General features: G+C 42.6%; 69 protein-coding genes, 1 tRNA gene and 1 riboswitch. Of the genes, 26 read left to right on the top strand and 44 right to left on the bottom strand.

The features are described from left to right. The 15 genes from NQT65_RS16255 to deoC all read right to left on the bottom strand — a co-directional run. Positions 1-127: GTP-binding protein (locus tag NQT65_RS16255; protein WP_033023824.1), on the bottom strand; the 127-nt coding region annotated here is incomplete at its 3' end. A 62-nt stretch (positions 128-189) separates the two neighbouring features. After that, on the bottom strand, positions 190-2,304 hold the full coding sequence (gene fusA / locus NQT65_RS16250) for an elongation factor G (protein WP_024032049.1): 2,115 nt from the start codon (positions 2,302-2,304) through the stop codon (positions 190-192). Positions 2,305-2,331: 27 nt separating this feature from the next. Continuing rightward, positions 2,332-2,802 (bottom strand): 30S ribosomal protein S7, encoded by a 471-nt coding sequence (gene rpsG / locus NQT65_RS16245; protein ID WP_004588211.1) that lies wholly within the window; start codon positions 2,800-2,802, stop codon positions 2,332-2,334. A gap of 97 nt (positions 2,803-2,899) precedes the next feature. Beyond that, positions 2,900-3,274 (bottom strand): 30S ribosomal protein S12, encoded by a 375-nt coding sequence (rpsL, locus tag NQT65_RS16240; protein WP_002958885.1) that lies wholly within the window; start codon positions 3,272-3,274, stop codon positions 2,900-2,902. Positions 3,275-3,467: 193 nt separating this feature from the next. Beyond that, a complete protein-coding gene (gene rpoC, locus NQT65_RS16235) occupies positions 3,468-7,640 on the bottom strand; it encodes a DNA-directed RNA polymerase subunit beta' (protein WP_004588210.1) in 4,173 nt (1,390 codons plus the stop codon). A 104-nt stretch (positions 7,641-7,744) separates the two neighbouring features. Continuing rightward, positions 7,745-11,770 (bottom strand): DNA-directed RNA polymerase subunit beta, encoded by a 4,026-nt coding sequence (gene rpoB / locus NQT65_RS16230; protein WP_004588209.1) that lies wholly within the window; start codon positions 11,768-11,770, stop codon positions 7,745-7,747. 272 nt (positions 11,771-12,042) lie between these two features. Beyond that, positions 12,043-12,405 carry a 50S ribosomal protein L7/L12 gene (rplL, locus tag NQT65_RS16225; protein ID WP_004588208.1) on the bottom strand — a complete coding sequence of 121 codons (363 nt, stop codon included), beginning with the start codon at positions 12,403-12,405 and terminating at the stop codon, positions 12,043-12,045. 75 nt (positions 12,406-12,480) lie between these two features. Beyond that, entirely contained in the window at positions 12,481-12,975 is a 495-nt protein-coding gene (rplJ, locus tag NQT65_RS16220; protein ID WP_004588207.1) for a 50S ribosomal protein L10, read from the bottom strand. A gap of 323 nt (positions 12,976-13,298) precedes the next feature. Next, positions 13,299-14,003 (bottom strand): 50S ribosomal protein L1, encoded by a 705-nt coding sequence (gene rplA, locus NQT65_RS16215; RefSeq protein ID WP_004588206.1) that lies wholly within the window; start codon positions 14,001-14,003, stop codon positions 13,299-13,301. 3 nt (positions 14,004-14,006) lie between these two features. Further along, positions 14,007-14,435: a 50S ribosomal protein L11 gene (gene rplK / locus NQT65_RS16210; protein ID WP_004588205.1), complete on the bottom strand. Its 429-nt coding sequence runs from the start codon at positions 14,433-14,435 to the stop codon at positions 14,007-14,009. Between the two features lie 213 nt (positions 14,436-14,648). Next, positions 14,649-15,206, bottom strand: coding sequence for a transcription termination/antitermination protein NusG (nusG, locus tag NQT65_RS16205; protein ID WP_024032045.1), 558 nt, complete (start codon positions 15,204-15,206; stop codon positions 14,649-14,651). 4 nt (positions 15,207-15,210) lie between these two features. After that, a complete protein-coding gene (gene secE / locus NQT65_RS16200; RefSeq protein WP_004588203.1) occupies positions 15,211-15,588 on the bottom strand; it encodes a preprotein translocase subunit SecE in 378 nt (125 codons plus the stop codon). Positions 15,589-15,720: 132 nt separating this feature from the next. After that, positions 15,721-15,797: transfer RNA gene (locus tag NQT65_RS16195), tRNA-Trp, on the bottom strand. Between the two features lie 106 nt (positions 15,798-15,903). Further along, positions 15,904-16,752 (bottom strand): SPFH domain-containing protein, encoded by an 849-nt coding sequence (locus tag NQT65_RS16190; RefSeq protein WP_029774147.1) that lies wholly within the window; start codon positions 16,750-16,752, stop codon positions 15,904-15,906. 13 nt (positions 16,753-16,765) lie between these two features. Then, positions 16,766-17,509, bottom strand: coding sequence for a deoxyribose-phosphate aldolase (gene deoC / locus NQT65_RS16185; protein WP_256851553.1), 744 nt, complete (start codon positions 17,507-17,509; stop codon positions 16,766-16,768). A 281-nt stretch (positions 17,510-17,790) separates the two neighbouring features. On the opposite strand from deoC, the gene cysG reads away from it, so the two are divergent. From cysG to NQT65_RS16150, 7 genes are all read left to right on the top strand, one after another. Next, positions 17,791-19,218, top strand: a complete 1,428-nt coding sequence (gene cysG / locus NQT65_RS16180) for a siroheme synthase CysG (RefSeq protein ID WP_024032043.1) — start codon at positions 17,791-17,793, stop codon at positions 19,216-19,218. A 48-nt stretch (positions 19,219-19,266) separates the two neighbouring features. Then, positions 19,267-20,166 (top strand): sulfate adenylyltransferase subunit CysD, encoded by a 900-nt coding sequence (gene cysD / locus NQT65_RS16175; protein ID WP_004588199.1) that lies wholly within the window; start codon positions 19,267-19,269, stop codon positions 20,164-20,166. Then, the gene (gene cysN, locus NQT65_RS16170) at positions 20,166-21,590 is read left to right on the top strand and encodes a sulfate adenylyltransferase subunit CysN (protein ID WP_024032042.1); all 1,425 of its coding nucleotides are present in this window, start codon (positions 20,166-20,168) and stop codon (positions 21,588-21,590) included. Before cysD ends, cysN begins: the two co-directional genes overlap by 1 nt. Positions 21,591-21,621: 31 nt before the next feature. Beyond that, positions 21,622-23,346, top strand: coding sequence for an SLC13 family permease (locus tag NQT65_RS16165; RefSeq protein WP_256851552.1), 1,725 nt, complete (start codon positions 21,622-21,624; stop codon positions 23,344-23,346). A gap of 33 nt (positions 23,347-23,379) precedes the next feature. After that, a complete protein-coding gene (gene cysC / locus NQT65_RS16160; protein ID WP_256851551.1) occupies positions 23,380-23,976 on the top strand; it encodes an adenylyl-sulfate kinase in 597 nt (198 codons plus the stop codon). Between the two features lie 5 nt (positions 23,977-23,981). Continuing rightward, entirely contained in the window at positions 23,982-24,752 is a 771-nt protein-coding gene (cysQ, locus tag NQT65_RS16155; RefSeq protein WP_256851550.1) for a 3'(2'),5'-bisphosphate nucleotidase CysQ, read from the top strand. Positions 24,753-25,138: 386 nt separating this feature from the next. Next, a complete protein-coding gene (locus tag NQT65_RS16150; protein ID WP_256851549.1) occupies positions 25,139-26,410 on the top strand; it encodes an aromatic amino acid transport family protein in 1,272 nt (423 codons plus the stop codon). A gap of 83 nt (positions 26,411-26,493) precedes the next feature. Here NQT65_RS16150 and speD read toward each other — a convergent pair whose 3' ends face one another. From speD to NQT65_RS16100, 10 genes are all read right to left on the bottom strand, one after another. Next, on the bottom strand, positions 26,494-27,306 hold the full coding sequence (gene speD, locus NQT65_RS16145; RefSeq protein WP_004588193.1) for an adenosylmethionine decarboxylase: 813 nt from the start codon (positions 27,304-27,306) through the stop codon (positions 26,494-26,496). 88 nt (positions 27,307-27,394) lie between these two features. Further along, the gene (locus NQT65_RS16140) at positions 27,395-27,808 is read right to left on the bottom strand and encodes an OsmC family protein (protein WP_004588192.1); all 414 of its coding nucleotides are present in this window, start codon (positions 27,806-27,808) and stop codon (positions 27,395-27,397) included. Between the two features lie 151 nt (positions 27,809-27,959). Then, complete coding sequence (locus NQT65_RS16135) at positions 27,960-28,307, bottom strand: DUF3802 family protein (RefSeq protein WP_004588191.1); 348 nt, start codon at positions 28,305-28,307, stop codon at positions 27,960-27,962. Between the two features lie 140 nt (positions 28,308-28,447). After that, positions 28,448-29,917 (bottom strand): succinylglutamate-semialdehyde dehydrogenase, encoded by a 1,470-nt coding sequence (gene astD / locus NQT65_RS16130; RefSeq protein ID WP_256851548.1) that lies wholly within the window; start codon positions 29,915-29,917, stop codon positions 28,448-28,450. A 16-nt stretch (positions 29,918-29,933) separates the two neighbouring features. Then, positions 29,934-30,950: an arginine N-succinyltransferase gene (gene astA, locus NQT65_RS16125; protein WP_004588189.1), complete on the bottom strand. Its 1,017-nt coding sequence runs from the start codon at positions 30,948-30,950 to the stop codon at positions 29,934-29,936. A gap of 84 nt (positions 30,951-31,034) precedes the next feature. Further along, a complete protein-coding gene (locus NQT65_RS16120; protein WP_004588188.1) occupies positions 31,035-32,240 on the bottom strand; it encodes an aspartate aminotransferase family protein in 1,206 nt (401 codons plus the stop codon). 444 nt (positions 32,241-32,684) lie between these two features. Further along, positions 32,685-33,845, bottom strand: coding sequence for an HDOD domain-containing protein (locus NQT65_RS16115; protein WP_024032033.1), 1,161 nt, complete (start codon positions 33,843-33,845; stop codon positions 32,685-32,687). Positions 33,846-33,891: 46 nt separating this feature from the next. Further along, complete coding sequence (locus tag NQT65_RS16110) at positions 33,892-34,473, bottom strand: anthranilate synthase component II (RefSeq protein WP_004588186.1); 582 nt, start codon at positions 34,471-34,473, stop codon at positions 33,892-33,894. Positions 34,474-34,601: 128 nt separating this feature from the next. Continuing rightward, positions 34,602-36,875: a putative bifunctional diguanylate cyclase/phosphodiesterase gene (locus NQT65_RS16105; RefSeq protein ID WP_256851547.1), complete on the bottom strand. Its 2,274-nt coding sequence runs from the start codon at positions 36,873-36,875 to the stop codon at positions 34,602-34,604. Positions 36,876-37,207: 332 nt separating this feature from the next. Beyond that, positions 37,208-38,197, bottom strand: a complete 990-nt coding sequence (locus tag NQT65_RS16100) for a zinc-dependent alcohol dehydrogenase family protein (RefSeq protein WP_054983394.1) — start codon at positions 38,195-38,197, stop codon at positions 37,208-37,210. A 314-nt stretch (positions 38,198-38,511) separates the two neighbouring features. Between NQT65_RS16100 and NQT65_RS16095 the strand changes: the two genes are divergently transcribed. Beyond that, entirely contained in the window at positions 38,512-38,751 is a 240-nt protein-coding gene (locus NQT65_RS16095) for an HP1242/YdcH family protein (RefSeq protein WP_004588182.1), read from the top strand. A 145-nt stretch (positions 38,752-38,896) separates the two neighbouring features. On the opposite strand, the gene NQT65_RS16090 is transcribed toward NQT65_RS16095, so the two are convergent. Then, complete coding sequence (locus NQT65_RS16090; protein ID WP_256851546.1) at positions 38,897-39,724, bottom strand: SDR family NAD(P)-dependent oxidoreductase; 828 nt, start codon at positions 39,722-39,724, stop codon at positions 38,897-38,899. Positions 39,725-40,030: 306 nt separating this feature from the next. On the opposite strand from NQT65_RS16090, the gene galE reads away from it, so the two are divergent. The 7 genes from galE to glpD all read left to right on the top strand — a co-directional run bounded on the left by galE (position 40,031) and on the right by glpD (position 49,044). After that, positions 40,031-41,044 (top strand): UDP-glucose 4-epimerase GalE, encoded by a 1,014-nt coding sequence (galE, locus tag NQT65_RS16085; protein ID WP_256851545.1) that lies wholly within the window; start codon positions 40,031-40,033, stop codon positions 41,042-41,044. Position 41,045: 1 nt separating this feature from the next. Then, positions 41,046-42,110, top strand: coding sequence for a UDP-glucose--hexose-1-phosphate uridylyltransferase (locus NQT65_RS16080; protein WP_256851544.1), 1,065 nt, complete (start codon positions 41,046-41,048; stop codon positions 42,108-42,110). After that, positions 42,100-43,248 (top strand): galactokinase, encoded by a 1,149-nt coding sequence (gene galK, locus NQT65_RS16075; RefSeq protein WP_256851543.1) that lies wholly within the window; start codon positions 42,100-42,102, stop codon positions 43,246-43,248. The genes NQT65_RS16080 and galK overlap by 11 nt, the downstream gene beginning before the upstream one ends. Positions 43,249-43,267: 19 nt before the next feature. After that, positions 43,268-44,269 (top strand): Gfo/Idh/MocA family protein, encoded by a 1,002-nt coding sequence (locus NQT65_RS16070; RefSeq protein WP_256851542.1) that lies wholly within the window; start codon positions 43,268-43,270, stop codon positions 44,267-44,269. 31 nt (positions 44,270-44,300) lie between these two features. Continuing rightward, positions 44,301-45,629 carry an alpha/beta hydrolase family protein gene (locus NQT65_RS16065; protein ID WP_256851541.1) on the top strand — a complete coding sequence of 443 codons (1,329 nt, stop codon included), beginning with the start codon at positions 44,301-44,303 and terminating at the stop codon, positions 45,627-45,629. A 205-nt stretch (positions 45,630-45,834) separates the two neighbouring features. Then, on the top strand, positions 45,835-47,337 hold the full coding sequence (gene glpK, locus NQT65_RS16060; protein ID WP_039972273.1) for a glycerol kinase GlpK: 1,503 nt from the start codon (positions 45,835-45,837) through the stop codon (positions 47,335-47,337). A 201-nt stretch (positions 47,338-47,538) separates the two neighbouring features. Beyond that, the gene (gene glpD, locus NQT65_RS16055; protein ID WP_256851540.1) at positions 47,539-49,044 is read left to right on the top strand and encodes a glycerol-3-phosphate dehydrogenase; all 1,506 of its coding nucleotides are present in this window, start codon (positions 47,539-47,541) and stop codon (positions 49,042-49,044) included. A gap of 76 nt (positions 49,045-49,120) precedes the next feature. On the opposite strand, the gene NQT65_RS16050 is transcribed toward glpD, so the two are convergent. Both NQT65_RS16050 and NQT65_RS16045 read right to left on the bottom strand, forming a co-directional pair. Then, on the bottom strand, positions 49,121-50,071 hold the full coding sequence (locus NQT65_RS16050; RefSeq protein WP_126005559.1) for a 2-dehydro-3-deoxygalactonokinase: 951 nt from the start codon (positions 50,069-50,071) through the stop codon (positions 49,121-49,123). Position 50,072: 1 nt separating this feature from the next. Continuing rightward, positions 50,073-50,831: an SDR family NAD(P)-dependent oxidoreductase gene (locus NQT65_RS16045; RefSeq protein WP_054983386.1), complete on the bottom strand. Its 759-nt coding sequence runs from the start codon at positions 50,829-50,831 to the stop codon at positions 50,073-50,075. A gap of 178 nt (positions 50,832-51,009) precedes the next feature. Between NQT65_RS16045 and NQT65_RS16040 the strand changes: the two genes are divergently transcribed. Further along, positions 51,010-51,711: a FadR/GntR family transcriptional regulator gene (locus NQT65_RS16040; RefSeq protein WP_004588172.1), complete on the top strand. Its 702-nt coding sequence runs from the start codon at positions 51,010-51,012 to the stop codon at positions 51,709-51,711. A gap of 63 nt (positions 51,712-51,774) precedes the next feature. Here the strand turns inward: NQT65_RS16040 and NQT65_RS16035 are convergent, their stop codons facing one another. The 7 genes from NQT65_RS16035 to NQT65_RS16005 all read right to left on the bottom strand — a co-directional run bounded on the left by NQT65_RS16035 (position 51,775) and on the right by NQT65_RS16005 (position 62,871). After that, positions 51,775-53,907, bottom strand: coding sequence for an alpha-galactosidase (locus tag NQT65_RS16035; protein WP_256846320.1), 2,133 nt, complete (start codon positions 53,905-53,907; stop codon positions 51,775-51,777). Positions 53,908-54,352: 445 nt separating this feature from the next. After that, positions 54,353-55,831: an SLC5 family protein gene (locus NQT65_RS16030; RefSeq protein WP_024032020.1), complete on the bottom strand. Its 1,479-nt coding sequence runs from the start codon at positions 55,829-55,831 to the stop codon at positions 54,353-54,355. Between the two features lie 81 nt (positions 55,832-55,912). Next, positions 55,913-56,674: a SapC family protein gene (locus tag NQT65_RS16025; protein WP_256851539.1), complete on the bottom strand. Its 762-nt coding sequence runs from the start codon at positions 56,672-56,674 to the stop codon at positions 55,913-55,915. A gap of 12 nt (positions 56,675-56,686) precedes the next feature. Continuing rightward, positions 56,687-58,213, bottom strand: coding sequence for a tryptophan halogenase family protein (locus tag NQT65_RS16020; protein WP_256851538.1), 1,527 nt, complete (start codon positions 58,211-58,213; stop codon positions 56,687-56,689). 173 nt (positions 58,214-58,386) lie between these two features. Next, positions 58,387-61,134 carry a TonB-dependent receptor gene (locus NQT65_RS16015; protein ID WP_096738939.1) on the bottom strand — a complete coding sequence of 916 codons (2,748 nt, stop codon included), beginning with the start codon at positions 61,132-61,134 and terminating at the stop codon, positions 58,387-58,389. Between the two features lie 186 nt (positions 61,135-61,320). Beyond that, positions 61,321-62,301 (bottom strand): aldose epimerase family protein, encoded by a 981-nt coding sequence (locus tag NQT65_RS16010; protein WP_256851537.1) that lies wholly within the window; start codon positions 62,299-62,301, stop codon positions 61,321-61,323. A 180-nt stretch (positions 62,302-62,481) separates the two neighbouring features. After that, positions 62,482-62,871, bottom strand: coding sequence for an acyl-CoA thioesterase (locus NQT65_RS16005; RefSeq protein ID WP_024032015.1), 390 nt, complete (start codon positions 62,869-62,871; stop codon positions 62,482-62,484). A gap of 36 nt (positions 62,872-62,907) precedes the next feature. Between NQT65_RS16005 and NQT65_RS16000 the strand changes: the two genes are divergently transcribed. Then, entirely contained in the window at positions 62,908-63,612 is a 705-nt protein-coding gene (locus NQT65_RS16000) for a 2OG-Fe(II) oxygenase (protein WP_029774123.1), read from the top strand. Between the two features lie 20 nt (positions 63,613-63,632). Here the strand turns inward: NQT65_RS16000 and NQT65_RS15995 are convergent, their stop codons facing one another. From NQT65_RS15995 to NQT65_RS15970, 6 genes are all read right to left on the bottom strand, one after another. Then, entirely contained in the window at positions 63,633-64,868 is a 1,236-nt protein-coding gene (locus NQT65_RS15995; protein WP_256851536.1) for a cysteine desulfurase-like protein, read from the bottom strand. Between the two features lie 9 nt (positions 64,869-64,877). After that, positions 64,878-65,510, bottom strand: coding sequence for a 2OG-Fe dioxygenase family protein (locus tag NQT65_RS15990; protein ID WP_256851535.1), 633 nt, complete (start codon positions 65,508-65,510; stop codon positions 64,878-64,880). Positions 65,511-65,708: 198 nt separating this feature from the next. Continuing rightward, positions 65,709-68,306, bottom strand: a complete 2,598-nt coding sequence (gene acnB / locus NQT65_RS15985; RefSeq protein WP_126005547.1) for a bifunctional aconitate hydratase 2/2-methylisocitrate dehydratase — start codon at positions 68,304-68,306, stop codon at positions 65,709-65,711. 308 nt (positions 68,307-68,614) lie between these two features. After that, positions 68,615-69,673 (bottom strand): OmpA family protein, encoded by a 1,059-nt coding sequence (locus tag NQT65_RS15980; RefSeq protein ID WP_004588161.1) that lies wholly within the window; start codon positions 69,671-69,673, stop codon positions 68,615-68,617. Positions 69,674-70,007: 334 nt separating this feature from the next. Further along, positions 70,008-71,414: a protein adenylyltransferase SelO gene (locus NQT65_RS15975; RefSeq protein WP_256851534.1), complete on the bottom strand. Its 1,407-nt coding sequence runs from the start codon at positions 71,412-71,414 to the stop codon at positions 70,008-70,010. A gap of 2 nt (positions 71,415-71,416) precedes the next feature. Beyond that, a complete protein-coding gene (locus NQT65_RS15970) occupies positions 71,417-72,121 on the bottom strand; it encodes a DNA-3-methyladenine glycosylase I (protein ID WP_256851533.1) in 705 nt (234 codons plus the stop codon). 194 nt (positions 72,122-72,315) lie between these two features. Then, positions 72,316-72,512: riboswitch (Lysine riboswitch) on the top strand. A 128-nt stretch (positions 72,513-72,640) separates the two neighbouring features. Between NQT65_RS15970 and dapA the strand changes: the two genes are divergently transcribed. From dapA to NQT65_RS15945, 5 genes are all read left to right on the top strand, one after another. Beyond that, positions 72,641-73,525 (top strand): 4-hydroxy-tetrahydrodipicolinate synthase, encoded by an 885-nt coding sequence (gene dapA / locus NQT65_RS15965; RefSeq protein ID WP_256851532.1) that lies wholly within the window; start codon positions 72,641-72,643, stop codon positions 73,523-73,525. A 15-nt stretch (positions 73,526-73,540) separates the two neighbouring features. Continuing rightward, entirely contained in the window at positions 73,541-74,281 is a 741-nt protein-coding gene (locus NQT65_RS15960; protein ID WP_054983375.1) for a 2,3,4,5-tetrahydropyridine-2,6-dicarboxylate N-succinyltransferase, read from the top strand. Beyond that, the gene (locus NQT65_RS15955) at positions 74,281-75,486 is read left to right on the top strand and encodes a PLP-dependent decarboxylase (protein ID WP_256851531.1); all 1,206 of its coding nucleotides are present in this window, start codon (positions 74,281-74,283) and stop codon (positions 75,484-75,486) included. Before NQT65_RS15960 ends, NQT65_RS15955 begins: the two co-directional genes overlap by 1 nt. Positions 75,487-75,491: 5 nt before the next feature. Further along, positions 75,492-76,613 (top strand): succinylglutamate desuccinylase/aspartoacylase family protein, encoded by a 1,122-nt coding sequence (locus NQT65_RS15950; protein ID WP_256851530.1) that lies wholly within the window; start codon positions 75,492-75,494, stop codon positions 76,611-76,613. 209 nt (positions 76,614-76,822) lie between these two features. Beyond that, complete coding sequence (locus NQT65_RS15945) at positions 76,823-77,857, top strand: phospholipase A (protein ID WP_004588421.1); 1,035 nt, start codon at positions 76,823-76,825, stop codon at positions 77,855-77,857. A gap of 72 nt (positions 77,858-77,929) precedes the next feature. On the opposite strand, the gene NQT65_RS15940 is transcribed toward NQT65_RS15945, so the two are convergent. Next, positions 77,930-78,823: a bifunctional GNAT family N-acetyltransferase/hotdog fold thioesterase gene (locus tag NQT65_RS15940; RefSeq protein WP_024032005.1), complete on the bottom strand. Its 894-nt coding sequence runs from the start codon at positions 78,821-78,823 to the stop codon at positions 77,930-77,932. Between the two features lie 430 nt (positions 78,824-79,253). On the opposite strand from NQT65_RS15940, the gene NQT65_RS15935 reads away from it, so the two are divergent. Beyond that, entirely contained in the window at positions 79,254-79,955 is a 702-nt protein-coding gene (locus NQT65_RS15935) for a spermidine synthase (RefSeq protein ID WP_256851529.1), read from the top strand. Here NQT65_RS15935 and dtd read toward each other — a convergent pair. Both dtd and NQT65_RS15925 read right to left on the bottom strand, forming a co-directional pair. Then, positions 79,952-80,389 carry a D-aminoacyl-tRNA deacylase gene (gene dtd, locus NQT65_RS15930; protein WP_256851528.1) on the bottom strand — a complete coding sequence of 146 codons (438 nt, stop codon included), beginning with the start codon at positions 80,387-80,389 and terminating at the stop codon, positions 79,952-79,954. The two genes, NQT65_RS15935 and dtd, sit on opposite strands and share 4 nt — an antisense overlap. Beyond that, positions 80,390-81,292 (bottom strand): virulence factor BrkB family protein, encoded by a 903-nt coding sequence (locus NQT65_RS15925; RefSeq protein WP_029773504.1) that lies wholly within the window; start codon positions 81,290-81,292, stop codon positions 80,390-80,392. An 85-nt stretch (positions 81,293-81,377) separates the two neighbouring features. On the opposite strand from NQT65_RS15925, the gene NQT65_RS15920 reads away from it, so the two are divergent. From NQT65_RS15920 to NQT65_RS15910, 3 genes are all read left to right on the top strand, one after another. After that, positions 81,378-82,034: a DUF2959 domain-containing protein gene (locus NQT65_RS15920; protein ID WP_256851527.1), complete on the top strand. Its 657-nt coding sequence runs from the start codon at positions 81,378-81,380 to the stop codon at positions 82,032-82,034. 130 nt (positions 82,035-82,164) lie between these two features. Further along, positions 82,165-83,256, top strand: coding sequence for an MBL fold metallo-hydrolase (locus NQT65_RS15915; protein WP_256851526.1), 1,092 nt, complete (start codon positions 82,165-82,167; stop codon positions 83,254-83,256). Positions 83,257-83,319: 63 nt separating this feature from the next. Next, positions 83,320-84,054: a CBM9 family sugar-binding protein gene (locus NQT65_RS15910; RefSeq protein WP_024032000.1), complete on the top strand. Its 735-nt coding sequence runs from the start codon at positions 83,320-83,322 to the stop codon at positions 84,052-84,054. The last annotated feature ends 270 nt before the right edge of the window (positions 84,055-84,324 follow it).

Genomic DNA, 84,324 nt, shown 5'->3' with positions numbered 1-84,324 from the left:
CACCGCCGTATACTTTTGCAAGTACGTTAGTGATTGCTGCAGTTAGTGTAGTTTTACCGTGGTCAACGTGGCCGATTGTACCAACGTTTACGTGCGGTTTTACGCGTTCAAACTTTTCTTTTGCCATCTTAAAAAATTCCTAATTAAGAAATTAAAGCCTGACTCACTATTGAGCCAGACAAGCTAAAATCATATAACAGCGCGAGCTGAAATTATTGTATCTGCAACATTTTTAGAGGCTTCAGCGTACTTCAAAAACTCCATAGAGTAAGAAGCACGGCCCTGTGTTGCAGATCGTAAAGCAGTTGCATAACCAAACATTTCAGAAAGAGGAACCTGAGCATTAACTTGCTTAAGTCCACCTATTGCATCTTCCATGCCTTCGATTATGCCGCGACGACGGTTTAAGTCGCCAACTACATCACCCATGTTTGAGTCAGGAGTGATTACTTCAACCTTCATCATTGGCTCTAAAAGTACAGGGTCAGCTTTAAGCGCCCCAGCTTTCATTGCCATTGAACCTGCAATTTTAAATGCCATTTCATTCGAGTCTACATCATGGAATGAACCATCATATAAAGTCGCTTTAACGCCAAGTAATGGGTAGCCTGCCAGTACACCTTGAGACATTTGCTCTTGGATACCTTTGTCTACCGCAGGGATAAATTCTTTTGGAACCGAACCACCTACAGTTTCGTTAACGAACTCATAAATTGGTGCTTCATCATCCGAAATATCCATCGGTTCAAGTTTAACCCAGACGTGACCATATTGACCACGACCACCTGATTGACGTACAAACTTCCCTTCAACTTCAACAGTTGAACGAATAGCTTCTCGGTATGCAACCTGCGGCTTACCAACGTTACATTCAACACTGAATTCACGTTTCATACGGTCGACAATGATATCAAGGTGAAGTTCACCCATACCAGAGATTATAGTCTGGCCTGATTCTTCGTCAGTTTGTACACGAAAAGACGGATCTTCTGCGGCTAGTTTACCTAGTGCAATACCCATCTTATCTTGGTCAGCGATTGTGCGAGGCTCAACCGCAACAGAGATAACTGGCTCTGGGAACTCCATACGCTCTAGCGTAATGATAGAGTTCGGATCACACAGTGTCTCACCTGTTGTTACGTCTTTAAGACCAATAGCTGCCGCAATATCGCCTGCGTAAACTTCTTTGATCTCTTCACGTGAGTTTGAATGCATCTGTACGATACGACCAAATCGCTCACGCTTACTTTTAACTGGGTTATAAACCGCGTCACCCTGTTTAACAGTACCAGAGTAAACACGGAAAAAGGTTAAAGTGCCAACAAACGGGTCTGTTGCAATTTTAAATGCAAGTGCAGCAAACGGCGCTTTATCATCAGCTGGACGTTCTTCCTCAGTTCCATTTTCTAGGATACCTTGGATTTGTTTCACTTGTGTTGGTGCAGGCATGTATTCAACAACGCCATCAAGCACAGCTTGAACGCCTTTGTTTTTAAATGCACTACCACACGTAATGGGAACAATTTCGTTCGCTAATGTGCGTTGACGTAAGGCAGATTTAATCTCTGCTTCACTTAACTCTTCACCTTCTAAGTACTTATCCATTAGTTCTTCAGAGGCTTCAGCTGCACTTTCAACTAAATGAGAGTGCCATTCTTGAGCGAGCTCTTGAAGTTCTGCCGGTATTGCCTCATAAGAGAAAGTCATACCCTGGTCCGCTTCGTTCCAGTTAATGGCTTTCATTTTTATAAGGTCAATAACACCTTTAAAGTCGTCTTCAGCGCCAATTGGCAACTGGATTGGAACAGGCGTTGCTCCAAGACGAGATTTCACCTGGTCTACAACCGTTAAGAAGTCAGCGCCGGTGCGATCCATTTTATTTACGAAGATCATTCTTGGAACTTCGTATTTGTTCGCTTGGCGCCAAACTGTCTCAGTTTGCGGCTGTACACCTGATGAAGCACAAAGAACAACTACCGCACCATCAAGTACACGTAAAGAACGCTCTACTTCGATAGTGAAATCTACGTGTCCTGGAGTATCAATAATATTGATACGATGGTCGTCAAATTGCGCGTCCATCCCTTTCCAGAAACACGTTGTTGCAGCAGAAGTGATTGTGATACCACGCTCTTGTTCCTGCTCCATCCAATCCATAGTTGCGGCGCCATCATGTACTTCACCGATCTTATGAGAAAGACCTGTGTAGAACAGAACACGTTCTGTTGTGGTGGTTTTGCCTGCATCTACGTGAGCTACTATGCCGATATTACGGTAGCGCTCAAGTGGAGTTGTACGTGCCATATGATCCTCTTAAAGGTTAAGGACAGATTACCAACGGTAATGTGCGAATGCTTTATTCGCTTCAGCCATACGGTGAACGTCTTCACGTTTCTTAACCGCAGTGCCTTTGTTGTCAGCAGCGTCAACGATTTCTTGAGCTAAACGTAAGCCCATAGATTTTTCGCCACGCTTACGTGCAGCGTCTACTAACCAACGCATACCTAATGCGTTGCGACGTACTGGACGTACTTCAACTGGAACTTGATAAGTTGAACCACCAACACGGCGAGATTTAACCTCTACCTGTGGACGGATGTTATCAAGTGCAGATTCAAAGATTTCTAGGTGCGACTTGCCTGATTTCTCAGCAGCCACGTCTAGCGCACCATAAACAATTTTTTCAGCAGTAGATTTCTTGCCGTCTAACATTACGATGTTAACGAATTTAGCAAGAAGTTCCGATCCGAACTTAGGATCTGGAAGAATTTTACGTTGACCTATTACGCGTCTTCTAGGCATTTTGTATCTCCGGTTTATTCAGGTTTGTCCTTTTGGAACAATCACCCAAAACAATAATTAATAATATTTAGTGCTTGGCCTTACTAACGGAAAACAATTAGCCTTTAGGGCGTTTTGCACCGTATTTAGAACGAGCTTGACGACGGTCGCTAACGCCTGCACAGTCAAGTGCACCACGTACAGTGTGAAAACGCACACCTGGTAAATCTTTAACACGACCACCACGGATTAGGATTACACTGTGCTCTTGAAGGTTATGACCTTCACCACCGATGTATGATGTTACTTCGAAACCGTTAGTTAAACGTACACGAGCTACTTTACGTAACGCTGAGTTTGGTTTCTTAGGTGTAGTTGTATATACGCGAGTACATACACCACGCTTTTGCGGACACGCTTTAAGCGCAGCTGAGTTACTTTTAGTAACCTTGCTACGACGTGGCTTACGCACTAGCTGGTTAATAGTTGCCATTTAAATAGCTCCTGAAATTAAAATTACTACTGAAAAAAATAAAAAAATCCGCCCTTTTTACAAGCTTGTAACATACATGCAAGTAAATGGGTGGCGGAATTTTAATGAGCAAAGTTTAACCTGTCAACCTAAACTCATCGTAAGACAGTAGATAACTGTCTTACGATTTATTAATCTGTTGATTAATAAGAGTTTATTGATTTCCAGATAAATCTGCGTTCAGAGCATCTGTTAGTGCTTGAGTTGCCTCTTCTGCACTTACTGTTTGCTCTTCAACAACTTCACCCTGCTTGCGGCGAGCCATACGGTCTTGGTGATACGCAAAGCCAGTACCGGCTGGGATCAGACGACCCACAATTACGTTTTCTTTCAGACCACGAAGCTCATCGCTCTTACCATTCACTGCGGCATCTGTAAGAACACGTGTTGTTTCTTGGAAAGACGCTGCCGAGATGAAAGATTCGGTTGCTAGTGATGCTTTCGTGATACCCATAAGTTGTATTTCAAACTTCGCTGGGATTTTACCTTGTTTTTCAAGGTCACGATTAGCGATATTAACGCGAGCTACTTCAATTTGCTCACCCGCTAAGAACTCAGTATCACCGCCGTCAAGGATGGTACATTTACGTAGCATCTGACGAATAATTGTTTCAATGTGCTTATCATTGATCTTAACGCCCTGCAAACGGTAAACCTCTTGCACTTCGTTAACAATGTAGTTAGCAACATGAGTCACACCGCGTAGGCGTAAGATGTCATGTGGTGATTCAGGACCATCGGCGATAACTTCACCTTTAGACACTTGCTCACCTTCAAACACGTTAAGTTGACGCCACTTAGGAATCATCTCTTCGTAATGATCGCCTTCAGCTGGTGTAATAACTAAACGTTTCTTACCTTTAGTCTCTTTACCGAAGCTAATAGTACCTGTGATTTCAGCTAAGATAGCTGGATCTTTTGGCTTACGTGCTTCAAATAAGTCGGCTACGCGTGGTAGACCACCCGTGATATCACGAGTTTTCGAACCTTCTTGCGGAATACGTGCAAGTACGTCACCTGGGTTTGCTGTAACGCCATCAGTCACTTCAATCGTAGTGAATGAAGGTAGACGTGTTTCTTGCAAGCCGCGCTCTTCACTTTCGATGATAAGCTTAGGCTCTTTCGCATTTACTTTAGCAAGGTCTTTAACAACTACACGGGTTAAGCCGGTTAGTTCATCAGTTTGTGCTTCAGTATTTGAGTCATCAATATCGCTGAACGAGATTTTTGACTTATGCTCAAGAACGATTGGGTGACTATGCGGGTCCCAAGTAGCAACGATGTCGTTACCTTGAACTTCTGCATTGTCTTGTACTGTTAGTACCGCACCGTAAGGTACTTTATAACGCTCTTTTTCACGACCGAAGCTATCAATGATAGTGATTTCAGTTGAACGTGAAGTAATTACAATCTTACCGTCGGTATTAAGTACATACTTAGCGTTATGTAGTTTTAACGTACCGTCAGTTTTAACTTGTACATTATTTTCAGCTGATGCTCTTGATGCCGCACCACCGATGTGGAATGTACGCATCGTAAGCTGTGTACCTGGCTCACCGATTGATTGTGCCGCGATAACACCTACTGATTCACCCGCGTTGATGATATGACCACGTGCAAGGTCACGACCATAACACTTAGCACATACACCAAAGTCGTTATCACAGGTGATAACAGAACGTACGCGAACTTCATCTACTGAGTGCTCTTCTAAAAGGTCACACAGTTTTTCATCAAGCATGATATTACGTTCTACTAATACAGTATCTGTATTAGGGATAACCACAGGCTCAGCTACAACACGACCTAGTACACGTTCACGAAGTGCTTCTACAACGTCACCACCTTCAATAAGCGGTTTCATTGTTAAGCCATCTTCTGTGCCACAGTCGTCTTCATTGATTACCAAATCTTGTGCAACGTCTACTAGACGACGCGTTAGGTAACCTGAGTTAGCTGTTTTAAGTGCTGTATCGGCAAGACCTTTACGCGCACCGTGCGTTGAGATGAAGTACTGTAGTACGTTTAGACCTTCACGGAAGTTAGCCGTGATTGGCGTCTCGATGATTGAACCATCTGGACGTGCCATTAGACCACGCATACCTGCTAGCTGACGGATCTGAGCGGCACTACCACGAGCACCTGAGTCGGCCATCATAAACACTGAGTTAAATGACGGTTGCTCTTCTTCTTCACCTTTGGCATTGATAACCGTGTCTTTAGACAAGTTGGCCATCATTTCACGTGATAAGTTTTCATTTACACGTGACCAGATATCGATAACTTTATTGTACTTTTCACCAGCCGTTACAAGACCTGATTGGAATTGTTGGTTGATTTCAGTTACTTCAGCTTCAGCTGATTCAATGATTGATGCTTTAACTGGTGGGATAACTAAGTCATCGATACCAATTGAAACACCTGACTTCATTGCGTAGTGGAAACCGGTGTACATAACTTGGTCAGCAAACACAACAGTGTCTTTAAGACCTAGACGACGGTAACACTCGTTTAATAAGCCAGAAATCTGCTTTTTACCTAATGCTTGGTTGATTGACTCAAACGGCATACCTTTAGGTAAAATTAGAGACAGAATTGCACGACCAACAGTAGTGTCGATAAGCGTTACAGTGTCTTCAACAACACCTGCTTCGTTAGTGATTGACTGACTAATACGCACTTTAACGCGCGCGTGAAGTTCTGCGTTACCACTACGGTATGCTTTTTCTGCTTCTTTAGGATCTTTAAATACAATGCCTTCACCTTTCGCATTAATGCGATCGCGCGTCATGTAGTAAAGACCTAATACAACATCCTGTGAAGGAACGATGATTGGCTCACCATTCGCTGGAGATAGAATGTTGTTAGTAGACATCATTAGTGCACGAGCTTCTAACTGAGCTTCAAGCGTTAACGGTACGTGTACCGCCATTTGGTCACCATCGAAGTCGGCGTTGTAAGCCGCACATACTAATGGGTGTAAATGGATTGCTTTACCTTCAATTAGTACAGGTTCGAACGCTTGGATACCTAAACGGTGAAGTGTAGGTGCACGGTTAAGTAATACTGGATGTTCACGAATTACTTCGTCTAGTACATCCCATACTTCCGCTACTTCGCGCTCTACCATTTTCTTAGCAGCTTTGATTGTCGTAGCCATGCCGCGACGCTCTAATTTGCCATAGATGAATGGTTTGAATAGCTCAAGTGCCATCTTCTTAGGAAGACCACATTGGTGAAGCTTAAGTGTAGGACCAACCGTGATTACAGAACGGCCAGAGTAATCTACACGCTTACCAAGTAAGTTCTGACGGAAACGACCTTGCTTACCCTTGATCATATCAGCAAGAGATTTAAGCGGACGCTTGTTAGAACCTGTAATTGCACGACCACGACGACCGTTATCAAGTAGCGCATCTACCGCTTCTTGTAACATACGTTTTTCGTTGCGTACGATAATATCTGGTGCAGCTAAATCTAATAGACGCTTAAGACGGTTATTACGGTTAATAACACGACGGTAAAGGTCGTTTAGATCAGATGTCGCAAAACGACCACCGTCTAGTGGTACTAATGGACGTAAGTCAGGTGGCAATACTGGAAGTACTGTCATGATCATCCACTCAGGGTTATTACCTGATTGGTGGAACGATTCCATTAACTTAAGACGCTTAGTGATCTTTTTACGCTTCGTTTCAGAGTTAATTGTTGGTAACTCTTCACGCATTTCTGCAATTAATTGGCCAAGATCAAGTTCACGAAGCAAGTCTAATACTGCTTCTGCACCCATCTTAGCTTCAAACTCATCACCGTGCTCTTCAAGTGCATCTAGGTATTCTTCTTCACCTAATAGTTGACCACGCTCAAGCGTTGTCATACCAGGCTCAGTTACTACGAATGATTCGAAGTAAAGAACACGTTCAATATCACGAAGTGTCATATCAAGCATTAAGCCAATACGAGACGGTAATGATTTTAAAAACCATATATGTGCTACTGGGCTCGCAAGGTCGATATGACCCATACGATCACGACGCACTTTTGTAAGTGTAACTTCAACGCCACACTTCTCACAGATCACACCACGGTGTTTAAGGCGTTTATATTTACCACATAAACACTCATAATCTTTCACTGGGCCGAAAATACGGGCACAGAATAAGCCATCGCGCTCAGGCTTGAAAGTACGGTAGTTAATAGTCTCAGGTTTCTTTACTTCACCGTATGACCATGAACGAACCATGTCTGGTGAAGCAAGACCAATGCGAATTGCATCGAATTCTTCGGTCTTATTTTGTTGCTTCAGAAACTTAAGTAAGTCTTTCACCTTAGCTCTCCTGTCGGAGTTAATCTTGAGGGCGGATAATCTCGCCCCTACATTCTATTCAGCCGTAACAGATGCTGCAGGATTAACTGCAGCATCTAATTGGCTTAATTTTCTTCCAACTCGATGTTGATACCCAGTGAGCGGATTTCTTTCAACAATACGTTGAACGATTCTGGCATACCTGGTTCCATTTTATGGTTACCATCAACGATGTTTTTATACATCTTAGTACGACCGTTCACGTCATCCGATTTCACTGTTAGCATTTCTTGTAGAGTGTAAGCAGCACCGTAAGCTTCAAGTGCCCATACTTCCATCTCACCAAAACGCTGGCCACCGAACTGTGCTTTACCACCCAGCGGCTGCTGAGTAACAAGGCTGTAAGAACCAGTAGAACGTGCGTGCATCTTATCGTCAACCAAGTGGTTAAGTTTAAGCATGTACATGTAACCAACAGTTACTTGACGTTCAAACTGATCGCCAGTACGGCCATCATAGAGTGTAACCTGACCACTTCTTGGGTATCCACCAAGCTCTAGCATGTCTTTGATTTCGTCTTCTTTAGCGCCATCAAATGCAGGAGTAGCGATTGGTAAACCACCTTTTAAGTTATCAGCTAAACGACGAATTTCATCATCAGAGAAGCTAGCAATATCTACTTCTTGACGAGATTCACCGATTTCGTAAGCTTGCTTGATGAATTCACGTAGCTCATGTAGCTCACGTTGTTCCTTCATCATTTCCTCTAAGCGCTCACCAATACCACGTGCAGCTAGACCCATATGTGTTTCAAGGATCTGACCGATGTTCATTCGTGATGGTACACCTAGTGGATTTAGTACGATATCTACCGTACGACCTTTATCATCGTATGGCATATCTTCTACTGGTACGATAGTCGAGATAACACCTTTGTTACCGTGACGACCCGCCATTTTATCACCCGGTTGGATACGACGTTTAACAGCTAGGTATACTTTAACAATCTTAAGTACGCCTGGTGCTAAGTCATCACCTTGAGTAATTTTACGACGTTTGTTTTCAAACTTCTTATCGTATTCAGCTTTAAGCTCATCGTACTGTGCAGCTAGTTGCTCAAGTTCAGCTTGCTTGTCTTCTTGTGCAAGGCTTTGAGTAAGTAGCTTTTCAGCATTTAGTGACGCTAAGTTGTCTTCATCGAAGCCTGCTGCAGCAAGTAGCTTGCGAGCACGGTCTAATACACCAGCTTCTAGAATACGGAACTCTTCGTTGAAGTCTTTCTTCGCTTCGCGAAGCTGCATGTCTTCAACTTCTAACGCACGCTTATCTTTTTCAACACCATCACGGGTGAAAACTTGTACGTCAATTACAGTACCAGTTACAGAGTTTGGTACACGTAAAGAGCTGTCTTTAACGTCAGACGCTTTTTCGCCGAAGATAGCACGCAGTAGCTTCTCTTCAGGTGTTAATTGCGTCTCGCCTTTCGGAGTCACTTTACCTACTAGGATATCGCCGCCTTTAACTTCAGCACCAATATAAACAACGCCTGATTCATCAAGCTTGCCTAGCGCAGACTCACCCACATTCGGGATATCTGCAGTGATCTCTTCAGGACCTAATTTAGTATCACGGGCAACACACTGTAGTTCTTGAATGTGGATAGTCGTTAGACGATCTTCTTCAACTACGCGCTCTGATAGTAAGATTGAATCCTCGAAGTTATAACCGTTCCATGGCATGAATGCCACGCGAAGGTTTTGACCAAGGGCTAAGTCACCTAAGTCAGTCGAAGGACCATCTGCTAACACGTCACCACGAGTAACCGGTTCACCAACCATGCACGTTGGTTTTTGGTTAATACATGTATTTTGGTTAGAACGTGTGTATTTAGTAAGGTTGTAAATGTCGATGCCCGCTTCACCAGGAATACGCTCATCGTCATGTACGTTTACAACGATGCGGCTAGCATCGGCGTACATTACTTCACCACCACGTTTAGCAACAATTGTTACACCAGAATCTTTCGCTAGTGTTAACTCAATACCTGTACCTACTAACGGCTTATCCGCTTTCAATGTTGGTACTGCTTGACGTTGCATGTTTGAACCCATCAATGCACGGTTAGCATCATCGTGTTCTAGGAACGGGATAAGTGCTGCCGCTACAGAGATCACCTGTTGTGGTGATACATCCATATATTGCTGGTCCATGCGACCCATAAAGGTAGATTCACCTTTGTGACGACACGGAATAAGTTCATCAACAAACTCATTGGTTTCGGTTAAGTTTGAGTTCGCCTGTGCGATAACAAACTGACCTTCTTCAATGGCTGATAAATAATCAACTTCATCAGTTACTACACCATCTACCACTTTACGGTAAGGTGTTTCTAAGAAACCGTAATCATTTGTACGTGCGTACGTAGATAACGAGTTAATTAGACCGATGTTTGGACCCTCAGGAGTCTCGATTGGACATACGCGACCATAGTGAGTTACGTGAACGTCACGTACTTCAAAGCCAGCGCGCTCACGCGTTAGACCGCCCGGACCTAATGCAGAAATACGACGCTTATGCGTTACTTCTGATAGCGGGTTATTTTGGTCCATAAACTGTGATAACTGAGACGAGCCGAAGAACTCTTTAACCGCTGCCGAAATAGGCTTAGCGTTAATAAGATCTTGTGGCATTATCGCGTCAAGGTCACCTAAGCTTAAACGCTCACGTACAGCACGTTCTACACGTACTAGACCAACACGGAATTGGTTCTCAGCCATTTCGCCAACACTACGTATACGACGGTTGCCTAAGTGGTCAATATCATCAACATCGCCTTGACCGTTACGAATAGCAATTAATACTTTCATAACAGACACGATGTCTTCTTTGCTTAATGTGCCAGGGCCTGTGTCTGTATCGTAACCAACACGGCTATTGAACTTCATACGACCTACAGTAGATAAGTCATAACGTTCTTCAGAGAAGAATAAGTTCTCGAATAAGGCTTCAGCCGCGTCTTTCGTCGGTGGCTCGCCTGGGCGCATCATGCGGTAAATTTCTACTAATGCTTCTAAACGGTTGCTAGACGAGTCAATATTTAATGTATTTGACATGTAAGCGCCGCTGTCCACTTCATTGATGTATAACGTCTCAATTTTAGTGTGACCTGCTTTAACCAATTCAGCCATCAACTCTAGTGATAGCTCGTCATTAGCGTTTGCAATAACTTCACCTGTTGACTCATCAACATAGTTTTTAGCTACAATACGGCCAATGATGTACTCATGTGGTACTTCTAATTGATTAATGCCTTTTTTCTCGATGCTCTTGATGTGGCGAGCCGTAATACGACGACCGCTTTCAACAAGTACTTCACCGTCTTCGCCTTTGATATCAAAAGCGGCAGTTTCACCACGTAAACGTGAAGGCACAAGTTCCATAAGAACTTTACCGTCAGTTACTTCAAACGCGGTAGTATCGAAGAACATATCTAAGATTTCTTCGCTAGAGTACTCAAGTGCACGTAAAATAATAGACGCCGGTAATTTACGACGACGGTCTATACGTACATATAAGTTATCTTTTGCATCAAATTCGAAGTCTAACCATGAACCACGGTAAGGTATAACGCGTGCGTTATATAATACTTTACCCGATGAATGGGTTTTACCGCGGTCGTTATCAAAGAATACACCAGGGCTACGGTGTAGCTGAGAAACGATAACACGCTCTGTACCATTGATTACAAAAGTACCGGTATCAGTCATGAGCGGAATTTCGCCCATGTAAACTTCTTGCTCTTTAATGTCTTTAACTGTGCCTGGAGCTTCTTTGTCCATAACTACAAGACGCAGTTTCACGCGAAGTGGAGCAGAATAAGTCACACCGCGAATTTGACATTCTTTTACATCGAATACTGGCTCACCAATACGATAACTTACGTATTGAAGCTCAGAATTTCCCGAGTAGCTTTTAATAGGGAACACAGAACGGAAGGCTGCTTCCAAACCATGATCGCCATCAGCGTCTGGGACTAAGAATTTTTTAAACGATTCTAACTGTGTCGACAGTAAGAAAGGTATATCCAAAACTTGTGGACGTTTACCAAAATCCTTACGGATACGTTTCTTTTCAGAATAAGAGTAAGCCATGGGGTTCCTCAGCTTGCTGATCTTTGACCCGACCTGTTCTTGTAAGAACAGACTTAACTGGCATCTATGCCAAGATTTACAACATTTAATTGTTGTTCTAATTAACTCCGCCTTAGCAACACTAGCAAACTATAAAGCGTTGAAAGTAAAGAGAAAATCAGATTTTATTTGAGCTACAGGAATACATAACTCTATAGCGCAAAAAGGCCGGTGATTAAATAATCACCAGCCCTTGCCTGATTACTCAGGCAGCGAACCTAGCGTGAGCTAGATTACTTAACCTCAACTTCAGCACCAGCTTCAGTAAGGTCTTTTTGAAGTGCTTCAGCTTCTTCTTTAGATACACCTTCTTTGATAGGTGCAGGAGCAGCTTCAACAAGAGCTTTCGCTTCTTTAAGGCCTAGGCCTGTTGCGCTACGTACAGCTTTGATTGCCGCAACCTTGTTAGCGCCAGCGCCAGTAAGGATTACGTCAAATTCAGTTTTCTCTTCAGCAGCTTCAGCAGCAGGACCTGCTACCATAGCAGCTGCAGCAGTTACGCCGAATTTTTCTTCCATTGCTTCAACAAGAGCAACAACGTCCATTACTGACATTTCAGCAATTGCGTCAAGGATTTGGTCTTTAGTTACAGACATTACAAATTTCCTAATAATTAACGGACTCTAGGTCCAAATAAATTTACACCGAAAGAGAGGTTAAACAGCTTAAAATTAAGCAGCTTGCTCTTCTTTCTGTACACGTACTGCTTCAATTGTTTTACACAATTTGCCAGCAGACGCTTCTTTCATAGCGCTCATTAAGCGTGCAACAGCTTCATCGTATGTAGGTAATGTAGCAAGCATTGCTGCGTCTACGATGTTACCTTCAAAAGCGGCCGTTTTAAGCTCAAATTTCTCATTCTTTTTCGCGAAATCTGAAAAGATACGCGCAGCAGCACCTGGGTGCTCTGATGAGAAAGCGATTAAGCTTGGACCAACTAACGAATCAGATAGACATTCAAATTCAGTACCTTCAACAGCACGTTTTGCTAGAGTGTTACGAACAACTTTCATCCATACACCAGCTTCACGAGCTTCTTTACGAAGGGCTGTAATTGCGCCTACTGCTACACCACGAGAATCTGCAACAACTGCAGAAAGAGCACCATTGGCTGCTTCGTTGACTTCAGCAACAATTGCTTTTTTGCCTTGAAGATTTAAAGCCATGGGTGTTACTCCTGGTTTAATGGGTCACCGACACTCGGCTTCCCTGTTTTACTCTTCCCTATCAACAAACTTGATAGAGATGCTTTTTACGGCGAGAGCCAGAAGAGATTAGGAAAAATCTATCTGGGGATTCACACCGTCTACGTAGGTAATATTAAGGCCGAAGCCGCCTACGGTCTTGGACGGAAGCCCAATTTATCGCATCACTCAAGAGCTTAGCGAAATTATGGACTTCAACCCGAATTCTTTACTTGTTAAATAATAAATTATTCAACAAAATGGCGCAAAATTATAGTACAAATTTCACGCCATGTAAACACCTATTAAGCTACAGAAGTGCTTAAAGTGTTTTGGTCAACAGCAACACCTGCGCCCATTGTTGTAGAGATGGTTACTTTCTTAACGTAAACACCTTTAGCTTGAGAAGGTTTAGCCTTCTTAAGCGCAACGATTAGAGCTTCAAGGTTTTGTTGAAGTTGCTCAGCAGTGAAATCAACCTTACCGATAGTAGTATGGATGATACCATTTTTGTCATTACGGTAACGTACTTGACCTGCTTTCGCATTTTTAACTGCTTCTGCAACGTTAGGCGTTACAGTACCAGTTTTAGGGTTAGGCATAAGACCACGTGGACCTAAGATTTGACCTAGTTGACCAACAACACGCATAGCGTCTGGTGATGCAACAACAACGTCAAAATCCATCTCGCCTTTCTTAACTAGTTCAGCAAGATCTTCCATGCCTACTAATTCAGCACCGGCTTCTTTTGCAGCTTCTGCATTAGCGCCTTGAGTGAATACAGCAACACGAACATCACGGCCAGTACCGTTAGGTAGTACAGTTGCACCACGAACGTTCTGGTCAGATTTACGAGCGTCAATACCAAGGTTAACAGCAACGTCAACACTTTCTACGAATTTAGCTGTCGCTAACTCTTTTAAAAGAGCAACTGCTTCATTGATTTCGTAATCTTTAGTTACTTCCACTTTTTCGCGGATAGTACGCATACGTTTAGTTAATTTAGCCATTTCTTAGTCCTCTACGTTCAAGCCCATCGCACGCGCAGAACCTGCGATAGTGCGAACCGCAGCGTCCATATCAGCCGCTGTAAGGTCAGCTCGTTTTGTCTCAACGATCTCTTCAAGTTGAGCACGAGTTACTGTGCCTACTTTTTCAGTGTTAGGACGGCCTGAGCCTGATTTGATACCAGCAGCTTTCTTAAGTAAGTAAGCAGCAGGTGGCGTTTTCATATCGAACGTAAATGAACGGTCACCGTAAACAGAGATCACTACAGGAACTGGAGCGCCTTTTTCGATAGACTCTGTACGCGCGTTAAACGCTTTACAGAATTCCATGATGTTTACACCGTGTTGACCTAGTGCAGGACCTACTGGAGGACTAGGATTAGCCATACCAGCGGCAACTTGTAGCTTGATTAAAGCTTCAACTTTTTTAGCCATTATAAATACCTCATTTGGTGGGTCTTAGCCTTGTGCGCGCGAGGACGCGTACTCTAACGGCTTCCCAGTTTAAAAATTGGTTTCGTACTTTTTGCGAGCAAAAATAAATTTTTGCCTTAATACAAAAAGGCCGCTGATTATAAGTTAATCAGCGGCCTTTTTCAAGCTTCGTGCCAAAATTTAAGTAAATAATGGCGAAGCTTTTTTAATCAATTACTTATCTTGTTCAACTTGACCAAATTCAAGTTCAACCGGTGTAGAACGACCAAAAATAAGTACCGACACTTTCACGCGGCTCTTTTCGTAGTCAACTTCTTCAACAACACCGCTAAAGTCAGCAAATGGACCATCAGTAACACGCACAACTTCACCTGGCTCAAATAATGTAGCTGGTTTAGGTGCTTCAGCGTTTTCTTGAAGACGGTTAAGAATGCGTTCTGCTTCTTTAGAACTAATAGGCGCTGGGCGGTCAGAAGTACCACCAATAAAGCCCATTACACGTTCAGTGCTGTTCACTAAGTGCCAGCTTGCATCGTTCATGTCCATTTGTACTAGTACGTAACCTGGGAAGAATTTACGCTCAGATTTACGCTTTTGACCGGCGCGCATCTCAACAACTTCTTCTGTTGGTACTAATATTTCACCAAAGCTCTCTTCAAGACCTTCAATTTTGATATGCTCTGATAACGTTTGCGCTACACGCTTTTCGTAACCAGAGAATGCTTGTACAACGTACCAGCGTAATTTAATTTCTTTGTTCTCATCCGACATGGGATCAGATCTCCAATCCAGTTAAAAAGCCTACAGCGCGGAATAAAATGCCATCTAATCCCCAAAGGATAAGCGCCATAATCACTGTTGCAACCATTACGATTAATGTCGTGTGGGTAGTTTCTTGACGCGTTGGCCAAACAACTTTACGTACTTCGATGCGTGCTTCTTTAGCAAATGCTAAAAAGTCACGACCTTTAGCGGTTTGCGAGGCAATACCTAAACCTGCTGCTATAGCAACCACAACGCCAATTGCACGTAGTAATACAGACTGATCTGCAAACATGTGATTACCAACAACTGCGCCTGCAAGTAGCGCGATTGCTACTAACCACTTTACCGACTCCATCGCACTTGATGGTGTTTCTACATTCGTGCTCATAATATTATTACCTTAACTACAGACACAACAACCCTACACAACGGCAGGGTTAATCCATTAAAATCTAAACTTAAAAACAGACTTATTTAAACCGATTTTTAACCCCAGACTTACTCAACTTATGAGTAAAAATGGCAGGGGCGGAGAGATTCGAACTCCCAACCGTCGGTTTTGGAGACCGCTGTTCTACCAATTGGAACTACGCCCCTGCAAAGTGGATGCCTATTATACTTACGCAAATCATTAACACAAGCCTAAAAGATACCCACATTGCAAAATCTCGATAAACTATTAAGTCCTTAATAATAAAAAGGCTTAATTAGCCCCTTTTACTAGCGGCACGCCATTATTACCAACTGGAATATAAACCGTTGTATGGTTTGGCGACTCAGCCATTTTTGCCTGCGCGTTTATAGCTTCATGTTGTAAATAATTTGCAGTAAGAGTTGCGTTAATTATTTTTTGGGCTTGGGCAATACCTTTTGCTTCTTCCACTCTTATTTCAGCATCTTTGCGTGCTATTTCTTTTTGTGTTTCTTTCTCTGCTAGTAACTGCTGCGCGGCAAGCTTTTTCTCTACAGCATTTGCGACAATGGCTGGGTAATTAATATCTCCCACTACTACATTTGCTAATTTAAAGGGCGTTGATGATAAATAAGTTTGTAAACGCAAACTAACTTCTTGCGCTATTTGTTCGCGGTTTGTTTTCAGCTCACCACTGTCGTACTTTTGCACAATGTCACGCACATAGGTTCTAAACGTTTCACGCACAAAGCGTTTATACCAGTTCTCAGCGCCATACTCTTCTACAACTGTTTTTACCGAGCCACTTTGAATCCCTATTACTGCATGAAAATCAAATTTTATATTTAAATCATCATTAGCAAGTATTCTGAATGTTTCGGTATACGTATTGGGGCGCATATCAATGTTTACCACTTCATTACGAAGTAAAGAAACACCATAGTTAGCAGGTCCTTTCATGGTGCCTTGATAGCCCCCTTCACCAAATATTCTTGGTTTTTCGTACACATACCCTTCTTCACCTGCAGGCGTGCTTGGGTTAGTACATGCGGTTAAGCCAAACCCTACAACACCGGCCAAAATGGCACCTTTAACAAGGTTATTGACCAGGTTTTGCATCCCTGAATTTCTTGGTTTCATTATATGTCCTTGGTTATTTTTCTAATACTTTATATACATCACTTAGTAAGCTTGATGCGCCAAACCTAAATGTAGCGGCCTGTAAGTAGTCATCGCCCATAATTGAGCGTGTCAGTGCTAAATACTCCTTTACATCAGTAACAGTTTTAACTCCGCCTGCGGCTTTAAAGCCAACAACCTTACCCGACTCTTTAATAGCGCTGAGCATCACGTTTGTTGCGTCAAGCGTTGCATTTACAGCCACTTTACCTGTGCTGGTTTTTACAAAATCAGCCCCGCCTTGAATAGCTAAGTTTGTAGCTTTAGTGATTAGCTCTGCAGTTTTAAGTTCGCCACTTTCTATAATTACTTTTAATTGCGCTTTTGTACCACAGGCTTTTTTGCTTTGAGTTACATACTCAAGCACTTTGCTGTGCTCGCCAGCAATAAGTGCTTTATACGGGATCACTAAATCTATTTCATCCGCGCCGCGCTCAATTGCTAGCAGTGTTTCGTTTATCACATCGCTCAGTAGCGCATCACCACTAGGAAAATTTGTAACCGTTGCTACTTTTACATGGTTTAGCTCACGCGCAGCCAGTGCTATTTTTGCATCATCTACAAAATCACTGTAAAGGCATACTGCAGCAGGCGTGCCCAATTTAGGGTTAATACTATTTACAAGCTGCTGAATATCACTGGCCGTGTCTGAGGTGTTTAGGCTTGTTAAATCCATAAGCGACACAGCTAAGTGTGCATCGTTTTGTTGTTCAGTCATACGTAATCCCTTTAAGTAGGCGATAAATTAGGTTTAGCCCCATAGTAACAAATTAACGTAATCTCGCTATAGCTCATAACCAAACACTATAAGCACATTATTTTGCGTGTAATGCGCGTTAATCCCCTATAGATTAAGGCTTAAACCTAAAACAACCACCCATTATAACTTTTGGTTATATAAACTTGGTTTTAATTATTTTTTACTTACTAGTGCGCGCTATATTCTGCCCCCTGCTCAATAGCGTTTTATTTTAGATTTTACTTAGAGGTGTTAACCACGTGCAGTATTTACCTATCTTTACCAAACTCGACAACAAACCTGTGCTGGTTGTTGGCGGTGGAGAGGTCGCATTACGCAAATGTCGCGCGTTTTTAAAAGCCCGCGCAAATGTAACCTTAGTGGCACCTTGGTTTTGTGATGAACTAAAAGAACATGCACAAAACAATGAAGTAACGCTTATTGATGCCTATTTTGATGAGTCGCACCTTGATGGCAAAATGCTGGTTATAGCAGCCACAGACTTAGACGAAGTAAACAACAATGTATTTGAGCTAGCTAACGCACGCAATGTATTTGTAAATGTGGTTGATGACCAACCTAAATGTACGTTTATATTCCCATCAATTGTAGACCGTGACCCAATAACCATTGCTATTTCAAGTGCAGGCACCGCGCCAGTACTTGCTCGGCGACTACGTGAAAAGCTCGAAACGTTAATCCCACAACACATTGGCCCACTGGCTACTTTAGTTGGCAGCTTTAGAGACAAAGTAAAACAGCGCTTTAAGCACTTTGCTGATCGCCGCCAGTTTTGGGAAGGCGTGTTTGATTCATCAGTCGTAAGCAAAGTGCAAACAGGTAATACCGATGCAGCACAAGCACAACTAGAGCAAATGCTTGATGCTAAAGCCGAGCCAGAAGGCGAAGTGTATGTAGTGGGTGCAGGCCCAGGCGACCCTGAGCTTTTAACACTTAAAGCATTGCAGTTAATGCAGCAAGCCGATGTCGTTGTATACGACTATTTAGTGTCTGATGAAATTATGGAATTAGTACGCCGTGATGCCGATTTAGTTTGCGTAGGCAAGCGTATGGGCGATCACAGTGTAGCGCAAGAAGATACCAACCAAATGCTGGTTGATTTTGCCAAGCAAGGCAAAAAAGTATGCCGCATTAAAGGCGGCGACCCCTTTATTTACGGCCGTGGTGGCGAAGAAGTACAAGTACTAGCTGCCAATAACGTTAATTATCAAATAGTACCGGGTATAACTGCCGCCGCTGGTTGTAGCGCGTATGCGGGTATTCCGCTTACTCACCGCGACCACGCACAAGCCATCCAGTTTGTAACAGGGCATTGTAAAAAAGATGGCCAAGAACTCGATTGGCAATCGCTTGCTAAAGCGCATCAAACTTTAGCTATTTATATGGGCGTTATTAAATCGCCACATATACAGGCTCAGCTTTTAAAACATGGGCGTAGCGCTAATACGCCAGTTGCCATAATCGAAAACGGCACGCGTAAAAACCAGCGTGTTGTTACGGGGCAATTAGGTGAGCTTGCAGATTTAATAGAGCGCAACAGTGTGGTATCGCCAGCATTACTTATTATTGGCGAAGTAGCCGCCCTGCACTCGCAGCTTGCATGGTTTGGCCAAAACGAGCAAACCAGTAGCTTTGCTCAGCCGCTAACCGGCGTATCAAATACATAATTATATTTTACTTAATCACTTTTAATCATTTTAGTAGGACGACTAACAATGGCTTTAACTCACCTTCAGCAACTTGAAGCTGAAAGTATCAAAATCATGCGCGAAGTCGCCGCTGAGTTTGAGAACCCAGTAATGCTTTACTCTATTGGTAAAGATTCATCGGTACTTTTGCACTTAGCGCGTAAAGCATTTTACCCTGCAAAAATTCCGTTTCCGTTATTACACGTAGACACCAACTGGAAGTTTCGTGAAATGATTGAGTTTCGCGATCGCCTTGCAAAAGAATACGGTTTTGACCTGCTGGTACACAAAAACCCAGAAGGCATGGCAATGGGTATTAGCCCGTTTGAGCATGGCTCGGGTAAACATACCGACATAATGAAAACCCAAGGCTTAAAGCAAGCGCTAGATAAATACGGCTTTGATGCTGCATTTGGTGGCGCACGCCGCGATGAAGAAAAGTCTCGCGCTAAAGAGCGTGTTTACTCGTTCCGCGATAAACACCACCGTTGGGACCCTAAAAACCAACGTCCAGAGCTTTGGAATACCTACAACAGCCAAGTTAACCCAGGTGAGAGCATTCGTGTATTCCCACTGTCTAACTGGACTGAGCTTGATATTTGGCAATACATTTACCAAGAAAACATTGAAATGGTTCCGCTTTATTTAGCGAAAGAGCGCCCAGTAGTAGAGCGCGACGGCACCTTAATTATGGTCGACGATGAGCGCATGCCACTTGCTGAGGGCGAAGTACCACAAATGAAGTCGGTACGTTTTCGTACTTTAGGCTGTTACCCACTTACCGGTGCAGTTGAATCTACAGCCAGTAACCTAACAGAAATTATTGAAGAAATGCTGCTATCTACGTCATCTGAACGTGAAGGCCGTGTAATAGATCACGACTCAGCAGGCTCAATGGAGAAGAAAAAACGTGAGGGGTATTTCTAATGTCTACCAATACTAACGACACCATTAACGAAGTAAAAGAGATTGGCATAGACGCCTACCTAGCACGCCAACAAGATAAAAGCTTATTGCGTATGCTTACCTGTGGCAGCGTAGATGACGGTAAATCAACACTGATTGGCCGCCTACTGCACGACAGCCACCAAATTTATGAAGATCAGCTAGCTGCTCTTCATAAAGATAACGAAAAAGTAGGTAACGCAGGCGAAGAGCTAGACTTAGCGCTACTAGTAGATGGCCTACAAGCTGAGCGCGAGCAAGGCATTACTATTGATGTAGCGTACCGTTATTTTTCAACGGCTAAGCGTAAATTTATTATTGCCGACACCCCAGGGCACGAGCAATACACACGCAACATGGTAACAGGCGCATCAACAAGCGATGTAGCCATTATTTTGGTTGATGCCCGCTACGGTGTGCAAGTACAAACTAAGCGTCATAGCTTTATTTGTGACTCACTAGGTATTAAACAATTTGTGGTCGCGATTAATAAAATGGATATCGTTGATTTTGACGAAACCGTTTATGAAAAAATCAAAGCCGATTACCTTAAATTTGCTGAGCAACTTAACGTATCAAACATTAAGTTTGTGCCTATGTCGGCGCTTAAAGGCGACAACGTAGTAACCCGCTCTGCTCATACGCCTTATTACACCGACAAGCCATTGCTTGAGCTTTTAGAAGACTCACCAGCGGCAGAAACCGATACCGGCTTTGAAGCACGCTTGCCTGTGCAATATGTAGTGCGCCCTAACTTAAACTTCCGTGGTTTTCAGGGCACATTGGCATCAGGTAAATTACAAGTTGGCGATGCAATAAAAGTATTACCGTCGGGTAAAACATCAAGCATTAAAGAAATTGTGACCTTTAATGGCAACCTAGATCACGCAGAAGCTGGCCAAGCAATTACCGTTACCCTCAATAGCGAAATTGATATTAGCCGCGGCGATGTTATTGTGCCGCAAAGCTCAAGTGCAACGGTTACTAACCTTATACAAGCTAAACTTGTGTGGATGCACGAAGAGCCGCTGGTACTAGGTAAAAGCTACAACATTAAACTAGGTAGTAAAAATACATCAGCCGTGGTTAAAAAGATTGACCACACTATTGATGTAAACACTTTAGAGCACGGCACAGCCGATTCACTTCAGCTAAACGAAATTGCCATTGTCACGCTTGAACTAAGCGAAACAATATTAGCTGACGAGTATCACAACAACCACGAAACTGGCTCATTTATCCTTATCGACCGTTTATCTAACTTAACGGTTGCCGCAGGTATGATTGAGCAAGTACTAAAAAGCGAAAAACAAAACAGCGATTTCAGCGACTTTGAAATTGAGTTTAATAGCTTAGTACGCAAGCACTTCCCACATTGGCAAGCGCTTGATATTTCAAAACTGTAAGTATAAAAATGTCTGTTAGGAATATAAAAGCATGGTAGAGCAGCTCGTTTTAACAGGCATTATGCTTACCTTAGTTGGGTGCCTTTTTGGCACCCGCATTAATCCAGCATGGTTATTTGTAAGTGCTATTGGTACAGGTTATTTAACAGGCCTGATTGACCTTGAAAGCATGCTAGTAAACTACGCAAACCCATCGCTCATTACCCTAGTACTATTAGTGCTGGTTTCAATCGCTATTGAAAAAACCACACTCATACAACAGCTTTCCCAATCGTTATCTAAAGGGAGCTTAGTAAAGTCGGTAACAAAGCTTGGTTTATCAACCGCGTTTTTATCGTCATTTACTAACAATACCGCGGTTGTGGCATCGCTTATCACCGCCATAAAAGACAACCCAAATCATTCACCCTCAAAGCTACTATTACCGCTGTCGTACACCGCTATATTAGGCGGCACCACTACACTTATTGGAACATCAACCAATTTAATAGTGAACGGCTTTGCCGTAGATGCAGGTATGGCGCCACTGGGCTTTTTTGATTTTACCTTAGTGGGCATTGGCGCATTAAGTGTGGGCCTCATTACTATTTTAGTGATGCTCAAATACCTGCCCGACAACGGCAAAAACACACAAGAGGTTATTCCCTTTTACTTAGAGGGAAAAGTGCAGGCAGGCTCTAAGCTTATTGGCCGCACCGTAGAAGAAAACGGCCTACGCGATTTAAAAGATTTATTCCTCGCCGAAATTATTCGTGGCGATGAGCGCATATACGCAGTAACACCTCAGCAAATTATTAGACAAAACGACGTACTACTGTTTGTTGGCGACATTAAATCGGTACCCTTATTAAGACGCTTTGACGGATTAAAAGTGGTGCACGACAACCACGAAAAAGACATAGAACACTTAGTTGAAGTGGTTGTGAGCCAATCATCAAAGTTTATTGGCAAAACCGTAAAAGAGGCGCGTTTTAGAGAGCAGTTTCATGCTGCTGTTATTGCCATTCGCCGAGGGCACGACCGCTTACAAGGCGGCCTTGGGCAAGTGCAATTGCAAGCCGGCGATTCTTTAATACTCGCCCCAGGTAAAAACTTTTACTCTTTACCTAATTTAAACCGCGAATTTGTGTATATATCGGGGTTTGACTTACAAACACACCTAAAACCTAAACAATCTAATATTGTATTGGCAGGCTTTGCCGCCGTGTTAGGGTTAAGCATTGTAGGTATAGTCCCTTTAGTAAAAGGCCTGCTGGTGTTACTCATTGGCTTATTGCTTAGCGGTACAGTCAAACTAAGCGAAGTAAAACGTCGCTTTCCCATTGAGCTACTCGCCGTTGTAGGCAGTGCCATAGGACTTGCTAAATTAATGATAGAAACCGGGCTTGCCGGGCAAATATCAGATGCCCTATTTATGGTACTAGGTGATTTTGGCCCTTATGGCGCGTTTATCGCCATATTTTTAATGACCGTATTATTCACCGAGCTTATTACTAATAATGCAGCAGCAGCGCTTTCATTTCCTGTGGCTTACTCGCTAGCAGTGGGTTTTAATGTAGACCCACTACCCTTTATTATGGCGGTAGCGTTTGGTGCATCTGCCAGTTTTATATCACCGTTTGGGTATCAAACAAACCTTATGGTTTACAGCGCGGGTAACTACCGCTTAAAAGATTACATAACAATGGGCTTGCCCCTTTCTATTATTTATTCAATCACGGTATTAACCTTGATCCCGCTCGTATTTCCTTTTTAATACGGGCGCTTACAGTACAAGAGACACACCACTATGGATGAAAATATTGTTTGGCATAACTACGCAACCACAAAAGCACAACGTAGTGAGCAAAAAAAGCATAAACCGGCCATTTTATGGTTTACCGGTTTTTCTGGCTCTGGCAAAAGCACCGTAGCCAACGCACTAGAAGCTGCGCTTAATCAGCAAGGTGCGCACACTTACCTGCTTGATGGCGACAACGTGCGTCACGGCTTATGTAAAGACCTTGGCTTTAGCGACGAAGACCGCATCGAAAACATACGCCGCGTTGGCGAAACCGCCAAACTAATGACCGATGCCGGCCTATTAGTGCTTACCGCGTTTATCTCGCCATTTAGAGCAGAGCGCGACATGGTGCGCAGCCTATTAGATGACGGCGAGTTTATTGAAGTATTTATAGATACCCCACTTGATGTATGCGAAAGCCGCGACCCTAAAGGCTTATACAAAAAAGCCCGCGCAGGTGAGATTAAACACTTTACCGGTATCGACTCAAGCTACGAAGTACCCAACAACCCAGAAATAATTTTAGATACCAGTAAAAACACCCTAGACCAATCGGTTACACAACTGATAACGTATCTAAAACAAAAGCATATTATAGGTTAACCCCAATGAACCAAACCGAGCTACTAGAAGAAACCCTCATCCTTGCCCGCAAAGCAGGCCAAGCCATAATGGGGATTTACGAAAAGGACTTTAACGTTGAATACAAAGCCGATGAAAGCCCAGTAACCGACGCCGACTTAGCAGCTCATAAAGTCATTGTGACAGGGCTAAAACAGCTCACGCCCGACACACCTATACTTAGCGAAGAAAGCTCTGATATAAGCTGGGACATTCGTCAAACATGGAAAAACTACTGGTTAGTAGACCCAATCGACGGCACTAAAGAGTTTATTAAAAAGAACGGCGAATTTACCGTAAATATAGCCCTAATCGAAAACGGCAAACCTGTGCTTGCTGTCGTTGATGCACCCGCACTTGGCGTATCGTACTTAGCCAGTAACGACATTGGCGCGTTTAAAGACAAAGGCGATGAGCGCATTGAGCTTAAAGTAACCACCAAACCTAATAAAGGGTTAATCCGCGTGGTTGGCAGCCGCTCACACCCATCACCCGATTTAGCCGAGTTTGTAAAACGCTTTGACGACGTTGAAATGGTCTCAAAAGGCAGCTCACTAAAATTATGTTTAGTGGCCGAAGGCAGTGCTGATATTTACCCGCGCTTAGGCCCAACCTGTGAGTGGGATACGGGAGCTGGCCATGCTATTGCTGAAATAGCCGGCGCTAAAGTCACTAAGCTCGATGGCAGCCCGCTTATTTATAACACCAAAGATGAGTATTTGAATCCGTATTTTGTAGTGAGTGCGGTGGAAGAATAAAAGCTAAGAGCTTCGAGCTGTTAGCCACGAGCAGCTCGATGCAAATCTAAACACCGTAGGTTGGGTTGAGTGGAACGAAACCCAACTTATTGCACTTCATATCAATTAAAGATTTTTGAATAAGCAAGTTTAAGAAATAAAGTCGCCTCTTGGCTTTACTGCTCGAATGACGCTATGGCGTGTTGGGTTTCGCTTCGCTCTACCCAACCTACAACTGTGCTGGTTCGGGTATTTGTTTATTTTTACAGCGCTGTTTCGTATTCATGACACTTTTGCTGCAACGGCGTCTAATTAATTAGTCTACAAAACCCCTCAAAACATGAAACTTTTAGCTAAAAACTATATTCTTGCGCGCGATTATTATTAAATAATGGATGAACACACACATGACACCATCACAAGATGCAACGCTTTCAAATGCATCAGCAACAGGTGAACACACACCTACTTCTAAATGGAACCTGCACGATACGCAGTGGACGTTAAGCCTTTTTGGTACCGCCGTTGGCGCGGGCATTTTATTTTTACCTATTAACATTGGTATAGGTGGTTTTTGGCCGCTTATTATTATGGCGTGTTTAGCCTTTCCAATGACCTTTTTAGCACACCGTGGCTTAGCCCGCTTTGTGTTGTCGTCTAAAAATAAAGATTCTGATTTTACTGATGTTGTTGAAGAGCACTTTGGTGTAACGGCGGGTAGGTTAATCTCTTTGTTATACTTTTTATCTATATTCCCCATTTTGCTTATTTACGGCGTAGGCTTAACTAATACCGTTGACAGCTTTATGGTTAACCAAATGGGACTTGAGTCACCTTCTCGCGTGTTACTTTCGGGTGTATTGGTTGCCGGTATGATTAGCCTAATGATGGGCGGCGAGCGCTTAATGCTGCGCGCCTTTGCTATTTTGGTGTATCCGCTTGTAGGTATTTTATTTTGCTTATCGCTCTATTTAATCCCTAGCTGGCAAATGCCTGATATGAGCTTTCCTGAGGCGGGCAGCTTTACTAAAACGCTGTGGTTATCTATTCCTATTATTGTGTTTTCGTTTAGTCATGCGGCGGCTATTTCAAGCTTTGTGAACGTGCAGCGTGGGCATTATGGTAATCAGGCTACTAATAAGGCTGAGGCTATTTTAAAGCGCACTAGCTTACTGCTTATTGTATTTGTACTGCTGTTTGTATTTTCGTGCGTGCTTTCGCTTACTAGCGAGCAAATGGCGGCTGCTAAAGCGGCTAACGTATCGATTTTATCTTACCTTGCTAATATCACCAGTAACTCGTATATCGCGACCCTTGGGCCGGTGGTTGCCTTTATTGCGATTACGTCATCGTTTTTAGGGCACTTTTTAGGTGCACGCGAAAGCTTTACCGGTTTGGTGACTAAGCAAACCAGCTTAAATGCTAAAGTAGCCGACAAAATTGGCGTACTCATTATGTTTTTTGCTATTTGGTTTTGCGCGGTTAAAAACCCAAGCATTTTAGACATGATGGATCAGCTATCAGGCCCTATCATTGCGATGATTTTATTTATTATGCCAATGATTGCCGTATACAAAGTGCCTGCGCTGAGTAAATACCGCAACCGTTTAAGTACCTTGTTTGTACTTGCTGTGGGCTCACTGGCCGTATGTGCACTTATTTACAGCATGCTTAATTAAGCGAGTTGCTATAAATGCCCCACATAAAAAATGGCGCTCACTGAGCGCCATTTTTAATACAACTAAATTACTTTTAAACTAATTTATTCTGCGTCTGGTAGGTTACGACCGTAGAATATTTCCTGCATTTCGCGGGTTAGTTTAGAGCGAATTTCTTCTTCTTCCTCATCCGACAGCTCATCAGTAGATAGGCCGAACAGGTAAGTGTTTAAGTCGGTTTCTTTTAACATCATTTTGGTGTGGAACAGGTTTTCTTGATACACGTTCACGTCCATCATTTGGTACGCTTCTTTGGTATCTTCTGTCATGAAGTTTTGAATCGAGTTAATTGCATGGTCAATGTAGTGTTTAACCCCGTTTACGTCGCGGGTAAAACCACGTACGCGGTAGTCAATGGTTACTACGTCTGACTCAAGGCTATGAATTAAGAAGTTTAACGCTTTAAGTGGCGAAATAATGCCACAGGTAGATACTTCAATATCAGCACGGAATGTACAAATACCATCATCAGGGTGCGCTTCTGGGTAGGTATGTACACAAATGTGGCTTTTATCTAGGTGCGCAACAACAGAATCTGGTAATGGGCCTGGCGCTTCGTCAGCATCGTAATTTTGCTGCTCTTCTACCGGCTCTTCCGAAACCAAAATAGTCACACTTGCGCCTTGTGGTTCATAATCTTGGCGCGCCACATTTAAAATGTTAGCACCAATAATATCAACAACATCACCTAGTATGTCAGTTAGTCTATCTGCACTGTACTGCTCGTCGATATATTCAATATATTCTTTACGTTGTTGCTCGGTCTTTGCGTAGCAAATGTCGTAAATACTAAAGCTTAAACTTTTGGTTAAATTATTAAAGCCATGAAGTTTAAGTTTATCGAAGGGTTTGTTCATGATAAACCAACCTATAAATTAGTGAAATCTGCACCTGCAGAATGAAAAGTTCGCGGATTTTATACGAATTTTCCTCACGGAAAAAGCGTTATTTTACCTGTTCTTGCACAACTTCGTGGCTGTGGGTAATTTCTACTGTTTTATCAAGCATTAAAGCAACAGAACAATACTTTTCAGCAGAGAGCGAAACCGCACGCGCTAGGTGTTTTTCCGAGACATTATTGCCTGTAACAACAAAGTGTAAATTAATTTTAGTAAATACACGAGGCGCTGTTTCGGCGCGCTCTGAGCTTAGTTGTACTTGCACATCAGAAAAATCTTGTTTGGCTTTTTTTAAAATACTTACAACATCTACCGACGAGCAACAACCTACCGACATAAGTACCATTTCCATCGGACTTGGTGCAGCGCTGTCGCTGCCAGCATCAAAAACCACATTGTGATTAGAATTAGAACGGCCAATAAAGGTGTCGCCTTCAACCCATTTTACATTTGCTTGCATGTGTTTATCTCTAAAAAAATTTTGTTGATTGTATAACAATCTGCAACGATACGTGAGCGCTGAGATTAAATTTAGTGGTGTTATTATAACAAGGCGAGAAGTAATAGGAGCGCAGTTATTAGGTCATACTGCGCTGTGTTAACGGGTAACGTTAAGAGGTTTGTGTTACCGCGTTATCAAATAAGTTTTTAATAAGCCCAGCAAACTCATCTATAAATGCGTGTTGTTCAACCGTAACGGGTTGTGAGGTTATGCTGCTTAGCACTTCTTGTAAGTCGTAAACAATACCGTCTACCTCGCGCACTATTTGGCTACGTTGTTCGGTATTAAGATTGGTATGTTGTTCACAAATTAGCATAACGTTATGCGCTATTACGTCTTCTATGAGTTCCATAACGGTAGGGGCACCGGGTTTGATTTCGCCTGGCTTCTCAAATAACGCTAAATTTTGAGTTAGATACATGATCAAGTCATCGTACCCTTGCCTGTCTAAAACCATTGTGATTTTCACCTTTGAATAACTAATTGCATAGATTTAAGCAGAAAGCGCCACTAATTACTAGCTTTGCGCGATACCAATACAAAAAAAGCAGCCTAAGCTGCTTTTCTCATTCTTTATAACTACAAATAGAACAGTAATTAATCTATTTTTAAGCCTGGGCTTAGTGTTGCTGGCATCGTTACTTTTTCAAGTTCTACCGATGCTACAGGGTATGCACAGTAGTCGGCTGCATAATATGCGCTTGCTCTGTGATTTCCTGATGCGCCAATACCACCAAATGGAGCTGCACTTGATGCACCTGTAATTGGGCGGTTCCAGTTAACAATACCGGCACGAATACGACGTAAAAAGTGATTGTAGTCGGCTTCGCTGTCGCTTAATAAACCTGCTGATAAACCAAAGCTGGTATCGTTTGCTTTATCAATTGCGTGGTCAAAGTCATCAAAGCGGAACACTTTTAATAATGGGCCAAAGTGCTCTTCATCTGGGAAGTCGCTAATTGCTGAACACTCAATAATACCCGGTGTTACAAAACCAGTATTGGCTGTGTGCTCAAGCTCTACTAGTACTTCACCGCCAAGCCCAACCAGCTCGTTTTGTGCTTTTACCATGCCAGCTGCAGCCGCAGATGAGATCATAGAGCCCATAAATGGCTGATCTTCATCATCGTAGTTGCCTACTTTAATGGCTTTCGTTGCAGTGATAAGGCGCGCTAAAATGTCATCGCCTTGCTGGCCTTTAGGTAAAAATACTTTACGTGCACACGTACAACGTTGGCCGCTTGAAATAAACGCCGATTGAATAATATCGTGTACTGCGGCTTTAGTATCTGCCACATCTTTAATAATCAGTGGGTTATTGCCACCCATTTCAAGCGCTAAAATTTTACCTGGCTGGCCTGCAAACTGCTCATGTAAAATATGGCCAGTGCGCGAAGAACCTGTAAAGAATAAACCATCTATGCCTTTATGCGCAGCAAGGGCTTTACCTGTTTCTACTTCACCTTGAACAAGGTTAATTACACCGGCAGGTAAACCGGCTTTTTCCCATAGTTTAAGCGTAAGCTCTGCCACCATTGGCGTAAGCTCTGATGGCTTAAATACCACGGTGTTACCGGCTAAAAGCGCTGGCACAATGTGGCCATTAGGTAAGTGCCCTGGGAAGTTATATGGGCCAAATACGGCAACTACACCGTGTGGTTTATGACGGATCATCGCACGCCCTACTGGCATAGCGTTTTCAACGTCGCCAGTGCGCTCTAAAAATGCTTTTTCAGAAATGGCAATTTTACCTACCATTGCGCCCGCTTCTGTACGCGTTTCCCACAGTGGTTTACCGGTTTCTTGGGCAATCGCAACAGCAAGTTCTTCGCTGTGCTCTTTAAGTGTTGCTGCAAAGGTTTTAACTATCTCTAGACGCTCGTTAAAGCTTTTATCTGCCCAGCTGTAAAATGCTTCGCGCGCCGAATTTACCGCGCTATCTACTTGCTCTGCAGTCGCTGAAGATGCCTGCCAAATAACGTCGTTATTTGCAGGGTTTACTGAATTAAATGCGTTGCCTTGGCCTTGTGACCACTGACCATTAATAAATTGTGCAGGATGAGTCATTATACTTTCTCCTTAATTAAACTGGGGTTGCGCTTACGGTGTCGCCCGATTGTAGCTGTAGGGCATCGGCTATTTGTTGCGATAAAATGAGGCTGCTTGCACGCTCATCAAAGCTAAGCGCTGCAACCGTTGCACGGTAATCTTCTAACTTGCCGTTAGCAAGCAGTACCATGGTATCGCCCGATGCTTCGCCTATTTCTACTTTAAAGTCTTTCGCATTACGAATAGTGGCAATGTTATCTACTTTTGCTTCTACTGTTGGGCCCGCATCAAAAATATCGACGTAACCGTTGAAGGTAAATCCTTCATTTTTTAATAGCTCAATAGCTGGGCGTGTGTTGTCGTGTACTTTACCAATCACCGCTTGAGCGTCTTTGCTTAGCAAGTTTACGTAAATTGGGTACTTTGGCATTAGTTCAGCAATAAACACTTTTTGGCCTATACCTGTTAGGTAATCGGCGGTAGGAAAGTCCATTGAGAAAAAGTGCTCTTCTAGCCACTGCCAAAACGGGCTGCTGCCGTTTTCGTCAGACACGCCGCGCATTTCTGCTATTACTGTTTGTGCAAAACGCTGCTCATGTTGTTTTATAAACATAAAGCGCGCTTTTGAAAGAAGTTTACCGTTACAGTTTTTACGATAGCCATCTTTCAAAAATAAGGTACATAGTTCTGTCGCGCCGGTGTAGTCGTTACATAGGGTTAAAATATCAACCGCTTTGTATACATCTAACGTGCGTGATGAGTGAATTACTTTACTTAAGTGGTAATGATAAAACGCATCATCAAGCCCTACTGCAGCTTCAATAGCTGAAGTACCAACTACTTCACCGGTTTCGGTATCTTCAAGAACAAACAGGTAGCCTTCGTCACCAGGTTGTGACGTTTGTTTAGCAAATGAACTTACAGAATGGTCAATTTTCTTTTGCAGTAGCTCTTCGTTTAACGGCAAAGATGTAAAACCATGGCCCGATTCGTGGGCAATTTTTAATAACGCTGCGTAATCATTTTGCTGGATTGGGCGAAGGATCATCATGAGTCCGCTTGCTCCCTTATCAATAACGGTAAATAGAATATGCAGGGCAAGCAGGCTTGCCCTTAATAAGGTGGTTTAACGCGCTTAAGCGTTTACTACGCTTGCTACTGCTTTTTCAAAACGCGCCATACCTTCGCGAATATCCGCTTCGGTGATTACTAACGATGGCGTAAAGCGTACTACATCAGCACCCGCTACAAGCGACATAAGCCCTTGCTCGGTAGCTGCTACTAAAAACTCTTTAGCACGGCCTTTGTATTGCTCGTTAACGGCTGCACCAATTAATAAACCTTGGCCACGAATTTCGCTAAATACGTTGTATTTTTCGTTTACCGCGTTAAGAAGCTCGTTAAATAATGCTGCTTTTTCTTTTACGCCCGCCAGTACTTCAGGGGTATTTACAGTATCAAATGCGGCTTCAGCTACTGCACACGCCAGTGGGTTACCACCGTAAGTAGAACCGTGAGTCCCTACTTTTAAGTGCTGTGCGATCTCAGTAGTAGTTAGCATAGCGCCAATAGGGAAACCGCCGCCAAGTGCTTTAGCTGACGTTAAAATATCAGGCACTACGTTTAAACCTTGGTATGCGTATAGCTCACCAGTACGGCCAACACCTGTTTGTACTTCATCAAAAATAAGCAGTGCATTATGTTTAGTACATAGCTCACGAACGCCTTGTGCAAATTCGTCAGTTGGCGAAATAATACCGCCCTCACCTTGCAGTGGCTCCATCATTACGGCACATGTTTTGTCGCTAATTAGCGCTTCAAATGCAGCTAGGTCATTGTAATCACAATGTACGATGTCGCCTGGCTTAGGACCAAAACCATCTGAGTATGCCGCCTGCCCGCCTACCGTTACGGTAAAGAACGTACGACCGTGAAAGCCTTTGTTAAATGAGATAATTTGTGATTTTTCAGCACCAAATTTATCAAGTGCAAAACGACGAGCTAATTTAAGTGCAGCTTCGTTTGCTTCTGCGCCTGAGTTTGCAAAGTAAACTTTTTCAGCAAAGGTCGCATCGACCATTTTTTTAGCTAAACGCAGCGCAGGCTCGTTAGTCATTACGTTTGATAGGTGCCAAATTTTTTCGCCTTGCTCTTTTAATGCACCTACTAATGCAGGATGGCAATGGCCAAGACAGTTAACAGCAATACCACCGGCAAAGTCGATAAATTCTTTACCTTGTTGATCCCATACGCGAGAGCCTTCGCCTCGAACAGGAATAACGCTTGAAGGCGCGTAGTTAGGAACCATTACGTGATCAAATAATTCGCGATTGACTGTCATTTTTTTTCCTCTTAATTGTGAGCAACACAAAACATCAAAATAGGTGTTTGGTTATAAATGTAACCAAGATATTTACGCACTAAATAGCAAAAGGTTGAGCGTAAAACTGCCTTGTGGTTCAATTTTCAGGCGCTCATTATTTCAGATATTTGTGGTGCTGTCTCGTTAAAAACTTTCATGCAGGCCTTTAAAATAAAGGCCTTGGGATATTATTTCATAGATAGTGAATAACTATCTGCATAGAAAATAAATGCCATTTTTTAATACTTATGCGCCTGCGCAGTGAGTCGCGCCTTACATTAAGTGCTTAAAGCGAGGTGTGCTTGGGGAGATGTTAATGAATGAATAGTCGCAAAAAAATTAACAAAAAATTCAATAGTTAATGAAAATTTGCCGCCACCAACGGCAATTTACCGATATAAGGACCAGCGAGTAAGCCGCTTTTTAGTCAATTTGAATAGCAAGGTTGGTAAAATTGCTTGTTTCGAGGGCTTTTAGCTCATTTTTAGTGAATTGGTGATACGAAAACCACGCCTGCATTTCATCTTGTTCAATAAGTTGGTGCTGTTTTAGATTTAAATACTGCGAATAGCATCGCGCTTTAAGCATGACTTCACTCATAGGGAAAACATCACTACTTTGCTCAATACCATGAACAAGTTGCGCCATAACATGATTAAACGGCAAAAACTTAAAAGCCATTTTTCGAATAACTTTAGCACTTAACTCAAGCGACTTATTACTTAACAACGTGGTTAAAAATAAGGGATCTGGCTTTAGCTCCAACAATGCCGTGTGTAAATCTTTTTGCTGTGCTTCACGTGCTATTTGCACTTTGCGTTGCCATACCTGTTCAAAGGTTTTTAAGTACAAGCGTACTAAGGCAATACGCCCAACATCTATAAGCATGCCCAGTGTAAACGCATGAACAGGGTTTACATCGTTAAGCTCTGCAATTTTTTGCGCCGCAATTGCATTGGCCATGGCGGCATCGCGCAAGCGGCGTTTTAATAATGGAAATGGCTCTGTGCTGTGTGGCATCCAATGGCGCATAGCAAAAGTAGGAATTACCAATTGTAAGTTATCAAGGCCAATATAGCGCAGTGCAAGTGCGGGGCTGTCTACTTTAACTGAGGTACTTTTGCTGCGCTGCTTTCGGTAGTAAGGCAGGTTTACCAATGACACTAATTCGCGGCCAAGCCAACTAGAATCATTTACCAATGGCTCTAAACGCCCAACACTTGCCGACTTAACCGCCAGTATATCTAGCATGGTAGCAACGTTATCTTCTATGCCTATGGTGTTTTGAATAACAGCATCCATATCTTCTAATTGCTTAAATATGGCTGTTTCTATTACTTTATGAAGTTGTTTGCTCGCTTGTGCTCGGTACTTATGATGCGCGGTGCTACTTTGCTGGCGTTTATGCTGTGCGGCAACTTCTACTTCTAATAACGTGCGTTGCTTCATTGGTTCGCCATAATCAATTTCCAGCGTATGAATAAAGCCAATTTGTTGATGTGCAAAACTATGGCCAAGCAGCAAGTCGTGAGCACGCTGGTCAAGCATTGAGGCTATTCGCTTTTGCGACGCAAGTTCAGTCATAAAGTCCATTCAGTATAAGTATTACCATTCGGTGGTTACTGTAAGGTTAGAAGCGAGATAAAAAGTTAGCAAGCAATTCGAGCCCTTGAGTTGTTAAAATAGCCTCGGGATGAAATTGCACGCCTTCAAGAGCAAGCTCTGTGTGAAGTAGCCCCATAATTTCGTCAAACTCACCTTGCTCGGTTTGGCTCCATGCGGTAATGGCTAATTCACTCGGTAAACTGTGTTTTTCGACCACCAGCGAGTGATAACGACACACAGTAAGCGGGTTTTCTAAACCGGTAAATACCCCCTTATTATTATGAACAATAGGTGAGGTTTTACCATGCATGACTTGCTTAGCACGTATAACCTTGCCCCCTAGCGCTTGCGCTATAGTTTGATGCCCTAAGCAAATACCCAAAATAGGGTAAATGCCTTTTAGCTGCTCAACGACATTGAGTGACACACCCGCTTCGTTTGGCGTACAAGGACCCGGAGAAATAACAATATGCTTGGGGTTAAGTTGCTTAATTTGCGCAACAGATATTTCGTCATTACGCTTTACCAGCACCTCTTGGTTTAAGCGCTGAAAATATTGTACTAGGTTATAAGTAAACGAATCGTAGTTGTCGATCATCAACAGCATTACACAACGACCTTATTTAATAATGTAGTGCTCTTTGCTCACATGTGCGGCTTGTAAAATGAGCGATAGAAGCTTTTATAAGGCCATTCTATCACTAATAATTACCCAACATACATTAGCAAAACGCCTTAAAAACTTACGCCTTTAGCTAAAAATTCTTCAAATTCGTTTGCTGGTATTGGCCGGCTTAACAAGTACCCTTGAATTAGGTCGCAGTTATACTCTTTTAGTTTTTCAAGTTGGGCATGCTCTTCTACGCCTTCGGCGATAATATCGAGCCCTAAGTTTTTAGCTAATTGGCAAATACTCAGTACTAAAGCCTGATCCCGTGTGTCTGTGGCCATATTGCGCACAAACGACTGATCTATTTTTAATTTATTAACCGGAAAACGCTGTAAGTAACCCAGCGACGAATAGCCCGTACCAAAGTCATCAATTGATAAGCTAATACCCAGTGCACTCAGCGCCTGCAGTACTGAAATACCAAACTCTTCATCGTCCATAATGGCGGTTTCGGTAATTTCTAGCTCAATTAAATGCGCGGGCACATTAAAGTGCGCCAACCGCTGTTTTATGCTTTGCACAAAGTCTTGCTGTGTAAATTGCCTTGCCGATATATTAATAGCCAAGCGGATATTTAAGTTTTGCTGATGCCATTTTTTAGCTTGGGCAAAGGCACTATCGAGTATCCATTCGCCTAATGGCAATATAAACCCGCTGTGCTCGGCAATAGGAATAAACTGCGCAGGAGAGACAAACTTCCCATCATCAAACCACCTAATTAAACATTCGCAGCTGTTTATGGTTTGCGATTTAAGGTGCATTTTAGGCTGAAAATAAAGCTCAAACTGCTGCTTTTCAATCGCGGTATCAAGGCGGCGAGCAATATGCAGTTGCTGAGCGTGCTTAACTCCGCTTTCGGTATCAAAATAAGCGTAGGGAATATTACGTTTTACCGCCTCTTCTAAGGCAATATTGGCGTGCAGTAGAAGCGTTTTATAGTCATTACTAGTTGGGTAGCGTGTTACACCGCAGTTAAAGCTCATGCGCATTTCACCGTACGGTGTGCTAATAGCTTGGCTTAAACGGCTTTGTACACCTTTGAGTAAGTCATCTAGGGTTGTTGAGCAATCTTGCTCGGTATAAATAACCACAAAGTTTGCATCGGCAATGTGGTAGAAGGTCAGTTTGTTTTTGCTTTTTAATTGCTGAGAAAATTTATTAGCGCTGTGCGATAAGTGCATAGCAAAGGCATTTATACACTCGTTAGCGCCCGATAAACCATATTGCTCAAGCAATAGCTTAAAGTGGCTTACATCAATCAGCATTAAACTAAAAGGCTGCTCAAGCGAAATTAGCTCATTGGTGTATGTTTCTAAACTGGCTTGGTTAGGCAACTTTGAATACGGGTGGTGAAAGGCTAAATACTCTAATGAGCGCTCTGCCTCAAATTGCTCTGTTACATCGCGTATGTGTATATCAAAGGCATCTATTTCTTGCAGCCAATGTATTTGGTAAGTGAGGTAATGGTTATCTAGCTGTGTATAAAAGCGCTCAACATGACTAGCCGACTGCTTAGTGTCTATTAGTTGCTGCTTTATATTAGGGCTTAGTAATGCAATGGGCGTACTGTGCTTATCGCTTACATACGCTTTATGCATAGCAATAGCGGCAGGGTTACAGTAGTTAAGCTCAAGGTTAGCGCTTAAACTCACAATTGGGTTAGGGTTGCGCGTTGGAAATAGCGCTAAACGCTCGTTACGGGCACTAAGCTTTATAAATTTAGATGCGTAACGCCCTGTATAAATGCTTACCAGCACTATGGCAAACGTAAACAAAAACACAATATTGACTGTGGTGTGCAGGTTGCTTTCGGTGTCTTTGTAGCCGCTATCAACCGCATTTGAAATAACCGTTTCTGCATTTGTTAAGTGTCCCATCACTTGGGCTTGCAGTTCAGTGAGTTGCTCTAGTTGTTCTCTGGCTAAATCCCAACTAGTGCTGCTGCTTGATAGGTTTTCGTGTAATTTAAGTGCTAAGTCTAAACCACTTTTAAACTCATCACTTAAGCTGCTTTCTAGCGCTAATGTGCTGTGGTTTTGATCTAGGTTTTTTATTAGCGCAAGTATACGTACATGGTTTTCTAAAAAGTCGATTAAATAAAGTTCACGCTTACTCGTTGCGTAATACTCATATAATAAGCGCTCTTGCTTTACTAGGTAGGTTTCGATTAAACGAATATCGCGCAGCGCCGGAATTTGTTGTTCCATTAAGGTCGATGAGGTGCGCTTAATGGTTTCTGCCTGATAATAAACCATCGCAGACAGTACACAGCCTACCAGCACAATACCGATATAAAACTGCTTAGCTTTACTGGCAAATTTATTAGTGAATATTTTCATATAAACGCTTGCTCTGACCCTAAAATATTAACAACTCATTTTAAAACGTAATTATATACGATTAATAAAAGCACTATTGTTTATATTTGGTTATAAAAAAGGGTGTACAAACGTTAATCAGGCGGGCATAAAAAAGAAAGAGGCCGGCGAGGATGCCGGCCGTAATGATACCAATCCGCAATAATACTTAATCATTTTCAGGGGCTAAACGTGTCGCTATCTACGTTAAAAAACTCTCATTTAGAGCAACTAAATAGCGAATTTTTTGCCTTGCTATCAACACGCTTTTCCATCCTCAAAATAGATCACTTAATTATGCGGATTGGTATAATTTATTGTACAGAAATAACTACTTTACCCATAGCTTGGCCACTTGCTAAGCGGTCATGCGCTTTAGCTGCTTCTTCTAAGCTAAAGTCTTGCTCATCAAGTACTGGGCGCATACCGCCTGCTTCAACAATTTGTGCAAGTTTAGTCAGTTTGTCGCCGTGGTCTTGACGGTTAAAGTCGTGGATCATTGGAATAAGCATAAAGATTACGTTTAACGATAACCCTTTAAAGTGTACAGGGCTTAAATCTACTTCTAATAAAGAAAGCGTTGTAGATACCTGTGCATTTAGCTTTGCTGCAGCAAATGAGTTAGTCAGGTTACCACCACCTACGGTGTCAAATACCATGTCAAAACCAACGTTGCTTGTGTGTTTTTCAACGTACTGCTCTACGGTTTCGTCTTTAAAGTTTATGCCTGTAGCGCCAAAGCTTTCTATTAGTGCTAGTTGCTCTGCGTTACCGCCAGTTGAGTAAACATCAGCGCCAAAATGCTTGGCTAGTTGTACTGCTAAATGGCCTACACCACCTGCGCCGCCGTGTACTAATACTTTTTGGCCTGCACTTACACTTGCACGTGTTAAGCCTTCAAGTGCTGTAATACCTACAAGTGGAATAGCGGCTGCTTCTTTCATGCTTAGGTTTTTAGGTTTGTGAGCGATTAAGCGCTTATCAGCAAGAATAAACTCAGCAAGTGCACCTGGTAAATCGCCTAGGCCACCAGCACAACCATATACTTCATCACCTACTGCAAAGTCTGTTACGCCTTCGCCAACAGCTTCAACGGTGCCTGCAAAGTCCATCCCTAAAATGCCCGGTAGCTTTGGAGCAAAGGGTAAGTCAGCACCCATTTGACGAATCATCATATCAATTGTATTTACGCTTGTTGCGGCAATACGAACTAACACATTACCTGCTGTTACTTGTGGTTTTGCAACCTCAGCTGCTACAAACTCTTCAGTGCCACCAAAATTATTAATTGTCATTGCTTTCATGGGTATTGCCTCTGTTATCTGTCGATAAGTAATTATGTAATGAAGCTTCATTGTAGACACACCCTTTACAAATGATAATAAGGCTAAACATACAATCAGTTTCAAAATAATATTTATAATAGAGTTTAAAAATCACTCTATCACTGTTTAAAAGTAGGCATTAAACAAAATTCTACCCAGTCGCTGCGCTATATCAATTTAAGCTAGCTATGGTTGATTTATTATTGTCTAAGCCCCAGAGTAATATATGAAAAGGTAGTAATTCACTTAAGTAATTCACTTAAGTAACTCATTTATCCTACTAAGGAGCGAATATGTTAGGCGAAGACCACTCACTTACCAATGACTTTCCACAGTACCTAAATACCATTGCAGAGCTAAATAAAAGCGACACAGAATTTGCTAAAAAGGCTGATAAATACGACAAGCTAGATAAAGAAATTCGTGTTTTAGAGCTTAAAGATGCGCCCATTAGCGATGAGCAAATGAATCAACTAAAACATGAGCGTTCAGAATTAAAAGATTGGTTGTACGAGCGTTTACAACAAGAGTAATGTTGCACGCAAAAAAAAGAGTTCACCGTTAGGTGAACTCTTTGACGATCAACAAAGGGTAAAACATTTAAAGCACATATCGGCTTTATAAAAAACAACTAGGCCTTATAAGGCATCAGTAAAATCTTTTCGCGTTAAATTGCTACTAGCTATCAGCATTTAGCTGAGCAAGCAGGCTATCTAACGTATCAACTAACTGCTGATTTTTAGCAGGGTTGAGCGCATCTGGATGTGGCGGTGCAAAGCGCTCTGCATCGTTATCGAAATAAAGGCCAGTGGCATCTTTAAATTCGTCACTTAATGCGGCGCGGCAAAAAATATCAGCGCCTAGTTTTAAGTCGCCACCAGCAAGCCCGTAGGCATCTTTTACCATTTTACTACCTAGTAACGACTTAGGGTTTACCGCAACAACTAACGGCCCGTTACCTTTAAGTGCTAAACCTAAATGACGCGACCACATAGTAATAGCCAATTTGCTTTGCGCGTAGGCTGCGCTATCTGATAGTGGCTTGTTGCCCACTAACGAGTCAAAGTTAACGCTGGTTTGTGCAGCCGATGACACGTTAACCACACGTGATTGCGTGTTCATTACAGACAGTAACGCTTTAGTAAGTAAATAAGGCGCTAACGTATTAACTGCAAACCGTGCATCTAGCCCATCTACAGTAGTGATATTTGCCAATTTATAAACACCGGCGTTATTAATAACTACATCAAGTATTTTATTCGCGTTTTGTAAGTCGGCTAACACTGACTGAGCCAAGGTGTTTACTTGCGCCATATCGCTTAAATCGGCAATGTAGGTGGCTGTGCTTGCTTGCGGGTAATCAGCGTTTAAGCTTGCTTGTACGGTATTTAACTTGTCTTGGTTGCGCCCGTGTAATAATACAGTGTGCCCTTGCGCTAACAACATTTTAGCGGTCTCTAGGCCAATACCGTCGGTGGCACCGGTTAATAAAATTGTTTTTTTCATGTTGAACGTTCCTTTTTATATTAAGACTGTGGCCATTGCATTAACGACAAATTACACACGCATTAGCTCACTGCTATTTATTAATAGTACCACCACTTTTAGCGACTAATAATTAGTGGCCCTGTAGAATCAGTTTATAGAATTAATTGATAAACCTATGCGCCCTTATTTAGTAGGTATAGCCATTGTGCCTTTGCTTGGGTAAATTTTAAGCTTTTATTTGAAATAACGGGCAATCATAACTATTGTTTTTAAATTACCTTAATAGTAGTATTTATCATATAAATACACTTTTCGAGAAAACACATGAAAGTTTTAGTTACAGGCGGTATGGGTTATATAGGTAGCCACACATGTATTGCCCTTCATGAGGCAGGCATTACCCCAGTTATTTACGACAACTTATCTAACGCAAGCCCCCGTGTGCTTGATCAACTCGAAAAAATTACCGGCACCCGTTTTGAGTTTATTTTAGGTGACATTCAAGACGAGCAGCAGTTTAAACTTGCCCTTAAACACAGCCAAGCTGAGGCTGTATTTCACTTTGCAGCACTTAAAGCCGTAGGTGAATCAACCGAGCAACCACTGCGTTATTACCAAAACAATGTGTCGGGCACATTAAGCATGCTACAAAACATGCAAGAGGTAGGCGTTAACCATATTATATTTAGCTCATCGGCCACTGTGTACGGCGAGCCAGACTATCTACCTATTGATGAAAAACACCCTATACGCGCTACTAACCCTTACGGTTGGACCAAAGTTATGGTTGAACAAGCCATGCAAGACGTATGTAATGCCAACAGCCAATTTATGGGCATTGCTCTTCGCTACTTTAACCCAGCTGGTGCACACCCAAGCGGCTTATTAGGCGAAAGCCCAAATGGTATCCCAAATAACTTAATGCCCTTTATTGCTCAAACTGCGGTAGGTAAACGCGAAGTGGTTAATATCTTTGGTGACGACTACGACACCAAAGATGGCACCGGCGTGCGCGACTATATTCACGTTTTAGATTTAGCTAAAGGCCATGTAGCGGCCTTTATGCAACATAAAACAGATACCGCCTTTCATGCATACAACCTAGGCACCGGCCAAGGGTATTCGGTGCTTGATATGATCAAAGCATTTAGCGCATCAGCCAATAAAGATATTCCGTATAAAAGTGCACCGCGCCGAGCAGGCGATATTGCCTGTAATTACGCCGATGCCACAAAAGCGCAAACCACCCTTAACTGGCACGCAGAACTAACACTGAGCGACATGACCAACGACACATGGCGCTGGCAAACTAATTACCCAAGTGGGTTGGAGAGTTAACATGGCTTTATTAGAAAGTACTCACAGACGTAAAAACCCGCTAACGGGGCGCTGGGTATTAGTATCACCGCATCGTAATAACCGCCCGTGGTTAGGTGCTACAGAAGCAGTAAACGAAAGCGTACTACCAAAACACGATGAAAGCTGCCCACTTTGCCCAGGCAACACCCGTGCAAATGGTGACAGCAACCCAGATTACAAATACACCCATGTATTTAGAAATGACTTTGGCGCACTTACCCCTAATGAGAGCGAGCAATCGCAAAGCTTAGACTCAGACAGCGATTTATTTATTGCTGATGAAGCAAGCGGCGAATGCCGTGTGATTTGTTTTTCGCCAGAGCATAACAAAACACTGCCAGAGCTTGAGCACGATGCCCTACACGAAGTAGTAAAAACCTGGAAAGATAACTACACAGAACTTGCACAACACTATGAGTGTGTTCAGGTGTTTGAAAATAAAGGCGAGATCATGGGTTGCTCGCAACCTCATCCACACGGCCAAGTATGGGCGCATTCGCACTTATCAACCGAAATAGAAGCCGAAGATACCCAGCAGCTTGCTTATTATAAAAAGCATGGCAGTGCGATGCTTGCCGATTATGTGCAAAAAGAGCAAACGGATAAAACCCGCGTCGTATTTGAAAACGAGCACTGGCTTGTTGTGGTGCCATTTTGGGCAGCATGGCCGTTTGAAACACTGCTTGTAACTAAAGATAACATTCAAAACTTTAGCCAGCTAAACGATGCGCAAACAGACGCCCTAGCACACGCGCTTAAAGTATTAACCACTAAATACGACAACGTATTTAATTGTAGCTTCCCGTATTCTATGGGATGGCACAATGCACCGGCTAATCGTGGCTCAGATGAGCAACATTGGCGCTTACATGCCCATTTTTACCCGCCACTACTTCGCTCTGCCACCGTTAAAAAACATATGGTTGGCTACGAAATGCTAGGCGAAAGCCAGCGCGATTTAAGCGCAGAAACAGCTGCCTCTATTTTACAAGCAGCTAGTACCACACACTACAAAAAAACAGCAGGACACACAGATGACGCTTAACGATTTTCAACAACAATTTTTATCACTGTACGGTGCGCCTGCTCAAGGTATTGCTGCAGCACCTGGGCGTGTAAACCTAATTGGCGAATTTACCGATTACAACGACGGCTTTGTATTCCCGTGCTCGTTAGAGTTTCGTACTCAAGTTATGTTTAAAGAGCGCGACGACAACATCATTACTGTGCATTCGTTAAATTACCCAGGCGAAAAAGACAGCTTTAGTGTTGATGAAGACATCAGCGAAGGGCAATCGCAATGGGGTAACTATATCCGTGCCGTGTCATTTGTATTAAAGCGCGCGGGCCATACTTTATGCGGCGCCGATTTACTTATTGACAGTAACTTACCGCAAGGCAGTGGCTTATCGTCATCGGCGGCATTAGAAGTGGCTGTTGGTGGTATGTTTAACCATATTGCACAGCTTGGTTTAAGCGAAGAAAAAATTGCCTTACTAGGCCAAGAAGCCGAAAACGACTTTATGCATTGCCAATCGGGCATTATGGATCAGCTTATTTCGGCAAAAGGCGAAAACGGCCATGCGCTTTTAATTGACTGTGAAAACCTAGCAACTGAATCAGTAAAAGTACCCGATGATTTAAACATTGTTATTGTTAACTCTAACTACCCACGTAAATTGGTGGATAGCGAGTACAACCAACGTCGTGTTGACTGTGAGCAAGCAGCTGCAAAAATGAATGTAGCCACGCTTCGTAAAGCCACCATGGACACGCTTGAAGCAACTAAAGATGCACTAAGCGAAAACGAATACAAACGTGCACACCATGTAATTAGCGAAAACGAGCGTGTAATTGCAGCAACTAAAGCGCTGCAAAATAACGACATTGATACGCTGCGCGAGCTAATGGCGGCATCGCACCAATCGCTTAAGCATTACTTTGAAGTAACCGTGCCAGCAACCGACGGCCTAGTAGAAATTTGTAAAGAAGCGATGGGCGAACGCGGTGCAGTACGTATGACCGGCGGCGGTTTTGGCGGTGCTATTGTGTGTTTATGCCGTGATGCAGAAGTACCACTTATTAAAGCAGCGGTTGAGCAGCACTACTTTGAACGTTTTAATTTAAATGCCGACATTTACGTATGTTCAGCAGGTTCAGGATTACAAATTACGTCTTTTTAAACATCATTAAGGAATAAGCATGGCAAAGGTTAATTGGGGTATTATTGGGTGTGGCAATATTGCTCACACCTTTGCTAAAAGCGTTGCGCATTGCGCTAATGCACAGCTTTTTGGCGCTGCATCGACCAGCGAGCAACGCGCAAAAGAATTTGCCACACACTATTCAGTTAAAGGCTATGAGAGCTACCAGGCCCTTATGCAATGCCCACACATTGACGCCATATATATTGCTAATACCCACGAGCAACACTTTAAAACTATTGCGCAATGCTTAGTGCACGATAAGCATGTACTCAGCGAAAAGCCCATTACTGTTAATGCACAGCAACTCACAACCCTTAGCCAGTTAGCCGAGCAACAAAACTGCTTTTTAATGGAAGGTGTATGGATGCGCTTTTTACCTGCCATAGTAAAACTGCAGCAGTTATTAAGCGAGGGCATCATAGGCAAAGTACACAGTGTTAATGCCAACTTTAGCCTAGCGGGCAACTTTGCTGACTCACACCGTTTAATGAATCCTGCGACTGCAGGTGGCGCATTGCTTGATTTAGGTATTTACCCTATATCGATTGCCGATGTGGTATTTAATAAAGCCCCTGAACAAATTAAATCATTAGTACATAAAAGCACGACCGGCGTAGATGAGCGCAGTGTAACCCTTATAAATTACGGCCAAGGGCAATTTGCGCAGCTTAGTAGCGCGTTACAACAAAATGGCCCTACCGAAGCCTGTATTTTAGGGGAGCACGGGTATATTCGCATTGCTGAATTTGTTGGTGCACAGTCGCTAGAGCTTCATTTAAACGCACAACAAGTGCAGCAGTTTGATTTTAGCTTTAATGACGATGAAAACTTTAAATTTGAAATTGCTCACGTTAGCGAATGTATTTTACAACAACAAACACAAAGCAATGTATTACCGCTCAGCACAAGCCTGCGGGTAATGCACATAATGGATACGCTTCGGGCGCAGTGGCAGCTTAAATACAGCGATAGCGTTGAAGCCCATCAGCTAGATTAATAATAAAAAATACACACAACAAGGATACACAATGACAACCACACACACGTTAAAGGCGCTTTCAAAAGCCTTGCTACTAGCAACGGGCTGCTTAACAGCAAGTACTGTTTTTGCAGATCAAAAAACGCCTGAGCAACTCTACCCACCTTTAACCAGCGAAGTACTTCCTGAGCTTGCTGCTAAAGGTAGTTACAGCGTTGGCGTACAAACGCTTGATTTAATAAATCCCGCGCAGTTTGACCCTGCAACCCAAGCTAAAAAAGATCGCCCTTTAAAAGTAGAAGTGTGGTACCCAGCAGCAAACAGTGCAAACGCACCCTTAACCAGCTACAGCGACATAACCCGTACAGGTAAAGCGTTTACCTTACAAGCCGATGCCATGCGCGATGTAGCCATTAATAACAAAGAGCACTACCCTGTTATTGTGCTCTCACACGGTTATACCGGCTATCGTACAATTATGTATTACTTGGGCGAACATTTAGCATCGCATGGGTACATTGTGGCAGCCATAGATCATACCGACTCAACCAATGCAGATGTTGATTTTAAAAATGCGCCGTTTTCGGGCTTTTTTAGTACCCTTATTAACCGCTCACGCGATCAACAATTTGTACTTAACTACTTTAACGAACAAAACAACTTTGCCAGCAAGCAAGTAGATAACAAAAAAGCAGGCGTAATTGGTTACTCTATGGGTGGTTTTGGCGCGGTTAATACAATTGGTGGCTGTTATGACTTTAACGAGCAAACGACTGCAATGTTTACCGGTATGAAAGACCCTGCACAAATTAAACAAGTGCAGCAATTACTCAATAGCTGTGCAGGTGGGCAATATAAAAATCCACAAGTAGATACACGCATAAAAGCCATGGTGGCCTTTGCGCCTTGGGGCGGGCAACATAACTTATTTAATGCCAGTGCTATGCAAAACATTAAAGTGCCTTCGCTTTATATCGCGGGTAGCTTAGATGATATATCCGGTTATGAAGGCATTAAAAACCTATATAACCAAACGGGCAGCACCGACAAGTACCTGCTTACTTACAAAAATGCGCGCCATAATATTGCGCCGCACCCTGCTCCTGCTATTGCCAAACGTAGCAGCGAATTAGATATAGGCCATTACTACGAGCCATCGTGGTCAATGCGCACCTTAAACGAGACCAACAAACACTTTGTACTTGCTATGATGGACTGCCACGTAAAATGTATTACCAGCCAATGTGAATACCTAGACTTACCACAAAATGGCGACCAAGCTGTGGTTAATGGTAAGCCACTGCCAGCATGGCATGGGTTTGATAATCGTTTTTCTACTGGTATGAATTGGCAGCAAGCTAAACCGCGTACCAAGTAACACAAACTTTGGCGGCTATTTTTATATTTAGCCGCATACGCACTTAAAATAATGCTGCTATAAAACACCTGTTATTTAAAAGAGTTAGCAAACAAAAACAGCGTGCTTATTTTTTAAACGGCTATTTTAAGAAAAAATCATTGCCATTAATGTAAGTTAAAGGCAATCTAGTCATATATAAGATAAGATAAATAACACAAATATCATGTCAAAATACATACTCTCAATTGATCAAGGAACCACAAGCTCTCGGGCCATCTTGTTTACAAAAGATGCAGACGTTTTTGGCTCAGCACAACAAGAATTTTCGCAGCATTTTCCACAAAATGGTTGGGTAGAACACGACCCTAACGATATTTGGCAAACCGTGCTAAGTACCAGCCGCGAAGTATTAGCAGATAAAAACGTTAAGCCTGAAGAAATTATTGCCATTGGTATCACCAACCAACGTGAAACCACTTTAGTGTGGAACAAAAAAACCGGTAAACCTATTTATAACGCCATTGTGTGGCAAGACCGCCGCACCAGCGATTACTGCGAAAGCCTAAGTACTGACGAGCTTTGCCAAACCATAAGCGATAAAACCGGCTTACTGCTAGACCCGTATTTTTCGGCCACTAAAGTACGCTGGATTTTAGACAACGTTGAAGGCGCACGCGAACAAGCCCTTGCAGGTGAACTGGCGTTTGGTACCGTTGATACTTACTTACTATGGCAGTTAACCGGTGGTAAAGAGCACCGCACCGACGCCACCAATGCATCACGCACTATGTTATTTAATATTCATACTCAGCAATGGGATCAAGAACTACTCGATTTATTCGAAATTCCTGAATCTATGCTGCCCCAAGTGATGGACTCAGCCGACGAATTTGGCTCAACCAGCGATGATATTTTTGGCGCACCAATACGCGTATGTGGTATTGCCGGCGATCAGCAAGCTGCCCTTGTTGGCCACGCATGTTTTGAGCAAGGTATGGCAAAAAGTACTTACGGTACGGGCTGTTTTTTAATGCTAAATACCGGCGAAAAAGCGCTTACCTCTGAAAACCGCTTACTAACCACGGTGGCTTACAGGCTAAATGGCAAACCAACATATGCCATTGAAGGCAGCATTTTTATGGCAGGCGCCACGATGCAGTGGATTGTTGAAGGCTTAAAACTATTAAGCCATGCCGGAGAGAGCGAATCGTTAGTAAAAGATGTACCGCTTGATCATGGGGTATTTTTAGTGCCTTCGTTTACAGGTTTAGGCGCGCCCTACTGGGACCCAAATGCACGTGGCGCTATTTTAGGTTTAACCCGCGACTCGGGCATTAGCACCATTGTTGCTGCTGCGCTGCAATCGGTTGGGTATCAAACTAAAGACTTACAAAAAGCAATGGAACGTGATGGCTTACGCCCAAGCGTGTTGCGGGTAGATGGCGGTATGGTTAAAAATAACTGGGTACTGACCTTTTTATCAAACATTTTAGGCGCAACGGTAGAGCGCCCAACAGTGACCGAAACCACCTCTTTAGGCGTAGCATACTTAGCAGGCTTACAAACCGGTGTGTATGAGTCAACTGAGCAATTAGCAAAAATGTGGACCTGCGACCGTCGCTTTGAGCCAACAATGAGCGCTGACGAACGTAACGATTTATACGCAAAGTGGCAGCACTGTGTAGCGCAAGTTTGTCTCTCTAGTGATGATAGCAAACAAGCGTAATACGCCTAGCCGCTAATTAAAATTAGCGGCTTACAAAACACCGGCAACTGCGCTTAAATGGCGCGTTGTACGCTGTATGTTTTAAAAAGATCAGGATTAAAAATTAACAAGCAAGAAGCGCGGTTATCTATTGTCAAATAAGAGCCGCAGCTTTATGATGCTATATGTCTTATTTATATTACAAATAAAAAGGTTAGCTCGGTGGAATTAGCAGATAACGAATACGACCTACTCGTCGTCGGTGGCGGTGTAAACGGCACTGGAATAGCAGCTGATGCAGCAGGCAGAGGATTAAAAGTTCTATTGTGTGAACAATCAGACCTTGCCAGTGCAACGTCTTCAAATAGTTCTAAGCTGATCCACGGCGGTTTACGCTACCTTGAACATTACGAATTTAGATTAGTAAAAGAAGCCTTGGCTGAGCGCGAAGTGCTGCTTAAAAATGCCCCGCATATTATGTGGCCGCTTACCTTTAGGCTACCGCACCAATCCCACCTACGCCCAGCATGGATGATCCGTATTGGCTTATTTATGTACGACAACCTAGCTAAGCGCGAAACACTTGCTGGCTCGCGTGGCATTAAGTTTGGTGAAAACAGCGTATTAGAACCTTCAATTACCAAAGGGTTTGAATACTCAGATGGCTGGGTTGATGATTCACGTTTGGTAATTTTAAACGCCTTGGCCGCCCAAAACAAAGGCGCAACCATTGCTACGCAAACCAAGTGCGTAAGTGCAAAACGCATCGATAACCAATGGCAGGTAACGCTTGAGCAACAACACACTAAGGCACAACAAACTATTAAAGCCAAAGGTATTGTTAATGCAGCAGGCCCGTGGGTTGCAAAATTATTTGACGAAGCACTGATAGAAAAATCGCCACAAAATATTCGCCTTGTTAAAGGCAGCCATATTGTGGTGCCGCGTATTCACGATGAAAAACAGGCCTACATTTTACAAAATAAAGATCAGCGCATTGTGTTTGTTATACCGTTTGAAGATGACTACTCGCTAGTAGGCACCACCGATGTTGAACACAAAGGCGCGGCGCAAGATGTAAAAATTAGTGATGAAGAAATCGATTACTTAATCGATATTACTAACAGCTACTTTAAAAACCACATTAAACGCGAAGACATAGTACATACCTTTTCGGGTGTGCGCCCACTGCTTGATGACGAATCAGTGAATGCACAAAAAGTAACGCGTGATTACAAGTTAGAGCTATCAAGTGAAGGCAAACACACACCACTGTTAAGTGTGTTTGGTGGCAAAATTACCACCTACCGTAAACTTGCCGAAGCTGCAGTGAATAAGCTTGAAGAATTTTACCCGCAAATGAGTGAGGCGTGGACCAAACACAGCGCCTTACCTGGTGGCGATTTTAGCTCGGTAGAAGCGCTGACCAATGAGCTTAAAGCGACTTATAGTTGGTTACCAGAAATCACTCTTAAACGCTTTGTACGTACCTACGGGACTCGTGCAAAACTAATTTTAGGCAGTGCAAACCAGCTCAGTGATTTAGGCCAAGATTTTGGTCATGGCTTATTTGCAGCAGAAGTCGATTACTTACTAAATGAAGAATGGGCGGGTAACGCTTACAATATTTTATGGCGCAGAAGTAAACTAGGGCTGCGCTTTAATGAAGCACAAGTGGCAACGCTTAATCATTATATTACGCAAAGCCAAGCGGCTAAAACAGCTTAACAGCAGCTTTAATCCTTACTTAATTTAAGAACTAGCCCCCAATAATTGCACAATCAATATTGGGGGCTTTTTTATATTATTTGGTTTTATTACTATTAAATAAGTAGTTAAAACCACTTAACGTAGCCTCTTTCACGTCAAACTCTAAACATTGCACACCAATGCAATTTAACGCATGAGTAAAGCAGGCATTTAGTTGCTCTGTGCCAATAACGACCACTTTAGAATTATTCACCAATTGCCACTCACTGGCATGGCGTGCAGCGCGTACATCACTACCAATAAGTACGCCCGACAAGTATGCCTTGGCTTGCACTGGTGTTAACTCTTTTGAAAGCTGGCGCGTACGGACACTAAAAATACCGTGCGCCAAATTACCGCTGTCACTGCCTAACGTGAGTTCACAGCCTTGCTCAAATGCATGCCAATCAAACTCCCCCGCTTCACAGTCGTTAGGAATAAGTACACTTTGATGACATAGCAAGTCGTATAATTCGCCGGTCATTGCGGTTTTAAAACAGATGATTTGGCCATCTTTTAACAGCACCCATTTAGTATGGGTACCGGGTAAACAAATGAGTACGTTGCCGTGCTGATAGGCCGGATTTTGCTTTAAAAAACCTAAAATTTGCAGCTCTTCGCCGCGCATTACATCAAATAAATTGTTTTGTAATGTGCATTTTGTACCAGGCAAAGCACTGACTTTGTTACCTGCACAATCAAAATTAATTGCGCCACTAAGCAGGCTTTCGGGGTTTATGGGGCACGCTAAATAAGGGGTTTCTTTCCAGCCAATACTTGAGGTGATTTGCCCTGCCATATAAATAGGTAAAACGCCGTATTCGCTGGTCCATGGTGCAACGACACCAATTAAAGTATGTTCAAAGTTTTGTTTATCTCTAATCACACCTGGGCCGTCGCGCTGAGCAATTAAAGTTAATTGCCCTGTGGTATTTACGCTGCATAAATAGGCGCGCAAATGACTCGTGCCCCAATCTACGGCTATAAAAAGGTTTAAGTGCTGCAACTTAGAGCCTCCCACCGTCAATTTTAATACCTTGGCCGGTGATCATACTGCTTTCGTCGGCAGCTAAAAAAAGTGCCAAATTAGCTACATCTTCAGGGGTTACTAACTTTTTAAGAGCCATGGCTTCCATCCACTTCACTTGCTCTTGCTCGGTAAACCAACTGGCTAATTGGCGGTCGGTGGCAACCCAACCCGGTAAAATAGCATTCACCCGAATCCCAAATTCACCATAATCGCGTGCCAGTGCTTTAGTCATGCCGATTAAACCGGCCTTTGCCGTTACGTAACCCGCCATTTGTGGCTGCCCCATGATGGCATTGATAGAGCTAAAATTAATAATGCTCCCCGCGCCTTCGCCCTTCATAAAAGACATAGCGACTTGCGAGGCAAAAAATGCCGGATTTAAGTTAATTTGTAGGCATTGATCCCAATCTTGTACTGTAACGTCTTCACTGGCTTGGCGGCGGTCATTGGCTACATTGTTTACCAGTACATTAATAGCGCCTAGTTCAGCACATGCATCTACCAAAGATTGCTGTAAAGCATTTGAGTCAGTTACATCAACCTGTCTAAACCACAATTTAGCATTAGGCAGTGAGGCTATAAGAGATTGAGCAGCCTCGTTATTAATATCTATAAAGGCAATTTTGGCAGCTTGAGCGGCAAACGCCTTTACCATTGCACGGCCAATGCCTGAAGCGCCCCCGGTAATAAAAACAACTTTGCCAGAAATACTGGGGTAGTGAGCGTGATTATTCAAATGCGTTTCTCCATAATACAGACTGCCCCTCTCAATATTTATAATTATTTGCTAAAGAGGATTACTGTTACAGCTGTGTTAAAATACTTGCCTTTAACAAAGTTTATAACATATCCTTTCGTACATTAATATGATATATGATATATAATAAAGCAATAACTCATTCGGATAACGCTCAATGAAAAGCCAACCTCGTCAAAATTTAACACAACAATTAACCCATGATTTAGGCTTTGCAATTGTGCGTGGCGTTTACCCAGTTAACGAAGGTCTGCCCTCAGAAGCTGACCTATGCGTAAAATACGATGTGAGCCGCAGTGCAACACGCGAAGCTGTCAAAATGCTCTCTGCTAAGGGCTTAATATCTTCTCGCCCTAAGCAAGGGATCCGCGTACTGCCAGAAAGCAGCTGGAATATGTTTGACACAGATGTACTGCGCTGGATTTTAAGCAGTAAACCGTCGCTTTCTTTATTAAAAGAGTTTACGCAAGTACGTGTCGCACTTGAGCCACAAGCCGCTGCCCTAGCAGCTGAAAATGCCAGCGCCGAACAACTTGCTGAAATAGACAACGCACTTGCCCGCATGGCCGATGCAGACCAAGGCTTAGACGATCCGCTTGAAGCCGATATTGCCTTTCATACCAGTATTTTAGTAGCTAGTAATAACCGCTTTTTTGTACAGCTCACTGAATTTATTAGCACCGCGCTGCGCGTAAGTATTCGTTACACCAACCACATTAAAGGTGTGCCCGGGGCCGACGTTGCAAAGCATGCTGATATTTTAGATACGATTAAATCGCGCAATCCAGAGCGCGCTAAAAAAGCAGTAGAAACCATTTTAGAAGAAGCGCTTGAGTTGATTGAGTCTAAACTCGACTAATAGCCTAAAAAACATTATTAAAAAAGGGAGCTAATTAGCTCCCTTTTTACTGCTTGCTATATTTTAAGCTTTGTTAAGCTCAAAAATAAGTGATGTTTGCGGGAATGAAATTGGCATTTGCAGGCCAAATTCCATCAACGCTTCACCCGTAAAAGTTTGCCCGTTAACAGCGGCAATAGACGAAGGTCGGTATTCTTCAAATTTAACAGGCCACACTAAATTAAGTGTGTACTGCGTATCTGCATCTAATCCAACAAAACGAAGCTTATTAGGCGCAGTACGCGGTGTTTCGCGTACACTGTTATACGCAAATAACGCTTTTGATTTTTGCTCGTCGATTAAACCAAAGTTAATTGATAAATCGTCGCTATCGAGGCGGTACAAATCGGCAGCATGAATAAATTCACGGTGCTCTTTGTGCAGCGTAATAGCCGCTTTAAGCGCATTGTATTCGTGATCTGTCAGCTCACGTGGGTCCATTTCAATACCCATGTGACCAAACATAGATACCGCAGCACGCATTTCAATACTGACATTACGACCTGTGATATGACAATCACGAGGGCCTACGTGTGCACCCATAACCGACGATGGGAAGAAGAACGAACAGCCGCGTTGAATTTCAAGACGGTCAAGTGCATCGTTAGAATCTGACGTCCATACACGGTCTGTGTGTGCAAGCACACCATAATCTACACGGGCACCACCTGACGAACAGCTTTCTATTTCAAGGCCAGGATGCGCCGCTTTAATACGGTCGATTAAGCGATACAGTGCCAGTGTTTGCTGATGCACCGCAGGCTTGCCTGAGAAGTTACCCGCGTGGTTTATATCGCGGTTCATATCCCATTTAATGTACTTAATTGTTGGGTATTCAACTAAAATGTCATCAATCGCTTTGTATAGGTATTCAACAACCTCAGTGCGCGTTAAATCAAGCACTAGCTGGTTTCTAAAGCTAAGTTGCTCGTTATTTTCTGAGCCTAATACCCAATCAGGATGAGCGCGGTATAAGTCACTATCTGGGTTTACCATTTCAGGTTCAAACCAAATACCAAACTCCATGCCTAAGCTGTTTACATGGTCAATCACTGGCGATAGGCCGTCTGGGTATATTTCGTAATCTACGGTCCAATCACCTAGGCCTGCATAATCACCACGGCGACCTTTAAACCAACCGTCGTCCAGTACAAAACGCTCAATACCTAATGGCGCTACTTTATCGGCTAGCTGCTTTAGCGTGTCTACATCGTGATCGAAGTAAATGCCTTCCCACGTGTTGTAATGTACTGGGCGTGTTTTTTCGCGCTGCGCCTGGCTAAGTAAGTTAGCTTTAACAAAACGATGAAAATTACGCGACAGTGCACTAAAGCCATCGCTCGAAAACGAGCCATAAATACTTGGGCTTTGATACGTTTGGCCTTTAGCAAGGGTTAGCTCGCCCGGTAATAATAACTCACCCATTTGCACATAACGGCGCCCTTCTGGTAATAGCTCAGCGCGTAGCTTGTTGTTACCGCTCCAACCTAAATGAAAGCCATAACACTCGCCTTGTTGCTCGCCTGCGCCTTCGCTATGAACTAATAAGCCAGGGAATACGTCGTGCGATGTTTTACCTTTGCGGTTTTCGCGTACAAAGCTGCCCAATACTAAATCAACCGATTGGCGTTGAAATTCGTTAGACCAACGTCCTTCAAAGCTCACTAGTTTGTTCATGCTATCGGGTAGTTGGAACGTAGGTGCGGCGCAAAAATTAACGCTTAGCGGTGCATCACTTAAATTGGTTAATACGGTATGCGCACTTAGCACATCGGTGTTGCTATCAAGTGTGATGCTGTGCACTACTTCAATACCACGCAGCTCATCAACACTTACAAACTCTAAGCTAGAAGGGGTTGGCTGACGAACATCTTGAAGAGCAGGGCCAACTGACCAAGCTATGGTGTCGTTTGACAGCTCTAGCCCTGGCGCGCCTGTAAAGCCTTCACCTAATAGTGGAGAAAGAGAAATAGGTGCTTCTTCAACCACGGCACATTTTACTTCCTGACGAGTCGCAAGCTGAGTTAGCATTGTTTCAGTTGTTTGCTCAGATAAGCGCTTACCAAAATAAAGTAACGCTGGGGTTTTGCTCTGGCAGTCGAAAATAACGGTGCTGTTTGCGCTGTCTAATCGAAAGAATGGTTTAATATCAGCCATGATTCTCCTGTCCTCTTTAATGAAGATGAGTTTAATACGCGAGTACATTATATGTGTGCTTACTCGCCGCTTACTGCATCAAATTGCAGTCAGTGATTTTAAAATAATAGTATATATCATACAAATTACTTTTAGATAGTGTTTACGGTGTAATTTAGCCAATATTATTACTGGCTATACCAGTAATTAACTCAAACAGCGGTTAAAAAATTTAATACCACCTTGAGCAATATTGTATTTAGTGGGCTTTTAGCCTGGGGTAGCCTTTAAAGCCCCAGCAGGTAGTCACACGTTTAGCCACGCAAAATGATTAAGTATTATTGCCCATAGGTGTTATCTACAGTGTCGATTAATTGAATAAACAAAAATCGGCCTAAGTTACCTTAGGCCGATTTAGTAATGTGTTAACTGGCTAATAAAAAGTGACTTAACTTTTTATTGCTGGTTATTTTGGTGCGTGCACTGGTGGCGTATCTTCAATAGCAGGTGTTTTGCCTGCCCACTGTGCATTTAAACCAAACACTACTTTATTAACGATTAACGCAAAGGCTACACATACAATAAGTGTAATTGGCATTAAGTGAATATAGTGTAGTTCAGTATGTAGCGGCGAATTTTCAAACGTCAGCATGCCATACATAACCACGCCTAAAATTACCGCGGCAATACCTGCACGTGCATCCACATTTTTAAACAATAAGCCCACTACAAAAATTGAGAATATAGGCATACTTAATAAGCCGTTTAACTGTTGTAGTAAGTTAATAATGCTGTCAGCTTGCTGATAAATTGGCACAAGCACAAGCGTTAAACTAGTAAGTAACAACGTAACGTAGCCACTTAGCTTTACTACACTTGGCTCTTTATTAAAGTAAGCTTCGTGAATATCACACACGTAAAGTGCCGTAGCCGAGTTTAATAAGCTGTTATAAGTAGAAAGTACTGCTGCCGCCATTGCTGCGGCAAATACACCCGTTAACCATGCAGGCATTACATCACCTACAATTCGACCATAAGCTGCATCGCCAATGTCGCCATACAATTTGTACGAAATAATACCCGGTAGTACCACAATCGCCGGTACAATTAAAAAGCGAATACCCGCTGCTGCAAATATCCCTTTTTGCGCTTCTTTAACATTTGGCGCAGCCATTGCACGCTGGGTAATGGTTTGGTTAGTACCCCAGTAATACATTTGAATAAAGATCATACCGGTTAAAAGCGTAGGCCAAGGGATTGGCGAGTCAGCATCACCAATTAATGTTAAGCGCTCTTGTGGAATACCGCTAAAGTCGTAATCAATCGCGTTAAGCGCTAAAAATACGACCAGTATTGCCATACCTAACACTAATAAACCATTGTAGGTATCGGATACGGCAACCGCACGTAAGCCACCAAAAAATGCATAAATAGCGCCTACTAAAGCAAATGCGGTCGCTATGTACATTAGCGGAATATCAACTTTAAACATGGTTTGCATAAATAGCGCTCCAGAATAAATAACCGCAGGCATGTAAATTAGCGCGTTACCTAAAAAGAATAAGCCACCAATAACAGCGCGAATATGCTTGTTGTTGTAGCGTTTTTCTAACAGCTCCGTGGTGGTTGTACAGTTGTACTTGTAATACACAGGAATAAATACTTTGGCTAAAATAATAAGCCCTAAAATAGCCGCCAATTCCCACCACACGAGCAAGGCCATTTGATTGCCATTCATGCCCACCAGCTGGTCGGTACTTAAATTTGTGAGCGTAATTGAGCCTGCTACAAACATCCAAGTAAGGCCACCGCCCGCTAAAAAATACTCTTTTGTTTGATTATCACCACTATTACGGTTTTGGCCTCGGCACTTCCAATATGTAAGTCCACCAATTAAAGCGGTTACAAAGAAAAAAACCACCAACTGCAAAATGTTGTCTGACATGTGTGTGTCTCCAGCGCGTTAAACGCAATGTCTGTCTATGTGAACGTATTAACCTGTAAAGGCTAATTAATAAATTGCACCTTACAGTGCGTGTGCATCTCGACTTAGTTCTAACTTAATTTGCTTTAATGGCATAAGTTCAGGATGCTGGTTGTGACGCTTTACTAACGCATTTAACTGAAACAACGAAATAAGCATGCTGTTAAGTACGCTCAGGTAACCTTGTTTGTGTAAATTGGCAATGGTATCGCTGTCTAAAGTTTGCAGTTTATCTTCATCAACAGTGCTCAAACCTTGAATAGTTTGCGCCTCGCCTTGTTCAAACTGCAAAACAATATCTATGTTTTTAATAAGCCCTAAGCGGGCAATTTCTTGGGTAAATTGATACGTTTGGTAATCATTTTTTAAATCGCTTTCTAGTAGCTTTTGCTGCGCACTTAAATACAGGCTTGGGTTGCCTTTGGCATCAAATAACGGCTCGCCTTGCTGGGTATTAACGGCTGAGCTTTGCTCATCAATAGCAATAAAGTAATCACTGCTATTTGCCTCACGAGTGAGTAGATAAAGGGGCTGGATTTGCATGCACACAGGCATGTACAGCGCTTGCCATTGATTGTTACTCACAAATAAACTTTGCTGAGCACTAAAGCTGGTTAAACCCGAAATGGTGTAGCTGCCATTGTGTGCGTTACGCGCTAAAAAAATAGGTAAATCGCAGGCCGCTTTTGCTACTTCGTTTGCACGCAGATTAACTAAATGCTGTGTTTTTGCGTATTCAACACCCGCATTAGGGTTAATTTTTATTGCTTGGTGTTGAGTATTTGATAGTTCACTAATTGCCATAGTTACACATCCTTAAACTGGGTTAGCCGCAAGCCACTGCTCAATATAAGCACGGTGAGGCGGCAACGTTTGCAACATCTGCTGTGTAAGCTGGCTGTTACGTTCAATTATTTGATTTGCTTGCGCATCGTTTGAGTACAAATACGCTTGCTTAGTAAAGTCGGGCTTAAAGCCCATACCGTATAAAACATACTGGTAACTGGCGGCAGGAAATAGCTCTAATGCGCCATGAAAATCTTGAATAAGAGGCCCACGTGTCCCCCAAAGCAGTAAATCTTCTTGTAAACTTTGCGGAATGCTTTGCGGTTGTACGTGCGCTTGCCAATAAGGCTCTGGGCGCTTAGTTAGCATGTAATGTAGTTTTAAAAAGTCGATAATACGCTGCCAGCGATAATCCATTTGCTCATTAAAGCGCTTTGCAACAATGGACATTACTTGGGTATCGGCTGGCATGTGCTCTGCAACAAAGCGAGAGGAAATTTCAACCAACATAATGGCGGTTGCTTCAAGGGGCTCTACAAAACCTGCCGACATTCCCACTGCAACACAGTTTTTGTGCCAAAACTTTTCGCGATAGCCTGACTCAAAACTTATTTTTCGGGCAGTTAAGCCTTTAGCGGCATCACCTAAATAGTTGCGTAAGTTTTGCTCGGCTTCTTCATCTGATAAAAACTTGCTTGAATATACATGCCCTACACCACGGCGATGCGTTAGGCCTATATCCCAAATCCACCCAGCATTTTGTGCGGTGGCAATAGTATGACTGGCCAGTGACTCATCACCTTCATCGTAGGGGACTTGCATAGCTAGGGCGCTGTCGTTAAATAATACGTGATCCATTTTTTTAAATGGCACGTTAAGGGCTTGGCCTAATAACAGCGATGAAAAACCCGTGCAGTCTATGTATAAATCGGCGTTTATGGTGCGGGTTTGATCGGTTAAGGTGAGGGTGTCTATAGCCCCGCTTTCATCAAGCTTTACCTGATCAACCGTGCCAATAATGTGCTCAATGCCTAGTTTGCTCTTACAATGCTGTTTTAATAGCTCGGCAAAAGCACCGGCATCTAAATGGTATGCGTAATTACAATTTGCTTGATACTCGCCTTGCGCGATGCCTCTTGGTGCTAGGTTTGCTTCGCAAATATCGTGCTGAAAATTAGTTTGCTGAGCAAAGTTTTCAACATTATCTAAATAGGGGGCTAAATCTATACGGCCGTAGCCTAGCGGTACCGTAAAGGGATGGTAGTAAAAATCGTTATTGCCATGCGTCCAGTTTACAAATTTACCGCCTTGTTTAAAGGTGGCATTACAGGCTTTAAATACATCCACTTCTCGCAAACCAATTTGCTGAAGCGTGTTTTTCATAGTGGGCCAGGTACCTTCACCTACACCAATTGTTGGAATATCAGATGATTCTACCAACATCACTTTTAAGCCATCACCCTTATTACCTTGGTGATACGAAGCGATAATTGCAGCGCTCAGCCATCCTGCTGTGCCGCCACCAATTACGGCGATTGTTTTTATTGCTTTATTCATAACGGACTACTCTTTGAGTACTTTATTGATAACCGGTTAGACAACAAATGCCCTTTCGGGCATTTGTTTAAATTAGTCTCATTTTGTGCAAATTAGCTACTAACTTTATTAGTAACAGTACTTATAATGCACTGCAATGAAAACTAAGAGGCAATCGCTGCCTCTGCTATCAATTAAAACGTACCGCGAATACCAAACGCGTAACGTGAGCCATTATCTTCTACAGAGTAGATTTGATTAGCAAAACGGCCCGTTTGCACTAGCTCTTCTTCAGTAATGTTGATGCCTTCGGCAAAAATAGTGAAGTTTTCGTTGATATCGTAGCTTGCACTAATATCCCATTGACCGTAAGTTTCTACGTTCACTGGTTCGCCGTTAAAGCCGTTATCAACTAAGCGTAAAAAGCCCTCACGGTTGTTAAATGCAACACGTGCCTGCCAGTTATCTTGCTCGTAAAACAGCACTAAGTTTTGTGAATCACCTAACCCTTCAAGCGCAAATGTTTGGCTTGTATCGCCATCAACACTAATATCGCTATCTACTACCGTGGCATTAGCAATAAAACCAAAGCCGTTTTCAAACATATGAGTTACACCGATTTCGTAACCCGTTACCGTTGCAGACTCGCCATTTTGCGGGCGACTTACAGTGTAAACTTCTGAGCTACCGTTAAGTTCGGCATCGCTTTGGTCAGTACAGGTTGTACACGCAAAATCAGGGCCTGTACGGTCAGTCATGTCGTATGTTTCGTCGCCGGTTAGGGTAACAATAAAGTCATCCACTTCTTTACTAAATACGGCAAAGCTAAATAAGTTAGCGTCGTTGTAGTACCACTCGTAAGAAATATCCCAGTTTTCAGATTGGAACGGCTTAAGTGCTGGGTTACCACCACTTGCTGTTAAGTTTTGACGACGAGGCTCGTTAAACGTGGTCGCAGGTGATAACTGTGACATAGTAGGACGAGTAATACTGTCGTACGCTGCAAAGCGTAAAATCATGTTGTCTTGCAGTTCAAGCTTAACGTTAAAAGAAGGAAGTAAGTTTGAGTAGCTCGTCCCTTCTTGAATGTCTGTTGCCGGGCCAAATACGTTTTGGAATAAAGTGGCATCAGAGGTAGGAATAACATCGCTGATAAAGCTTTGTACAGCCGCTACTTCAATATCAGTTTCTGAGTAACGTGCACCCATGTTAACCGTAACTGGCATATCAGCTAGGTCAAAACCAATGGTAAAGTCCATGTAAAGGCTAGTGATATCTTCGTTAATTGTGTAACGGTTATTTTGTAGTGTTGGCTCTACAGGGAAACCTTGGTCAGCAAGGTAATCAAGCATTTTGTCGCCGTCGTAGCTATAAAATGTATCGATTAAACCTGGGAAGTAGTTACTTGCTGAGTAAGCTTCAAAATCAATTTCATCAAGTGGTGCTTCAGTGCCGTAACCACAAAATTGACATTGGCTACCAAAAATCTGGAAGCTTGATTTTTCACGTTCTTGACGATAAGCACCAAAGTTAATGCGATCAACCGGGCCTTTATCTGGTACATATTCAAAATCGGCTTTGATTTCGGTAATTTCATCTTCATCAGTAAACTGGTTACCAATTTCGTTGTAGTGAAGACGCGCAAGGCTTGCATCTGGCAGCGAGCCATTTTCAAAACCATCATGCTGTACGGTAGGAACGCTACCGGTGCCGTCAAAGCTGTAGCTGTTAATAATACCCACTACGTTAAAGCGGTCATTACCAGCACGGTCGTTTTCAGCTGTTGAGCGAGATACGTCAAATTTTGCTTTTAATGACTCGTTTACTTGCCAGTCAACGTTAATACCAAATGCTTTGTTAGTTACATCACGCGAGTTACGTGTGTGTGATACAAAGTCGGTTGCAGGGTTGCCACTGGCGTTACCTAAACCCACCTCTTGCGTAAAGGTAAGCAAGGTGCCCGTTTCTGGATCGATTGTTGCGCTACCTACGCGGTCTGGTTCAAACCAAGAAGCTAAATCGCGTACTGATGAGTCCACTTCAAATTTTGAAATTAAACCATCTACGGTAATAGTAATATCGTCAGACGGTGCATATTGTAATACTAAGCTTGCATTAGTACGTTCACGGTCTTGCTCATCTACAACTTGGTCCCAGTTACGTGGGATGTATGCATTGTCGTACAATACGCCATCTTGTGGATTTGAAATAGTTTGTCCACCGCGCCAACCAGCCGTTAAAATTTGGTTGTTTTGCAGCTTACGTTGTTGGTTAGTGATGGCAAAAAGCACACCGAGCTTGTCGTCGTTAAACGTATTACTTACTAAAAATGAAGCCGATGGCGATACTTCTTCAGAAAGGCTTTCGTACATGCCTTTTACTGAACCAATCACATGTAAGCCACCAAAATCGAATGGACGAGCTGTGGTTACGTTAACCGTACCACCAATGCCGCCTTCTTGAAGCGTTGCACTGTTACTTTTATAAATATCAGCACCGGTGATTTGATCTGCCGCTAATACATCAAAATTAAATTCACGCCCTGCACTATCAGTCGCAATTTGACGACCATTTACAAGTACCGTGTTAAATTGTGGGCCAAAACCACGAATTGTTACTGCTTGCCCTTCACCGCCACTACGGTCAATGGCTACACCTGTAATACGTTGCAGAGACTCTGCTACGTTTAAATCAGGAAATTTACCAAGATCTTCTGCTTTAATCCCATCGGTTACAACATTAGATGCTTTTTTATCTAACATTGATGAACGTAAGCTGCTGCGAATACCCGTTACTGCGATAACCTCAACATCTTTATCTACTACTGTCGGTGTGTCGCCTTCAGCGCCTTGAGCTGCAACGTGGCCGCTTGCCAATATGCCTGTAATAGCAATACTGAGTGCGGTTTTCTTGTTGAACGATAACTTATTGTTAATTATCATTTTTTAAAAACTCCTGATTGTGTGTAGTCATTTTGTCGTTGTGTGGTGTGTATAGCTTCAAATACTATTTATAATATAAATACTTTAAATTGAGCAAAAGTGCAACCTTTTCCTTAATTATGGCTATCTTTTTGTTACGTGTATTTTTCTTTTTGTTTTCTTTAATTTAACAGTGGAATTAGTACGTTATTGCGTAAACGCAAAAATTATTTGCTGATTATATTCTTCATTAGGCAATAAATTAGCTTTTGGATAATCGCTTCTATTTGCTGCATTGGGCCAGTTTTGAGCTTCTAAACACACTGCTTGGCGTGCTTTAAAAGGAGAGCCTACAAAATTTGCCGTATAAAGCTGCATACCCGGTTGGGTACTTTTAAGGGTTAAATTAACGCCCGTGTGTGGCGAGGTTAATGTAGCCATTGTTTTTAAACGATTGTCATCACTAAAAATATAGCAATGATCAAAGCCACTACCGGCATCAAGCTGCGCATGCTGTGCGCACAGTGCATCGCCAATGGGCTTAGGGTGAGTAAAATCAAAGCAGCTGCCCGAGCCATCTTCATGATGGGCAAGCGGTATACTGTTACTATCGATAGGTAAATACGTTGCGGTATTTATTTGCAGCAGGTGATTATTAATGCTCTCACTGCCTTCAAGATTAAAATAGCAGTGGTTGGTAAAGTTAACGAGGGTTTCTTTATCGGTAATGGCTTTGTAACTGAGGATTAGCTCGCCATTGCGTGCAGTAATTGTTTGCCAAACTTGTAATTGGCCAGGAAAGCCTTCTTCTCCATCTGCCGAGCAGTAATAGAGCTCCACTTCATTATTGCTTTGTTTAGTGACTTGCCACAGTACTTTATTAAAGCCTTTTTCGCCGCCGTGTAAGCTATTTGGGCCATTATTTGCTTTAAGTTGGTACTCTGTGCCTGATAATACAAAACGTCCGTTTTCAATACGATTTGCGTAGCGCCCGACTGTTGCCCCTAAATAAAATGGGTTTTCTAAATAATAAGCAGGTTCGTTAACGCACAGTGTCATCTCTTGGTTATTAAACTTTATGCTTTTGATAATAGCGCCAAATGGCAATATTTCTGCAATTAAGCTTTTACCATCGCTAAGCGTTATTACCTCTAACGATTTATTGCCAGTTGTAGATGCCACATTCATTCTCCATAAACTACCAGCTCAACAGTACCTGTCATAGCAGTGCAACAATATATAATATAAATAGTATATAAGTGAGAAGCGTAACTCAATCAAAATGCGTTAAAATAACGCTATAAAAATTCACAGCTGTCGCTTGTGGTTTACATCACGATCCTCGTTGCGTGGAGTAAATGCACCTAGTTAAACTAGGTGTTCGCTGAGTGCTGCGACTTCTGCTTCGCTTAAATTTTGTTTAGCTTTGTTTTTAAAGTTATAACGCACTAATACAGTTTTACCCACAACACAGCATTTACCTTGCTGCCACGCCTCTTGCTTAATGGTAAAAGAGCTATTTCCTACATGCTCAACGGCTGTTTTAATCGTCACTTCGTGAGCATAAAATAATTCCCCTACAAACGATGCTTCTATTTTAGCGATGATCAGTTTCCAGTCGTGTGGGTTTAGATCGGGGGTAAAAAATTTAAAAATAGGGACGCGTGCGGCTTCAAACCACACAGGTAGTACGGTATTGTTGATGTGTCCGAGTGCATCTGTTTCGCTAAAGCGCGGCATCACTTTTTCAATAAACATAAAAATCCAAATAATAACTAAATAAAAAGGTAAATCATGACGGACTTTATCCACGTTATTGATAACGCGTTAAGCGATGATTTTTGCGATAACTTTATTACCACATTCTCTAACAGCCCGCATGTAAAACAAGGTGTAACCTCTGGTGGTGTGGACTTAAAAAAGAAAGACAGCCACGACCTGCAATTAAACAGTTACCCAGAATACGCCCAACAATTAAAGCATATTCAGCAAACCACTGCACAGCATGTTTTTAACTATGTAGAAGCACACTTTTTTATGCTAATTGGCGCATTTGGCTTAAAAGTTTATCACCCAAAAACGGGCGATGTGGTGGATTTAACACAGGATAACTTTGACGAAGTAGGCAAACCACAGCTCTCTGTGTTGGTGCAACAAATATTTAGACTTGGGAACATTCAGGCGCAAAAGTACGAGGTAAATAAAGGCGGCTACCCTTACTGGCATAGTGAAGTGTATCCACAGCTACAACACAATGAAGCGCTGCACCGTGTATTATTATTTATGTTTTATTTAAACGATGTAGAGGAAGGTGGCGAAACAGAGTTTTACTATCAAAAACGTAAAATTGCGCCTAAAAAAGGCACTATGGTCATTGCCCCTGGCTACTTTACGCATACCCATCGAGGTAATAAGCCGGTATCGAACGATAAATATATTTTAACTTCATGGGTGCTATTTAATCGCGCAGAGCAAATATATGGTGCGCCTAAAAGTTAGCGCACCAAAATTAGTATCATTTAACCGAGCAGTTCATCAAATAAATTAAACAACTGATCTAGCTCTTCAATGGTGTTGTAGTGCATACAACCAATACGTACTACACCGCCTTTATCAAGCACACCTAATTGCTTACACAAACCTTGTGCATAAAAATGTCCATCCCATACACAAATAAGCTGTTTGCCTAAAAACTCAGACACCTCACGCGGCTCTAGCCCTTCAAAGGTTAAAGCAAATGTAGGCGTACGCTCGTTTAAGCGCTCTAGGTCATCAATGCCATATAGCTTAATGCGCGGGTAATTAACTAAACGCGTCAAAAAGTATTCACTAAGCGCCATTTCGTGCTGCTTTGTTTTAGCAAAAGCCGCAGCTAACTTTTCACGGCGCGTGTGGCCTTCATCAAGCCCGCTAATTGCAGCAATGTAATCAACAGCGGCAATAAAACCCGCTAAGGCTTCGAAGCTTTGCGTGCCTGTTTCCCATCGACCTGGTGCTACATCTTTAGCGGGTTCTACTTTGTAAGGCGTAAAACCTTCAAGATGCTGTGTTTTACCGTACACCATGCCTAAGTGAGGACCAAAAAACTTATATGCAGAACAGGCCAAAAAGTCGCAATCAAGGGCCTGAACATCAACAAGCTCGTGCGGTGCATAATGCACAGCATCAACGTACACTAATGCGCCTACAGCATGGGCAAGCTCTATAATACGTTTAATATCGTTAATAGAACCCGTAGTATTTGAAGCGTAAGTTACCGCAACCAGTTTAGTATTGCTGTTTAATAAGCTTTCAAACTGCGCCATATCTAAGCTGCAATCAGCCTCGTTAATTAAAGCTGTTTGAACTTTAGCGCCTTTATCTTGCGCTGCTTGCTGCCACGACGATACATTTGAGAAATGATCAGCGTTAGTCACAATAATCTCATCGCCGGCTTGCCAATCGCGTGAAATAGCACGGCTAAAGCTAAAGGTAAGGCTGGTCATGTTAGGGCCAAACACTATATTTTGTGCACTTGGCGCATTAAGTAAATCGGCCGCTGCTTGGCGCGCATTTGCCATTAACTCAACGGTTTTATCACTTGAAAAAAACGCACCGCCTAAGTTTGAGTTGTAGTGCCCTAAATAAGCAGTCATTGCATTTAGTACAGACTGCGGCACTTGAGAGCCACCTGGGCCATCTAAAAATATTGGCGATTTACCATCAACGGTTTGTATTAATGCAGGAAACTGCTCACGTAGTTGCGCTATGTTCATGAGCATTCCTTAAGAGGTAAGTACAAAACAATCCAAGTAACCTGGCTTGTTTGTATCTACTTTGTTCATTGGCGTTGCATTGTGCCAAACTTGACGGTCGTTTATTAGTGCAAACATTCCGTCTTTAATTTCCATTTTAAAACACGGTTCTGCTTGCTTGTTTTCGTATACAAGCAGCTCGCCGCCTTCTAAGTTTTCGTGAGAAACACCACATACACAAACATGGTCAAACCCATCTTGATGCACACCTTCAGGTGCTGCCGGCGTATCGCTATCAATGGCAAGCATTCTAAATTGGTGAATTTCAATATCACGGCCTTCATCAATGCCGGTAAGCTCACAAAACCCACTTACAATGCTTTTCATCCCTTCTGACTCAAGTAAGCTTTGCTCTAAGTTTTCATAAGTACGCTCAACATTACCCTGAAAGGTATTAATGGAATCGTCTTGAACAAACGCTTTGGCAGCTTGTAGTTTTAGCTCACCATTTTGAAATTTAATTACCGAGTAACGACGCTTACGAAATTCACCATCTGCATACGGATTAGCAGGTAGGTTATCAAAAGAAGGCTTAACCAAATCAATATTTGCTTGGTTAATAAAACGAAGTTGCAGTAAATTCTGGTTGTTTAATGCAGTCATAAAATCTCGCTTAAAATAATGAGAATATTGAAAGGGATTTTAATGCATGTAGAAAGGAATATTTGCTTTATTATTTATATAAAAAGTAGGTAATGGTTATATTTAATTCAAATAAAACTTATTACAGCATGAAATATTCAATTTTATTTTAGCCAATAAAAAACCCGCCTAAGCGGGTTTTTTTAAAACAGCTTTAAATTATACAGCTTGCTGAATAATTACGTTGTCTGCTTTTTTAGTGTACTGAGGCATGCGGTGGAAGTTCAAGTAACGGTATGTATCTGCAGCCGTTGCATTGATTTTCTCTGCGTATTCTTGGTACTCAGCTGGTGTAGGTAATTTACCTAAAATTGCCGCTACTGCAGCAAGCTCAGCTGATGCTAAGAATACATTTGCGCCTGTACCTAAACGGTTAGGGAAGTTACGAGTTGAGGTAGAAACAACCGTTGCTTTATCAGCAACACGTGCTTGGTTACCCATACACAGTGAACACCCTGGCGTTTCGATACGTGCACCAACACGACCAAAGATACCGTAGTACCCTTCGTCAGTTAGTTGGTCTTTATCCATCTTCGTTGGTGGAGCTACCCAAAGTTGAGTTGGGATACGACCAGTAAAGCCATCTAGTAATTTACCCGCAGCACGGAAGTGACCAATGTTAGTCATACAAGAACCGATGAATACTTCGTCGATTTTCTCGCCAGTAACATCAGAAAGTAAACGCGCGTCATCTGGGTCATTTGGAGCACAAAGGATTGGCTCTTTAATTTCTGCTAGGTCGATTTCTACAACGTGCTTGTACTCTGCATCAGCATCAGCTTCCATAAGTTCTGGGTTTGCTAACCATTCTTGCATTGCTGTAATACGACGCTCGATTGTACGTACATCGCCATAACCTTCAGAGATCATCCACTTAAGCATAACAATGTTAGACTCAAGGTATTCGCTGATAGACTCTTTAGAAAGCTTAACAGTACAACCTGCTGCTGAACGCTCTGCTGATGCATCTGATAATTCAAACGCTTGCTCAACGGTTAAGTGCTCAACACCTTCAATTTCTAGTACGCGACCAGAGAATTCGTTGATTTTACCTTTTTTCTCTACTGTTAATAAGCCTTGCTTAATACCGTAGTATGGGATTGCGTGTACTAGGTCACGTAAAGTGATACCTGGTTGCATTTCACCTTTAAAGCGAACCAAAATAGACTCAGGCATATCAAGTGGCATAACACCTGTTGCTGCTGCGAACGCTACTGCACCTGAACCCGCTGGGAACGAAATACCTAATGGGAAACGTGTATGTGAATCACCACCAGTACCTACAGTATCTGGTAATAACATACGGTTTAACCAAGAGTGAATTACACCATCACCAGGGCGAAGTGAAACACCGCCACGGTTCATGATGAAATCAGGAAGCGTATGGTGAGTGTTTACGTCAATTGGTTTAGGGTAAGCAGAGGTATGACAGAATGACTGCATTGTTAAATCTGCAGAGAAACCTAAACATGCTAAGTCTTTAAGCTCATCACGTGTCATAGGACCTGTAGTATCTTGCGAACCTACAGTGGTCATTTTTGGCTCACAGTATTGGCCTGGGCGAATACCTGCTACGTTACATGCTTTACCAACCATTTTTTGCGCTAGCGTAAAGCCTTTATCAGACACTTCTGTTACTGCTGGTACTTTAAATACGTCAGTAGCACCTAAACCTAAAGAGGTACGTGCTTTGTCTGTTAAACCACGACCAATGATTAGAGGAATACGGCCGCCGGCACGTACTTCATCTAAAATTACGTCTGATTTAAGTTCAAAAGTAGAGATAACGTCATCAGTACCGTGGCGCTTAACTACACCTTCGTATGGGTAAATATCAATTTGATCACCCATGTTGAACTCATCAACATTTAACTCGATTGGTAACGCACCTGAATCTTCCATTGTGTTGAAGAAGATAGGCGCAATTTTGTTACCTAAACATACACCACCAACGCGCTTATTAGGTACGTATGGGATATCATCACCCATAAACCAAAGTACAGAGTTAGTTGCAGATTTACGAGAAGAACCAGTACCTACAACGTCACCTACGTATGCAAGTGGTAAACCTTGTGTTTTTAATTCTTCAAGTTTAGTGATTGGACCTACTTCACCCGCTTTGTCAGGAGTGATACCGTCGCGCTCATTTTTTAGCATTGCTAAAGCATGAAGCGGGATATCTGGGCGTGACCATGCATCTGGTGCAGGTGATAAATCATCAGTGTTTGTTTCGCCGGTTACTTTAAATACAGTAACAGAGATTTTTTCAGCAACAGCTGGCTTGTTAGTAAACCATTCAGCGTCTGCCCAAGATTGAATAATCTTTTTAGCGTGCTCGTTGCCTGCTTTTGCTTTTTCTTCTACGTCGTAAAATGCATCAAACATTAATAATGTGTTTGATAGGCCTTTTACAGCGATAGGCGCAAGTGTTTCGTCATCAAGTAGCTCAATCATTGGGGCGATGTTGTAACCACCTAACATTGTACCTAATAATTCTGCTGCTTTTTCTTTAGATACTAATGGAGATTGTGCTTCGCCTTTAGCAACTGCCGCTAAAAAGCCTGCTTTGATGTATGCTGCATCATCAACGCCTGGTGGTACGCGGTTGATTAGTAAATCTAAGATGAACTCTTCTTCACCCGCTGGTGGGTTTTTAATTAGTTCAATAAGATCAGCCGTTTGCTGAGCATCTAATGGCGCTGGTACGATACCTAACGCGGCACGTTCTTCTACGTGTTTACGATATTCTTGTAGCACAATATTGCCCTCTTGGTGACGTGAAAGTATTCGGTAGCGCATCATGCGCAAAAAAAGTAACCCAATACTTATAGTATTCTAACGCGGGATTATAAAGCTTTTATGTATAGATGAAAATCCATCCAGCTAAGCAACTGATTATACCGACTATAAATATTATGAATAGTGGTAAGCATAAATTCTATTTTCGTGAATGTTTATTAAGTAATAATCATTCTTGTTTAATCAGGCTAATACTGCATATGCTGTTTTAAAGGCATAAAAAAACCCAGCACTAAGCTGGGTTTTTAAAATAAAGTAAGTAACTATTAACGCTTAACTTTTACACGTTCAATAGATTTTACATGTGCTTCTACACGACGGTTTTCAGCGTGAGCTTCTTTCGTGTTAGCTGTGTTTTTAAGACGTTCTTCACCTAGGCCAACAGTTGTAATGCGATCTTCAGCAATGCCATCTTTAATTAGCTCTTGTGCTACATCATCAGCACGCTTTTTAGAAAGCATCTTGTTGTAGTTTGCGTTACCTACCGCTGACGCGTGGCCTTCAAGTAGTACAGTTGTATCTTCGTGCTCTTTTAAGAACTCAGATACTGATGCAATGTCGTCAAAGTAACGTTGACCAACTTGTGCAGAATCATGTGGGAAAGTAACTAATAAGCTTGTTGTTACTTCACGGTCTTCGTATAAAGTACAGCCATCGCCATCCACAGCGTCTGTCATTGGCGTGTTAGGACATTTATCATCTTTATCTAGGATGTTGTCGTTGTCGCTGTCTTTAGGTTCTACAGGTACTTCTACTACTGCTGTAGGCGCTGGCTCTACAGGCTGTGCAGGCATAGAGTTTTGGCCAAATAAGTAGTTAATACCAATTTTAGCACCTACATCTGTGTAACCTTTATCAAGACCTTGGTATACCGCAGTTTCAGCGTTTACGAAAAAGCCATCAGTAATAAAGTGTTGGTAACCAACACCTGCGTTTAAGAATGTGTTGTCATCTACTACGTCCATTTCTTTAATACCGAATAGACCGTAGAAAGGGCCGCCGTCAAGGTGGTAAAGCGCATCAATACCGTAACGCTCGCCGTCGATATTATTACGATTGCCCGCAGCTTTATCGAACGCGTTAAAGTCCATATCTGCATACTCAAGGCGTGCGCTCCAGTAATCGCTGAAACGGTAACCTGCTTCTACACCCCAACCAGTTGACTCGTTTACGTCAAGGCCAGCTTGAGCGCGCATGTTTTCCCATGACGCATCATAGTAGTCACCAAATGCACCAATGTAGAAACCTTCTTCTTTATCGGCAGCGAATGTAGACGCGCTAGTTGCAGCTAACGCAATTGCAATTGTAAGTGATTTTAATTTCATTGTTTTCTTCCCATTTTAACAACTTAGAAAATTGTAGCTAATCAATACTAGCTCAACCAGTTTTGTACACACTACCCGAGCTTTTGTTAATCGATACTTAACGAAAAATAAAGTTTATAAATTTTTTCAACGATCTACAGGCATTCCAACCACCAATTGTAGGTTAAGTAAAAATTTTTACCTAATCTGCAATTAATAAATTATGGTAATTTATAAATAGTTACTTTTTATGAATGCGCACAATAGCACCGAGTGTGTAACTGCTCAATCATTGTACACTGCATTATTTAAAAATGACTATTTATAATCAAAAACTTACAATTAATTACAATACTTAAGTACCGCAAAAAGTTTGATAGCCCTTGTCATCTTTACCTGTCTCTTGAAAGCGGGCTAAATTAGCTGTTTTATCATATGGGTTACTCATCACCGCTAAGAAGTCGCTTAACAGCTCGCTCTCGCCGTGTTGATTATATTGCGCAAGTATTTCTTCGACGATGTGATTACGCGGTATAACCCTTGGGTTAGCCGCTCTCATTAGGTTATAGCTGTTTTCATCACATCTTTTTTGCCATAACATGGCCCATTGCGTTAATTCATCTGGCACTTTCCCACCCTTTAGTGACTCGGTTAGGGCATCAAAGGTGTTGGTATAATCGAGCTTATGCTCTTGAAATAACAATAATAACTTACTTACAAGCTCTACATCGTCTTCGTTATAACCTGCTAAGCCTAATTTTTGTGCCCACATTTGATTATATTGCTCGTTAAATAACGTAGAAAACTGATTAATTAGCGGCGTCATTAAACTTACAGCTTGTTCGTCATCTTCATCTATTAGCGGGATTAGGCTCTCGGCTAAACGCGCGCAGTTCCAACTTACAATATTTGGCTGATTACCGTAGGCATAGCGACCTTGCTTATCAATTGAGCTAAACACGGTATCAAAATCAAAGGTATTCATCATTGCACACGGGCCGTAGTCGATAGTTTCGCCGCTTATCAAGGTATTATCAGTATTCATAACGCCATGAATAAAGCCTACTCGCATCCAGCTAATAACCAGCGCTAGCTGACTATTTATAACGGCTGCTAAAAAATCTAAATAGCGCTGAGCCCCTGTTGATTGAATACTTGGGTAATGACGCTCAATGGCTACATCAGCTAATTTTTTTAATCCCTCTACATCACCTTGAGTTGCTAAATACTGAAACGAGCCAACGCGAATATGGCTACTTGCTAAGCGGGTAACAATTGCGCCTGGTTGCGGCGGATTACGATAAACAGCTTCACCTGTGCCGACAACAGCCAAACACCGCGTGGTTTTAATCCCTAAGCCGTGCATAGCTTCGCTCATAATATACTCGCGAATAGCGGGGCCTAGTGCACATCGTCCATCGCCTCCTCTTGAAAAAGGCGTGGCGCCTGAGCCCTTTAACTGAATATCCCACAGCTGATTTTTATCATCGCTGATAGCACCCAGTAAGTGCGCTCGCCCATCACCCAAGCGCGGCGAAAAGTGCCCAAACTGATGCCCAGAATAGCCAAGCGCTACAGCATTTACCGGTTGTGGCTCGTTACCAGCAAAAGTACTGGCGCGCAGCGCAGGCTCAACATCTATATTAAACTGCTGTGCTAACGCTTCGTTCCACAAAAGTAATTGCGCAGCTGCAACGCTTGAAGGTTGATCCTCTATTGCGAAGTTATCTGCTATGTCTGTGTATCTTGGCACTAGTTTCATGGTTAATCCTCTGTTTGTTGGCTTATGCCTACGCGATTGTCGCCCACGCTGTAAGCGACAATTAAGCTAAGTTCTTGCAGGCTCAAACCACTTTGCTTTTGCATTTCGTTAAAAAACGCCTGTGCGGCAGTGAGCGATTTTTTAGTTTGCAGGCCGCCATCGATAATTTTGTGCGCTCTTAGGTAACTTTCTACATCTCGCGAAAGTAAAAAAGTATCTTTACCAAGCGCTCTTAAGGCATACGGGCCTGTATTGCCGCCCAACCGAGCACCCTGTTTTTTTAAATATGCCCATAAACCAATAATGTCATCGCTTGGCCAGTTAGCTACAAACTGGCTAAAACTGCCATGTTGCTGAGCTATTTCGTGGATCATGTAGGCATTTTCAGGAATTGTTTTTACTTTTTTATAATTACGAATAATGCGCTCATCAGTTGCTTTTTGCTCGAGCATATCGGGCGGCATCATAAGTAATTTATCAACATTAAACTGCCAAAAAACCTCTCTAAAACCTGGCCATTTACTGTTTATTACCGACCAGTAAAACCCGCTTTGAAATACTTTACGGGTAAACTCTTCAAGCCAGTCGTCGTCACTTAATGCGCTTAATGCTTTTTTAGATAAGGGTTTTGCGAGTAATAACTTAAGCATTTTTTCAGAGCCTTTTCGCTCTACTGCTCGCTTATAAATATCGCTAAATTTTTCCATACTTATTAAATACCTCATCACTACTCATAGGGTTAGTTTACGAGAAAAGCAGCCAATACGTAACCACCCACATTTTCGATGAACTAATCTGTATCCTGCAACTTGACACCTAGACGGCTAAAATGTTTTAATCGCCGCAATTACCCTATTTAAATTGTATTTTGTTAAACCTTTTGCGGTTAAACAAAATACAAAGGGCTAGAAGAGGTGCGTTATTCAGGTAGCGTATGTTAGGAGCGCAAACTCCAGTGAGCATATGTGAGGGGAATACCGCCGAGAGGTAAACGCTTTTGCGAAGCAATTACTTCGGGCGTCTAGGTTGAATCCTAGCGACTGTCACCAATAGCTGTTTTAAAACAGCTTATTAGTTTGGTGGAGAGCTTCTGGTCTTAAATAATAAGGCCGTGCGCCCTATTATTTTAAGCCCATTCGCTCTTCGAATACTGTTCGAACGACGTTAATGCGGCTCACATCATACAGCCTCCTTAATATCTCGAACACCTTATAGGTTCGTAAGAGATGATTCACAACTTCAATTTAGACGACTACGCACTGTGGACAGCGCTTGTTACGCCGTTTGATCAACAAGGTAATGTTGACTACGACACGCTCACAACACTTGTTAGCGAACAAGAAGCGGCACACAACGGTATTTTACTGCTCGGTAGCACAGGTGAAGGCTTAGCCCTTACGCTTAAAGAGCAGCAAGGCATTGTTGAGCACGTGTGCCAATTAAAACCCAGTGTACCGCTTATGGTTGCTGTTGGTGGTAGTAATTTGGCCCAACAAAAAGAATGGGTTAGCTACTGTAACCAATTACCTATTCACAGCTACTTATTAGGCTCGCCTCTTTATGCAAAACCAGGGGCTGTAGGTCAAACACATTGGTACGAAAGCTTATTAAACGAAAGCGTGCATCCGTGTATGTTGTACAACGTACCTGGGCGCAGCGGTGTAAGCATTCCTATCGAAACCATTGAAAACTTAAAAGCGCACCCAAAACTGTGGGCTTTAAAAGAAGCCAGTGGCAACATCACCCAATTTGAAGCATACCGACAAGCCGCGCCTAATTTAGCGCTATACAGTGGCGACGATGCACTTATGCCCTACTTTGCCCAAGCAGGTGCAAAAGGCTTAGTCTCGGTTGCGGCCAATGCATGGCCTTTGCAAACACATGAATTTGTAAAGCGCAGCCTAAGCGGTCAACACCCCAATTTATTTGCTCAGTGGACTCGCGCTATCAATAGCCTATTTGCTGTAGCAAACCCTATTCCCGTTAAAGTGCTAATGCACCAGCAAGGGCGTTTAAATAGCCCACTGTTGCGTCCACCTTTAACGCATCTTGAGTTAACGCAAACCGATTGCATTACCACTGCAAACGACACCATTTTATCTTGGCATTAAACACAGGTTTTTATAATGAGCTGGTTAGAACTACTAAATAATTTAGAATCGGGCGCAGTACGCGCAGCATCACAAAACGAAAGCGGCCAATGGGAAGCTAACGTAGAAGTAAAACAAGGCATTTTAGAAGCCTTTAAAAATGGCACTAACACCGAGTTTGCAGGCGGGTTTGTTGATAAGCACAACCTTGCACCACAAGAATTTAGCACTGAAGATGGCGTGCGTATGGTACCAGGTGGCACCAGTGTTCGCCGCGGTGCCTACGTAGCTAAAGGCACTATTATTATGCCACCAGCGTACGTAAATATTGGCGCATACATCGACGAAGGCACTATGGTTGATAGCCACGCATTAGTGGGTTCGTGTGCACAAGTTGGTAAAAATGTACATTTAAGCGCAGCTGTTCAACTTGGTGGTGTACTTGAGCCAATTGGGGCAAGCCCAGTCGTGGTTGAAGACGATGCGTTTATTGGCGCAGGTTGTGTCATTGTTGAAGGCGTAGTGGTTAAAAAAGGCGCTGTACTTGCACCAGGTGTGCGTTTATCTGCCACTATTCCGGTTTACGACTGTGTTAACGAGCGCCAGCTAGATAAAGGCGAGCCAATTCCAGAGTACGCTATTGTAATACCAGGCTCTCGCCCTGCGTCTAACGAATGGGCTCGTGAGCAAGGCCTAAGCATGTCGTGTGCACTCATTGTTAAATACCGCGACGAGCAAAGCGATGCATCGTTATTGCTAGAAGAGGTTTTACGATAATGAGCTTTTTGAGCACGCCTATCAAGGCCGCCGTAAATACACTTACTCAGCAACTTGATACACCTTTTTTTGTTTACGACTTAGACAAACTAAACGCACACCTTACCCGTTTAGTTGCGCAAACCGATGTAAAGCTTTGGTATGCGGTAAAAGCCAATCCGCTTTCTAAGGTTATTCAATGCCTAGACAGCGCCGGATTTAACTTTGACGTAGCAAGTAAAGGTGAGCTTGAACAAGTCCTTGCACAAGGTATTAGTTCACAGCGCGTGCTCAACACAGGGCCTGCAAAGAGCCCTAAACAAATTAAACACTTTATTGAGCGCGGCGTGCGTATTTTTGTTGCCGAAAGCCTCAATCAAGTACGTTGGTTAAACCAGCAAGCGCAGCTGCAAAATACGCAGCTGCAAGTATTACTGCGTGTGCAATTACGCTGGCCAGAAGGTGAAAAAAACCCACTAGGGGGTGACAGCCTTACTCCGTTTGGGCTTGGTTGCGATGAATGGCAAGCGCTCAATACTGGCGATTACCCAGCACTTAATTTTGATGGCCTACATATTTTTCAGTGGGGCAACATGCTTAGCACACAAAAGCTAAGCGAGCTGTGGTCACAGATGATTGCACCGCTTACCACCTTGGCTAATAACTTAAATATAAACCTTAAAATTTTAGATTTAGGCGGCGGTTTAGGTATTCCTTACACACCAAACGATGCAACACTTGAGTGGGATGGATTAATCACCGCGCTGGCAAAAATTAAAAAAGATGCGGGTGTAGACGAGCTTTGGATGGAGCTTGGCCGTTACGCTGTAGGCGAATGCGGTCATTACGCGAACCCCGTCGTTGAGTGCAAACAAAACTACGGGCAACAGCAAGTTATTTTAACCGGTGGTATTAACCACTTATTGCGCCCTGCTGTTACAAGCCAAGATTTTCCTGCGGCGTTACTGCGCGAATCAACAGCGCCAGAACAAGCAATGAGCTTATATGGCCCATTATGTACTGCCCTTGATTGCTTAGGCGAGCATACCCTACCAAGCGATTTAAACGAGCAAGACTGGCTGGTGTTTAGCCAATGTGGTGCCTATGGTTTTACCGAAAGCATGCCCTATTTTTTATGCCATGAACTAGCTGCAGAATACGTGTTACAAAATGGCGAGTTCACGTGTGTGCGCCAAGCAGAAGATGCCAGTCACTACTTAAGGTAATAAACATGAGCATAACAACACCCATTAGCCAAGAAAACATTATAGTAGGGGAAGTAGCAAACGGCTTGCCCCTAACTATTCCGGTGTATCGCTTAAAAGGCGATGGCAGCGGGCCAAGCGTGTATATTCAAGCCAATATGCATGGCGCCGAGGTACAAGGTAACGCGGTTATTTTTCAGCTGCTAGAGCAGTTAAAACAGCTCAATTTAAAAGGCGACATTACCTTAGTACCTTATGCTAACCCTATTGGTTGTAATCAAAAGTCAGGGGAATTTACCCTTGGCCGATTCGACCCTATTACTGGCACTAACTGGAACCGTATGTATCACTACAATAGTGATTTAGTTACCCAGTTTGCACACGAGCATAGCCAGTACGACGATGCAGCTTTAAAAAGTAACTTTAAAAAAGCCCTGCTTGATGAAATAGATGCCAAACTTAATGGCCCAGCTTACTTGCTCAATACCGGTAAACGCATTGCGCTTAACCTGCAAAAGCTTGCGCATCAAGCCGATATCGTGCTCGACTTACACACGGGGCCTATTTCAAGTAAGCATCTGTACTGTCCAACGTATGCGTGCGACAGCGCACGTTATTTTAATATTGAACACGTACTGCTTATTCCAAGCGACTTTGATGGCGCAATGGATGAAGCTAGCTTTTGCCCATGGTGGCATCTAAGTGATGCACTTAGTGCGCAAGGCAGGGACTTCAATGTACAGGTTGAGGCCTTTACAGTAGAGCTAGGCAGCCAAGAAAAAATAGATTTAGCAGCCGCCTTTGACGATGCAAACAGCATTTTAAGCTATTTGAACCATAAAAATGTATTAGTAGATGCAGCGCATCAACCTAAGCAGATGACCCGTTATGCGTGCCATTTAGGTGACTACTTTGCTTATTATGCGCCGATTGGCGGCATGGTTGAATATGTTGCCCCATTAGGCGCACTCATAAAGGCAGGTGAGCCAATAGCCCATATATTGCGCATGGAGCGCTATTTAACTGAGCAGCCCCTACAAACATTAAGCCTTGATTGCGATGCAATTGCTATTTTGCATTTTGCCTCAGCAAGCGTAAACCAAGGTACTGAACTTTATAAGTTTTTTACTAACGTATTTGAGTTATAACGCACCGCGCTATAACTCCCCCTTCTCATTGCGTGAGAGTAAGTTAACTAACTTACAATATAAGCGGCTATATGCCGCTTTTTTTGATCTGTGATAACGGTGTAAACGTAAGGTAATCAAATAAGTGTAAATTCAGTGAAAGTTCACCGTTACAAATGTAAAAACACGTTATAATTTATAAATCTACCTTACTCTCAAAGGAATAAACAATGAGCTGGCGTTATTGGATTGCAGTTACGGCTTTACTTAGCACACCCTCTTTTGCCCAACAAGAGGTTAAAAAAAATGAACAAGACAACGACATAGAGCTAGTTAAGCAATGTATTTTAAATGAAGTAATTGGTGGCGATGGTAAGCAAACCTTAGACGAGCTGCGCACAAAATGCTCCGCCCTTGAAGAAAACAAACAACTTACCGCACTTGATAAACGCAAGGCTCGCGAAGAGGTAAGCAAAAAAAATCGTAACGTAATTACGCCGCATAAACGTAACTACATTTTACCTTTATCGTATGTCTCGCACCCTAACGATCGCCCGTTTGATGGCTTTGACGAGCTAACAGATGAAGAAAATGGCGAACCCCTTGATAACCTAGAGGCTAAATACCAGCTTTCTATTAAAGTGCCACTGTACGATGATTTTGCAGATGACGACCAAGCCATATTTTTTGGCTTTACCTTGCAGTCGTATTGGCAAATTTATAACTCAGAGATTTCTTCTCCGTTTCGTGAAACCAACTACGAACCAGAAATATTTTGGGTAAACTACCTAGACCAAGAAAACGTACTTTGGGGCGACGAAATGGCCATAGCGCTGGGTATTTCGCACCAATCTAATGGCCGCAGCCAGCCAAACTCTCGTTCATGGAACCGAATTTACGCCGATTTTATATGGGAAAAGAGCGGTTTTGTATTTAGCTTTAAACCTTGGTATCGCATTGCTGAGGATGAAAAAGACAATATATTAGAAGCCGATGGCGACGACAATCCAGATATTTACAAATACATGGGTTACTTTGAATTTGGCGGGGCGTATCGATATCACGATCACGAGTTTAGCTTTATGACTCGTAACAATTTAAATTCAGATAACCGTGGTGCACTTCAACTAGATTGGTCATTCCCGCTTTGGGGTCGTTTACGTGGCTACGCGCAATACTTTAACGGTTACGGTGAGAGCCTAATTGATTATAACGCTGATGTAGAGCGTATTGGTGTAGGTATATTACTTACCGATTTACTCTAATTTATTAATACACCATAAAAAAAGCCAAGCCCTTTTATAAAGTGCTTGGCTTTTTTATTAAAGCGTTACTCGTTATTTTTTAACGGCAAACACCCCTTCAAACTCTGCAACAACATCGCTGCCATCAAATATAGTAACAGGTACTACGTAGCTTGCTTTGCCTGTTGTTTCCAGCTCACTGAGCTTACCTTTACAGGTTTGCACATCAACACAACCGCGTGGGTCGGTATTAAGTGGTTTTAAGTATTTTATAGTGGCATCGGCTAATACAATATTGCCCTCAAGCCCTGCCTCTTTAAGCGCTAAGTACGTTGCGCCCCAACCGGTTAAGGTTGCTAAGCTGTATATAGAGCCTGCAAACATAGTGTTGTGTAGGTTTAAGTTAGCGTCTAAATCAGCACGCGTTGTAAACTGCCAATCTGTGTAACTTTCTACTTTTATACCCATTGCATCACTAATTGGGATTGATTCACGCCAAATATTTTGCAGTACTTGCGTCCAATCAGGGTGGCGAAACCAACCCGGCTCACTAGGCTTTTGCTTAATCATTTTGAAATGTTGTACATCGCCATACGCTAAGTGGGCTTTTTCTTTTAGCTCGTAGCCGTGGCGCTTATAAAACTCAAGCGCACGCTCGCGAGCAAATAACACTAATTCGCCTGCATTTTGCGTCCATGCTATTTTTTCAAGCTCATGTAATAAACGGCTACCAATATGTTGATTACGGTTGCCTTCGGCTACGGCCATGTAACGTACTTGCGCTTGTTCATGGTTGTTAAAATGTAAACGGGCCACACCAAGCACATCACCGTTGTTATTTTTTATAAAGCGATGCTCTGAGTCTTGTTCCATATCATCTTGTTCAGAGCCACGAGGCTCATTCCAAGGCGCACGTAGTACTTCCCAACGTAATTGATAGTACGCTTGCCAGTCTTCGCTGCTCTGCGGTGTAGTTACTTGAAACATATATACTCCTGTTGTTTTGCCGTAAATAAAAATAAAGGCTACGGCATGTAATCCAACTGAATAACTCTTTAACCTGCACATTGGTTTTTACATTAGAAAATTAAAGATTAAGTTGGTTGGAATTATTATGGCAAATACCATACTCCATCTTTTAAACACTGCCAATACGACTTTGGTAAGCAAGCGAAAAAATAACTGTTTTACCCATCGCATCAGCTAGTTTATGCTGGGCCTTTAGAGATTGAACATGCACTGAGCGAAGGGTTCTGCCTTGGGGGAATTTACTCTTTGTTGCCTACATGGATATAAGCCAGTAGAGTAACGCAGGAGCAGTTACCTAGCCCACTAGGTTACAAATCTCGCGCCGCGATTAAATCGCCCCTAGATTGAACAAACTTTAATCCTGAAAGGTCAACAGGCCCTTAATGTTATGAGCGATTTTATAAACCCTTCAACGGGTGTAGTGAGTAGCCACTTTATTAGTCACAGCCAAGATATTGGGCGACTAGTTTACTGGCATAAATATGCAGGCGATCACATACAGGTTCGCCAATCCGGTCAGCTTCGCTGGCTGCTAATTAACGATACGTTGCAATCGGTGATAGAGCTTAACAATCCACAGCGCTTACTATTTCCACATTTAACCTATTTAGCTAAGCAGTGGCAAACCTTAGCACCACCAAATCATGTGTTAGAACTTGGCCTTGGCGGTGGCGCTATACGTAATTACTTACAATACACTTACCCGCAGGCACACGTAACATCAGTTGAAAAAAATGCAGATATAATTGCCTGCTATACAGATTTTTTCGCTCTTAAAAACCAAAGTGACGTGCAGTGTGATGATGCGCAAAATGTACTTAGCAAGGCACATAACCATGACTGGATTATTCTTGATTTATTTAGCCAGATAGATGCACCTCGATTTTTGTTTGAACGCGCTTTTTATCAAAAAATATACGATGCGCTAAACGCAGGTGGCACGCTATTTATAAACTTTTTGTCGCAACATGAGTCGCAGTTAATTCAGTTACAGCAGTTACTATTTAATGTGTTTGGCGTAAAAGTAAGCCCGCATAAAATTGCGGGCTTTGTGAATCATATTAGTATTGTTACCAAAGCTGGTAATTAAACCGATAAGTTAAACGTAACAGGCCCATCGTTACACAAGCTCACTTGCATATCGGCGCCAAACTCTCCCGTTGCCACGCTAATACCCTGCGCTTTAGCTTGAGTTACAAAGTACTCGTAAAGCGCGTTAGCTTGGCTAGGTGTGGCTGCCGATGAAAAGCTTGGCCGCATGCCTTTTTTAGTATCAGCCGCTAATGTAAATTGCGACACCACGAGTAACTCACCGTCTATATCTTTTAGGCTTAAGTTCATTTTGTCGTTTTCATCGGTAAATATTCGGTAATTACTTACCTTATGCAACAGCTTGTCGGCGGCTTGCTCATCGTCTGGTTTTTCAACACCGAGTAACAATAAAATACCTTGGCCAATTTCACCTATAACTTGGTTATCAACTTCTACTTTGGCACTTTTTACACGTTGTATTAAGCCTTGCATTTAACTGCGTTCCTCTGTTTTTAGTTCTTCATCAATGTCTATTTCTGGTGTTTGTGGTACATGATTAGGGCTTATACAGGCGGTAAATTCGGCCCCTAATAACACCACCACCCACGACAAATACACCCACACAAATAAAATAGGAATGGTCGCAACAGCGCCATAAATTACTTCGTACGATGGAAAGTGGCTAATATAAAGCGCAAAGCCTTTTTTAGTCAGCTCAAATAATACTGCCGCAAAAAGAGCCCCCGGTAGCGCAGCCCGAATAGATACAGGCGTGTTAGGTACTAAAGTGTATAACATTAAAAAGCCAATCATCGAAAAGCCATAAGGCACCAGCTTTAACAAAAAGCCACTAAACCCAGGAATGCCCTGATCGGCAAACGACACTAACGAAACAATATACGATGTAACACCAATACTTGCGCCCAGTAGTACGGGGCCTAAGCTCAATACCATCCAATAAACCGCAAAAGAGATCATCATGGGGCGTTTTTTCTTAATACGCCAAATGCGATTAAGCGTGGCATCAACATTACGTATAAGCAGCAATGCAATCGCCGCTAAAAAGCCAATACCCACCGCGGTCATTTGGTTCGCATTGCCAGCAAAGGAGCTTATATGCTCTTTAATCACATCAGATGAGGTAGGTACAAAGTTAGTAAACAAAAAGCTTTCTATGGCTATGCGGGTCGACTCAAACCCCGGGAAGGCCGAAAATATTGCCACGCCTACCGCTATCAAAGGCACTAAAGAAAGCAAAGTAACATAGGCAAGGTAGCCTGCATTCACTGTAATTTGATCGTCTATACAGCGGTTAACGTACTGCATCCACCAGCTTGGCTGTTGCCTTAAAAAGGAGATAGCTTGCTGTTTATAAAGGGAGAGCTTATCATTCATACAATTGACTTGTGCTAATCGAATTTTGATTATGATAGCAATCAGCACCATAATTTACAGCACTAACTGGTAAATAGGGATCCAAATGAAAAAACAAACATTACTTAGCGCCTCGGTACTGGCCATTACGCTTACTTTATCGGGCTGTCAGTCGGCCTATTATTCTGCAATGGAAAAAGTAGGTGTACATAAGCGCGACATTCTTATTGACCGCGTAGAAGAGACCAAAGATTCACAAGAAGAATCGCAAGAAGAATTTCAATCAGCACTTGAGCGCCTAACGACTTTAATTAATTTTGATGGCGGCGAGTTACAAGATGCCTACAATCAACTTAATGACGATTATGAGTCGAGCTTAGCAGCCGCTAATGAAGTGTCGAGCAATATTAATAAAGTTGAAGATGTAGCAGAAGCTTTATTTGATGAATGGAGCGATGAACTTGAGCAATACAAAAGCACGTCGCTTAAGCGCGAAAGCAGTAAAAAGCTAGCGGCTACACAACGCCAATTTAGCCAGTTACTTCGCTCTATGCGCAGTGCAGAAAGCAAAATGGAGCCAGTGCTATCGTCTTTACAAGATAACGTACTGTACCTAAAGCATAACTTAAACGCACAAGCGGTTGCCGCTATTAAAGGCGAATTCACTAATTTAAAGCGTGATATTCAAGTACTGATGAACGACATGAATAAATCAATTGCCGATTCAAACAAGTTTATAGAGCAAATGAATAGCGCTGGCTAATCAATTAAAATCTGCCTAACAAAGCCTGCATATTGCAGGCTTTTTTGTTGTTACGTTTTGTTACCTTTGAACTATTTGTTAATCTTTTGATGTTGTTATACTTTTATAAAAATATTAATAGATAACAACAATGAAACTAAAAACCACCAGCCTTGTATTTATTTGTGGATTGCTTAGCGCTTGCGAAACTGCTAATCGCATTGAGGTGATTGCAGGGGAAAACACGCTTACACCGCAGCATCAAACAGGGGAGCGAAAAGGACGCTTTTATAACCTCTACCCTGGCAAAAAAACCTACCCCACCACCTGCGAAACCGACTGCTACCCGTCAAGCCCTAAATTACAATGCAAACAAGACGCTGAAGATTGCCAATTTATTGCTGAGCAAAAGCCAATTAATTTAAATACGGGCTTTACCGTGCGCTGGTTAGGGCACGCTGGGTTTATGATCCGCACACCTAACGGACAACATGTGCTATTTGATCCTGTAAAAGAGCAGTTCGACTCACCTGTTGATTTAGCCTTTAGGTTAGCCTCAGGGTTTTACAGGCAACCCGGCGATTGGCTTACACAAAACGAGCTTAAAAACCTAAGTGCAGTGATGTACTCGCATATTCATTACGATCACTTTAATAAAGCCGATATAGAAGAGCTTGGTAATCAACCTCGCTACTTAACGCCATTAGGTATGGCCGACAACTTCCCTACTGGTGGCTATAACATTAGCGAAATGGCCTGGTATGCAAAAACACAGCTTGATGATTTAACGATTCATGCCCTACCAGCGCACCACTTTAGTAGCCGCGTATTGGTACCCTTTATTTACGAAGATAACGATAAAGACCTATGGAATGGCTGGTTGCTTGAGCAAAACGGCAGTACCGTGTTTTTTGCAGGCGATACCGGCTACTCAAAACACTTTAAAGATATTCAGCAAAAGTATGGCGATATAGACATATGCCTACTGCCCATAGCCTCGTATTACAGTGAAGACAGCCCTACTTGGTATCGTTATGTACACACCACACCAGAGGATGCTGTAAACGCAGCTAGTGACCTTAACTGTAAAGTAATGATACCGTGGGGCTATGGTAACTCAAGCTGGAAAATGGGCGACCGGACAAGCCATTCAGCACTGCTAAGGTTGCTACATATGCACAATAAAATGGCTTCAACCACACCTTTATATATTTTAAACGAAGGCGAAAGTATTTCACTGTAACTCATTGCTGAACTGCTTTAGGATGATTGTTATATCTAAATACATATTAACATTGAGAAATTAATGAAAAAACACGCATTAGCTTTAAGCTGTTTATTAAGCGCCCCAGTAATGGCCATTGATGTAGCGCACACATCGACCCCTATTACTATCGATGGCGTATCTGAAAGCGCATGGGATAAAGCAACGTGGCATGATATGCCGCATTTAATGGATGGCACCTTGCCCTCATCAGATGCCGACTTTAAAGGCCGCTACCGCCTGCTGTGGGATAAAAACTACCTGTATTTACAAGCGGATATAACTGACGATGTACTTATTGATACGCATCCAGACCCGACCGTAAAATATTGGGATGACGATGCGCTGGAAATTTTTATCGATAGCGACGCCTCAGGTGGTATTCACCAATTTAACCATACCGCGTTGGCATATCACATCGGCCTTGATAACCAAGCCGCCGATTACGGCCCCGATAAAAAAGCCCATTTATACACCGACCACTTAACAAGTAACTGGAAGCGTAATACCCAAGCCCCTTATAACATCACCTGGGAAGTTGCTATAAAGCTCTACCCTAACGATTACCAAGAAGGCGCTGTAAACACGCCCATTACGCTTAATGAAAAACAAGTCATTGGCTTTATGCTCGCGTATTGCGATAACGATGGCAGCGAAGTACGCGAGCACTTTATGGGCTCTCACGAAGTACAGCCAGTCAATGGCGACAGAAACCGCGGTTTTATAGACGCAGATGTCTTTGGCAAAATTACCCTGCTGCCAAAAAGTAACCACTAATAAATAGTTGAGAAGTAGGTTGGGTTGAGCGTAGCGAAACCCAACGAAAAAATACCCTACCAACAATGACAGATGCTTTGCATTATCGATTGTTTAAGCTCTGACTCTTTTACTTCTCATTCCCTTCTCCTTGTGCAAATATTTTTTAAGTAAATTATTCACAAAGAGAATAAGAGGCGCTGCGCTTTTAGAGATAAATACATTGTTTCAGTTTCACTATAGAACGAACTACTAACACTGACGTATTTGGAAAAAATCACGCTACTTCCA

Origin of the sequence: Pseudoalteromonas agarivorans, assembly GCF_024518735.1 — a bacterium.
In the GTDB taxonomy this organism is placed as follows: domain Bacteria; phylum Pseudomonadota; class Gammaproteobacteria; order Enterobacterales; family Alteromonadaceae; genus Pseudoalteromonas; species Pseudoalteromonas atlantica.
This window is presented reverse-complemented; position numbering and strand designations above follow the sequence as displayed.

Coding starts and splice junctions, on each gene's coding strand:
- fusA (WP_024032049.1), bottom strand. CDS start 2,304: ATGGCACGTACAACTCCACTTGAGCGCTACCGTAATATCGGCATAGTA.
- rpsG (WP_004588211.1), bottom strand. CDS start 2,802: ATGCCTAGAAGACGCGTAATAGGTCAACGTAAAATTCTTCCAGATCCT.
- rpsL (WP_002958885.1), bottom strand. CDS start 3,274: ATGGCAACTATTAACCAGCTAGTGCGTAAGCCACGTCGTAGCAAGGTT.
- rpoB (WP_004588209.1), bottom strand. CDS start 11,770: ATGGCTTACTCTTATTCTGAAAAGAAACGTATCCGTAAGGATTTTGGT.
- rplL (WP_004588208.1), bottom strand. CDS start 12,405: ATGTCTGTAACTAAAGACCAAATCCTTGACGCAATTGCTGAAATGTCA.
- rplJ (WP_004588207.1), bottom strand. CDS start 12,975: ATGGCTTTAAATCTTCAAGGCAAAAAAGCAATTGTTGCTGAAGTCAAC.
- rplA (WP_004588206.1), bottom strand. CDS start 14,003: ATGGCTAAATTAACTAAACGTATGCGTACTATCCGCGAAAAAGTGGAA.
- rplK (WP_004588205.1), bottom strand. CDS start 14,435: ATGGCTAAAAAAGTTGAAGCTTTAATCAAGCTACAAGTTGCCGCTGGT.
- nusG (WP_024032045.1), bottom strand. CDS start 15,206: ATGTCGGATGAGAACAAAGAAATTAAATTACGCTGGTACGTTGTACAA.
- secE (WP_004588203.1), bottom strand. CDS start 15,588: ATGAGCACGAATGTAGAAACACCATCAAGTGCGATGGAGTCGGTAAAG.
- NQT65_RS16190 (WP_029774147.1), bottom strand. CDS start 16,752: ATGAAACCAAGAAATTCAGGGATGCAAAACCTGGTCAATAACCTTGTT.
- deoC (WP_256851553.1), bottom strand. CDS start 17,509: ATGACTGAACAACAAAACGATGCACACTTAGCTGTGTCGCTTATGGAT.
- cysD (WP_004588199.1), top strand. CDS start 19,267: ATGGCTTTAACTCACCTTCAGCAACTTGAAGCTGAAAGTATCAAAATC.
- cysN (WP_024032042.1), top strand. CDS start 20,166: ATGTCTACCAATACTAACGACACCATTAACGAAGTAAAAGAGATTGGC.
- NQT65_RS16165 (WP_256851552.1), top strand. CDS start 21,622: ATGGTAGAGCAGCTCGTTTTAACAGGCATTATGCTTACCTTAGTTGGG.
- cysC (WP_256851551.1), top strand. CDS start 23,380: ATGGATGAAAATATTGTTTGGCATAACTACGCAACCACAAAAGCACAA.
- cysQ (WP_256851550.1), top strand. CDS start 23,982: ATGAACCAAACCGAGCTACTAGAAGAAACCCTCATCCTTGCCCGCAAA.
- NQT65_RS16150 (WP_256851549.1), top strand. CDS start 25,139: ATGACACCATCACAAGATGCAACGCTTTCAAATGCATCAGCAACAGGT.
- speD (WP_004588193.1), bottom strand. CDS start 27,306: ATGAACAAACCCTTCGATAAACTTAAACTTCATGGCTTTAATAATTTA.
- NQT65_RS16140 (WP_004588192.1), bottom strand. CDS start 27,808: ATGCAAGCAAATGTAAAATGGGTTGAAGGCGACACCTTTATTGGCCGT.
- NQT65_RS16135 (WP_004588191.1), bottom strand. CDS start 28,307: ATGGTTTTAGACAGGCAAGGGTACGATGACTTGATCATGTATCTAACT.
- astD (WP_256851548.1), bottom strand. CDS start 29,917: ATGACTCATCCTGCACAATTTATTAATGGTCAGTGGTCACAAGGCCAA.
- astA (WP_004588189.1), bottom strand. CDS start 30,950: ATGATGATCCTTCGCCCAATCCAGCAAAATGATTACGCAGCGTTATTA.
- NQT65_RS16120 (WP_004588188.1), bottom strand. CDS start 32,240: ATGACAGTCAATCGCGAATTATTTGATCACGTAATGGTTCCTAACTAC.
- NQT65_RS16115 (WP_024032033.1), bottom strand. CDS start 33,845: ATGACTGAACTTGCGTCGCAAAAGCGAATAGCCTCAATGCTTGACCAG.
- NQT65_RS16110 (WP_004588186.1), bottom strand. CDS start 34,473: ATGCTGTTGATGATCGACAACTACGATTCGTTTACTTATAACCTAGTA.
- NQT65_RS16105 (WP_256851547.1), bottom strand. CDS start 36,875: ATGAAAATATTCACTAATAAATTTGCCAGTAAAGCTAAGCAGTTTTAT.
- NQT65_RS16100 (WP_054983394.1), bottom strand. CDS start 38,197: ATGAAAGCAATGACAATTAATAATTTTGGTGGCACTGAAGAGTTTGTA.
- NQT65_RS16095 (WP_004588182.1), top strand. CDS start 38,512: ATGTTAGGCGAAGACCACTCACTTACCAATGACTTTCCACAGTACCTA.
- NQT65_RS16090 (WP_256851546.1), bottom strand. CDS start 39,724: ATGAAAAAAACAATTTTATTAACCGGTGCCACCGACGGTATTGGCCTA.
- galE (WP_256851545.1), top strand. CDS start 40,031: ATGAAAGTTTTAGTTACAGGCGGTATGGGTTATATAGGTAGCCACACA.
- NQT65_RS16080 (WP_256851544.1), top strand. CDS start 41,046: ATGGCTTTATTAGAAAGTACTCACAGACGTAAAAACCCGCTAACGGGG.
- galK (WP_256851543.1), top strand. CDS start 42,100: ATGACGCTTAACGATTTTCAACAACAATTTTTATCACTGTACGGTGCG.
- NQT65_RS16070 (WP_256851542.1), top strand. CDS start 43,268: ATGGCAAAGGTTAATTGGGGTATTATTGGGTGTGGCAATATTGCTCAC.
- NQT65_RS16065 (WP_256851541.1), top strand. CDS start 44,301: ATGACAACCACACACACGTTAAAGGCGCTTTCAAAAGCCTTGCTACTA.
- glpK (WP_039972273.1), top strand. CDS start 45,835: ATGTCAAAATACATACTCTCAATTGATCAAGGAACCACAAGCTCTCGG.
- NQT65_RS16040 (WP_004588172.1), top strand. CDS start 51,010: ATGAAAAGCCAACCTCGTCAAAATTTAACACAACAATTAACCCATGAT.
- NQT65_RS16035 (WP_256846320.1), bottom strand. CDS start 53,907: ATGGCTGATATTAAACCATTCTTTCGATTAGACAGCGCAAACAGCACC.
- NQT65_RS16030 (WP_024032020.1), bottom strand. CDS start 55,831: ATGTCAGACAACATTTTGCAGTTGGTGGTTTTTTTCTTTGTAACCGCT.
- NQT65_RS16025 (WP_256851539.1), bottom strand. CDS start 56,674: ATGGCAATTAGTGAACTATCAAATACTCAACACCAAGCAATAAAAATT.
- NQT65_RS16020 (WP_256851538.1), bottom strand. CDS start 58,213: ATGAATAAAGCAATAAAAACAATCGCCGTAATTGGTGGCGGCACAGCA.
- NQT65_RS16015 (WP_096738939.1), bottom strand. CDS start 61,134: ATGATAATTAACAATAAGTTATCGTTCAACAAGAAAACCGCACTCAGT.
- NQT65_RS16010 (WP_256851537.1), bottom strand. CDS start 62,301: ATGAATGTGGCATCTACAACTGGCAATAAATCGTTAGAGGTAATAACG.
- NQT65_RS16005 (WP_024032015.1), bottom strand. CDS start 62,871: ATGTTTATTGAAAAAGTGATGCCGCGCTTTAGCGAAACAGATGCACTC.
- NQT65_RS16000 (WP_029774123.1), top strand. CDS start 62,908: ATGACGGACTTTATCCACGTTATTGATAACGCGTTAAGCGATGATTTT.
- NQT65_RS15995 (WP_256851536.1), bottom strand. CDS start 64,868: ATGAACATAGCGCAACTACGTGAGCAGTTTCCTGCATTAATACAAACC.
- NQT65_RS15990 (WP_256851535.1), bottom strand. CDS start 65,510: ATGACTGCATTAAACAACCAGAATTTACTGCAACTTCGTTTTATTAAC.
- NQT65_RS15980 (WP_004588161.1), bottom strand. CDS start 69,673: ATGAAATTAAAATCACTTACAATTGCAATTGCGTTAGCTGCAACTAGC.
- NQT65_RS15975 (WP_256851534.1), bottom strand. CDS start 71,414: ATGAAACTAGTGCCAAGATACACAGACATAGCAGATAACTTCGCAATA.
- NQT65_RS15970 (WP_256851533.1), bottom strand. CDS start 72,121: ATGGAAAAATTTAGCGATATTTATAAGCGAGCAGTAGAGCGAAAAGGC.
- dapA (WP_256851532.1), top strand. CDS start 72,641: ATGATTCACAACTTCAATTTAGACGACTACGCACTGTGGACAGCGCTT.
- NQT65_RS15960 (WP_054983375.1), top strand. CDS start 73,541: ATGAGCTGGTTAGAACTACTAAATAATTTAGAATCGGGCGCAGTACGC.
- NQT65_RS15955 (WP_256851531.1), top strand. CDS start 74,281: ATGAGCTTTTTGAGCACGCCTATCAAGGCCGCCGTAAATACACTTACT.
- NQT65_RS15950 (WP_256851530.1), top strand. CDS start 75,492: ATGAGCATAACAACACCCATTAGCCAAGAAAACATTATAGTAGGGGAA.
- NQT65_RS15945 (WP_004588421.1), top strand. CDS start 76,823: ATGAGCTGGCGTTATTGGATTGCAGTTACGGCTTTACTTAGCACACCC.
- NQT65_RS15940 (WP_024032005.1), bottom strand. CDS start 78,823: ATGTTTCAAGTAACTACACCGCAGAGCAGCGAAGACTGGCAAGCGTAC.
- NQT65_RS15935 (WP_256851529.1), top strand. CDS start 79,254: ATGAGCGATTTTATAAACCCTTCAACGGGTGTAGTGAGTAGCCACTTT.
- dtd (WP_256851528.1), bottom strand. CDS start 80,389: ATGCAAGGCTTAATACAACGTGTAAAAAGTGCCAAAGTAGAAGTTGAT.
- NQT65_RS15925 (WP_029773504.1), bottom strand. CDS start 81,292: ATGAATGATAAGCTCTCCCTTTATAAACAGCAAGCTATCTCCTTTTTA.
- NQT65_RS15920 (WP_256851527.1), top strand. CDS start 81,378: ATGAAAAAACAAACATTACTTAGCGCCTCGGTACTGGCCATTACGCTT.
- NQT65_RS15915 (WP_256851526.1), top strand. CDS start 82,165: ATGAAACTAAAAACCACCAGCCTTGTATTTATTTGTGGATTGCTTAGC.
- NQT65_RS15910 (WP_024032000.1), top strand. CDS start 83,320: ATGAAAAAACACGCATTAGCTTTAAGCTGTTTATTAAGCGCCCCAGTA.